Genomic DNA, 114,268 nt, shown 5'->3' on the forward strand with positions numbered 1-114,268 from the left:
CGGGGTGAAGCTGATCGGGGCGACGGCGCATTATGTGACGGCCGATCTCGACGAAGGTCCGATCATCGAGCAGGACACGGCGCGCATCACCCATGCGCAATCGGCCGAGGACTATGTCTCGATCGGCCGCGATGTGGAGAGCCAGGTACTGGCGCGCGCCATCCATGCGCATATCCACTATCGCACCTTCCTCAACGGCAACCGCACCGTCGTCTTCCCAGCAAGCCCGGGCTCCTATGCCTCCGAACGCATGGGGTGAGGCGCAGGCGCACGATTTCGGCTGGCTTCTTTCCCTTTTCGCTCCAACACGCGATTTGATATCACCGGTATCGAATCGCCCGGAGATCGAGGAGAGGACATGTCATTCTACCGCAACGACGCGCTGCTGCTGGCGGCGCTCCTGCTATTTGCGCCGGCATCCCATGCCCAAACGGCAGAACAGGATCCTTCCAAGATCGATCTTGCCAAGCTGATCGAATGCACGACCTATGACGTGCCGAGCTACAACAATTTCGCTCTATGGCTGACCGGGCCGGAACGCACCACGGTCATGAAACAGTTCGGCATCAGCGAGCTGCCGTCGGACAATCCCTTTCTGCGCGAATTCCAGCTTTCGTCGCCTGTGACCGTCTTCGGGCGGCAGACGCACAGAATCGCCTTCGCCTCCACCGGGCCGCTTGCCGTGCTTGACGAGCCAGACCCACACCCGCTCGCCAAGCAGTTTGGCGTCACAGCTTCCGTCGACCAGCCGAACAAGTTTCTCGGCGAGAAGATCATCCTGTCGCGCAAGGACCAGCAGGAAAATTCGGACACCGTACTGGAAACGCGCATCTCGCTGAACGTCTCCACTGTCGATACTCATCCGGGCAAGACGCTAGCCGGTTGCAGCTATTCCATCGAGGTCGAATAGGCTGTTATGCCTAGCCGGCTGCATTCTGCGGCCTATCTTCCTCCTCGCCGCTCGACTACCCTATCTGTTTTGGGTAATTTTCTTTAATATGGAATGGTTTAGTGTCGATGCGAATGAACCATCCGGGGGGATGCCATGGCCGACGCCACGCTCGTGAACCGTATGCAACTGCCGAGACCGGACGTGACACCGGATGAGGCGGCCGAGATCCTGCAGACGCATTACGGTCTGAGCGGAACACTGACCGAACTCGGCAGTCAGCAGGACCGCAACTATCGCATCGATGCCGGCGAGAACGCCTATGTGCTGAAGATCTGCCGGGCCGAATACGAGCCGGTCGAGCTCGAGGCGCAGAATGCCGCGATCCGCCACCTTCACGCCAAGCCGGATGCGCCGCGCGTGCCCGAGGTCATACCCTCACTGAATGGCCGCGACATCCTCGCCATTACTCTCCGCGAGCAGGATTACCTCATCCGGCTGCTCCGCTTTCTCCCCGGCCAGACGCTGACGCGGCGCAACTACCTGCCGCAGGTTTCCGTTGCCGGGCTCGGCGCGCTTTCGGCTAGGCTTGCACGCGATCTTGCCGATTTCGATCATCCCGGCCTACACCGCAGCCTGCAATGGGACCTTCGACGAGCAGGACCGGTTGCCGTGCAGCTGCTGTCGGCCATAACCGATCACGAGGCGCGCGACCGCATCGCCAAGGCGATGGTTGCCGCCGTCAAGCGTATCCAGCCGCTCGCGAGCCAATTGCGTGTTCAGCCGGTGCATCACGATGTCACCGACGACAATGTCGTCAGCCATCCCGATGCGCGCGGACAGCTCGTGCCCGATGGCGTCATCGACTTCGGCGATATCATCCAGGGCTGGCTGGTGGGCGATCTTGCTGTCACCTGTGCGTCGCTGCTACATCATGCAGGCGGCAACCCCTTCCATATCCTTCCGGCGATCAGGGCCTATCACGCGATCTATCCGCTGGAGGAAGTCGAAGCCAAAGCCCTATGGCCGCTGATCGTCGCGCGGGCCGCCATCCTCACCGCCAGCACCGAGCAGCAGCTCGCTATCGACCCCGACAACGACTATGTGCGCGGCAATCTCGATTTCGAGCGCGAAATCTTCGATGTCGCAACCGAGGCGCAGCCGGACGTGATGGAAGCGGCGATCCTGCGAACGATCGGTTTTGATGTCGCCCCGGTCGTGACCGATGGCTGGTCGCCGTTGCTGCCTGACATCGACTCCTCGCAGATTGCCGCCATCGATCTTTCCGCCACCGGGCCTGACTTCACGGACGGCAACTGGCAGAAACCGGATATGGACTGGCGGCTTCTTGCCCAGACAGCAATCGCCTCCGGGGCTGCGGCGACCCGCTACGGCGAATTCCGCCTCTCCCTCGCTGCGCCGCTTAACATGACGCCGCCGCAGAATTTTGCCCTGCATTGCGATATCTGCCTGCCGGCTGGCGCGACGGTTGCGGCTCCCTTCCCGGGCCTTCTGCAACGGCAGGGCCAGCATTTCGTGTTGGTCGGTGAAGAAATCAGCCTGCATCTCGACGGTATCGAAAGTGCTCTTGAGGACGGAGCGGCCATCGAGCAAGGCGCGACAATAGGGACGATCGGCAGCGAGGGCTCGGCAATCGGAGGATTGCGCATTCAGCTTTGCCGTGTGCCCGGTCTTGTGCCGCCGCTTTTTGCGACGGCGGATCAGGCAGAGGGGTGGTCGACCATCTCCCCCTCGCCCGCCGCTCTCTTGAACCCGGCCTGCGAAGCGCCGCGGCCGGACGCTTCCGCGCTGCTGTTACTGCGCAATGCCCACTTCGCCAGGCCGCAGAAGCACTATTACGAGTTCCCTCCACAGATCGAGCGCGGCTGGCGCGAATTCCTGTTCGACACGCAGGGGCGCTGCTACCTCGATATGGTCAACAACGTCACGACGCTTGGCCACGCCCATCCGCGCCTGACGGCAGCGATCGCCCAGCAGTGGTCTCGCCTCAATACCAACTCCCGCTTCCACTATGCCGCCGTTACCGAATTCTCCGAGCGGCTGGCAACGCTGGCACCTGAGGGACTGGACAGCGTCTTCCTCGTCAATAGTGGCTCGGAAGCCAATGATCTGGCAATCCGCCTTGCCTGGGCGCACACGGCCAAGAGAAACATGCTCTGCCTGCTAGAGGCCTATCACGGCTGGACGGTTGCGAGTGACGCCGTCTCCACCTCGATTGCCGACAATCCGCAGGCGCTGACGACACGGTCGGATTGGGTGCACCCCGTCCTCTCGCCGAATACCTATCGTGGGCCGTTCCGCGGCCCGGATTCTGCTCCGCATTATCTCGGCGATGTCATGGCGAAACTGCGAGCGATCGACGAAAAGGGCGACGGCCTTGCCGGCTTCATCGCCGAATCGGTCTATGGAAATGTCGGCGGCATCGCGCTGCCACATGGGTATCTCGCAGGCGTTTATGACGCGGTACGCCAGCGCGGCGGCCTTTGCATCGCCGATGAAGTGCAGGTGGGCTACGGCCGGCTCGGCGAGCATTTCTGGGGTTTCGAAACGCAAGGCGTCACACCCGACATTATCACCATCGCCAAGGGCATGGGCAACGGTCATCCGCTCGGCGCCGTCATCACCCGCCGCGAGATCGCCGAATCGCTGGGAAAGGAAGGCTATTTCTTCTCCTCCGCCGGCGGCAGCCCGGTCAGCTGCATCATCGGTCTCACCGTTCTCGATATTCTCAAGGATGAGGATCTGCAGGAAAATGCCCGAGTCGTCGGTGACCGGCTGAAGGCCGGGCTGATCGCTCTCATGGATCGATTCCCGTTGATCGGCGCCGTGCATGGCACGGGGCTTTATCTCGGCGTGGAATTCGTGCGCGACCGCGAAAGCCTGACGCCCGCGACCGAAGAAACGGCAGCAATCTGCGAGCACCTGCTCGATCTCGGGGTCATCATGCAGCCGACCGGCGATCACTTGAATGTGTTGAAGATCAAGCCGCCGCTATGCCTCGCAGCCGAGAGCGCCGATTTCTTCGTGAAGGCCCTGGAAAAGGTGCTTGAAGATAGATTTTGACGTTCTCGTCACGCCGTTAACCATTGAGGTGTTTTAGCGGCGCGTGAATTTTAATGCTGCCGGGGCATTGTCGAATCTCGCGCCAGTTCCTATCTGTTTGCTCGGTGATCGGCGAGCCGTACCGACACGGGTGGCAATCCGAAGGTTTTAAGACAACCTTCCCCGCAACCCGCCAGGTTCGGAATTTTATTTTCCCGATTGTCGACATTTTGACATCTTTCGGAATATGTTTCTGAGGATGCAATCGCTATTATCTACTAATATAGTGGATAATGGTGCACTCACCGCGGGCTCCGCAACTGGGGCTCTAACAAGTACAACGCCAATTGAGGAAGTGACATGCTGAATAGAAAAGTCATTGCTTCGTTCCTTGGGCGGCCCGTGCTTGGCAATGACCGTTCGGGCGCGCTCTCCCGCCCGTGCTGTCGAATGTGACGTTCGTCCTCCTTCCCGGAATAAGACAGTCAATTCGCCATGTCTGCGCCGTTCGTGCGCAGAGGGAGTCTATTTATGAAGAAGCAAGTCATCGAATACGCCGGCGTCCCCGTCGGCATCGTCGTTCCCGATCAGGATCGGCTCAAGTTCATCGCTGTAAAATATCATGTCCATGATCTGGACGAACAGCATTTCAGAAATGCGGACGAAGTGAAGCTTGCGATCCGCGACCTTCTTTCCCGCCAGCAGGCAAAACCGATCCATGTTTGATGGGTCGGCTCGCCTAAGATCTTACCCAATCCCATCGCCAGCCCTCACCCTTTGATAAAATCAGGGTGGGGGTTTCTTTATTTGAGGCCATCGCATGGCTTTTTCCGAAGGAAGCTTCCGCCGGCTCCTTGTGAAACGCCGAAGCTCCAAAGCCTCCAGTCCCGGACCGCTTGGGTTGAACAAACCCATCTTGTCTTTTCCCCCTCTTTACGATCCTATCGCCATGACGACCTCGCGTTGTAAACGGCGAAGGATTTTTCATTGGCTGACCTCCTCAATCTCCTGACCGATGTCGAAGGCGTCGCTGTCGGTCACTCGACCGATCTGGCGCTTGGCTCGGGCGTCACCGCCATCGTCTTCGATGAGCCGGCTATTGCCTCCTGCACCGTTCTCGGCGGCGCGCCGGGTGGGCGGGATACTGCATTGCTGGACCCGGCTATGACTGTCGGTACGGTGGATGCTCTCGTACTCTCAGGCGGCTCGGCCTTCGGGCTCGATGCCGCCGGCGGCCTGCAGGCAGGCTTGAGGAAAATCGGTCGAGGCCTAAAGGTTGGCGATGCGCTGGTGCCGATCGTGCCGCAGGCGATTTTGTTCGATCTGATCAATGGCGGCAACAAGGATTGGGGATTGCACTCGCCCTATCGCGACATGGGATATGCCGCCTTCAAGGCCGCAAATAAAGGGCCGTTTGCGCTTGGAAGCGTCGGCGCCGGCACCGGCGCCACCACGGCGACGGTGAAGGGTGGCCTCGGCTCGGCAAGTGCCGTCAGCAGCAGAGGATACAGGATGGCCGCCATCGTCGCCGTTAATGCGCTCGGTTCCGCTACTATCGGCGACGGCCCGCATTTCTGGGCAGCGCCTTTCGAGCAAAATAGCGAATTCGGCGGCCTTGGCATGCCGCAGGTAGTCGATTCTCGCCTGCGGCTGAAGGGCACCAACATCACCGCTACGACCATCGGCGCCGTCATCACCGACGCCCAGCTGACCAAGGCGGAGGCGCATCGCCTCTCCATCTCAGCCCATGACGGCTTCGCCCGAGCGCTCCTGCCGACGCATCTGCCGCTCGACGGCGATACCGTGTTTGCCGCCTCTACCGGCAAGCACCTCCGGGAGGATATGCCTGGTTTCATGGAGCTCTGCCACCTCGCCGCCATCGTGATGGCGCGCGCGATCGCCCGCGGCGTCTACGAAGCGACGGCGCTGCCGGTCGAAGGTGGGCAAGCGGCGTGGCGGGACCGCTTCGCCAAGCCCTCCGTCTAACGGGAGATCCCGCGCATGCAGATCCGCGCGCTGATCTATTTCGACGAGCTGGTGAAAACCAATTCGATGCGCCAGGCGGCCGAAAACCTGAACGTGGCGCCGACGGCCATCAGCCGCCAGATCGAAAACCTCGAATATCACTTCGGTACGCAGCTGGTCGAGCGCAGCGCCCGCGGCATCAAATTGACGGCTGCCGGCGAATTGCTGGCGGAGCGCGCCGGCCGGACGCTGCGCGAGCTCGATCATGTTCACCAGCTGATCGAAGACCTGAAGGGCCTGCAGCGCGGGACGGTCAGCATCTATGCCAATGGCGCGTCGGTCGCCAATATCCTTGCTCCAGCGCTGGCTGAATTCAGCCTGCGCTATCCGCGTCTGCGTTTCGAAGTGACCATCACGAGTGCTCGCGGTGCTATCGAAGCCGTCAACAATGCCGAGGCCGATATTGCGGTGACGCTGTTTGCCCCGCCGCTTTCCGGCACAAAGGTGCGCCTACGGTCCGAGCTGGTCTATGACGTGATCGCCGCGTCCTCTCATCCGTTTGCTGACGCGAAAGAAATCACGCTCGCCGAAATCGCGGCGCATGCGCTTGCCGTTCCCGATCGCTCCTTCGGCGCAAGGCAGGCCTTCGACGCGTTGTTCGAGCAGGAGGGATTGACGCTCGACCCTGTCTTCGAGACCGGCTCGCTGGAAATGCAGAAGGAGCTGGTGCTGCGCGGGGCGGCAATCACCATGCTGCCGGCGCTGACCGTTCGAAGAGAGATCGAGGCGGGGCAGCTCGTCGCACGGCCCGTGGCAGGCGGCAAGGGCGTGCGGACGCCGGTTGATCTCTGCGTCGCGCCCGATCGCCAGCTCTCGTTTGCGGCCGGCAAGCTGCTCGATTTCATCGAGCGCTTCATGCGCCAGCAACTTTCCGCCAAGGGGAGGCAGGATTGAACCCAACACTGTAGAAGACAAAACCAGTGTAGCGGTTTCGGCTACACCGAGCACACATTTTCGGAATTGTGTGTGCGCCAATGAGATGACACTATCCTGAAAAAGACCGCATGCCGGAAGGGAAGCCGGACATGCGGACAAGAGCAAGGGAACCGACATGACCAAGTTTTCACGCCCGAGCCTGGGCGACGTCGCGCGCCGGCTTGCCTATGGCGCCGCAGTTTCTGCCGGCCTGCTGATGATGGGCCTGACACAGGCCGAGGCCGCGAAGACGACACTCAATCTCGGCATGAGCGTCGAGCCGACGGGCCTTGATCCGACGATCGCCGCGCCTGTCGCGATCGGCCAGGTCACCTGGCAGAACATTTTCGAAGGTCTGGTTGCCATCGACCAAAACGGCAAGATCGTGCCGCAGCTCGCCAAGAGCTGGGAAATCTCTCCGGATGGTCTCACCTATACCTTCAAGCTCCAGACCGGCGTGAAATTCCACGACGGCGAGGCCTTCGACTCGGCTGCCGCTAAGTTCACGCTCGATCGCGCCCGCGGCACCGATTCCGTCAATCCGCAGAAGCGTTTCTTCTCGACCATCGCCTCAATCGACACGCCGGATGCGGAAACGCTGGTGCTGCATCTTTCCTCACCGACCGGCAGCCTGCTCTATTGGCTTGGCTGGCCGAGCTCGGTCATGGTCGGGCCGAAGTCCTCTGCTAACGACAAGACCACACCCATCGGCACCGGACCGTTCAAATTCTCCTCATGGACGAAGGGCGACCATGTCGACCTCGTCAAGAACCCGGATTACTGGAACAAGTCGGTCAACGTGAAGCTCGAGAAGGTAACCTTCCGCTTCATTTCCGATCCGCAGGCGGAGGCCGCGGCGTTGAAGGCCGGTGATCTCGATGCCTTTCCGGAATTCGCCGCGCCGGAGCTTATGAGTTCCTTCGAAGGCGATCCGAGGCTGACAACAAAGATCGGCAATACCGAGCTGAAGGTCGTGGCCGGCATGAACAACACCCGCAAGCCTTTCGACGACAAGCGCGTGCGCCAGGCGCTGATGATGGCGCTGGACCGCAAGACGATCATCGAAGGCGCGTGGTCCGGCTTCGGCACGGCGATCGGCAGCCACTACACGCCGAACGACCCCGGCTACAAGGATCTGACCGGCGCGCTGCCCTATGACGCCGCCAAGGCCAAGGCATTGCTTGCCGAAGCCGGCTATCCAAATGGTTTCACCTTTACCATCAAGACGCCGCAAATGGCCTATGCGCCTCGCAGTGCCCAGGTGATGCAGGCGATGTTTGCCGATATCGGCGTGACGATGAATATCGAACCGACGGAATTCCCGGCGAAATGGGTGCAGGACGTTTTCACCGGCCGCAATTATGACATGACCATCGTCGCCCATGCCGAGCCGATGGATATCGATATCTATTCGCGCGATCCCTACTACTTCAACTATAAGAACCCGGCCTTTAACGAGTTGATGAAGAAGATCCAGCTTACCGCCGATCCCGCCGAGCAGGACAAGCTCTATGGCGAGGCGCAAAGCATTCTTGCCGAGGATGTGCCGTCGCTCTTCCTGTTCGTCATGCCGAAGCTCGGGGTATGGGACAAGAAGCTGAAGGGTCTTTGGGAGAACGAACCGATCCCGTCCAACGTGCTGACCAACGTTTCCTGGGAAGACTGAGCTCTTTGCCTGCAGGCGCGGATGGGCGGATCGCTTCGCCCGCCGCGAACCCTTTCGAGCCAACCATTTCGATGCCGGGCATGATCGGCCATGGACTTGCTATGATCGTACTGCTCACCCGCCGGATTTTCGGACTTGTGCTGACGCTGATTGCCGTCTCGCTGCTGATCTTTGCCGTTATGGCGCTGCTGCCAGGCGACCCGGCCGCGATCACGCTCGGCACCTCGGCGACGCCGGAAACGCTGGCCGCGCTCCGGCATGATATGGGGCTCGATCAGCCGCTGATCGTGCGCTATGGGCAATGGCTCGCCGGCGCGCTGACGGGTGATCTTGGCACGTCCTATACCTATGGTGTTCCGGTCGCCGGCCTGATTGCCGAGCGGCTTGCCGTCACCCTGCCGCTTGCGCTGCTTGCCATCCTGTTGTCGGTTCTTGTCGCCGTGCCGCTCGGCGTTGCGGCAGCGGCACGGCGCGGCGGCGTCTTCGATATCATCGCGACACTGTTTTCGCAGATGGGCATCGCCGTGCCAGGCTTCTGGGTCGGCCTGTTGCTGGTACTTGTATTTGCCACATCGCTCGGCTGGATGCCGGCGGGCGGTTTTCCCGGTTGGGAGAACGGATTCTGGCCCGCCGCGAAGTCGCTCGTGCTGCCCGCCGCCGCCCTCGCACTGCCGCAGGCGGCCGTGCTGACACGAGTGACGCGCTCGGCCGTGCTCGATACGCTGCATGAGGATTTTGCCCGCACGGCGATCGCCAAGGGTCTGTCGCGCAGCCGCGTGCTCTGGGGACATGTGGTGCCGAATGCGCTGGTGCCGGTGCTGACTATTCTCGGACTGCAGTTTACGTTTCTCGTCGCCGGCGCCGTGCTGATCGAAAATGTCTTCACCCTTCCAGGCCTTGGCCGCCTCGCCTATCAGGCGCTCAGCCAGCGCGACGTCATCGTTCTGCAGGATGTCGTGCTGTTCTTTGCCGGCCTCGTCATCGTCGTGAATTTTCTGGTCGATCTCTCCTATCTCGCCATCGATCCGCGATTGCGAGCGGGAGGTGCGCGATGACATCAATCGAAGTTAGATCTGCCACACAGCCCTCCCGTCGCCGTTTTCGGGCGCTGCGGCGAATGAATCTCATCGTCGGCGGCGTCATCATCCTTGCGCTCTTCTGCGTCGCTCTCCTCTCGCAGTTCTGGACGCCAGTGCCGCCGGCGAAGATGCAGATCCTCCACAAGCTGCAGCCGCCCCTCGGCTTCGGGCTTCTCGGCACCGACCAGATCGGCCGCGACGTCCTGTCCATGCTGATGGCGGGCTGCTGGAATTCGCTGTCGATCTCGGTGTCATCCGTCGCGATCGGCGGAACGCTCGGAACGATCATCGGCGTTTCCGCCGCCGCCCAACGAGGCCTGTTCGAGGCGCTGGTCATGCGGGTCTGTGACGTGATCTTCGCCCTGCCGCCGATCCTTTCGGCGATGATCCTAGGTGCATTTCTTGGGACCGGGCGCTCAACGGCAATTATCGCGATCGCTGTCTTCATGGTGCCGGTCTTTGCCCGCGTCGCGCTCGGCTCGGCGCTGCAGGCCTGGAGCCGGGACTACGTCCTGGCGGCGCGGGCCATCGGCAATACGCAGCTTTCCATCACGCGCCGCCATGTCCTGCCGAACATCATGGGCAGCATCATCGTCCAGGCGACGATCCAGCTCGGCCTTGCGATCCTGACGGAAGCCGGGCTTGCCTTCCTGGGCTTGAGCGTGCCGCCGCCCGCGCCGACCTGGGGGCGGATGCTGGCCGATGCACAGACCTATTTTCACGTTGCGCCGTGGCTCGCCCTGCTTCCGGGGCTTGCCATCGCGCTCTCCGTGCTTGGCTTCAACCTGCTCGGCGACGGGCTGCGCGATCTCCTCGACCCCCGCGAGACGACGCGCTGATTGAGACATAAAGAGTATAGATCATGACCGAACCTACCGATCTTTCCATCCGAGACCTCCGGCGCCAATTTGCCGACAAAAGCCTGTCTCCCAGCGAATACTGGCTGGCGCTCGAGAAGCATATCGAGGCATGGGAGCCGACAATATCGGCTCTCTATGTCTATGATCCCGAGGATGCCCGCAAGCAGGCTGCAGCTTCGACAGAGCGCTGGGCGAAGGGCGCACCGCTTGGGACCCTGGACGGCATTCCGGTAACACTGAAGGAACTGATCGCCACCAAGGGCCAGCCGGTGCCGCTCGGCACGGCGGCCGTCGAGCTCATTCCCGCCGCCGAGGACGCGCCGATCGCCGCCCGCATGCGCGAGGATGGTGCGGTGATTTTCGCGAAAACCACCTGCCCCGATTACGGCATGCTCTCATCAGGCCTTTCGAGCTTTCACAAACTCAGCCGCAATCCCTGGGACCCCAGCCAGAATCCGGGCGGCTCCAGCGCCGGTGCGTCCGCCGCCGCCGCCGCCGGTTATGGACCGCTGCATATCGGCACCGATATCGGCGGCTCGATACGCCTGCCAGCTGCCTGGACCGGCATTTTTGGCTTCAAGCCGACCAATGGCCGCATTCCGATCGACCCCTATTATCTCGGCCGATGCGCCGGACCGATGACCCGCACGGTCGAGGATGCCGCCTTTTCCATGGCGACGCTCTCGCGGCCCGACTGGCGCGACAGCACCAGCCTACCGCCGAACGGGATCGACTGGATGGATCTCGATATCGACCTCCGAGGCGTGAAGATCGGCCTGATGCTGGATGCTGGCTGCGGCCTGCCTGTCGAGGACGAGATACGCGATGCGGTCACCGCTGCCGCCAAGCGCTTCGAGGAAGCCGGAGCCATCATCGTCGACGTCGCGCCGGTGCTGACGAGGCAGATGCTTGATGGCCTCGATGCTTTCTGGCGGGCGCGTTTCTGGGGCGACATGACAGCCTTGAGCGAGGAACGCCGCAACAGCATCCTGCCCTATATCTATAGCTGGGCGCAGGGGGGCGCAGAGATCAGCGGCGTCGATGCCGTTCGCGGCTTCAACCAGACCTACGAGATGCGCAAGAGCTGCGCCAAGCTCTTCGCAGAAGTGGATGCCGTGCTTTCGCCGACCAATCCGATCGTCTCCTATCCCGCCGAATGGGCTTCGCCCACCAACGATCCCGCGCGACCTTTCGAGCACATCGCCTTCACCGTTCCGTGGAACATGTCGGAACAGCCGGCGGCGTCGATCAATTGCGGCTTTTCCCGCTCGGGCATGCCGATCGGCATGCAGATCATTGGTCCGCGCTTCGACGACATGCTGGTGCTTCGCCTCTCGAAGGCCTTCGAGGACTGGAGCGGCGGCGTGACGAACTGGCCGAAGCGGCCGGCGTGAACCGAACTTGGAGACAGCCAGCTAGTCCAGCGACAACGGCAGGGAAAGACCGACCTTGACCCGGTCCATAGTGACGAGCGACTTGAACTTCGTGACATTCGGATTGTCGTAGAACAGACGCCGGGCCACCTCCTCATAGGCGGACATGCTCGGGACGACGATGATGAGCACGAAATCGGCCTCGCCGGTGACACCGTAGCATTGCTGGACTTCCGGAGCTTCGAGGAAGCTGCGCTTGATCGCATTGATGAGGTCATAGCGTTCGTTTGCGATATGGACCTCGACGACGATGGTAATCGGCAAACCCACGGCTGTCGGATTGACGACCGCGATATTGGCCTGGATGACGCCGCTTTCCTGCATGCGCTTGATGCGCCGCTGCACGGCCGGCGCCGACAAGTTGATCCGTTCACCGATCTCTCGTTGCGGAACCGTACTGTCCCTTTGAAGAATCTCGAGAATTGCCAGGTCGAACTCATCGAGATCGGCGGGTTTGCGCATTTCAATAGATCCTTACCGCAATGAGGAAACAAAATTGCATGAAAGCCGTCAAAATGGAGCCAAATCCTCTTCCCCAATGTACTAGCTTTGCGCCACACATCATCTGACTTGCAAAGGCACGAGAATGTCACAACCGGACACCGAATACGATATGCGCAGCACGAGCCTCGGAGAAAGCGAAGATACGAAAGGCTTTCTTCTTGGCGTTGTGGCGATGATCCTCGCGGCGCTGGCGATGAGCATTTCGCCAAGCCTCGTGCGGCTTGCCGATGTAGGGCCTTTCGCCAGCGCCTTCTGGCGTGTCTTTCTGGCGCTGCCGATCCTTTGGATATGGATGCGATATGGCGAAGCGGCGGAGCCCAATGCACCTCGTGCCAGCTTTACGATACCGACCATCCTCGCCGGCATCGCCTTCACGGGTGACCTGTTCTTCTGGCATCTCTCCATCATGCGCACGACGATCGCCAACGCCACCTTCTTTGCGACGATGGCGCCGCTCTGGGTCGTTATCTTCGGCTGGCTTCTGTTGAGACAGCGTGTCAGCCGTGCCACACTTCTCGGGCTTCTCGTCTGCCTTGCGGGCGGAACGGCGCTCGTCGTCCAAAGCCTGGCATTCAATCCGGACCGCGCCGTTGGCGATGCGCTCGCCATCATCACCGGCGCCTTTTTCGGCCTTTATTTCCTGGCGGTCGGCGCGGCGCGCCCCGGAACCAATGCCGCGCGCGTCACCTTCGAATTGAGTATCATAACCTCGGCGATCCTGTTCCTGATCGCCTTCTTCTTCGAACCGCGTATCCTGCCGCAGTCGATCTCGGGATGGTGCGTGCTTCTCGCGCTCGGCCTCATCAGCCACGCCGGCGGACAAGGACTGCTTTCGGTGGCGCTCGGACGGTTACCGACCGTGTTTTCCTCGCTCGTCATTTTCCTGGAGTCGATCGCAGCCGCCCTTTTCGCCTGGTTCCTCTTCGGCGAAAACGTCACGCTGCTGCAGGCGCTTGGCGGCATCGTCATCGTCGCCGGCATCTGGATCGCGCGTCCGCGTACGCCGTAAGACCGCCGCCAGGACAAATGCCGGATGGGTTGTCGCTACAGAGTTTCGGAGCGTAGTCAGTCGACGAAGCGGCGATAGCCGGTCGGCTTTTCATAAAGCCAGCCGATGCGTTCGATGGCGGCGGCAAAATTCTCCCGGGCGACGGTCATGGTATGGCCGTTGGCATGGACGATGGTTTCCGGATCTTCCATGATCGCGACATGCCCCTTCCAGAAGACGAAATCGCCTCGCTTCAGCTCCTCGCGCTCGATCGGCTGGCCGAGGCCGGCGGCCTGCATGTCGGTATCGCGCGGTGCGGCACGGCCCGTCATCGACAGCGCTAACTGCACGAGGCCGGAGCAATCGATACCGAGGCCCGAGCGGCCGCCCCAGAGATAGGGCGTCTCGATGAAGAGTAAGGCGACATCGACAAAATCGCCGCCCCTGTTGTAGCCGATCGGCTGGACATGTTTTGCGAAAATGGCAGTGCCATCCTCCAGGACCACGTAATGATTGCCCCGCGCTTCCGCCGTACCGGTCACATGCACGAGGCTGCCCATGGAGAGGATCGCAGCATGCGGCTTGCGTAACTCCGGCTCCGGATAGAGGAAAGTGCGCTGCGGGACGACGATATGGGTCGGCGCTGCCGCGCCCTCCTTGATCGCCGTTTCCGGAAGATAGCCGACATAACCGTCAGACAGAGCCTTGATCCAGCACCAACCGTCACGGCGCTCGAATATCGTGACCTCTTCGCCCATCAGGAGCTCGGTATCGATGCCCGAGGCGAGATCCGGCTTCGGCCGGAGCGCGATGACCGGGACGGCAACGCGTGCGCCAGTACCATCGACGAAGCGCTCGGCCTCGACCTTGCCCTTGAGTGAAGCCTCGGCGAGATCGGGTCTGAAAGCATTGAGACGGCGGTCGAGCATCATGGTGAATTCCTGAGGTTACAATTTTCGGCCGTGCTCGATGATGAGATCGCCGAGTTTTTCAAGATAGAGCGCGCCGGTGACTGTTCGCTTAATGATGACATTGCGGCGATCGTGGTCGTCACGGACACGATCGACCAATCCCATCCCTCCCATGGTGTCAAGCGCCCGGGTGATGACCGGCTTGGTGACGCCGAGCGTTGCGGCCAGACCGCGCACGGTATGAGGCGGCGGCACGAGATAGATCTGCAGCAGGATCGCCGTCTGCCGCAGCGTCAAATCGTGATCCTCGCGGCGCACCTGAGCGAGCGTCACGCCATGCCAGAGGCCGAGAGCCTGTGAGGCGGTGAGTTCAAGCGGCAAGGGCAACCCCGAGGATTCGTTACGCTACCGTTCCAGTCTCGGCCAAGATCATGGCGGTTTCAAGGGGAGTTTTGGCTGGTTACTCTTCGGAGCCGTGATCTCAGAGTTCGTTGAGAGCGCACCCCCTCGGTCACTCTGTGACATCTCCCCCACAAGGGGCACGGCGACTGCATATGGGTCGGGTCAGTGCCGGAAGCTCCTTCTCCCCTCGGGGAGAAGGTGGCCCGAAGGGTCGGATGAGGGGGCTTGCTCATTTGAATTCGTGGACTTTAGCGCTCTTGGGAGGCACCCCCTCATCCGCCTGACGGCACCTTCTCCCCGAGGGGAGAAGGGGGTGGCAGCGACCTCCTTCATATGCGATTGCCCTGCCCACACACGGGGGAGATGTCGCGACAGGGACAGAGGGGGTATGGCTCGGCATTTTCAGAAGCCCACCTACCCGCCCGCAACAACGACCTACCGCACGCTCTGCCTGATATAGTGATAGAGCGCCCTGATCGCCTGTGCCTCGCCACCGCCGGGCGAATGCGGACGTTCGCTCGGCGCCCAGCCGAAAATATCGAAATGCACCCAGCTCGGCGTCTTCGTCACGAAGCGCTTGAGGAACAGGGCAGCAGTAATGGAGCCGGCCATGCCGCCTGATGGAGCATTGGTGATATCGGCGAATTTGGTGCGGATATCCTTGTCGTAGCCCATATAGAGCGGCATCCGCCAGAGCGGGTCGTCCGTCTCTAGGCTCGCTTCCGTCAGGTCGCTGGCAAGGTCGCTATCGTCGGTGAAGAAGGGTGGCAGGTCGGGGCCGAGCGCGACGCGAGCAGCACCCGTCAGCGTCGCCATGTCGATCATCAGGTCCGGCGCGTCCTCGTCGGCATAGGCGAGCGCGTCGGCGAGGATCAGCCGTCCCTCGGCATCGGTATTGTCGATCTGCACGGTCAGGCCCTTGCGGCTCCTGTAGATATCGCCGGGACGGAAGGCGTTGGATGAAATCGAGTTCTCGACGACGGGAATGATAACGCGAAGATCGACCTTGAGCTTGGCATCCATGATCATCAGCGCCAAGCCCATGACATTGGCTGCGCCACCCATGTCCTTCTTCATCAGTAGCATCGAGGATGCCGGCTTGATGTCGAGGCCGCCGGTGTCGAAGCACACACCCTTGCCGACCAGCGTGATGCGGCGATAGCCCTTCTTGCCCCAGCGCATTTCGAGAAGGCGCGGCGCATCGGCGCTCGCGCGTCCCACCGTATGAACCAGCGGAAAATTCTCCTTCAGGAGATCGTCGCCGATAATGACGGACATATCCGCCTTGTAGTGCTCGGCAAGCGCCCTGAAGGCGGCTTCCAGCTGTTCCGGACCCATGTCGTTGGTCGGCGTGTTGATGAGGTCGCGGGCAAGGAAGACGCCTGCCAGCTGGCGCTTGATATCGGCAGCATCGGCATCGCGCGGGATCATCAGCGTGGGTGCCGCGGCTTTTTCCGACTTGTAGCGGTCGAAGCGATAGCTGCCGAGACCGAAACCAAGCGAGAGCCGGTTCGCCGTCAGCGGCGCCGTCTCGATATGCCAGTCGCCGGCCGGCAGGCTGCGCGCCAGCTTGCCCGTGAGGAAGGGTTGCTCGGATGGGTTAGAGCCTAGGCCGAAGAGAGCGCCGCCCAGATGCCCCTCCGCGGTCGGGATCAGCAGCAACGAACCGCTCTCCGCCTTGTAACCCGCCTTGCGTGCCCAATCGAGCGCGATGGGATCGATGGTACCGGTCTCGATATGCGCGGGGGTAACGGCAAAGATCGGCAGGGACGCGCCACCCTTCGAATTGAAGGGCGTCGCGCGCTCGATGAATTGATAGGGGGCCATGACTATCCTTTGACGATGACTTCAGGGAATCGGGGACTTCAGGGAATCGAGAGTTAACCGTCTGTTAGGGTTAACAGATTATTGCTGGAGCGAACATTGCGTCGAACCTTTCCCTGTTCCGATTCTAGGCCGGACGCAAGACTATAGGAATTCAGGGATAAGCGTCATGCCCGCCGTCTCAGCTGCGTCTTCATTCAGAACCTTTCTTTTCCGGGGAGCTTCGGCTGCACTTCTGGCGATCGCGCTCGCAAGCTGCTCGACAACCGGAAAGGACCGGATGACGACCGGCTCGATTCCGAAGACGTCGCAATCTCTCGACACGATGAACAGCACTGATCTGGCGCAGGCAACTGCGACGTATGGCAAGGCCTATGACGCCAATCCTAAAGATCGCGATGCCGGCGTCAATTATGCCAACGCCTTGCGCATGAGCGGCCGCAACGACCAGGCGCTTGCCGTCATGCAGCAGGTGGCAATCGCCAATCCGAGCGATCGCGGCGTCCTGGCCGCCTACGGCAAGGCGCAAGCGGCGGCAGGGCAGCTCGACGAAGCGCTCTCGACCATTGACCGCGCACAGCTGCCGGATCGGCCGGATTGGCGGCTGGTTTCGGCGCAGGGCGCCATCCTCGATCAGCTCGGGCGCTCCACCGATGCACGCGCCAAATATCGCGATGCGCTGGTGCTCGCCCCCAACGAACCGACCGTTCTTTCCAATCTTGGCATGTCCTATGTGCTGACCGGCGACCTCAAGAATGCGGAGAGCTATCTCCGCACGGCCGTCGCCCAGCCGGGCGCCGACAGCCGCGTGCGGCAGAACCTGGCGCTGGTCGTCGGGCTACAGGGTCGCTTTGCGGAAGCCGAACAAATCGCCCGCCAGGAACTGACGCCGCAACAGGCAAATGCCAACGTCGCCTATCTGCGCGGCATGCTGGCACAGCAGAATTCCTGGCAGAAGCTTGCCGCCAGCGGCGACAGCAGGAAAGTCGCCCAGCAATAGAACGGGAGAGCCATAGCGGCTTTCCCGAGCAGCTCTCGAAAACGAAAGTCTGCCGCCGATCGGTCTAGGCGCACGGCCGGTAACCGCAGGCCCTTTAACGCCAGATGTGGCGCGGCAGCCCCTCGAAGACAAGCCGTGCGCCGAGCGCGCCCATCACGACGCCGGCCACCCGATCTATCCACAACTTCGCGCCGAGATAGATGGCGCGCGGCCGGTTCGAAGAAAAGGCCATCGTCACCACCGTGTACCAGCTCACTTCGACCAGGAAGACTGCGGGCGGAACCGTAAACAGCAGCCAGGGAGCCGGAGCCGCCGGCAGAAGTGCGGCAAAGATACTGCCGTAGAAAATGGCCGTCTTCGGATTGCTGAGCTGCGTGCCGAGCGCAAAGAGGAAATTGCGCATCACACCGCCTGCCGCCGGCGTCGCTGGCGTATCGATGGGAAGATCGTCGGCAGCGCTGCGCCAGATGCGGATGCCGACATAGATCAGATAGAGACCACCGGCGACTTTTAGCGCCAGATACAGCCATTCGACTTTCATCAGCAATGCGCTCAAGCCGAAGAGGGCCAAGGTCGCGAAAATGACGCTGCCCGTTCCCATGCCGAAGGCTGCGGCAAGACCTGCCTTGCGTGAGCGGGAAACGGCGATGCGCGAAACGAGCACGAAGCTCGGACCGGGGCTTACCGCCCCGATGAAGACTGCCGCGATGACGCTGAAAAATATTGCCAAGGATGACATCCGAGACCTCCCAATATGGTCGACACGAACGCCCGGCGCCTTTTCGAGACGATGCGCCTGACGCCCGTCGGCGACATTGCATGGAAGATAACCATGCCCGCATGCCGCGAGCAAGTCGGCGGCTCAGAATTTGTCCATTGCCTGAATGATCGCCGGGCCGAGAATGACCGCCATCAAGACCGGCAGGAAGAAGACGATCATCGGTACGGTAAGCTTCGGCGGCAGCGCGGCCGCTTTCTTTTCCGCCTCGTTCATGCGCTCGTCTCGGCCTTCCTGCGCCATGACACGCAAAGCCTGCGAGAGCGGCGTGCCATAGCGTTCCGCCTGGATGAGCGCCTGCGTCACCGATTTGACGAGCTCGATCTGGGTGCGGGCGGCGAGATTGTCAAAGGCGGTGCGGCGATCCTGCAGGAAGGAAAGCTCGGCCGTGGTCAGCACCATTTCCTCGGCTAGCGCCGGGGATTGCTCGGCCATTTCCTCGGACACCCGATGCATGCCGGCTTCGATTGAAATACCCGACTCCACGCAGATCAGCATCAGGTCGAGAGCATCAGGCCAAGCGCGCTTGATCGATTTCTGGCGCTTGGTCACGAGATTGGAGATATAGATGTTCGGCGCGTAGAAGCCCAGATAGGCGAAACCGATGACGCCAAGCAGCCGGATCGGCAGGGGCTTTGCGGCAAACCAGCCGAGAATGAAGACGATGACGATCGCAACCGCCAGAAACAGGAAGGGCAGCAGGAATCGCGCCACCAGGAACATATTGAGCGCATTTTCAGAGCGCAGGCCGGCGGACCGCAAGCGATTGACGGTATTGGCATCGACAAGCGCATTGCGCAGGTTGAACCGCTCGACGATCTGCCTGACGTTTCGATTGTTGTGGCTGCGCAGCGATGCCTTGCCGCCCTCTGCGCTCAGCCGTGCGCGTTCACGGGCGCGAATCTGTTCGCGCTCCGTCGACACGGCCTTCATGCGCTTGCTGAGATCGCCACGTTCCAGCAGCGGTATGGCGATCGTGTAGAAGGTCGCGAAGACGGCAATGGCAACCACAACGGCAAGAAGGGTGCCGGGATCGGTCAAATTGGCAGCCAGATCGGACATGGGCTACGCGGCTCCTTCCGCTCAGATCTCGAAATTGACCATTTGACGCATGATGTAGACGCCGATCGACATCCATATGCCGGCCCCAATCAAGATCAGATGGCCGCGCGGATCGGTGAACAGGATCATCATGTATTGCGGCGACGTCAGGTAGACGAGCAGCATCACGATGAAGGGCAGAGCGCCGATGATGACGGCGGATGCCTTGGCCTCCATCGACAATGCCTTGACCTTTGCCTTCATTTTCTTGCGTTCGCGCAGCACCTTCGAGAGGTTGCCCAGCGCTTCCGACAGGTTGCCGCCCGCCTGAGCCTGAATGGCAATGACGATCGAGAAGAAATTTACTTCCTGCAACGGCATGTGGTTTGTGATGCGCGCACAGGCGTCCGACATGCTGAGACCGACCTGCTGCGCTTCGACCACCCGCCGAAACTCCGTCTTGACAGGCTCTCGCGCTTCGCCGGCCACCAGCCGCACCGCGTCGTTGAGCGGCAGGCCCGAGCGAAGCGAGCGCGTGATGACATCGAGTGCGTTCGGAAATTCTTCGAGAAACTTGTTTTGCCGGCGCTTGATGAGGAAGCTGAGAATCCAGCGCGGCAGCCCGAAAGCGACGGCAAAGAACAGTCCCAGGATAGCCAAGGGCGGAGCGCCGACAATGAAAAAGATCAGCACCGCGAACAGGCCGAACAGCACGCTAAAAACATAGAAGCGCGATGGCGTCAACGACAGGCCGGCCTGCGCCAGACGTGCCTTCAGCGACTGCTTCTTCTTCGTGTTTTCGCTCTGTCGCCGCTCCAGATCCTTGAGTGTATCCTGCACCGACTTGCGCCGCTTGGACATTTCCTGGACGCGATCACGCGCGGCCTTGACCTTGGCGCGATCGGTCTCGGCCTGCTTGACCCGGTTGACCCGGCTATCGGCCTTTTTCTGTGTCTCGATCCGTGAATAGAGAATGCCGTAGCAGACCGCGGCGGCGGAGACTGCCGTCAGCAGGACAATCAGCAGCACTATCGGATCGATACCAAACATCGCGAGCCCTATTGCGCCTTCTGTTCCATCTCATCGAGGGCGGCTGCCAGGCGCCGCTCCTCGTTATAGTAGCGAGCACGATCCCAGAAATGCGGCTTGCCGATGCCGGTGGAGACGTGCCGACCGATGATCCGGCCATTCGCATCCTCGCCCTCGATTTCGTAGCGCATTAGATCCTGAGTGATGATCACATCGCCTTCCATGCCGATCACCTCGGTGATCTGGGTGATGCGGCGCGAACCGTCACGCAGGCGGGCGGCCTGGATGACGACATCGACGGAGCTGGAAATGATCTCGCGCACGGTCTTGGCCGGCAGGCTGAAACCACCCATGGCGATCATCGATTCCATGCGGCTCAGGCATTCGCGCGGCGTATTGGCGTGGATCGTGCCCATGGAGCCGTCGTGGCCTGTGTTCATCGCCTGCAGCAAATCGAAGACCTCGGGTCCGCGCACTTCGCCGACGATGATGCGTTCGGGGCGCATACGCAGGCAGTTCTTGACGAGATCGCGCATGGTGATCTCACCCTCGCCCTCGATGTTTGGCGGGCGGGTTTCGAGGCGCACCACATGTGGCTGCTGCAATTGCAGTTCGGCGGTGTCTTCGCAGGTGATGACGCGTTCGTCACGGTCGATATAGTTGGTCAGGCAGTTCAGAAGCGTCGTCTTGCCCGAGCCCGTACCGCCTGAAATGACGACGTTGCAGCGCACGCGGCCGATGATCTGCAAAAGCGTCGCGCCTTCCGGCGTGATGGCGCCGAAGCGAACGAGCTGATCAAGCGTGAGCTTGTCCTTCTTGAACTTACGAATGGTGAGCGCCGGCCCGTCGATCGCGAGCGGCGGCGCAATGACGTTGACGCGCGAACCATCGGGCAGGCGCGCATCGCAGATGGGGCTCGATTCATCGACGCGGCGGCCGACCTGGCTGACGATGCGCTGGCAAATGGATAGAAGCTGGGAATTGTCGCGGAAGCGGATTTCGGATTCAACGGTCTTGCCGCCGACTTCGATGAAGGTCTGGCCGGCGCCATTGACCATGATGTCGGCGATGTCGTCGCGGGCGAGCAGCGGCTCCAGCGGACCATAGCCAAGCACGTCGTTGCAGATATCCTCAAGCAGCTCCTCCTGCTCGGAGATCGACATCGCGAAATTCTTGATCGTGATGATATCGTTGACGATATCGCGGATTTCCTCGCGCGCCGCCTCGTTGCCGAGTTTGGAGAGCTGCGAGAGATCGATCGTATCGATCAGCGCGGAGAAGACCTGCGATTTCGTATCGTAATATTCTTCGGTACGCGCCACGCGACGCCGGCTGGGCGTCTGCATCGGCGGAGGAGCGACCTGCTGACGTGGCTGCGCGGCATCACGGGACGGCTCTATCAGCACAGCCGGCGCCGTTGGCGCGCCAACGGGAGCGGGTGCACGCGCCGGTGCCGGCGGAGGCATTGCGCCGCCGCTCTTTGCAGGACCTTCACTTCCGCGCTTGCCAAACATGTCTTCGATCCAATTCTACTGCTGCCGCATGGCTTTCACGAAAGATCTTCTTTCGGAATCCATGCGAAATCAAAGGGTTACTTCCGCTTTAAAAGGCCAAGCAAACCGCCCTTTCTTGCCTTCTTCAAAGCGACACGCCCGGTGACGATGTGCGATATCTGCGAGAAAGTTTCCGCGATCGGCGACTTCGGATCAGTCTCGGAGATCATCTGTCCGCTGTTGGCGGCATTGCCGAAAAGGTTGATGTCAAAAGGTATGATGGCGATCGGGTCCGTCTCCAGCGGCGCGCAGAATTCCGAAGGATTGATCTCCGGGCGCTTGGGCATGCCGACCTGATTGAGAATGAGGTGCGGTGCCTTATCGTTCGGCCGCAGCTTGCGCAGAGCATCGATCAGGTTCTTGGCGTTGCGCAGATTGGCAAGATCGGGTGCAGCACAGATGACGACCTCGTCAACGGCACCGAGCACCGAACGCGTCCATTCCGTCCAGACATGCGGCACATCGAGAACCGCCACCGGCGCGCTGCGCTGGAGAACGTCGAGCACCGGCAGGAATGCCTGCCCTTCGAAATCATAGGCGCGGTCCAGCATTGAGGGCGCCGCGAGCAGCGACAGATGCTGCGAGCATTTGGTCAGCAGCCGGTCGAGAAAGACCTCGTCGAGGCGTTCCGGCGCATAGACGGCCTCGGCTATCCCCTGGGCGGGGTCCTGGTCGAAATCGATATTGGCGGTGCCATAGGGCAGATCGAGATCGGCCAGGATGGTTTCGGTCGAGAAGAGGCTGGAAATTCCGAAGGCGCAATTATGGGCGATGGTGGATGCGCCCACCCCACCCTTGGCACCGATGAAGGCAATGCTGCGGCCGAGCGGTTCGGCATCGGGATCGATGAAGATCGATGCCACCGCCGTCATCAGATCGACCATATCGGTCGGCTGAACGATATATTCCGAGATGCCGTTGCGTATGAGTTCGCGGTAAAGACCGATGTCGTTGTGATAGCCGACGATGATGACCTTGGTGCTCGGATCGCAGACGGCGGCGAGTGGCTCGAGTTCCGCCAGGAGGCCGCGTGGGTTGGCGCGTGTTTCCAGAATGATCAGGTTCGGGGTGGGCGCCGAGGCGAACATGTTCGCCGCAGCCGCCACACCGCCGCTGGTGATCCTGAGGCTGACCTTGGACATGCGCCGATCATTGGCGCACTGGTCCATCACCTGCTGCAGCTGCTCGCTTTCGCAGAAGGCATGTATGGAAATGCGCGGCAGCGGCCGCAGATTGTCAAGATTGCCCAAGCGCGAAGCTTCCTCCGCTCCCGGGGCAGTCGAGCCGATATCGTATTCGATGGCGTTCATGATTTCATCCCGTTGCGCCAGCCTCTTGCGTTCAATTTCCGCTACCGAAGCCGCCGACCGTCGCCGTGCTGGTCGGGGTTGAGCCGGTGCGATAATCGCTGATGACCTTGCTGCGCTGATCGGCATCGATCGGCGTCATCGCGCGCGGCGAAATCAAATCGGTCGGATTGGCGACCTGCGCTGCCAGATTGTGCTGGGTCGCACAGCCGAAATTATAGTAGTTCTGATTGTCGAATGCGTTGTCGGAAAGATCGTCCGGCCACTGGCCGCAGGCATTGGTGGCCGCCGTCGTTGCGGTAAAGCGCAGGCGAATCGGCGCGGCATCGCCCGGGCCGCCGGCCGGGTAATAGCTGTTGACGATTCGCGCCGATGGAATACCGTTCGTGACCAGCTCCCGACGGATTTGCGAGTTGAGCGCCGATGCGGCGAAGGCATTTGGCGATTGCCGCGGCGACAGGATTTCCACGGTGCCGCTTGCATGGGCGCGATAATCCTGCACGAAACCGCGAACCGTATCGCGCATGCCTGTTGTCAGGTGCCGGTCACTGGCCGCGACCGGTATATCGACGCTATGCTCCTTTTCGGTAAGCACGATGGGATGCCGTTGGCGATAGTCATCCCTGATGGCGCTCGTCGTCATGCCATCTGGGGAGCCGGCGCAACTGCTGACGGCCGATATCAGCGCCAATGTCGGGAGGATCAGCATCGATCTTGAAAAACGAGGCCGGGCACCGCGGGGTGTATTGCGTTCGAGGCTGGCCATCTCTTGCTCTCTCGTTGAGCTCGTTGAAAAGGCTGGTGTCATGGTCCCGCTCCTCACTTGTAGATGAAGCCGACTGTGCCGTGGAAATCGGCGTCGGCGACCGGCGGACCATCCTTGCGGCCGTAGATCTTGTTGACACGGTTCATGAAGAAGACACCGGCATCGTTCGTCGGAGAAAAATTGTCGTCGGGGCGGGCAAGCTTGTCGCGCGCTACGGGGCGCACGAGATAGGGAGTCGCGATAATCACCAGCTCGCTCTCATCCCGCTGGAAGCTCTTCTGACGGAACAGGGCACCCAGGATCGGAATCTTCGATGCACCCGGCGTTCCCGAGGTCGTCTGCTGTACGTTATCGCTCAGCAAGCCGGCAAGCGCGATCGATCCCCCGGATGGCAGCTCGACCGAAGTATTGGCGGCACGCTGGTTGTAGGTCGGGGTGGATGACGATGCGACGGGTTCCGAGACCTGGGTCTGCACATGCAGGCTGATGCGGCCACCGGCCAGGACCACAGGCGTGAAGGCCAGCGTAATACCGTAGGTATAGGGCGTGATCGTCGTGTTGCCGTCCTTGTCGGTCGTGGAATAGAGCGTCTGGCCACCGGAATTGAAGGTGGCAGCCTGTCCGGAAATGGCGGTCAATGTCGGCTCGGCCAAGGTGCGCACAGCACCTGCCTGCTCGAGAGCATTCAGATAGGTGCTGATATTGTATTTCCCGAGCGCGTATTTGAAGAGTGTCGAGATACCACCTGCGCCGGTGGCGTTTGTGGGATCGCCGTTTACTCCCAGGAAATTCGTGGTTCCCGTGTTTCCGATATTGCCGAGTTGAGCGACGCCCAGGCCGGAGGAATTGCTGACCAGATTGTCGAAACCAATCTGCTTCAGGACGCTGCGCTTGATTTCGGCGACGGTCACCTTGAGCGTCACCTGATCCTCGCCTTCGATCTGGAGCATGTTGACGATCTGCGAGGTCTGCCGCCCTTCGGCGAAAATGGCGACTGCGTTGTTGTCGCCGCTGCCCGAGGCAGTCTGGTTTCGTGTCGTCGCTTCGCCGCCTTTGAGGAAGGCCTGTGCAAGCTGCTGCGCGCGGATCGAATCCTGCGGCGTACGCACGATGCCGGTGAGGACGATGTTGTCGGAGATGATCTCGACGTTGATATCGGAGTCCGGGATGAAGCGCTTGATATTATCCTGCAGGCCGGCAATATCGCGCTCGATCTGGAGATCGAGGCTGACGATCTCCTTGCCGTCGGCGCCGAAGATGAAGATGTTGGTCTGGCCGACCGTCTTGCCGAAAAGGTAGATGCGGCGCGAGGTCCGCGTCACCGCATCGGCCATCTTGGGATCGGAGACAAGGATGTCATGGGCGTCGGCCGGCAGATCGACGACGAGCGCCTTGTTGAGACCAAGCTTCAAAGTGCGCTTCGTGCCGAGGCCGGCTATTGTGACGATACTGTCCGAGCCGCCTGCAAAAGCGGTAGGCGTGCGCAGAAAGGCCGGAACATCTGCCAAGGGCAGGCCGGCAAAGGCGACCGAGAAGGAGAGGCTTACGGCAAGGGGGAGGCTGGCTTTCTTGCTTGTCTTTAACATCGTCTCGCCCCTTCTCATTGCGGTTTAGGCCCGCTTGGGCCGTCGGTTACGATTGCTCCCGATTTGATGACCTGGATCATGCTGCCGCCACTGTCACCGGCCAGTAGATAATCGGCGGCCGTCGTATCGGGCTGCTGCGCGTCGGCAACGGAGCGCAATGCCAGCGTCAGGCGATCGGCCATCTGGTGGGCGACCGCCAGGACCTTCGTCTGATCCGGTGTCAGCTCCAGCGTTGCGGTTGCCCCAACGACGGCCTTGCTTCCGTCCTGCTTTTCCTCGATCTGCTGATCGACAGCCAGAACGCGGACGTTGCTGAGCACGGTTTCGGTGACAAGCTGCTGCTGCGAGCCCTTGCGCACCATGATGACGTCGACGCGGTCATTCGGAAGGATGAAGCCGCCTGCTCCGGTGGCGACGGAAATTTCGGTGGCGACGGCCCGCTTGCCCGCCGGCAGCAAGGACGAAAGGATACGGCTGTTGGAATCGGCGACCTTTTCTTCGCGGATGGGTTCGCCCTCGAAGATCGGCAGGCGGACTACGGCACCGCTCAGATCCTTCAGCGCATCCGGGCGCTCGCGTTCGGTGATGAGGCCTTTGACGATGCCGCTTTCGGGCCAGGGCATCCAATGGATCGATTGCTCGTTCAGACGCGAACCGACGGGCAGATTGGCACCGGCAACGAGGACATTGATCGTCGCCTCCTTCTCCACCACCGCCGCAATCTGCTGGGGAACGATATCGCGCGAACCAGCCAGGCGCATCGCGAGCAAACCGGCCATACCGGCCGCGACGGCTGCCACTGCGAGTATCATTATGCGAGCGGGCTTCATGGTCATTCCTTGAGGAACAGGATTCTTCGCCCTGCAGAATGACCGGCAATTGGTGTAATTATGGTTAATGGCTGGTTACATTTATTGTTATTTAACCATGATTACTTGGCGTATATTAGGAATTATATATATTCCAGATTAACTTTTACTGGCTAATGTCCGGCTTCAAAGCATGCTTCGCGTCGCCGCAATCAGCAATGGTGAAGATGGGAAGGCAAGGAAGCCGCCGATGGCAATTGCGATGCCGTAGGGGATTTTCTTGGCAACCAGCAACGAATTTGGCAATGAAAGACCAATTGCCATGATACTTGTCGCCTGCGAGCGAAGCATAACTATCAGTACCGTGACCATGCCGCCGATAAATGCGACGTAGACTAGAAATTCCACAAGCGACGAATCAAAGCCGAACCAAAGCGTGGCCGCAGCCAAGAGCTTGGCGTCGCCGCCGCCCATGACATTCAAAGCAAATAGCACGAAGCAAGCAAAGAAGACGGCAATGGCGCCGGCGAAGTGCAGGCCAATATCTGCAAGCGATAAACCGAAGACCGGCGCCAGCACAAGGAACGAGACCGCAAGCGCCAACGACACGCGATTCGGGATCGTCATGGTCAGCAGATCCGAGATCGCCGCGATCGACATACAGAGCGGGAAGATCAGCAATGTTGCCGTTTCAAGCATTGAAGATAAACCGCCTTTGCGACACAGGTAAAAAATCGAAAACCGCTCGCCAGAGAGAACGGTTTTCGCTAGCAACGACCAACCCTTGCAAAAACGGGGTTGGTTTCAGGCGCTATGTTACACCTTAGTAGCCCTTGGACTGAGTATCAGCGGCAGTCATCTTCGTCGCAATATTTCGGAATGTAGTATTCAATGTACCACCGAGGGTCGTCGCGCCGGTGATGATGGCGACCGAGATCAGGGCGGCGATCAGGCCATATTCAATTGCGGTCGCGCCGGATTCATCCTTCAGGAAACGCGAAAAAAGCTTGGACATAAGTTTAACTCCACTTTGTTGACAGCACGTCCGCCAACTGTTGCCGTTGATCGGATGAGTTGCACGGTAGCTTCCCGCCGTTTCCATCGCTTTAAAGAATTAGGTTAATGTGCAGTAAATCCAAAAGCGAAAATAGAATAGTTAATGTGACTTGTATGTTCTTCTCTATGTTTTTAAAGAAAATCTTCAGCCAAATAGAAATTATTAGATGTATGAATATTAGTGCGATATACGATTCGTCTCGAATTAATACACGATCTGCGCAAGAAGGCGACGGAGAGGGTCCGTATGGGACATACGCGCCATAATTACATGGCAGAAGACAACCTTAATCGTTCATTCACCATTCTTTCCCATTCTATCCAGAGATCCTTTTCGCCATAGTTTTCCAAGAGGCCAAGCCATGCCAATCGGCGGCAGAACAGCATTCCTTGCCGGCATTGTCGCCATGGCCGGCATGACGCCACAGCTTTCCCACGCTGCCGGAGAAAGCATGCTGCGCGTCTATATGGATCACGCGCGCGTATTGAAGCTGGATCGCCCCGTCAGCAAGGTCATCGTCGGCAATTCGCAAGTCGCCGATGCGACGGTCGCCGATCCGAAAACCATCGTGCTGACCGGCCGCAGCTTCGGCACGACAAACATCATCCTGCTCGATGCCGACGGCAATGCCATCGTGGACGAGCAGATCCTGGTGTCGATCGACGAAGGCAATACAGTCCGTGTGTTCCGCCAGACGGATCGCGCCGTGCTGTCGTGCACGCCCAATTGCGAACAGCATGCCCAGCAGAACAATACGACAACGACAACCCCAACGGCTGCTGCCGGACAATAACAACATTCGATAACGCAAATATTCTAAAGTACTTTCAAAGAATTGAGCAGAAAACGATAATCCCAGTTTCCTCTAAATATGAAGAGAGAAGAGAAACGGATTATCAAGAAAGCAATTCTAGTGTCGTCCGCGTGTAAATCGCCGCGGACTTCCCATGACGCCAGATAATACCCCTCACGCCAATACAGGCCGCGCACGTCGCAGTGCCCGAAGCAGCTTGCGTGAATTCGTGCGTTCTCGGGACGGGACAGCAGCGATCGAATTTGCCTTGCTTGCGATCCCCTATTTTCTGATCGTCTTTGCCATCATCGAAACCTTCGTCGCCTTTACCGCGGAGCAAGTCGTCTCAAACGCCGTTGATACTCTGTCGCGTCAGATCCGGACCGGGCAGATTACGGCAGCCAATACGACTTCGCAGCAGTTCCGGCAGGCATTCTGCAATCAGATTTCCGTGCTCATTACCTGCTCCTCCACCGAAGTACAGACGCCGGCAAGCCTCTATCTCGATGTGGAGAGCTATTCGAGCTTCGCATCCATGCCGACGACGATCCCCCGCAAGTCGTCGACCGATCCTTATTCCGATCTCAGCACGACTGGATTCACTTTTACACCCGGCGGCGCCAAATCGCTGAACATGGTGCGCGCCTATTATCGCTGGCAGATCATAACGGATCTGCTGCGCCCCTATCTTACCAACGTGCATCCAACCGACGGCTCAGCGTCGGTCTATCTCATCGTCGCAACTGCAGCCTTTCAGAATGAGAATTATCCGTGAGCGGCCTCAAGAGCATGATCGGGAAAGAAAGTACGCGCTTTGGCATCCTGAGACGCTTCGCTCGCGACAAAGATGGCGTCGGCGCGATCGAATTCGCCATTCTTTTTCCCGTATTGCTGATGCTTTATCTCGGTGCATTCGAGCTTACCGTCGGCCTCAATGCCTCGAAACGTGCCAGCCGTTCTGCAGGATCGATCGCAGACATCGTCTCGCAGCAGACGTCGGTCACCAAGTCCGTGCTTGCGGGCATGCCTTCGGTTGCCGGCGCGATCTTCGCGCCCTATAGCACGACGGGCCTGACGCTGAAGATCACCGGCATTGCGATCGACACGGCCGGCAATGCGACCGTCGCCTGGTCTTGGGCGCAGGACGGAACCAGGCCGTATACACCGGGCTCCACGGTCACGGTGCCGGCCAACATGAACCAGGCGAGCACATTCCTCGTCCGTAGCGAGCTTGCCTTGCCCTATCAGCTCCTCAGCTTCGGTGCCAATTTCCTGCCAAGCGGCACAAACCAGATCACCATCAGCCGGCAATATTACTACCGGCAGCGCGTCGGCACTTCGATCAGCTGCAGCGACTGTTGAAGGCCCGACGGCCAAAACCTTGCGCGAAGTGCCGCTTCCAAACGGAAAATTGCCAAGCCGATGCCTCCGTTATATGGGTGACGTCCAATAACCCGGAAAACCTGCCGGGTGACGGCATTCTATCGGGTGATCTATGGCGCGCGCCTTTCTCTTCGTTCTGGATTCTTTCGGTGTCGGCGGCGGCCCGGATGCGGCAAGCTATGGTGACGAGGGCGCCGATACGCTTGGCCATATTGCCGAGTTCTGCGCCGCCGGCGCGGCCGATCGCGAAGGCCTGCGTCAGGGTCCGTTGACATTGCCGATCATGTCCGGCCTCGGCCTGCTGGAGATCGCCAAGGCGGCGACGGGCAATTATCCCGCCGGCATGCCTCTGCCGGAAAAACTCTACGGCCTTTATGGCTGCGCCAGCGAAACCTCCCGCGGCAAGGATACGCCATCGGGTCATTGGGAGATCGCCGGTACGCCCGTCATGTTCGACTGGGGTTACTTTCCGGCAGAGGGCGATGCCTTTCCGCCGGAGCTGGTGAAGGCCATCTGCGAAGCCGCCGATCTGCCAGGGATTCTCGGCAATTGCCATGCATCCGGCACGGATATCATCGCCAGGCTTGGCGAAGAGCACATCCGTAGCGGCAAGCCGATCTGCTATACCTCGTCGGACTCCGTCTTCCAGATTGCAGCACACGAACAGCATTTCGGCCTCGACCGGCTGATCGGCCTCTGCAAGATCGTGCGCACCCTGCTCGATCCCTACAATATCGGCCGCGTCATCGCCCGCCCCTTCGTCGGCGAGACCGCCGCGACTTTCGAGCGTACCGGCAACCGCCGTGACTTCTCCGTTCTGCCGCCGGAACCGACGCTGCTCGACCGTCTGGTCAAGGCCGAACGCACGGTGCATGCCGTCGGCAAGATCGGCGATATCTTTGCCCATCAGGGCATCTCCAGGGTCATCAAGGCCAATGGCAACATGGCACTGATGGATGCGACGCTGAAGGCCATGGATGAAGCCGAGGATGGCGATCTGGTCTTCACCAACTTCGTCGATTTCGACATGGTCTATGGTCACCGCCGCGACGTGCCGGGTTATGCCGCAGCACTCGAGGCGTTCGACGCGCGGCTGCCTGAAGTGCACAAGAAGCTGAAGGCGGGCGATCTCGTCATCCTGACCGCGGATCACGGCTGCGACCCGACCTGGCGCGGGACCGATCACACACGCGAGCGCGTGCCCGTCATGGCTTACGGGCCAGGCATTCGATCCCGTTCCATCGGCGTCCGTCAGACCTATGCCGATATCGGCGAGACGGTTGCGAAACATCTGGGAATTGCGGCAGGGCCGCACGGGAGGAGCTTCCTTTGACATCGCATTTGAAGAAGGTGGAGCTGCACTGCCATCTGGAGGGCGCGGCCCCACCGGCATTGACGCTCGCACAAGCAGAGAAATACGGCGTCGACACCAGTGCCTTCCTCAAGGACGGCGTTTACCTCTGGAAGGATTTTGCCGAATTCCTCGTCTGCTACGACAAGGTTTCCGAGGTCTACCGCACCGAGGAAGACTATGCGCTGCTGACGGAAACCTATCTGGAAGAGCTTGCCGACATCGGCACGATCTATAGCGAGCTCATCGTTTCACCCGACCATGGCGATCGCATCGGCCTCGGCGCCGACGCCTATATGGCAGGCGTTTCCGCCGGCATCCGTGCCGCCAAGACAAAGACCGGTATCGAAGCGCGGCTGATCGTAACCGGCGAACGCCATTTTGGTCCGGACCGGGTGGTGAAGGCCGCCGAATATGCCGCCAAAAGCGACAATCCGCTGATTACTGGTTTCAACATGGCAGGCGAAGAGCGCATGGGCCGCGTCGCCGATTACGCCCGCGCCTTCGATATCGCCCGCGAGGCCGGTCTCGGCATTACCATCCATGCCGGCGAGGTCTGCGGAGCATTCAGCGTCGCCGATGCCGTCGACCTGGTGCGCCCGCAGCGTATTGGCCATGGCGTGCGCGCCATCGAGGATATGGACCTCGTCAAGCGCCTTGCCGATCTCGGCACCGTGCTGGAGGTTTGCCCCGGCTCCAATGTCGCACTCAACGTCTTCCCGGATTTCCAGTCGCATCCGTTGCGCAGGCTGCGTGACGCCGGCGTGAAGGTGACGATAAGTTCCGATGATCCGCCCTTCTTCCACACCTCGCTGAAGCGGGAATACGAGCTGGCGTCGTCAGCCTTCGGTTTTAGCGATGACGAGATCGATGCGATGACCCGCACGGCGATCGAGGCGGCGTTCGTAGACGAGGCGACACGGGCGGCGTTGTTGGCGAAGCTCTAAATGCACAGTTAAGGCCCCATATTGGGGATGAAATCTCCAAAAGCGGCCTATTTTCTTGCACCAGAGGCGATTTCCGTGAAAGAACCATCTCATATCGCGGAATTACTGGAAGGCTGAAACCATGGACGGCGTCACTGTCATCGATCACCCGCTTGTGCAGCACAAGCTCACAATCATGCGCAAGAAGGACACGTCGACGGGAAGCTTCCGCCGGCTGCTGCGCGAGATTTCGACGCTGCTCTGTTACGAAGTGACCCGCGACCTCGAACTGACGATCGAGACCATCGAGACGCCGCTGCAGCCGATGGATGCGCCGATCCTCGAAGGCAAGAAGCTGGTCTTCGCCTCGATCCTGCGCGCCGGCAACGGCCTGCTCGAAGGCATGCTCGATCTCGTGCCCTCGGCCCGCGTCTCGCATATCGGCGTCTACCGCGATCACGAAACGCTGCAGCCGGTCGAATATTACTTCAAGGCGCCGGAGGATATCTCGGAACGCCTGATCATCGTAGTCGATCCGATGCTGGCAACAGGCAATTCCTCGATTGCCGCAATCGAAAAACTGAAGGAGCGCGGCGCGCACAATATCCGTTTCCTGTGCCTGCTGGCGGCCCCCGAAGGCATCGCCAATTTCCGCAAGGCGCATCCGGACGTGCCGGTCTTTACCGCCGCCATCGACAGCCACCTGAACGAGAAGGGCTATATCGTGCCCGGCCTCGGCGATGCCGGCGACCGCATGTACGGAACGAAGTAAATCCGCTATTATACTCTTATAAGGCCCGGCCGTTATTCAACTGCCGGGCTTTTTATTGATTGCTTTAGCGTCCTTTCAGCATACTTGGCTTATAGATGGCCTGGCCCGCAGGAGGGGCCTTGCCGATGCTCGTTCGCGTTCTTGTCATTGCCGGTATCATTGCTGTTGCGGCAACCCAGGTGCCGATGTTGGTGAAAAGCTATAACGAGCCCGCCGCAAGGGCCGCGCCTGTCGAAGCGGTCTCGCTGGCGCCGTCGAAAGCGGAGATTCCTGTTTCCTATGGCAGTGTTCAGCTGCGCGCCAACGCGGGCGGACATTATGAGGGTGATTTCACCATCAATGGCCGCTCCGTGCATGGGATGATCGATACCGGCGCAACCTACGTCGCGATGAACGAAAGTACCGCGCGCAGCCTCGGCTTCAGCGGCGTCGATCTCGACTATCGCTACCCCATCCAAACCGCGAACGGCACTTCCAAAGTCGCCTACATCAAACTCGACCGTCTGGAGATCGGCACGATCCGGGTCCGCGATGTCGATGCCGTGGTGGCGAAGGACAGTGCGCTCGGTACGACGCTGATCGGCATGAGCTTCATGAAGAAACTGAACTCCTATGGAGTCCAGAACGGCAATTTGCTGTTGAAGCAGTAGGTGGCCGAGGTCCATGCAAAGCCGCCGACTGCATTCGTGGCGCTGTCGTCCGTCAGATCCTGCCGATGATAACGGACGACGGAGCCGGTGCTTCGTCGACGAGGCGGTAATTGGCTGAGAGATCGGCGACAGCCTTCTCCGCGCTGGCCTCATCCGCCGCGTGGACAGTCGCGATACGGTCGCCTTTGCTCACCTTCGTGCCGAGTGGCAGGATATCACTGAAGCCGACGCGATGATCGATCTTGTCCTGCGGGCGGCGGCGGCCACCCCCGAGATCGATCACACTCACGCCGATCGCTCGCGTATCGCAGGCGCCGAGCCAGCCATCGGCGGCAGCGAGAATGGGCGTCTGCACCGGCGCGCTTGCCAGATAGCGCTCGGGATGTTCGAGCAGATCGGCCGGACCGCCGAGACCATGCACCATGCGGCCGAATATCTCTGCCGCCTTGCCGGATGCCAAAGCCTCGCGCGCCCTGCCCTCCGCCTCGGCAACGTTCGCGGCAATGCCGGCCTGAACAAGCATTTCGGATGCGAAGGCCAGCACGACCGTTTCGAGCCGCGTGCCCGCCTTGTTGCTCTTCAAGAAATCCAGACAGTTACGAAGCTCGACCACGTTGCCGGCCGCATCCGCCAAAGGCTGGTTCATGTCGGTGATCAGAGCCGAAGTCTTGACCCCGCCGCCATTGGCCACCTCCACCAGCGAGCGCGCCAGCGTCTCCGCTTCCTCAAGCGAGGTCATGAAGGCGCCGCTGCCGATCTTGACGTCGAGCACCAGCGTTTCCAGCCCGGCCGCCAGTTTCTTCGACAGGATGGAGGCGGTAATCAGCGGCGCGGAATCAACCGTGGCAGTGACATCGCGTACCGCATAGAGCTTGCCATCGGCGGGTGCCAGCGCGCCGGTCTGGCCGATGATGGCGCAGCCGACTTCCTCGACCACCTTGCGGAAGCGGGCAGCATCCGGCGTGATCCCGTAACCGGGAATGGATTCCAGCTTGTCGAGCGTGCCGCCGGTGTGGCCGAGGCCGCGGCCGGAAATCATCGGCACGGCGAGGCCGCAGGCGGCAGCGATGGGTGCGAGCATCAGCGAAACATTGTCGCCGACGCCACCCGTCGAATGCTTGTCGGCGATCGGCCTGCCGATGCCTTGCCAGGAGAGGGTATCACCGGAGCGGGCCATGGCGAGCGTCAGCGCTACCGTTTCCTCCCGCGTCATACCGCGAAACCAGACGGCCATGGCAAAGGCGCCGATCTGGCTTTCAGCCAGTTCGCCACGCCCCAATGCACCGATAAACGCATCGATATCGGCGGCCGAAAGGATGGCGCCGTTACGCTTCTGACGGATGATCTCCTGCGGGATCATGGATCAGTAGCCTGACGAGGCCACCTTGGACTCTCCGCCGGCCAGCACGTTCAGAATATCATCGAGGAGGCTCGATGCACCGAAGCGGAAAGTCGAGGGCATGGCCCAATCGGGTGTCATGATGGTTTCGGCAAGGCTCAGATAGAGCGCCGCATCGGAAACGGAGCCGATGCCGCCGGCAGGCTTGAAGCCGACCTTGCGACCGCTGTCGCGGATCGCCCGCAGCATGATGTCAGCGGCTTCCAGCGTCGCGTTGACGGCCACCTTGCCGGTGGACGTCTTGATGAAATCAGAGCCAGCCTCGATCGCAAGTTCCGACGCGCGCCGGATCAGCGCGGTATCCTTGATTTCGCCGGTTTCGAGAATGGTTTTCAAAAGCACCGGGCCTTTGCATTCGGCCTTTACCGCGGCGACCATGTCGGTGACGGCCTGCTCTTTGCCGGCCAGAAAGGCACGATAGGGAATGACCAGATCGATCTCGTCGGCGCCATCAGCAATCGCTTCGCGCGCTTCGGCAGCAACATCGGCCACCTCCATATCACCGGCCGGGAAATTCACCACGGTTGCGATCTTAACGACATGATCGGTTCCGAGAATGCTGCGCGCCTGGGCGACAAAACGCGGCCAGATGCAGATGGCGGCCGTATTGCCATAGGGCGATTGCGCGCGGGCGCACAGCGCCTCGATCTGCGCCGGCGTGCAGTCATCCTTGAGATTGGTGAGATCGAGAAGGGAAAGCGCAACAGCTGCCGTTTCTCTGAGGGAATGGCCCGTCATTGTGGATCTCCTTCGTCAGCGATCATTTCTTTCAAAATGGCAGCAAGGCGTGCGCCGCCGACCGGAGCCATGTCTTTCGTCTCTTCATGCGAGAGTTCTCCGCCGGTCATGCCAGCACCATAGTTAGTGATAACGGAGGCAGCGGCAACCCTTAGACCGAAAAGACGCGCCAGGATGACTTCCGGCACCGTCGACATGCCAACGGCATCGGCACCCAGGATGCGCGCCATGCGGATCTCGGCCGGCGTTTCGAAGCTCGGGCCGGAAAACCACATATAGACACCGTGCGACAGCTTGATCTCGGCCTTTTCCGCCGCCTTGCGCATGCGCATGATGAGGTCGGTATCATAGGCGCTGGTCATGCCGACGAAGCGCCTGTCGCTCTCCTCGCCGATCAGCGGGTTCATGCCGGAATAGTTGATGTGATCGGTGATCTGCATCACCGAGCCCGGCGGCATTTCCTCCCGTAGCGATCCAGCCGAATTGGTCAGGATCAGCGTATCGACGCCGAGAGCCTTCAAGATCTCGATCGGCGCGCGCATGGCATTGGCGTCGCCCTTTTCGTAATAATGCACCCGGCCGGAAAGCATGATGACGGGAACATCGCCCAGCTTGCCTGCGACCAGCGTGCCCGCATGGCCTGATACTGCGCTGACCGGGAAGCCCGGCAGATCGGCATAGGGGATACGCAGCGCGTCTTTGACCTCATCCACGAGAGAGCCGAGGCCGGAACCCAGGATGATGCCATAGCGCGGCTTCAATTCGCCGAGCTTCTCGGTGAGAATGTCAACAGCCGCGCTCATCCGAGTATCTCGGTTTCGAAGCTGAAGGGGAGCATCTCGTCCATGGTCATGGTCTTCCTCACGCCGGTTTCGTCGCAAAGATAGATGCGCGTCTCCTTGCTGGCAAATTCGGCGATCTTTTGCCGGCAGCCGCCGCAAGGCGGGCAGAGCGGCAGCTTCTCGGCGATGACGGCAATCTCGACGATCTTCTTGGCACCGCCCATGATCATCTGGCCGATCGCCGTCGGTTCGGCACACCAGCCCTGCGGGAAGGAGAGATTTTCGATATTGGCGCCGGTATAGATCTTGCCATCCTCGGCGCGGATCGCCGCGCCGACCGGGAATTTCGAATAGGGAGCATGCGCAAAGGCCATCGCGCCACGCGCGGCCTCAAACAAATCATGCGACATGGTTCAGCGCTCCTTGGTATAGGGCACGCCACCGGCCTTCGGGGGCTTGGCGACGCCGATAAAGCCTGCAAGCAGGATGCAGGTGAGGATATAGGGCAGCGCCTGGAAAATCTGTACCGGCACCTCGCCAATGCCCGGAACCGCCTTGCCCTGCATGAAATTGGCGAAGGCATCGAGGAAGCCGAACAGAAGGCAGGTGAACATGACCGGCACCGGCTTCCACTTGGCGAAGATCAGTGCGGCGAGAGCGATATAGCCCTTGCCCGCCGACATGTTGTTGATGAAGGCGGCCGATTGCGCAATGGCGAGATATGTGCCGGAGAAGCCGCAGAGAATGCCGGCAACGATGAGCGAGCGATAGCGCAGCCATTCGACCGAGATGCCGGCGGTATCGACGGCGCCCGGATTTTCACCGACCGCACGCAGCCGCAGACCGAAGCGGGTCCGATAGAGGATCCACCAGGAGATCGGCACCGTGAGGAAGGCGAGATAGGTCAGAATATTGTTGCCCGAGATAACGTTGGCGTAGAGCGGCCCGATGAACGGAACGTCACGAAGGGCATCGGCGCCTGGCAGGGTGATGCCGGAAAAGCGCGCGGTAGCAGGCAAAGTCGGCGTGCGGCCGCCCTGTCCGAACCAGGCTTGGCCGAGAACGATGGTCAAGCCGGCCATCAGGAAGTTGATCGCGACACCCGAAACGATCTGGTTGCCGCGATTGGTGATCGAGGCAAAACCATGCAGCAGACCGACGACAACTGAGACTGTAACGCCAGCAGCAAGGCCAGCCCAGGGCGAGCCGCTGATTGAGGCGACGCAGGCCGCAGCGAAGGCCGAAGCCAGCATCTTGCCTTCAAGGCCGATATCGAAGATGCCGGCTCGCTCGGAAAACAGGCCCGCCAGCGCTGTGAAGATCAGCGGGATCGATAGCCGGATCGTCGAGCCCAATATGCTGATGAGAAGATCATAATAGTCCATCGTCCGATCCTCACGTCCTGGCGAATGTCTGGTAGATGCGCACGAGCGCAGGTCGGAACATATATTCGAGAGCCCCTGCAAACAGGATGACCAGACCCTGGATCACCACGATCATGTCGCGCGTGATATTCGGCATGTCGAAGGACAATGCATCGCCGCCCTGATAGAGAATGCCGAACAGGATCGCCGCCGCGATGATGCCGAGAGGATGATTACGGCCCATCAGCGACACGGCGATACCGACAAAACCCGCACCGAGCACGAATTCCACCTGCAGGCGCGCGGACGCACCCATGACGGGATTGAGCGCCATCATGCCGGCAAGGCCGCCCGAAAGCAGCATGGCGATGACGACCGTGCGGGCATAGGGAATGCCGGCATAAACGGCAGCGGTGGGGCTGAGGCCCAGCGTGCGCATTTCATAGCCGAGCTTGGTGCGCCAGATGAGCACCCAGACGAGAAAGCACATGACGAGCGCGATCAGGAAGGAGACGTTGAGCGGTGCCGCACCGATGGTCGAGCCGAACATATCCATCAACCAGCCGAGCTTCGGCAGCTGACCGCCCTCAAGGAACGTACGCGTTTCCGGCGCCATCTTGCCCGGAACGATCAGTATATGCACCAGCAGGAAGTTCATCATCGCCGAAGCGATGAAGTTGAACATGATCGTGGTGATGACGACGTGGCTGCCGCGCTTGGCCTGCAGCCAGGCAGGAATGAAGGCCCAGAGAGCCCCGAAGATTGCGGCGCCGATGACGGCAAAGGGCATCGTCACATACCAGGGCACATAATGGTCGAGGGTCAGCGCCACAAGCGCACAGCCGAGACCGCCGACATAGGCCTGGCCTTCCGAGCCGATATTGAAAAGGCCAGCATGGATAGCGACGGCGACCGAAAGGCCAGTGAAGATGAAGCTCGTCGCATAATACAGCGTGAAGCCGATGCCTTCGCCGCTGCCGAGAGCGCCCTGCAGCAGCAGGACAAGCGCATCGAGCGGGCTCTCGCCGATGAACCAGACGACAAGACCGGAGATCAGGAAGGCAACAATCAGGTTGAGAAGGGGGATCAGGCCGTAGGTGATCCAGTTCGGGAGCGGAACGGAAGCCGTGCTCATATACGCCTCACGCGGCAATGCCGGCCATCATCAGGCCGAGTGTTTGTTCACCGGCCTCAGCCGACTTTTCACCGACGATATGGCCGGCGAACATGACGAGGATACGGTCCGAAAGCGCGCGGATTTCATCCAGTTCCACCGACACCAGCAGGATCGCCTTGCCGGCGTCGCGCATCTCGATGATGCGGCGATGGATGAATTCGATGGCGCCGATATCGACACCGCGCGTCGGCTGACCGATCAGCAGCGCCTTCGGATCGCGCTCGATCTCGCGGGCGACGACGATCTTCTGCTGGTTGCCGCCGGAGAAATTGGCGGTCTTCAGCCGCGCGTTCGGCGGGCGGATATCGTATTTCTCGATCTTTTCGATGGCATCCTTGCGCATGGCGTCGAGATCGAGCATACCGCCGCGCCCGTATTTGCGGTCACGGTGATAGCCGAGCATGGAATTCTCATATTCCTCGAACTTGAGGACCAAACCCATGTGATGGCGGTCTTCGGGAATATGGGCAAGACCGAGATCGCGAAGTGCTGCAGGATCGGCGTTGCCGATCGGCTTGCCGTGCAGAAGGATCTCGCCCGAAGCCGGCTTGCGGATACCGGCGATCGCCTCCAGCAATTCCGATTGACCATTTCCGGCGACACCAGCAATGCCGACGATTTCGCCGGCGCGGACATCGAAGGAGACATTGTCGACCATGGTGACGCCACGGCCGTCCTTGACGGTGAGATTGCGCACCGACAGCAGGATTTCGCCCGGATTGGGAGCACCCTTCTCGACACGCAGCAGCACGCGGCGTCCGACCATCAATTCTGCCAATTCCTCGACGGTGGTTTCCGCCGTCTTGCGGGTGGCAACCATCTCGCCGCGGCGCATGACCGATACCGTATCGGTGATCGCCATGATCTCACGCAGCTTGTGGGTGATGAGAATGATCGTCTTGCCCTGGTCGCGAAGCACGCGAAGGATGCGGAAGAGATTGTCGGCTTCGGCCGGTGTCAGAACCCCGGTGGGTTCGTCGAGAATGAGGATCTCGGCACCGCGATACATCGCCTTCAGGATTTCCACGCGCTGCTGCTGGCCGACGGGAAGCTCTTCGATCAACGCATCCGGATCGACTTCCAGGCCGTAATCCTTCTCCAGCCGGTTAAGCTCGGCGCGCGCGGCCGCAACGCCCTTGGCGAGAAGCGCGCCGCCTTCGGCGCCCAGCATGACGTTTTCAAGGACGGTAAAATTGTCGACCAGCATGAAATGCTGGTGCACCATGCCGATGCCGGCTGCGATCGCCGTCTGGCTGTCGCGGATGGCGATCGGGTTGCCGTTGATGCGGATCTCACCGCTGTCGGCATGATAAAAGCCATAGATGATCGACATGAGAGTCGATTTCCCGGCACCGTTTTCGCCGATGATCCCGTGGATCGAGCCCTTGGCGACGGTCAGGTTGATATCTTTATTGGCGTGGACAGCACCGAACTTCTTGTCGATGCCCACGAGCTCGATGGCAGAGATTTGGTTCACTATAGGGGCTCCAGAAACCGGTTTCCGGATAAGAAAAGGGCGTATGACGTTTTTGTCCCGTCATACGCCCTTATTTCATATCAGTTCTTCGGGCAGGCGTTGTCGGTCAGATAGTCGTGGACCTTGATGGTGCCGGCGACGATATCGGTCCGCGCCTTGTCGACGGCAGCCTGCATTTCCGGAGTGACGAGCGGCTTATTGTTGTCATCGATGGCAACGGCGACGCCGTCTTCCTTCAAGCCGAGCTCCTGCGTGCCGGGCGTGAACTTGCCGTTCTTGGCATCGCTGAAGGCATTGTAGACGGCGAGGTCGACGCGCTTGACGACGGAGGTCAGAACGGAACCCGGATGCAGGTAGTTCTGGTTCGAGTCGACGCCGATCGACAGCTTCTTGTTGTCGGCGGCCGTCTGCAGCACGCCGAGGCCGGTAGCACCGGCAGCCGCGTAGACAACGTCCGCGCCCTGGTCGATCTGGTTCTTGGTGAGCTCGCCGCCACGAACCGGGTCATTCCAGGCAGCACCGGTCGTGCCGGTCATGTTCTGGAAGACTTCGATCTTCGGATTGGTGGCGCGCGCACCGAGCTCGTAGCCGCATTCGAACTTGCGGATCAGCGGAATGTCCATGCCGCCGACGAAGCCGATCTTGCCGGACTTCGATGCAATGGCAGCCATGACGCCGGCGAGATAAGAGCCCTCGTTTTCCTTGAACTTGACGGAGCGGACGTTCGGCAGATCAAGGCTGTCGTCGATCAGGACGAATTCGGTCTTCGGATATTCGGCAGCAACCTTCTGCAGCGCGGAGGTCCAGGCAAAGGAAACAGCGATAACCGGATTGAAGCCCTTGCTGGCGAAGTTGCGCAGCGCCTGTTCGCCCTGGGTGTCACCCGTCGGCTCGAAGTCGCGGTAAGCGATGCCGGTTTCCTTCTTGAACTTTTCAGCGCCATTATAGGCAGCTTCGTTGAAGGACTTGTCGAACTTGCCGCCGGTTCCGTAGACGATTGCCGGCTTGATATCGGCCGCGAGCGCCGTTGCCGACATGGCAGCCAGGGCGAAAAGGGTCAAAAGGGATTTTTTCATGTGGTGCAGCCCTATTGTTTCTATCTTGTTGGGTCCTCCCGCAAGCCCGTTGATCGGGCAAGTCTGCGGAACTGCCGGCCTCCCCCGAGGCCAAGCTGGCGCGCATCCTTGCATGGCTGCACGAAAAATTCACGAGAAATTTTTCAGTTGGTAAAGATTTGTGGGAATTGGTGAAAACCCATCCAAACGACCCGTTTTTTAAACAATTTCGGGCCAAAACTGCAATTTTATTGGTCAGAACAGCTGCCGGTCGGCTCTCCGCAATCGCCAGTTCTACCGCTCGCCGCATTGCGATGGAGCCACCGCCAATTCCTTCCAACGCCACTCAATTCCCTGAATGGCACAGGCCGAAAGACACACGCAGAAACCCTCACGCGCTGAAGCGGCCGGCTGCAGGCTGGCGCTTGTAGGCGACCATCCACAGCAATAGGGAAATCACCAGGAAGACGGCGAAGGCCGGCTGAAACAGCAGCCATTGCATCGCCATGTCATAGAAACGAGGATGAACGTAATAGGCAATCGCCGAGCGGAGGCTTGCGAGCGACGAGGGGCTGACATCGTTCCATGCATCGCCCATCGGGGTCATGACCACGGCGGAAGCCGCAACGGATTGAATGGAATCTATGGTGCCGGCGATAACAGCCACCACCAGCGCGACAAGGCTGGCAAAACGCAACAGGAAACGCATAAACTCCTCCCGATACTCGCTGTGTTCAGCCTTCGCGGGCCGACCGGTCTTATGCCGCCTCATCTATTTCATTAGATAAGTTGCGTTCAAAATAAGCGCAATGGGGAGGAGATGCAGAGTTTTGCGCCAACAAGTCAAAAATCTGTCAGATTCGGGTTGATTGCCAGGAATTCATCGGTATATATCGCGGCCGTTCCGACGATTTGCTTCCTGACCGGGTGCGAAACGCCAAAGGACAGGTGGCCGAGTGGTTTAAGGCGCACGCCTGGAACGCGTGTGTACGTGAAAGCGTACCGAGGGTTCGAATCCCTCCCTGTCCGCCATTAGCCGCTAATTGCCCTCTATGGCGCGATTTCTCCGCCAATCACCGCATCGCCGCCAAGTGGCATGGTGAACCGCCGATTCTAAGTCGGCCGTCCAGGGCAACGATCGACGATGTGGAAAGCGGGCGTAGCCGAGCGTTGCTAACCTGGACCGACATCTGAGCTTCTCAGCCAATTTCGGGGATTTTAATTTATAACTCCGCCTGGTCATAAGCGCGCCGGCGCGCCTTGATGGAGTCCAGATTGTCGTGGACCCAGAAATTAAATCCCTCAAGGGCGCGCAAAGCTCCGTGGCCGATCTCCGTCAGCTCATACTCGACACGCGGCGGCACTTCGGGGAAATAGTGGCGTACGACAAATCCTTCGCGCTCGAGATTGCGTAGCGTGAGCGTCAGCATCCGCTGGGTGATTTCGCCGACCTCTTTTCTCAAAGCTGAAAATCGGAGCCGATGACCCTCCGCGAGCGAAAGACGCCACAGAACCGGCACAGTCCATTTGTCACTCAGCAGGCTGCAGACCCCGTTTGACGGGATGGGTCTGAAGTGTCTGTCGTTCTCTGATCCGCGGAATGTGCCGGCATCGATCTGTTCGTCCAAGAGTATCATCCTTGTGCCTGATGCTGAAAAATGTGCCGTCTTCCGACGGAACATTATTCGTATATATGGATAGCCCTTGTTTAACGCGAGGGTTTCAAGTGACCAATAGCAAGCACCCCATTCTGGTTTTCGGCGCTACCGGAAGGCAGGGAGGATCAGTCGCCAAAGCCTTGTTGAAGGCGGGATGGCCTGTTCGCGCACTCGTTCTGGATTCTACCAAAGCTGCATCGCTGCAATTGCGGAATGCAGGCGTCGAGCTTGTGCAGGGTTCATTTGAAGAGACCAATGTAATCCGCACAGCGATGAAAGACGCTTACGGTGTCTTTAGCGTACTGCCAGCCAACCTGTCCGCCGAGGACGAAGCCCGTCATGGCATTTCGATTGCGGATATCGCTGCTGAAACCGGCATCAACCATTTTGTCTACTCGTCGGGCGCCAGCGTGGGGAACGAACTGACAGGTGTTCCGCGTTTCGACGCCAAGCCTCGTATCGAAGCACATGTTCGGGAACTGGCCATGACTACGACCATAATCCGGCCGATGATTTTCATGGAAATGCTGGTGCGACCCGGCTTCGGTCTGGATGAGGGCCGGCTGGTGTCCCTGATCCGACCGGAGCATTCCATTCAGCTTATCGCCGTGGAAGACATCGGTAGGTTTGTTGCTGCAGTGTTCGCCGACAGGCCCCGTTTCGGCGGCAGGACGCTTAAGATCGCGAGCGACCGCCTGACCGGGCGCGAGCTTGAGGCAGCCTTCAGCGAAGCAGCCGGCCGCCCGATAACCTATGAACGTTTTCCCGACGACGTTCTTGCTGCAAACGCTGATCTCGCGCATATGGCAAAGAGCCTGGAAGACGGGCCGCTTGCCGAGCAGGTCGATTTGAAACTCATGCGCGAAATCAATCCCGACCTGCTGACTTTCGCGTCCTGGCTTGCTGGCAATGGGCGCAGGTCGCTTGATGAAGCCTTGCGAGCATCATCCTACTGACCCGCCTTCGTCTTCTTTAGAGTAATAGCGTTTCATAGCGGACTGGCAGGAAACCACCCATTCGAGCCATTCGGTTGCAGCTCTATTTATGAGGGCTGTAGAGGGATATAGCGTAGACGTAGTTCTCGGCTTCGTCGGCTTCGGCCCGCCATTAGCCGCTGATTGCCCTCTATGGCGCGATTTCGCCGCCGATTGCGGACGTTGGCGACAGTGCGACTAACACCGAAGAGCCGACTTTGACCGCGTTCATCGCGGCTCTTCCGGTATCTCTCAGGGATTAGGCGATACTGACGACAACTGTTTGACCGGATCAGAGCGACAGCCGGACCTGCAGGTCGTCAAGGAGCCACCGGCCGGCCGGGCCAGGTTCATGGTCTGCCATGCGGGCGGCGTATATGGTCAGGGCGTCTGCCGGGTCACGGGCATCTTCGGCCAGCTCGAGCCGAACCAGATCGCCGGCTGCGAGATGATCGGCAATCAGATGCTCCGGCATGCGGCACCAGCCGAAACCGGCTAGTAGGAAATCCAGTCTGCGGCCGAGATCGACAAAGCGCCACCGGGTGGCGCTGGCCAGGCCGTAATTGTTCGCTTCCCGATCGACCGGATCGGACAGGACGAGCTGGATATGGCGCTCCAGGTCGTCGCGGGTTGCCGGACGGCCAAGCGCTGCCAATGGGTGTTCGGCACTGACCACGGGCGTCAGCGCCACGCGCAGCAGCGGCGAAGCCACGACATCGTCTGGCACCACCGGCAGCAGCAGGCAGAAGGCCAGTGCCACGTCGCCGCTGCGCAAACGACGCAGCGCCCCGCCCAGGCCCTCAGTCGAGAAGCTGACGGGAAGATGCGGATAGACCTGGTGCAAGGCGCGCAGGCTTTCGATGAGCGGGGCGGTGGGCACCAGCGGATCTATAGCCAGAGCAAGCTCGGGTTCGACCCCGCCTCGCGCACCGGTCGCGACGGCCTCGAAGCGGGCCGCACTCGAAAGCACCAGCCGGGCCTGATCGACCAGAACCCGGCCCGTTTCCGTCAGGCGGGGGCGATGGGTGCTGCGGTCAAAGAGCTGGACGCCCTGTGCGGCTTCCAATGTCGCCACCGACTGGCTGATTGCCGATTGCGCGCGGCGCAATTGCCGCCCGGCCGCCGAAAAGCTGCCGGCATCAGCAATGGTCACCAGGATACGCAACTGGTCGAGGGTGAGACCGCCGATCATGATCCATCATATTAGCCGATAGAGACAATCACTTTATTATCGCTCCCGCCGCTGGATGGAAAGCCCTATATATCGTCTGCATCTGTCACGGCTGTTTAGCCCAAAACCTTGAGGACGCCATGCCCAAACTTCTCGTTATCGAAACCAGCGCGCGCGGCGAGGCTTCGATTTCCCGTCAGCTGACCAAACGCCTTGTCGCCAATTGGCTCGAGGTGCATCCGGATGGCGCAGTCGTGCGGCGCGACCTGGCCGTGGATGCGCTGCCGCACGTGACGATGCCGTGGTTATCGGCCTATTTCACGCCACCGCATGCCCATACCGCGGACATGGCCGAGCAACTGCGTCTCTCTGACGCGCTGGTTGCCGAATTGCTGGCAGCCGACGAGCTTGTCATCGCCACGCCGGTCTACAACTACAATATCCCGGCCAGCCTCAAAGCCTGGATCGATCACGTCGTGCGCAAGGGCGTAACGCTTGGCTTCGACGGCAAGGGACTGCTGACCGGCAAGAAAGCCACCGTGGTGCTGGCGTCCGGCGGCATCTATGGCGAGGCCTCGCCCATCGACCACCTCAATTTTGCCCCGCGATACCTCAAGGCCATTCTCAACGTCCTCGGCATCACCGACGTGAGGATTATCCATGGCGAAGGTGCCAAGGCCGTGGATATGGGTGAAGCAACGATGGACACGTTCATAGACGCTGTCATTCCGAAGCTCAATAGCGCTGCGGCAGCCTGATTGATCGGGAGTATGCGGCGCCCCGATTGAGCCCGCTTGCTTCGCTGGTCCGCTCTGCGTCGCCGAACCATCGCGACGCCGCTTCGGCGGCGGCATCAACGTCAGGCTCTGCCTCGCCGACCCAAGCGACGACGCCATCCGGCCGGACGAGCAAGGCACTCAAGCCGAGCCCATCCTTGGCGTTGCTGGCGATATAGGTGATCCGGTCAGTCCAGCGACCGGCCAGCGCTTCAAGCGATGCGCGGTCATCGAAATCCAGAAACAGGCCCTTGCCCGTCCTGAGGAGATCGCCGAGCCTTGTGCCATCAGCGAGCTCGAAATCGGGAGCGCTGCGGCCGACGAGCGGATGGCTCCCGCCAAGATCATAGCGGATGGAAACACCCCAGACGCGCTCGGCGAAATAAGTGGCGCCGTCGCGCGTGTCGATCAGATCGCGGATGATGGCTTCAAGCGCACGCGAGCTGGGGCTTGGCCGCATCAGCGCGACCTGGGCGCGCGACCAGTCAAGCACCTGCGCTCCAATGGGATGTCGTTCGCTGGAATAGGTATCGAGCAGGCCGTCCGGCGCATCGTCACGGATCGTGGCGGCAAGCTTCCATGCAAGGTTCATCGCGTCACCCAGGCCAAGATTGAGGCCTTGGCCGCCCAGGGGCGAATGAATGTGCGCGGCGTCGCCGGCAAGCAGGATGCGTCCCCTGCGATAGCTGGTCGCCTGGTAGGCGCGGTCCGTCCAGGTGGTGGCAAGCTTGAGCGCCGTCAGAGTAACGTCGGTGACGGAGATGCGCCGCAGCACCGCCTGCACATGGTCAAGCGTGATCGCCTGGGTCCGGTGGAAAGCGCCTCCGTCGAAGTCGGCCATCGTGATCGTCCCAGGCGGTGAAAAAGTGTACATGCCTGTCGGGGTGTAATGGCGGCCGGGACGAAGCTTGTCCGGCTCGGCCATCTCGATTTCAGCGGAGTAGCCGGTGAATTCGGGATCGGTGCCGACGAACCCGAAGCCGCCGGCCTTGCGGACGGTACTGCGGCCGCCGTCGCAGCCAACGAGCCAGCGCCCGCGAAAGGTCTCGCCCCCGGCGCGAACGACAACACCTTCATCCGACTGTTCGAAGCTCTCGACACCGAAGCCGCGCCTGATCTCGACGCCCATGGCCTCCGCACGCACCGCAAGGACAGCTTCGAGGCTTTCCATTTCGACCATCATGCTGGTGCCGAGTGTGGTCGGCAGACGATAGGGCCACTGGGAGGTGTCGATATTGTCGTGGAAGAATTGGATACCGGCGAAATGGCCGCCCGGGCGGCGTGACTGGTGCATCCAGTGCGCAGCCGATGAAGCGCGATCGCCCGAGCCGTCCTTCGCAGGTTTGGGCGCAGCGACATCGTCCAGCATGCCGCGACGATAGAAGGCTTCGATGGTTGGCGAGGAAAGGCCGCGCATGCCGAAGGGAAGGCGCTTCAAGGGCGAGCGCGGATCCTCGGCCTGCTCCAGCACCAATACGGAGAGACCGGCGAGACGCAGCTCGCAGGCGAGAAACAAGCCGACGGGTCCGCCGCCGGCAATCAGAACATCATAAATCAAGGCAGAACTCCTCAAGCGAACAGCGCCGCAAGGGCGTCAGACATTCCGGCTGCGGCCACCTCAGCCGGCGCGAGTCGCTGAAAAACACCCAACCGTATTCGGGTGGCAACGGTCCAGTCACGGGAACAGTCATAAAAACTGTGCCAATTTCACCGATTTCGTGATTGCAATACGATTTTTACACTTGGTATAAATTTACTTATGGTATAAATATCTTCATGTCAAATCGAATCAAACTCCGAGACCGGAAGAAGGAGATGACGCGTCAGGCGATCTCCAACGTCGCGACACGCCTGTTCGTCGAACATGGCTTCGACAAGGTTTCCGTCGCCGACATCGCTGACGAAGCGGAGGTCGCCAGGAAGACGGTGTTCAACTACTTCCGCCGCAAGGAGGATCTGGTTTTCGATCGCGAGGATGAGGTACGGGAACTGGTGCGCAAGGCGATCACCGATCGCGGCCGAGTGCCGCCGGTCCGCGCCTTTCAGGCGCTGATGCGTGAGCTGCTGGAGATGCAGCATCCCCTGTTCAGGATCACGGACCGGCCTATCGCGTTCTGGCGCATGGTGGCGGAGAGCCCAACGCTGACCGCGCATGCGCGTGGGCTGCAGGCGACGCTTGCTGATGATCTCTCGGGAATGCTGTCCGATGCGGCGGGCCGGCCGCGCTCAGATGCCGATGCACATCTCGCGGGCGCAATGCTGATGGCGACGCTTGTGGCCGCCTACGGCGAGGCACTGCGCGTCTTTCGAGAAAAAGGAAATCCTCAAGCCGCTCTACTTGGTATCATGGAGCGCGGCTTTGCCGGTGTCGACGCCGCTCTTGCCGGGACACCGTATGTCTGACTTTGGAGCTTTCGGGATCGCAGCCTGAAAGGCGAAACCCGGCCGAAGGGTCGGCCGGGTCTTCGAATACATGGTCCGTCGGACCATCGACCATCCGCGGATCGTGGCCGATGGCGCCGGCATCACGCCGCGGAAACCTGCAGCTCTGCAAGATCCTGAAGCAGCGTCGGGCCGCTGGGTTCCCAACCCAGCTTCTGCCGGGTTTTGGCGCTGGAGGCCGGCATGTCGCGGCCGGCAAACAGGGCGAGCCAGCCGAAATAATCCTGCGCCTCTTCCCTGGCGATGGATTTGACCGGCAGGTTCAGGCGCCGCCCGATCGTCTCGACGATATCGCGCATGGGCACGCCTTCCTCAGCGGCCGCGTGATATTTGGCATTCGGTTCGGCGCGCTCGACGACGAGGCGGTAAAGACGGCCGACATCGGTAAAATGCGCCGCCGGCCAGCGGCTGAGCCCGTCTCCCACATAGGCGCAGACACCCTTTTCCCGGAATATCTGGATCAAGGGCGTAATAAGCCCCTGGCTGACCGGATCATGCACCTGGGGCAGCCGGACGACCGAGACATTGACCCCGATCTCGCTTGCCAGGATTCCCGCTTCTTCGGAAGCTGCCCGCGGATGCAGGTCGGAACCGGCAATCGGGTTATCCTCTCTGGCCGGTTCGTCCAGCACCGTGTTGGCGATCGGCGTGCCCGACGTAATGACCAGCGGACGCGCGGAACCGGCAAGCGCCGAGGCCAGCGTTGCGATGACCCGGCGGTCATCCTCGCAATTCTGGACGAATCTCGTGAAGTCATGGTTGAAGGCAAGATGGATAACGCCATCGGACTGCGAGGCACCGCTTTTCAGGATTTCCGCATCCTCGATCGTGCCGTGAAGGACTTCGGCGCCGGCAGCGGCGAGCGCGACCGCCTTCTCCTTCGAGCGCGAAAGGCCGAGCACCTGATGGCCCGCACCGATCAATTCCCGGACGACATGCGAGCCGACATTTCCGGTCGCACCGGTAACGAATATACGCATATGCACTGTCTCCTTATTTTCGTCGGAGACAAATCTGCGCCCATCGTTTATTCTGGTAAAGTAGTGACCTTATCATAGTAAAGACACTAACAGGATGACCGATCTCATCGAAAGCGAAAACGTGCTCGGGACCTATCTGAGGGACCGCCGCGCGAAACTCGATCCATCCGCCTTGGGATTTGCCGGCGAACGGCGGCGTACGCCCGGGCTTCGACGCGAGGAAGTGGCGCAGCGCGCCAATATCAGCCCGACCTGGTACACATGGCTGGAGCAGGGCCGTGGCGGTGCACCTTCCGCCGACGTGCTGGATCGGATCGCCCGCGCGCTGATGCTGACGGAAGTCGAGCGCGAGCACCTGTTCCTGCTTGGCCTTGGGCGTCCGCCAGAAGCGCGTTACCGCAAAAATGATGGGGTTACGCCGCGGCTGCAGCGCGTGCTCGATGCGCTAGAGCCGAGCCCCGCCATTATCCGGACCGCCACCTGGGACGTCATCGCCTGGAACCGGGCAGCGCCCGTGATGCTAATCGATTACGGATCGCTGCCGCCGGAAGAACGCAACATTCTGCGCTATATCTTTCTCGATCCGCGTGCGCGCGCCGTGCAATATGATTGGGAAAGCGTAGCCCGTTTCGCCCTGGGCGCATTCCGTGTCGATGCGGCGCGCGCAGGTGCATCGAGTGAGATAGAGCCTTTCGTGGCAGAACTTTGCCGCATCAGCCCTGAATTCAGGGCCATGTGGCGGGAAAACGACGTTCCTGGCACCCATACCGAAGCCGTCAAACATATACGCCATCCCGTCCTCGGCCCGCTGGCATTCGAGTATTCGGCCTTTTCGGTCGACGGACGGACGGATCTCAGCATGATCGTCTACAATCCGGCAACGCCTGACGATGCCGAGCGGATCAGATCGCTGCTGCCAAAACTCTAGCGCGAAGATGTTTGGTGCAAGCATGCGCACGCTTGTCGTTCCACGGATGCCCGACGCCATCCAACATGGCTGCCCTTCACGGCGAAGCGACTGCGCCTTCAATCGTAATAGTTCGGAGCCTGCTTCAACCGAGGCCATGCCTCGGGATCATGCCCGGTGACTACCAGCGCATCGGTCTGTTCGGCGAGCGCACGCAGCTTGCCAACGGATCGTACCGTGTCGACGGCGGACGCCATGAAGCCGGGGAGCGCCTTTTCGTTCCAGTGATCGAGCGTGTAGGCGGCATCGATGGCCAATAGTATCGCGCCCAACGTCGGCAACTGCACCAGGAAGGATTGATGGCCGACACTGTGGCCCGGCGTGAAGACCATCCGCAGCACGCCGTCGCCGTAGAGATCGTAACCGTCAGTCGCATCGCCGTCCAGGAAGTGCCACTTCAAGCCAGGGCGATCGAAATCACGGCGGACATAGGCACCGGCGGCGAACCAGTCCGGCGCAAAGGCATAGTCATATTCGCGACGCTGGACGATATGGGTCGCGTTCGGGAAACGACCGATAGCGCCGCTGTGATCGGAATGCAGGTGGGACAGCGCAACGAAACGGACGTCTTCGCTGCATAGACCGAGCTTCGCCAGCTGCGCAACACATCCCTGCTCCTCGGTCATGAAAGGCTGATAGCTGTCGACCGCATCGCCCCAATAGCCGCGCGGATCGGTCAGACCTTCCGCCGCCAGTCCGCCATCGATGACGACATTGCCCTTTGGATGCGTCAGCAGAAACCAGGGAACCGGAATTTCGTAATCGGCGTCGCCACCCTGATTCATCCTGATGTCGTGGGCCTTGCAGCGCTGCGTGCCCGATTGAAACATATAAAGCCTGATGTCGCTCATGAGCCTGACCTTTGATTTGCGATTGGGTGCGGAACTACGCGTCGTTTTCGGTGATCGAAGGCTCTGCCACCAGGCGGCATCATCCGCTTTCATTTATCGGCTGTGCCGATATATTGGCGCACATGGATCTGTTGGTTGCGATGCGTGTCTATGTGAGGGTGGTCGAAAGAGGCAGCATGTCGGCCGCCGCCCGCGATCTTGGCATGGGGCAGCCTGCCGTCAGCGAGCGGATTGATCGGCTGGAGCAATATCTCGGTGCGCGGCTATTGCTCAGAAACACCCGCAAGCTTTCCGTCACCGATGTCGGTGCCGCCTTTTATGAGCGCAGCAAGCAGGTGCTCGAAAGTGCCAACGATGCGCTGACGGTCGCAAACGGCGATCAGTCACTGCGCGGCACGCTCAGGATCGCGGCTCCGCATGGTGTCGGCGAGGTCATCCTGCCGCCGATCCTGCTTGAGATGCGCAAGCGTCATCCGCTGCTAAAGATCGATCTGATCCTCAACGATAGGATCGTCGACCCCGTGACGGAGGGCGTCGATATTTCGCTGCGCCTGGGGGATCTCGGCGAGGGCAGCTTCATTGCCCGCAAGCTCGGCCATGTCGGCCGCGTGCTAGTGGCTTCACCCGCCTATCTCGATGAGCATGGGACGCCGACGATACCCGATGAACTTGCCGACCACCCCTTCCTGCGGGTCTCCGGCCTGTTCAACAACGGCCGGATTCCGTTGATCGATCCAAACGGGCAGACCGAACTTGCCGCCGTCGATATCGCCTTGAGCACCAGCCATTGGCGGCCGCTGCACCGCCTGCTGCTGGATGGAGCCGGCATCGGTGTCCTGCAGGAGCCGGTTTGTGCGGAGGACCTGGCGAGTGGTAGGCTGATCCGCCTACTGCCGGAATTTACCGTGCCCGGCTTCGATCTGCATGCGCTCTATCCGGCAATAAGGCCGGCTCCGCAGCGCATTCGGGCGGTGCTCTCCTTGCTGGAAGAACAGTTGCCGAGGATTCTGATCAAGCAAGCCCGAGCGCTGGAAAGCTAGCCGACGCGCTGGGTCGCCACTTTTGGCGTTGCCCGTAAGGTCAGCGCCCAGAAGAGCAGGGTTGCGAGGCTTATCGCTGCGCCGGAGAGGCAGACGCCCGGCCAGCCGGCATGAGCGTAGATGATCGTCGATGTCGATGATCCCACAGCGCTGCCGATGGAGTAGAAGATCATATAGGCGGCGGTCAGCCTGTTCTGCGCGTCCGGCCTGACGCGATAGATCATGCCCTGATTGGTGACGTGCACCGCCTGCAGGCCGAAATCGATGACGAGGACACCGAGAATGAGCCAGAGGATCGAACGATCCAGCATCGAAATCGGTAGCCAGGCAACGAGCATCAGCGCCATTGCAATGCCTGTCGTGCGTTGACCATGGCCGCGATCGGCCCAGCGCCCTGCCCTCACGGCGCCGAGTGCGCCTGCCGCGCCGGCAAGGCCGAACAGGCCGACTTCGGTATGAGACAGGGAATGGGGTGGCGCCGTGAGCGGCAGGACGAGGGGCGCCAGCAAGGTGGTTATATTGGCAAAAATCAGCATGGCGATCATAGCACGGATGCGCAGGACCGGTTCTTCGACAAGCAGCGTGCCGAGCGATCGGATGAGGCCGAAATAGGAAAGGCCACCCTTCGGCCTTTCCTGCCTCGGCAGCGCTCGCCAGAGGAGAAGCGCGATTACCAACGTCAGCAAGGCGGAGACAAGATAAACAGTCCGCCAGCCGGAGAGATCGGTCAGTGTTCCCGCGACGCTGCGCGCCAGCAGGATGCCGATGACGATGCCGCTCGTGACCATACCGACAATATGGCCGCGCTCGGCGGGGTGCGCCAGGCTCGCCGCATAGGCGACCAGCGCCTGTGTCACGACGGCCAGAAAGCCGACGGCGGCCATGGAAGCGAGCAGCATCGCGGCACTGGACGAGAAGCCGACGCTGATGAGGGCCGCCACGCTCAGCAGCGATTGCATGATGATGAGCTTGCGCCGGTCGATCAAGTCGCCGAGCGGCACCAGCAGGATGAGGCCGAGCCCATAACCGAGCTGCGTCGCACCGACGATCAGGCCGGCCACCGTGCGTGACAGTTTGAGATCATCGGCCATGACATCGAGAAGCGGATGGGCGAAATAGGCATTGGCAACAGCGAGGCCGCTCGCGACGGCAAACAGGAAAATCGTCGCTGGTGTCAGCTGCGAATTGGCCTCTCCCGGGTATTCGGCGCCCCCAAACGAAGCCTCTCGTGAGGAATGAGGGCGCAGAATGTCCTTCGCGTTGCCGGCCGGCGGCGCGTCCTGGTCGATCGTCATTGCAAAACTCCCGATTCTTCGGTTTAATAATGAAACCAACGATCGAGTAACATTATCGGTTTAATCATGCAACCATTTCTGCAGACAAAAGACCGGAAAGGCTAAGGCGATGGTCGCGCGGAAAAGCCTGAAGGGTGACTATTGCCCGAGCGCGCGTTCGCTCGACGTGATCGGCGACTGGTGGTCGCTCCTGATCGTGCGCGACGCCTTCGACGGGCTGACGCGCTTTGGCGAGTTCCAAAAGAGCCTCGGCATTGCCAAGAATATTCTCACCGAGCGCCTGCGCACGCTCGTCGCGAGCGGCATCCTGGAGCTTGTGCCGACAAGCGAAGGAGGCTCGCGCATGGAATATCACCTGACTGCGATGGGAAAGGATCTCTTCCCGGTGATGGTGGCGTTGCGGAAGTTCGGCGAGCGCCATCTCTTTGCGCCGGCCGAGGAACATTCGCTGCTGGTGGATCGCGCCACGGGACAGCCGGTGCAGCTTGAAATCCGGGCACAGGACGGCAGGACGATCGGTCCGGACGAAGCGCTCATCGTGAAGGTGCCGGAGGAGAAATAAGAAGGCACTAATGCCGGAGTTCGGAAGGCAAGAATGCCTTTCGAAACCGGGCTTAGAACACCAGCGAACGATGCAGCTGCGCGCCCGCCCAGGCACCGTCTCCCACGGCCAACGACACTGAATGCGGGATGCGCGCGGCATCGCCACAGGCAAAGGCGCCTGGCACGGTGGTTTCCTTCATGGCGTCTGTCTGGATCTGAGTGCCGAAAGGCGTTTCCTCCAACGCGCAGCCGAGCCGTTCGGCGATCGGACTTGATGGCGATACGCGCGAAGCAGTGAAGAGCCCGGCAAAAGGCAGCAGGCGTCCATCGGTGAGCCGCACATCCGCCTTTCCTTCCAACCTTGTGATGGCCGCCTCCTCGATCGTCACGCCGCGTGCGACGAGATCGGCACGCTGCGCCTCATCCGGGACAAAGCTGCCGTTGAGGAAAAGCGTCACCTCGCCCCATTCCGGCAGCAGCTGCGCCTGATGCACCGATATCGGGCTGGTGGCGATGCAGCCGATACGACCCTGATCGAGCTCGTAGCCATGGCAATAGGGGCAATGGAAGATGCTCTTGCCCCAGCGTTCGCCAAGCCCCTCGATCTCGGGCAAGGCATCGGAGACGCCGGTTGCGAAGAGAAGGCGCCGGCCGTCATGGCGCGCGCCGTCAGCCGTGGTGACGACAAAGGCATCCTTCTCGCCCTCGGCCTTTTCGGCCGTACCCTCGATCCAGGACAGCGTCGGATAGGCTGAAAGCTGCTCGCGCGCCTTGCGGGCGATCTCGCCGGGGTTGACGCCATCCTGGCCAAGAAAGCCGTGGGAGGCATCTGCGAAACGATTGCGGCGCTTGCCCGCGTCGACAACCAGCACCTTGCGGCGGGCACGGAGAAGCTGGAGGGCGGCCGCCATGCCGGCGTAGCTGCCCCCGATGACGATGACGTCATGGGTCATGACAGGATCCTTTCTGAGCGCCATTGCGCATGACGCCGCGCAAATTCGGTGGCAAGATCGGCGAGTGTGACGTTTTCGAAGCGCTGGAGCAGCAAGGCTTCGGCTTCGGCAAAGGCGTCGTCGAGCACGGAATTGACCGATTGCTCGACCAGGCATTCCGGCGTCTCGTTGCGATTGCCGATGGCGAAGACGGCCGGTTCGCCGAGTGCCTGATGCAGCTGGCGCAGCGTGACGCTTTTGAGATCGGCCGCGATCGTCCAACCGCCGGTGTGCCCCTTGGCGGAACGGACGATGCCCACCTCCCGCAACAGGCCCATGGTACGGCGCACGACGACCGGATTGGTGTTCATGCATTGCGCCAGGGTTTCGGAGGTCAACGGCCCATCCTGCTCGGCCATATGGAGCAAAGCATGGAGGACAGAGGAAAGTCGGTTGTCGCGTTTCATGTAACTTCAATTATTACGATTCGACGCGATATTCAAGGCCTCCTCCGACGAGGCGCGAACCACGATCAAGTCCGCTCTTTGAACCGAACCTCGCACGCCGAGGCGTAAATCCTGATTTCGTCTCCGAGCGACCATTCGGCAGCTCGTGAGGCCAAAGCCGCCGGCACGCCCTGCGAGCCAGGCCCGGCGGGAACATCATAGGTGGCGTGCGCGTCATGCGGCAGCAGCACGCCATAGCCGCGCTCAAGCGCTCCCCGCGCCGTCGCAGCAACACACATCTCGGAGAGCACGCCACAGATCACTAAATTCTTTACGCCGAAGGCGATCAGAATGGCGTCAAGATTGGTGCCGTCGAAGCCGTCATCCTCCGTTTTCCGAATGACCACCTCGCCGGACAGAGGTGCAAAATGGAGTTTCCATCCCGGCTGAAGCGGCTCGTCCAGCGCACCGGGCGGGCCATCGTTCTGCAAGAAAATCACCGGCGTCCATGCCGACCGTGCCTTGTCCAGCAGGAGCTCGACCATTGCTCTCAAGGTGACATGGCCCGGAACCGTGCGCGATCCCTCCACGAAGGCATTCTGTACATCGACGACGAGCAGAGCATCGGCCAATGGATTGTTATCGGAAATCTCTCGCTGCTCTTCTTCCATCGATCCGTCAGATCCTGCCATGAAACAAAGTCCATATGGGTACACACCGGGCAGCCAGGCAAGAATGCCTCAGAAAGAGGCTTTCACCACCATCTCGGCGCCAAGCACCAGAAGGCATACCAGAAACCAGCGGCGGAAGGCCGCCGGGCTGACGCGATTGCGGATGACCTGGCCGGCCCACATGCCGGCAAGCGCCGGGACGATCGCTAGGGTAGAGAGCGCGATATTGTCGATGCGGAAGGCGGCGTGCCAGGCGAGCGCGGCGGCCAATGCCACGGTGGAGACAGTGAAGGAGAGGCCGAGCGCTTGGATCAGCTCCTCCTTCTCCAGTCCAAGTGACTGCAGATAGGGCACCGCCGGCACGACGAAGACGCCAGTTGCCCCCGTGAGCAGGCCAGTGACGGCGCCGACGAGCGGCGATAGCAGCGGCTCGAACCTTGCGGGCACATGCAGTTGACGGGCGAGCAAAGCATGGCCGGCATAGAGGATGAGGGCGAGACCCAGCGCCGCCGTGGTTCTGCGGGTATCGCCGGCGGCCAGCAGATATGAGCCGGCGAAGGTTCCGATGATTACGGCAAGAACCAAGAGGAGGAAACGACGGGCAAGCGCGCCAAAACTCGGGCCTGCCAGCAACTGCCAGACATTGGTGACGAAAGACGGCACGATCAGCAGGCTCGCTGCCGTCAGCGGCGAGATAAGCGCGCCTAGCACGCCCATCGCCACGGTCGGCAGCCCCATGCCGGTGACGCCCTTGACCGTACCGGCGATGAAGAAGGTCGCGAAGATCGCCGCGACGAGCCATATCGAATGATCCATCATGCCTTTTCAGTAGCAGAGACAAAGACTGACACAATGCGGATGATGCGAAGCCAGCCTTCGGCTATTCCGAAGGCTGGATATGCAGTAATCTGCATTTCATGCGCTTTGACCTGACCGACCTTCGCTTGTTCCTCGCCGTCGTCGATGCCGGCAGCATCACGCATGGAGCGGCCGATGTCGGGCTCTCGTTGCCGGCCGCCAGCGAGCGGCTGCGCGACATGGAGGCAAATGGCGGCGTACGGCTTCTGGAGCGCGGGCGACGGGGCGTGAGCCCGACGCCCGCCGGCGAGGCGCTGGCGCATCATGCCCGGTTGATCCAGCGGCAGCTCACGCAAATGCGCGGCGAGCTTGGCGAGCACGCAAGCGGCCTGCGCGCAACCGTCCGGCTTCTCGCCAACACCGCGGCGATTGTCGAATACCTGCCGCCGCGCCTTGCCGAATGGATGGCCAGAAAGCCGCGAACGGACATCGATCTCAAGGAGCGCCAGAGCATCGAGATTGCCCGGGCCATTTCGACTGGACTGGCCGAGATCGGCATCCTTTCTGATGCGGTCGACACCGCGGGCCTGATATTGCGGCCCTTCGCGATCGACCGGCTGGTGGTGGTGATATCTAGCGATCATGCGCTTGCAGCATCAAAGCAGACCAGCTTCACGGAAATCCTGCATGAGCATTTCATCGGACTTGCCGGCGGAGCATTGCAGGATCACATCGACGCGCAGGCCGCCCGGCTCGGCACTCGGCTGAAGATGCGGGCGCGGATGCGGACATTCGAAAGCATCTGCGAAATGGCAGGCCGTGGCATCGGCCTCGGCATCGTGCCGGAAACGGCGGCGCGGCGCTGCAGCCGATCCGCAAGAATTGCAGTCCTTCGCCTCACCGACCCATGGGCGACGCGCCGGCTTTCGATCTGCGCACGCTCCCTCGAAGAGCTTCCGTCCCCGGCGCGCGATCTTTTCGAGCATCTGGCAACGATATCACCGTAGCCTGTTGAAAAGATGCGTTGGGATCGACTAGTCTCGCCACGTGGCTGTCGGGGAGAGACGGCGCAATGGGAGATGGGTATGGAATTTCGCGACGACGAGCTTCACCGCTTCGAAGCCGAAGGGGCCGCGCCCTTGCCGCAAACCGAGGTGGAAGGCCATGTCGATCATGATGGCGCGCGTATCTGGTATGCCTCCTATGGCAGCGGCGCACCGGTGATCCTCTTGCATGGCGGGCTCGGAAACAGCGGCAATTGGGGCTACCAGGTGCCGGCGCTGATCGACGCTAGCCATCAGGTTATCGTCATAGACAGCCGCGGCCATGGCCGCAGCACCCGCGATGAGCGACCATACACGTATGAGCTCATGGCCTCCGACGTTCTCGCCGTCATGGACAGGCTGAAGATCGCAAAGGCTGTCATGGCCGGATGGAGCGACGGTGCCTGCATCGGCATGGTGCTTGGAAAAACCCATCCGGAACGGGTTTCCGGCGTCTTCTTCTTTGCCTGCAACATGGACCCGAGCGGCACCAAGGAATTCGTGGCGACGCCGATCATCGAGCGCTGCTTCTCACGCCATAAAAAGGATTACGCAGCCCTTTCCGCCACGCCGGACAAGTTCGATGCTTTCGTCGAGGCTGTCGGCCTAATGCAGCGGACGGAGCCGAACTACACGGTCAAAGATCTCACCGAGATCAATGTGCCTGTCGTCATCGTGCAGAGCGAGCACGACGAGTTCATCAAGCAGGAACATGCCGATTATCTCGTGCGGCACATTCCCGGCGCAGAACTAATTCTTCTGCCCGGCGTCAGCCATTTCGCGCCGCTGCAGCGTCCGGCACAGTTCAACGCCAGTTTGCTCGGCTTTCTTGCAACGATTTCAGCCTGACGGCAGATTCAGTTGCGCACGTCCGATCGTTCGGATAAATGATGATCATCATCTTATTTGAATTCCCGAGACCGAATCGCCGCTGACAGGCCCTTCCGCTCCGGGAGCAATTTGGCTCCAGGCAGGAGAATTTTATGACAACCACTTTGTTTTCGCCGCTTTCCATCGGTCCCTATAAGCTGGCGCATCGCATCGTCATGGCGCCTCTGACCCGCATGCGGGCGAGCCAGCCGGGCAATGTGCCCTCGGCTTTGAATGCCGAATATTATGCCCAGCGCGCCAGCGAGGGCGGGCTCATCATTTCCGAAGGCTCGCAGATTTCCCGCGCGGGACAGGGTATGCCGGCCACGCCCGGCATTCACACGCCCGAACAGATCGCCGGCTGGAAGGCCGTGACGGACGCGGTTCATTGCAAGGGCGGCAAGATCTTCCTGCAGCTCTGGCATGTCGGTCGCATCTCCCATTCCTCGCACCAGCCGGGAGGTGCTCCGCCGATCGCTCCATCCGCCATTGCCGCCAAGGGCGATGCGTTTACCGCTTCCTTCGAGCGCGTTCCCTTCGAGACGCCGCAGGCGATCGATATCGACCTGATGCCGCTTTTGATCGATGTCTACGCTGAGGCCGCCGCCAATGCCAAGCAGGCGGGCTTTGATGGCGTCGAGATCCATGGCGCCAATGGCTATCTGATCGAACAGTTCCTGCAGGCCCGCACCAACCAGCGCACCGACCAATATGGCGGCTCGATCGAGAACCGCACGCGGCTGCTGCTGGAAGTGGTTGAAGCGGTTTCCGATGTCTGGGGGTCGGAGCGCGTCGGCGTGCGCCTTTCGCCTTTCGGCATCGCCAATGATAGCGGCGAGGACGATCCCTTGCGCCTCTACGGCCATGTCATTCGCGAGCTGGACCGGCTGAACCTCGCCTATCTGCATCTGATCGAGCCGCGCGCCAGCGGTGCCGGCCAGGCTGAAGTCGACCACAAGAACGTGCCATCAGCGGCCGAATTGTTCCGGCCGGCCTGGTCCGGCACGCTGATCGCCGCCGGCAATTTCCGGCCGGATACCGCTGAAGCCGCACTTGGTGCCGGCCATGCCGATGCCATCGCCTTCGGTCGGCTGTTCATCGCCAATCCCGACCTGCCGGAGCGCATTCGTCTGGGTGCTCCCCTCAATCCCTATCATCGCCCGACCTTCTACGGCGGCGGTGCCGAGGGTTACACCGACTATCCGACGCTCGATGCCAGGGAGGCCGCCGAATGAGTACGCCAAGCGCCATCATCGTCGGCGTGGGTGCCGAGCAGGGTCTGGGTGCGGCGCTCTGCCGGCTTCTCGCTGACAAGGGCTATCATGTCGTTATTGCCGGCCGGACGGCGGCAAAGATCGATCAGGTAGCGGCTGCGATCCAGGCATCCGGCGGTAGTGCCGAGGCGATCGAAACAGATGCGACGGATGAAGCCGCGGTCGTCCGGCTGTTCGAATATGCCTTTACCGCGCGAGACGATATTGCCGCGCCGGATTTCGTGGTCTTCAACGCCGGCATCAACCGCCCGATCAGCTTTCGCGATCTGACGGCCGCACAATTCGAGGAATTCTGGCGCATCTGCTGCTTCGGCGGCTTCCTGGTCGGACGCGAGGCGGCGCGCCATCTGGCGCCGCTCGGCCGTGGCACCGTGATCTTCACCGGCGCCTCTGCCAGCCTGCGCGGCAAGGCAGGCTTCGCGCAATTCGCCGCTGCCAAGGCGGGCCTTCGAATGATCAGCCAGAGTATGGCGCGCGAGTTCGGGCCTCTCGGCCTGCACGTCGCCCACACCATCATCGATGGCGGCATTGACGGGGAGCGGCTGCGTTCGCGTCGGCCGGATGTGGATGCCGATGGGCTGCTGAACATCGATGCCATTGCCGAGAGCTACTGGCATATTCATCGCCAACATCCGTCGGCCTGGACGCAGGAACTCGATCTGCGCCCCTATAAGGAAAATTTCTGAGGCCGGCCTTGGGCCAACTCATGGCGTTGCGCTAGCAATTCCGCGACAGAGCCTTGGCGATCGCGAGGAATTTGGGGTCCTCGAAGCCGGTGCGATGCCGCATCTCGGCTTCGCCGTCCTCATCTGATGCCTCGCTCGGTATGGTGAAGGACCACGCCGACGGCCGCTTCCGGCGGCGGAAAAACTGCGCCAACCGGCCCATCACGTTCTGTTTGTCAGCCTTACCCCCACGTTCTGACGGCGGATCGACGGCATTCGGATTGCAGGGATCACCCCATCGCTCATCATAGAGATCCTTGAAGAGATAATTGGTCAGCATTGGTTGGTCTTTCTTTTTGAATCGATTCAATTTCGACTTGCACTACTTTATTGAATCGGTTCAATCGTACGCTTCGGAAATCCGGTGTCAAGCAGAATTGAACCGATACAACTTCATTGCTAGTATCCGCCGAAAACAATTGGAGGATTTCATCATTGGCCAAAGGCACCATCAGACTCGCGGACGTCGCCAAGGCGGCAGGCGTATCACAGGGAACCGCCTCCAATGTTTTCAGCCGGCCGGAAGTGGTGCGTGAAGAGGTGCGCGAGCATGTGCTCGAGACGGCCAAGCAGCTTGGCTATGCCGGGCCGAGCCTGACGGGCCGGCTGCTGCGGGCCGGAAAGGTCAATGCCATCGGCGTCGCCGTCGTCGAGCCGCTTTCCTATTTCTTCAACGATCCCTGGGCCAGGGCGCTCCTGGCCGCTGTGTCCCAGGTCTGCGATGCCAGCGGCACAGGTCTCGCCCTGGTCTCGGCCAAGGATCGGCACAAGCTCGACTGGAACATCAAGAGCGCGCTGGTCGACGGCTTCATTCTGCTCTGCGTGGAAGGCGGCGAAAAGCTGGTTCAGTTGACGCGCGAGCGGCAATTGCCTTTCGTCGCTCTCGCCCTGAATGACGAGGATGCGTCGATCCCCTCGATCAGCGTTGATAATCTGGGTGGTGCAGCCGTTGCGGCCCGGCATCTGGCGGAACTCGGTCATAGACGTTTCGGCGTACTCGCGACCGAACTTTCGGACGATCATGTCGGACCGGTCAGCGTTGCCGGGATCGGGCGGGCGATGTATTCCACCTCCCGCAATCGCGCGCTCGGTTACTGGCAGGCGCTCGAAGCCTTCGGCATTCCGCGCGAGGACGTACCGATCTATGAGACGCTCAACGACAAGCCGAGCGTCGAAGCCGGGCTTGACTACCTGTTTTCCGCGCCCGAGCCGCCGACGGCGATCCTTGCCATGTCTGATAACATCGCGCTTCTGGCGATTAACTGGCTGCGGGCGCGAGGCCTTTCAGTGCCGCAAGACGTCTCCGTCATCGGCTTCGACGGCGTGCCGGAAGGCGGCATGGTGGAGCCGGGCCTGACGACGATGGCCCAGCCCTTTGCCGAGATCGCGGAACGTGCGGTGCAGGCCGTTCTTCACGATGCCGTACCGGCTGAGCGCGAGATGATCGGCGTCACGCTGATCGTGCGGGGCAGCACGGCGGCTCCGAAGCGATAGGCACGCTGCCGACAAAGCTCGAGAGATTCATGGCGGCGTGAGATTCGGGGCGTCAACCCGCCTGCTGCGCGCCCTCCACGTTTGCGGCCCGCATCTCGATGAGCTGCCGGGCAGCAGCGGCAGCGGCGTCCTTGTCGCTTGCCACCTGCACGGTGGGGAAGGCGAACTGGATGCCGTTTTCGTCGAAGGACTGCTTGATCAAGGCCAGCGCACTGCGGCGAATGACGGAGAGTTCGTCGGGCTTGGCGGTGATTGCCAGCCTGATCTCGATCGCGAAATCGCCGAACTGCTCGACGCCCTTCATCTTCAGCGTCTGAATGATGCTCGGCTTCAGATCCTCGTCTTCGAGCAGGCGCTGGCCAATATCCTTGATAATACGCTTCAGCTTCACGAGATCCGTATCGTAGGTGACCTTGACGATGATCTTATCGATTGCCCAGTCGCGGTTCATGTTGTTGACTGCGCCGAGCGAGCCGAAGGGGATCGTCGCCAGCGGGCCACGCTGGTGGCGCAGCTTGACCGAACGCAAGCTGAAGGATTCCACCACGCCCTTGTAATGGCCGCTTTCGATATATTCGCCGATACGGAAGGCATCGTCCCAGAGATAGAAGATGCCGCTGATGACATCCTTGACGATGGTCTGTGCGCCGAAGCCGACCGCGACGCCGACAACGCCGGCGCCCGCGATCAGCGGCCCGATCTGAACGCCGAGGCCCGACAGCACCATCATGACCGCAATGATGCCGATGACGACCGCAAGAATGTTGCGGAAGATCGGCAACAGCGTCTGCAGCCGGGCACGGCTCGCCCTGATCTCGTCGGATTCGCCTGCGGCCGGCAAAGATTGCATGACTTTGCCGTCGATATAGGTTTTTGCCAGCTGCCAGACGAGATCGGCAACCAGGAGGATGATGATGCCGCCGAGAATGCCGCGAGCGATGCGGCCGACATTCGATTCGCTGCCGCTCATCATCGCATGCGCCTCGACCCCCAGCATGTGGCCGAGCCATAAAGCCGCAAAGGTAATGATCAGCGCCCGCAAGCCGCGGTCGAGCAATACGGCCGCGATCTTGCCGGTGCCGAAAATGCCGTCGGCTGCATCATGCAGAGCTTCGATCGCCTTCGTCGATACCGAGAGGACGCGCGGCAGCAATATCGCATAGATACCGATCCACAAGAGGCCGTCGAAGCCGGCCACCCAGAGACACCAGAGCGCCGCAAAGAAAATCGCCAGCAGCCAGGAAACCGTTTTCGCCCCCCGCTTTTCCGGCGGAAGCGGCCTGGACCACACGGCAGCCGTGGCGATCAGAAACAGACCAATGCCGAGGGTGTAGCCGATGAGGTCTCGTGCGCCTGCAGAAAAGTCCAGTGACGTGACGGCCTGTATGATCGCCCAGCCGCAGGCAAAATAGATGGCAAACAGCATGCAGCGCCGATACCAGTAGGAGGCCACGCGCCGCCGTTCGGCGATGCGGGCGACACCGCCGTCCTCATCCAGAACGTCGTTGGCGCGACGCATCGCGATCAATTCCATGACAAGCTTGCCGATGGAGATCGCCAGCCTGATCGACACCATCGCAATGACGCAGGCGATGGCAAAATTTTCAATGGCTGGCGGCCAGTCGAAGGCAAGAAGCGGAACGAGCGTCACCAGGCCATGGATGATGGCGGGCACGACGCCCCCCAGAAACTGGAAGCGCGCTGCCTGCAGTTCCGTCTCGGTACCGGCAGCCCTCTCGGTGCGCTGCATATGCCTGGTGTTGATGACGCGGGCAACGGCGAGTTCGGCCACCAACCCGAGGAAGAACAGGAGGACGATCTGAACGATGATGCGCACGAGGCCGACCGACTTGCCTTCGCCTTCCAGCTTTTCCGATGCGGTCATGACCTCGTAGGGCAATGTCATCGCAGCGCCGGAGACCAGCTCAAGGTGGCGCCGCGTATGGCCGAGCATGCCTGATAGAACCGACATCTGGCTGCCGTCGGCCGGCGTCGGATCACTGATGGTTGCGGGTTTATCGCCGGCGGGTGTGGGTTGACTATTGAGCTGCGCGGTAAGCCATTGCCTGACATCCGGCTCGTTCATCAGCTGGATCAGCTCGCGAACCTTGTCGGGCGGCGGGGCGGCCGGCTGTGGGGCAGCGGCATTCTGCGCGAACGCCGCCATAGGTGCAGCCAATGCAAAAAGACAAAAAAACAGACCTCCGATCGTCCACCTGCCGCCCCCGACATTCCTCATTTGCGCTGCCCTTCCCGCAATCTGACCATCCGGCCCGCACCTGCAGACTATACGCGTTTTTTGTACGGGCAAGCAGGCACTTACGGCACCCACCCCCATCATGCCGCCATTGCCCCGCAACGGCTGCCGCGCTAGGTTCTACAGCAATACCGTTCAGTACTCGGGGATGCGCGTGTTCAATTTCCTGAAAAGGCTCTTCGGCAGAGGCCAGCGCGCGGAGATGCGCCCCGGCCAACCCTACCCGATGCAGGAGCCCGAGAGCGAGGCCATTGCCAAAACCCTCGATCTCAACATTCCCGACGAAGCCTTGCAGGATGAAGCAGCCTTTGCCGCCTATCTTCAAGAACGCCTGCCGTTCTTCGGCGACCTGATCCGTGTCGATTACGATCCTGCCGCCGGCAGTCTAACGCTGCACGGCCGCAACGGCGATACGATGACGAAATTCCTGAGCAATGCGCTGCTGGCGCTGCGCGAAAAGCGCGGGCCGGCGCGTGCGCAGGCGCTCCTCAACTATCTCAACATGACGGAAGCCATGGTTGACAGCGGCGAGCTCGCCAAGGTCCTGCCGGTCCTGAAAGCGCGCGATTTCGTGGAGGTTGCGCGCCAGCAGATGATGCAGGCCGTCAAGGACGAGCCCAATCCGCCGCAATTCGTCTACCTCGACGAGGCCGAAAACCTGATCAAGCTCTTCGTCGTCAACGGCGAAACGACGGTCAACTACGTCATGGCCGAAGCACTCGACGACTGGGGCATCGATGCCCGGGAACTCGCCGAAACGGCACAGGCCAACCTGCAGAAGTTCCTTGCCAAGACCGGCGTCCAGATCGCCAAGCGCAGCCGATTCCAATATGTCGAGGTGGACGGTCAGTTCGAATCCAGCATCGCGTTCCTGCCGAATTTCTGGGCGCAGGTGCAGGAGCAATCCGGCGGCGCCGCGCCGATCGCCGCCTTCCTGTCGCGCGACAAGGTGTTCTTTACGCATGAGAACGACATTGAAGGCCTGCAGCTTCTGGAACTGATCAGCGCAGATCTCAGCGATGTGCCCTACGTTATTTCACCGGATCAATATCGCTGGGAAAATGGCCGCTGGACGTTGTTTCGCCGCGTCGCCCGGATGGAAGCGGCCATTCGCCACTAAAAGTTTTACGCATTCCGGACGGAAAACCGCTGGGCATTTTTCCTGGGAAACGCCTTAAACCAGCACTTCCTGATCGACGCGATCTTCTGCACCGAAGAACTTCAGATAGCGCTCGACTTCCGCCGGCTCGCCCGTCGCCTTCTGAGGGTTGTCGGAGAGCTTCACGGCCGGCCGGCCGTTTGCCTCGATGACCTTGCAGACGATCGAAATAGGGTTGAGGCCCTTGAGTTCGGTCGGGGCGCAGCCGGCGAAGTCATTGGTGAGGTTAGTGCCCCAGCCAAAGCTCATGCGGACGCGGCCGTCGAAATGCTTGTAGGTGTCGATGATGGCATCGACATCAAGGCCGTCTGAGAAGATCAGCAGCTTCTGGCGCGGATCGCGGCCCATCTTCTTCCACCATTCGATAATCTTCTCGCCGCCCTCGATGGGCGGGGCGCTGTCGGGGCGGAAGCCGGTCCAGTCGGCCACCCATTCCGGCGCATTGCGCAGGAAGGAAGCCGTGCCGAAGGCATCCGGCAGCACGACGAGCAGATTGCCGCCATAGAGACGGTTCCAGTCGCGCAGCACCTTGTAGGGTGCCTTTCCGAGCTCTTCATCATTTTTCGCAAGTGCTGCAGCGACCATCGGCAGCTCATGGGCATTGGTGCCGACGGCTTCGAGATCGGAATCCATGGCCAACAGCACGTTGCTCGTGCCGGTGAAGGCGTGCGGAACGCCTTCCTTCAATGCCTCGACGCACCAGCGCTGCCAGAGGAAGCTGTGACGGCGGCGTGTCCCGAAATCGGAGATGCGTAAACCCGGCAGCTCGCGCAGCCGCTCCACCTTCTCCCACATCTTGGCCTTGGCGCGGGCATAGAGCACATCGAGCGTGAAGGGACCCAACGCCTTCAGAGCGGAGCGGGAGCGAAGCTCGTTGATGATGGCGAGCGCGGGGATTTCCCACATCGTCGTTTCCTTCCACGAGCCGTGAAAGTCGAGAATATACTGGCCGTCGCGCTTCGATAGCTCATATTCCGGCAGCTGGAAATTCGACAGCCAGGCGAGGAATTCCGGCTCGAAGATCTGGGCGCGGCCGTAGAAACTGTTACCCGCCAGCCAGATCATCTCCTTCTTGGAGAGGCGAAGCGTGCGGGCATGGTCGAGCTGCTCACGCAATTCCTTCTCGTCGATCACTTCCGCGAGGCGAACGCTCTTGGTGCGATTGATAAGCGAGAAGGTTGCATCGACATCCGGATAGAGCTTCCAGATCATCTGCAGCATGAGGAGCTTGTAGAAATCCGTGTCGATCAGGCTGCGGATGATCGGATCGAGCTTCCAGGTATGGTTATAGACGCGGGTGGCGATATCCGTCTTGGTCATGTCGTTCCTGCCCCGTCTCCTGCCCTGCGGACGTCATGCTTTTCGCCGGCGGCATGCCGGCATGCGTATGTAGCGCCTTGTTATCAAAAAATGTTGAGCGAAAGTCCAGTCGCTGAAAGAAAATTGATACCAGGGCAAATCGGTCGCATTTTGCCGGCGCCAGCCGGGGCATAAGGCCCTGACCACGGCCATCGGAAGATAGACTTAGTAACCCCGACCGCGATCTACCAGATGCTGCAGCGGTTCGCCGCGTTCGAAGCGCGCGATCTGCTCCTCGACGTGGCGCATCAATGCCTTTTCGTCAGACACGGCGGAATCATGCGGCGTGATGATGACATTTTCCAGGCTCCAAAGCGGATCGTCCGCTGCCAGCGGCTCGACGGCGAAGACATCGAGGGAGGCGCCGCCGAGAATGCCGGTGCGAACAGCCGAAGCAATATCGGCCGCAACCTGGCTCTTGCCGCGGCCGGCATTGATGAAGACCGGCTTGCCGAGCGGGCCGTTGCGATGCAGCTTGGAAAAGAGCGAGGCATTGTAGATCCCAGTCGTCTCTGCCGTCAGCGGCAGCAGACCGACGAGAATGTCGGTACGCGCCAGAAACGTATCGAGCCCACCAGCATCGAAGGTTTCCATACCGTCGATCTCTTTCCTGCTGCGGGACCAGCCGATGACGTTGAAGCCCATGACTTTCAATTTCGCGGCGGCATCGCAGCCGAGAACGCCGAGGCCCATGACGCCGACGGTGACGTCAGCAGCTTCCGGACCATGCTGCGGCGCCCATATGTGCTGTCGCTGATTCCTGAAATGTCCCTGCACATCGCGCAGGTGCATCAGACATTGCATGACCACCCATTCGCTCATCCGCGTCGTGAGACTGCGATCGACGAAGCGGACCATCGGGATGTCAGGCAGACCGGCAATCGACATCATGGAATCGACGCCGGCGCCGCCCGAGAAAATGACCTTGAGATTGGGGGCGCGCTCGAAAAGATCGGCATCCGGCTTCCACAACAGCGCGTAGTCGACATGGGAGAGGTCAGCGCCTTTATTGGCAGGATCGGCCAGATTGATGCTGCCGCGATCGGCAAAGGCCATCTCAAGCGCCTTGGCAATGGACACGGGATTGAATTTGAGATCGACGAGAACGGGGCTTTTGGCCGGCATGATGGTGGTCTCTATTGCTGGATGGCGGCGGTCGGCACCGCCTCGATATTGAACGCGGCGGCAAGCAGCGCCCTGGTGTAATCCTCTTTCGGCGCCCGGAAAATATCGGCGGATGCGCCCTGCTCGACGACCTTGCCGAAGCGCATGACGATCAGTTCGTTGGCGAGCGCCTTCACCACTTTCAGGTCGTGGCTGATGAACAGATAGGCAAGATCGTGCTTCTGCTGCAGGTCCCGCAGCAGATCGACGACCTGCGCCTGCACGCTCATGTCGAGTGCCGAGGTGGGCTCGTCGAGCATGACGAAGCGCGGCTTCAGCACCATGGCGCGAGCAATTGCGATGCGCTGGCGCTGGCCGCCAGAGAATTCATGCGGGAAGCGCCAGCGCGTGGAAGGGTCGAGGCCCACCTCCTCCAGTGCCCAGCAGACGCGTTTGTCACGCTCATCGGCAGAAAGAGACCGCTCATGTACCTTGAGCCCTTCGGCGATGATCTCGCCGACCGACATGCGCGGGCTGAGCGATCCATAAGGATCCTGGAAGACGACCTGCAGCTGGTTGCGCAGCGGCCGCATTTCGCGAAACGAATAGCCGGCTATATCCTTGCCGACGAAGGCGATACGGCCTTTGGAGGAAATAAGCCGGGCGAGCGCCAGACCGAGCGTGGTCTTGCCTGAGCCGGATTCACCGACGACACCGAGCGTCTGGCCGGCCCTGAGCTTCAGATCGATGCCGTCGACCGCTTTCACATGATCGACGACCTTGCGCATGAAGCCAGCCTTGATCGGGAACCAGACGCGAATGTCGCTGCCTTCCATGACCACGGGCTTGTTCGCATCGCTCGCCGGCGGCTCACCACGCGGCTCGGCAGCCAGCAGATGACGCGTATAGTCATGCTGCGGCCGAGTGAAGACGTCCTCCACCGTGCCGGTCTCAACGATCTTGCCCTTGGTCATCACGCAGACGCGGTCGGCGAATTTACGGACGATGCCGAGATCGTGGGTGATGAACAGCATCGACATGCCATGTGCACCCTTGAGCTCGCGCAGGAGTTCGAGGATCTGTGCCTGCACGGTGACGTCGAGCGCCGTCGTCGGCTCGTCGGCGATCAGGAGTTCGGGGCGGTTAGCGAGCGCCATGGCGATCATCACGCGCTGGCGCTGGCCACCCGACAGCTCATGCGGATAGGCCTTGAGCCGCTTTTCCGGCTCGCGGATGCCGACCTGGTTCAAGAGTTCCAGCGTGCGGCTGCGGGCGGCCTCGCCCACCATGCCCTGATGCAGCGCCAGGATCTCGCTGATCTGCCGCTCGATGGTGTGGAGCGGATTGAGCGAGGTCATCGGCTCCTGAAAGATCATGGTGATGTCGTTGCCGCGCACAGCACGCAACTCGTTGTCGGACGCCTTCAGCAGATCCCTGCCCTTGAACAGGATTTCGCCGGAAGGGTGGCTCGCGGCCGGATAGGGCAAGAGTTTCAGGATCGAATTGGCCGAGACCGATTTGCCTGAGCCGGATTCGCCGACCAGCGCCACGACTTCGCCCTTGCGGATATCGAAGGAGACGCCATCGACGGCGATCGAGGTCTGCCCGCCTTGATGAAAGGCGACGGAGAGATTGCGGACTGACAGCAGCGGAGTGGAATTTTCGCTCATCGGAACGTCTTCCTCGGATCGAAGGCGTCGCGCACGGCCTCGCCGATGAAAATCAGCAGCGACAGCATGATCGACATGGTGAAGAAGGCCGAGAGCCCCAGCCAGGGAGCCTGCAGATTGGATTTGCCCTGGGCGATCATTTCACCCAGCGACGGCGAGCCGGGCGGCATGCCGAAGCCCAGGAAATCCAATGAGGTCAGGGTGGTGATCGAACCCGACAGGATGAAAGGAACGAAGGTTAGCGTCGCCACCATCGCGTTCGGCAGCAGGTGGCGATACATGATGGTGCGGTTGTTGACGCCGAGCGCGCGGGCGGCGCGCACATATTCGAAATTGCGCGCCCGGAGGAATTCGGCGCGCACGACGCCAACGAGACCGACCCAGGAAAACAGCAGCAATATGCCGAGGAGGATGAAGAAGCCCGGCGGCAGTACCGAGGCGATGATCAGCAGGATATAAAGCACCGGCATGGACGACCAGATTTCGATGAAGCGCTGCATCAGAAGATCGGTCCAGCCGCCGAAATAGCCCTGTATCGCACCGGCGCAGACGCCGACGACAGCCGAGCAGATGGTGAGCGCCAGACCGAACAGTACCGAGACGCGGAAGCCGTAGATCAGGCGGGCAAGCACGTCTCGCGCCTGGTCATCGGTGCCGAGCCAGTTGAAATTGCTCCAGTTGCAATTCGGATCGGCAACACCGCCGGGATAGCCCGAGCAGCGCGTCTCCTTGCTCATCGCCCAGAAAGGCGGCGTCGGCGCCGACATTCCCGTGGGAAGGTTGGAATTGGCGGTCTGATAGGAATAATGGATCGGCGGCCAGATCATCCAGCCATTGGCGTTGATCTCATCCTGAATATCCGGGGCGCGGTAATCCGTCTGCGCCAGGAAACCGCCGAACTTCTCTTCCGGATAATCGACGAAGACCGGCGTCAGGATCTCGCCCTTATAGGAAATCAGGATCGGCCGGTCGTTGACGATGAATTCGGCACCTAGACTGAGCACGAACAGCACCAGGAAGATCCAGAGCGACCAGTAGCCGCGGCGGTTCGCCTTGAAGTTCTCCCAGCGGCGCACATTGGTCGGCGAGAACAATCCCTTGCGCGGCGGCTTCACCGTCGTCGGAAGACTCTGCTGATTGGCTGCATCCATCACACGTCCCTCCGCTCGAAATCGATGCGCGGATCGATCCAGGTGTAGATGAGGTCGGAGACGAGGCTGACGACGAGGCCGAGCAGCGAGAAGATGAACAGCGTCGCAAACACAACCGGATAGTCGCGCTGGACAACGGAGAGATAGCTGAGGCGCCCGAGGCCATCGAGCGAGAAGATGTTCTCGATCAAAAGCGAGCCGGTGAAGAAGGCAGAGATGAAGGCGCCGGGGAAGCCGGCAATGACGATGAGCATGGCGTTGCGGAAGACATGGCCATAGAGCACGCGCCGTTCGGAAAGGCCCTTGGCGCGGGCGGTGATGACATATTGCTTCTTGATCTCCTCGATGAAGGAATTCTTGGTGAGCAGCGTCGTGGTGGCAAATGCGGCGAGCGACAGCGAAATCAGCGGCAGCACCAGATGCCAGAGATAATCGAGGATCTTCTGCCACCAGCTGAGGTCGGCGAAATTATCCGAAACGAGGCCGCGCAGCGGGAACCAGTCGAAGAAGGAGCCGCCGGCAAAGAGCACGATCAGCATGATGCCGAACAGGAAGCTCGGGACGGCGTAGCCGACGATGATAATGCCCGAGGTCCAGACATCGAAGGTCGATCCGTCCTGCACCGCCTTGCGGATGCCGAGCGGAATGGAAATGGCGTAGGAGAAGATCAGGATCCAGATGCCGAGCGAGATCGACACCGGCAGCTTCTGGGCGATGAGGTCGATGACGGTGGTATTGCGGAAGAAGCTCTCGCCGAAATCGAAGCGGATATAGTTCCACATCATCTGGCCGAAGCGCTCGAGCGGCGGTTTGTCGAAGCCGAACTGCTTGTCGAGCTTGGCGATCAGCTCGGGATCGAGCCCCTGCGCGCCACGATATTTCGAGCTGCTGTCGTCCAGGGATTGCTGGGGCAGCATGTCGGTGCCGCCGGAAAGGCGACCGTTGGCATTATCGCCCTGCCCGGTCAGCTGCGCGATGACCTGCTCGACCGGGCCGCCCGGCGCAAACTGCACGATGGTGAAGGAAATGGCCATGATGCCGACGATGGTCGGGATCATCAGCAGGAGACGTCGCAGGATATAGGCGCCCATCAGCCCGTCGCTCCCTCAAAGAGGGGTATGTTCCGCCTCGCCTCAATCCGTCTGTCGATCAAATCATAGTCCCTTCCGCCGGATCGAGACCGGCGCAGTCATATCAGCTTGAAACTATCCGAATCAGCCCTCTGCATTTGGAGCCAGCAGGCCCGTCATTGCAAGAGAAGCTCATTTTCCGGCGCTTTTCGACCACCAGACATCGGGAAAGCCGATCGAATAATAGGGCAGCTCGGGCAGATGCTCGAATTTGTCCCAATAGGCGATCTTGTTCGTCGTTCCATAAAACAGCGGGACAACGTAGTGATGGGCGAGCAGTACGCGGTCAAGCGCCTTGGCGGCAGCGGTCTTTTCTTCGAGGGTGGCCGCAGAAACAAGCTTGCCGATCAATGCATCGACACCCGGATCGGATATGCCGGCATAGTTGCGCGAGCCTTGGCGGCTTGCCGAAGCCGAGCCCCAGTAATCGATTTGTTCGCTGCCGGGCGGCAGCGCCGTGCCCCACACGTTCCAGGTCGCATCATAGTCGAAGCTGCGGATGCGGTTGATGTATTGCGACGAATCGACCGTTCGGAGGGTTGCATCGATGCCAATGCGGCGCAGGTTCTGGACGTAGGGCAGGTTTGATCTTTCCAGCGAAGGACTGCCGAGCAGGATTTCCATCGTGAAGGGCTGGCCGGTCTTTTCGTTGACCATGCGATTGCCTTTCAACACATAACCGGCTTCCTTGAAAAGCTCGATCGCCTTGCGCAGATTGTCGCGCGCCTTCTGCGGGTCACCGCTGACCGGATTGGCATAGGGTGTAGTGAAGACTTCGGGCGGTACCTTATCCTTAACGCTGTTGAGAATATTCAATTCCTCGCCCGCCGGCAGCCCCGAAGAGGCAAGCTCGGTGCCGAAAAAGAAGGAGTTGACGCGAGTCAGCTGGCCGAAGGCAAGCGCCCGGTTCATCTCCTCGAAGTCATAGGCGTAGTTCAGCGCCTCCCGCACACGTTGGTCCTTGAACTGATCGCGCCGGAGATTGAGCACCATCGCCTGCATGATGCCGACCGAACGCAGCGAGTTGGGCAGTTCATCGCGCTTGATGCGGCCGTCTTTGGCGGCGGGAAAGTCGTATGCGGTCACCCAATGGCTTGCCGACTGGTCCCGCCAGAAATCCGTGTTTCCGCCGCGAAAGGCTTCGAATTCCACATCCTTGTCGGCGTAGTAGGTGTAGGAAACCGCCCCGAAATTATTCTGGCCGATATTGACCGGCAGGTTCTTGCCCCAATAATCATCACGCAGTTCATATCGGATTGATGATCCCGGCTGCACGGCGACGATCTTATACGGTCCGGATCCCATGACCGGCTCGAGTGTCGTGCGTGAAATATCGCGCGCCTTTCCGTCGGCGCCGGCGCTTTCCCACCAATGTTTCGGCACGATCAGCAGTTGGCCGGCAATAAAGGGAAGTTCGCGATTGTTCTTTTCATTGAAGTAGAAGGTGACGTCCCTGTCACCCGTCTTTTCGGCTCGCGTCACGTGAGAATAGATACTGGTCGCGAGAGGGTTGAGCTCCTTGGTGCGATCGAAACTGAAAACCACGTCATCGGGGGTCACCGGTGTGCCATCGGCCCATTTCGCCTCGGTTCGCAACCGGAACGTCGCGCTCGCTATGTCATCGGGATAGGAGACCCCCTCGGCAAGCAAGCCGTAGGAGGTGGCAACCTCGTCATTGGACGATTTCATCAGAGTATCAAAAACCATTGACAATCCGCTGGCGGGGTTGCCCTTAAACAGCACCGGATTGAGCGTGTCGAACGTACCCTCGTCCGACAGCTTCAGCTCACCGCCCTTCGGCGCATCCGGATTGACATAATCGAAATGCTTGAAGCCGGGTTGATATTTCAAGTCGCCAAGAATGGCCGTGCCGATACGGAATTGCGGCTCTTCGGCTTTCGTGGCTAGAGGCATTGCCAGCAGGCAAAAAAGAGAAACGACCAAGCCTGCTTTCAACCGCGACAACGCCATTCATGATCTCCCGATGATTTCTGGAGAATCAGCATAAGGCAAATGAGGGCAAAAAACAGGACGCAATAACTCACCTCTTCTTAAAGACGCCGAAGACGGTCTCCGGGATTCAACCCTTTACCGCAGCTTCTTCAAGGCGTTTGCGCAGCATCAGCCGCAATTCGCCGGCGACGCGGCGATCCTCGGCAGCATCAGGCTCGGCGGCGACGGCGACGACGATGCGAAGCAGTTCGAGCACGATACCCGACATCAGCGCGATATCGTCCGATATCGGCGGCTGTGCCTGCCGCAGGACGCCGGCGATCAGCTCCTTCAGCTCTGCCCGTGAGCGCGCCTTGCGCTCCTTGGGAATATCGCGGCGACCGGCCAATACCGAAAACTCCGGATATTCCTCCATGAAAGCACCGAGCGCATGGAAGATCGCCTCGCCGCTATCGGCCGCGGAAAGGCCGGTGCTCCGCTCTGCCATGCCCCGAAGCCCGGCCTTCAATCGCTCCAGGCGTTCGATATGCAGTGCTTCGGCAAGCAGGGGCTTGGTCGGAAAGAACTGATAGAGCGAACCGATGGAGGAATTTGCCTCGGCCGCAATCTCCGTCATCGTTGCCGCCTCATAGCCCTTGCGCGCGAAAACCTTTGCGGCCGCCTCCAGCAGTATGACGACGCGATCATGACCGCGCTGCCGCTTCGGCGTGCGCGTCTTCAATTCTTCACTTGATTTTTGTGAGGCCATCCTCATATTTCCATTGTGAGGATATCCTCATGTTTTATGGAGCTACCGCCCGATGTCACTTTACGACCCCAAAACCACCGCTCTCGTTTCCATCGACCTGCAAGGCCTCGTCCTCAGCCGGCCGCTCGCGCCCTACTCCGCCCAGCAGATCGTCACCAATACGGTCGCCATCGCAAACAAATTGAAGGCCGATGGCGGAACGACCGTTTTCGTGACGGTCGGATTTTCCGCAGACTATGCCGATGCTGTCAATCAGCCGACAGACGAAAGCTTTGCGCTTCCCCCAGGAGGTTTGCCGCCGGCCGCGCTCGAAGCTCCGGCCGAGATGGCCGCGCTGACGCCCGATGTCGCCATCGTCAAGCGCCAGTGGAGCGCCTTCTACGGCACGGAACTCGATCTGCAGCTGCGCCGCCGCGGCATCAAAACGCTGATCGTGACCGGCGTCGCCACCAATTTCGGTGTCGAAGCAACCGTGCGCGATGCCTTCGCGGCAAACTATGCCGTCATTGTCGCCGAAGATGCGGTGACGACCTTCTCGCAGGACATGCAGGATTTCGCCTGCACGAAGGTCTTGCCGCGGCTGTCGCGCATTCGCAAAACTGGGGAAATCCTGGCGAACTGATCCCTCCGAAGCAAAGGTCTATGCAGGAAAAGGTGGTCGGCCGGTAGCCACCGGCGATTGCCGCGGATTCACTTCCATCCCGTTTCAGGATAATCTCGCGGCAAATCACTTCGGCATCAGCCGACCGCCTTCAAGGATTTGCATGGCTTCACTTCCGGCTCGCGCCTTTCGAACGATCGGCAAACTTTCCCTAGCCACCTCGATCGGGATGGGCCTTGTCGCCGGCGATGTGCTGGCGCAGCAGGCAACACCTTCGCCCGGCAGCGCAAAAGCGGTCTTCGGCGCCGTGACGCTGCCGACGCAGGGGGCGCCGCAATCAATCGGCTTCTATGCCAAGGGGTGCCTCGCCGGTGCAGTCGCCCTGCCTACTGACGGCCCGACCTGGCAGGCGATGCGCCTGTCGCGCAATCGCCGCTGGGGCCGGCCTGAAACGATCGGCCTGCTTGAGCGCCTGTCGCGCGACGCGGCCAAGAATGACGGCTGGCCGGGTCTGCTCGTCGGCGATATCTCGCAGCCGCGCGGCGGCCCGATGATCAACGGTCACGCCTCGCACCAGATCGGCCTCGATGCCGACGTTTGGCTGACGCCTATGCCGCGGCACAAGATGACGGCGGAGGAGCGCGAAGCTTTGCCGTTCACCACCATGCTCGCCAAGGACAAGTTCCTGACGATCAATGACAAGGTCTGGACGCCGGCGCATGCGCGCCTGCTCATGCGGGCGGCGAGCTATCCGGAGGTCGAGCGCATCTTCGTCAATCCGGCGATCAAGAAGAAGATGTGCGAGACCTGGACGGGTGACCGCACCAATCTCGGCAAGCTGCGGCCGGAATACGGGCATGACTCGCATTTCCATATCCGCCTCCGCTGCCCATCCGGCTCTGTCGGCTGCACGGGGCAGGCGCCGGTCGCCGCGGGCGACGGCTGCGACAAGACACTTGCCTGGTGGTTCGGACCCGAGCCCTGGGCCAAGCCGAAGCCCAGCACAAAGCCGCCGGTCAAGCCGCGCGAGGTCATGGTCGCCGATCTGCCCAAGGCCTGCCAGGCCGTATTGGCAGCGCCTTCGATTGCTTCCGCACGGCCCGCCGCCGCCGGCGCCAAAACAGCCGGCGTTTCGGCGGAGACGGACGCTATGCCGGTTTCTGGCGATACGCCGCCGGGTCAGATCCCGCCGCAATAAGACCCAGACTATCCTTGCTGAGGCAGTCTTTCAAAACTCGCCCCCTTGGTATAGAAGGCGGGGTAAATCGATTGAAAACATCGAGCGGAGCAAGGATTTCATGGCCGGCAGCAAATGCATCGCATTGATCGCGCATGATCAGAAAAAAGATGCGATGGCGGAGTTCGCACGGCGCAATCAGGCCGCCCTTGCCGATTGGAATATCGTTGCGACCGGCACGACGGGCGGCCGCGTACTGGATGCCTGCCCGGAGCTCAAGGTCACTCCATTGAAAAGCGGGCCGCTCGGCGGCGACCAGCAGATCGGCGCGCTTATCGCCACCGGCGAGATCGATATGCTCGTCTTTTTCATCGATCCCCTCACCCCCATGCCGCACGACGTCGACGTGAAGGCATTGACGCGGCTTGCCGTTCTCTACGACATTCCGATGGCGCTCAACGAATCCACTGCCGAGCGGCTGATCAAAACACTGAACCATTAATCCGCCTTGCCGGCGGCAGACCACGGACCTGGCCATGCCCGAGCTCAATCATAGCGATGCCCCCCTGCCTTTCCCAATCCTGATCGGCGACATCGGCGGCACCAATGCGCGTTTTTCCATCCTCGTCGATGCGGACTCCGAACAGGAACATTTTCCGGTCGTGCAGACGGCGAATTTCGCCACGATCGACGATGCGATCAAACTCGCCCTTGAAAACAGCAAGGTCCGACCCCGCTCGGCAATTCTCGCCATGGCAGGTCCCGTGCAGGGTGACGAGATTCCGCTGACCAATTGCGATTGGGTGATCCGTCCGAAGACGATGATCGCCAATCTTGGCATCGAGGACGTGCTCGTCATCAATGATTTCGAGGCGCAGGCGCTCGCGATCGCCGAGATTACCGACGAGCATCGCCAAACCATCGGCAAGGCATCCGGGACCATGATTGCATCGCGCGCCGTACTCGGGCCGGGCACCGGTCTTGGCGTCGGCGGTCTCGTCCATACCCAGCATCAATGGGTGCCGGTGCCAGGCGAAGGCGGCCATATCGATCTGGGGCCGCGCACGGAACGCGACCTGCAGATCTGGCCGCATCTGGAGCCGATCGAAGGCCGCATCTCGGCCGAACAGGTGATCTGCGGCCGCGGCCTCCAGAATATTTATCATGCCATCTGCGCAGCCGACGGCATCGAGCCTGGCCTGAAGGAGCCGGCCGACATCACCAACCATGCGCTTGCCGGCACCAACAAGCAGGCCGAGGAGACGCTGACGCTGTTCGTCACCTATCTCGGCCGCGTTGCCGGCGATATCGCCATGATCTTCATGGCGCGCGGCGGCGTCTATCTCTCGGGTGGCATTCCGCAGAAGATCCTGCCGGCGCTGCAGAAGCCGGAATTCCGCGCCGCCTTCGAGGACAAGGCGCCGCATACGGAGCTGATGAAGACGATCCCGACCCATGTGGTCGTCAATCCGCTGGCAGCGCTTTCCGGCCTGGCAACCTATGCCCGCAAGCCGACAAACTTCGGCCTTGCGACAGAAGGACGTCGCTGGCGGCGTTAACCGCTTGCCAAACAGCTCATGGCGCGCCGGAACATCCGATGCGTCATGCCTTTTTGCAGGGGCCGCCTTCCTCTATAATGGGCTCGGCTCCTTGATCGGCCTTAACCAGCGCGGCAAGGCATGTCTAGCCAAAGCCGTGCTAACTCTTTAATAGAGCCGCGAAAGCACGTGCCAGATGCGGCTCGCTTGGTTCAAGACAGGAAGCCGATTATTGAAATTGCCTGACCCGAAAAGCAAAAACGTCGACAGCGAAGCCATCACCGGCATGCTGAAGCGCATTATCGCCGAGAACGGCCGCGATCACATTCGCGGCTACGCCATCGCGATTACCTGCCTGATCCTCGTTGCGCTTTCGACTGCTTACATCGGCTACATCGTCAAATCGGTCATCGACAGCGCCTTCATCGCCCGCGATATCGTCGATGCCTGGAAAATCTGCTTCAGCATTTTCCTCGTTTTCGTGGTGCGCGGCTTTGCCGGATATTTCCAGTCGGTCATTCTGTCGAAGATCGGCAACAACATCATCGCCCGCTATCAGCGCCGCCTCTATTCGCATCTGATGACGCTGTCGGTCGGCTTTTTCAACGAAGCGCGCTCCGCGCAGCTCGCTGCCCGCATCAGCCAGAACGTCTCGGGCATCCGCGACGTCATGAACCTGACGATCACCTCGACGGCGCGCGACCTTCTGACCTTCGTCGCCCTGCTCTGCGTCATGGTCTTTCAGGATCCGGTGCTCAGCATTGCATTCGTCGTCATCGCGCCGCCGCTCTTCTTTGCGCTACGCTATATTTCCAAGCGCCTGCGCGCCGCCACGCGCGATGCGGTGGTCCTGAACAGCCATGTGCTCGGCGCGATGCAGGAGACCATTCAAGGCGTTTCCATCGTCAAGGCCTTCACGATGGAGGAGGAGCTCGAGCGCAAGATCAACAAGCTGATCACCGCTGCGGAGCACCGGCAGAACCGCATCGCCCGCCTTTCGGAGCGTAACGGACCGCTGATCGAGACCGTCGCCGGCTTCGCGATCGCCAGCCTTTTCGCCTATGCCGCCTACCGGTCGATCTACGACAATGTCTCGCCGGGCGTGTTCTTCTCCTTCGCCACTTCGCTGCTCCTCGCCTATGATCCGGCGCGCCGCCTCGCCAAGCTGCAGGTGCAGCTGGAGCGCGCGGTCGTCAATGCGCGGATGATCTACGAGCTGCTCGACATGGAGCCGCGCCAGCGCGACCTGCCGGATGCAAAGCCGCTTAAAGTCACCGACGCCCGCATCGAGTTCCGCGACGTGCATTTCGCCTATGGCGACGAAGCGGTCCTATCAGGCGTCAATTTCACAGCCGAGGGCGGGCAGACGACCGCGCTCGTCGGCCCTTCCGGCGCCGGCAAGTCTACCGTCATCAATCTCATTCCGCGCTTCTACGATCCGAAGGCCGGCAGCATCTTCATTGACGAGCAGGACATCGCGCATGTGACGAAACAATCGCTGCGGGAACAGCTCGCCTATGTCTCGCAGCAGCCCTATCTCTTCGAAGGCACGATCCGCGACAATATCCGCTACGGGCGCCCGAACGCGACGGACGCCGAGATCGAGGAAGCGGCGCGCCTTGCCTATGCCCATGATTTCATCGAGGCGCAGCCGATGGGCTATGATACGCCCGTCGGTGAAAACGGTGTGACGCTCTCAGGCGGCCAGCGCCAGCGCCTGTCGATCGCCCGCGCGCTGGTGCGCAATGCGCCGATCCTGCTTCTGGACGAGGCGACCTCGGCGCTCGATACGGAATCCGAAGCCGCCGTGCAGAAGGCTCTGGAAGAAGCGATGAGCGGCCGCACGGTCGTCGTCATCGCACACCGCCTGTCGACGGTTGTCCGCGCCGAGAAGATCGTCGTCATGCAGAACGGCCGTGTTGTCGAAGAAGGCAATCATGAGACGCTTGCGACATCAGACAATGGCCTCTACGCTCGGCTCAACAACCTGCAGCTACCGGCGATTTCAAGCAATTCCCGCAAATAGACGATAGAGACGACATGAGCGACGATGCGATGAAGCTGGTGGTGGTTGGCGCGGCAGGCCGCATGGGACAAGCTCTCATCCGCATCATCCACGCGACCGAGGGTGTAGTCCTGCACGCTGCCGTCGCCCGCCCCGACTCCGCCTTCATCGGCAAGGATGCCGGCGAGATCGCCGGGCTTGGACCGATCGGCGTTCCCGTCACCGACGATCCGCTTTCCGCTTTCCTTCATGCCGAAGGCGTTATCGATTTCACGACGCCGGCAACCAGCGTCACTTTTGCAGGGCTTGCCGCGCAGGCGCGCATCGTCCACATCATCGGCACGACCGGATGTTCGGATGAGGATGAGGCGAAGTTCAAGGCCGCCGCGCGCCATGCCCGCATCGTCAAATCGGGCAATATGGGCCTCGGCATCAACCTTCTGAGCGTGCTCGTCGAACAGGCGGCGCGGGCACTCCCCTCGAATGACTGGGATATCGAGGTGCTGGAGATGCATCATCGCCACAAGGTCGATGCCCCCTCGGGCACGGCACTCCTGCTCGGCCAGGCAGCGGCGAAGGGCCGCGGCATCGATCTCAACGACAATTCCGTTCGCGTTCGCGACGGCCATACCGGTGCGCGTCCCGCCGGCACGATCGGCTTTGCAACCCTGCGCGGCGGCGGCGTGGTCGGCGATCATTCGGTGATCTTCGCCAGCGAAAGCGAACGGCTGACGCTGTCGCACAATGCCGGCGACCGGTCGCTGTTTGCCCGCGGCGCGCTGCAGGCCGCGCTTTGGGCGCGCGACAAGAAACCCGGTCTCTATTCCATGCTCGATGTCCTCGGGCTCTCCACACGTTGATCCGAACCTGGAGCGGTTCGGCAGGAAACTGCCGAACCGCTCCATCCTTTTATTGTCTCGCAATTCCGGACGGAAAACCGCTACACACTTTTCTTGGAATTGCTTCATCAGGGAGAAATATTATGAGCGGTACTCTCGTCCTCGTTCGCCATGGCCAGAGCGACTGGAATTTGAAGAATCTCTTCACCGGCTGGAAGGATCCCGATCTGACGGCGCTTGGCGTCGAAGAAGCCAAGACCGGCGGCAAGGCTCTGGCCGATTATGGCATCAAGTACGACATCGCCTTCACCTCGGCCCTGACGCGTGCCCAGCACACGTTGAAGATCATCCTGGATGAAATCGGCCAGCCCGGCCTCGAAACGATTAGGGATCAGGCGCTGAACGAGCGCGACTATGGCGATCTCTCCGGCCTCAACAAGGATGACGCCCGCGCCAAGTGGGGCGAAGAGCAGGTTCACATCTGGCGCCGCTCCTACGACGTCCCGCCGCCCGGTGGCGAAAGCCTGCGCGATACGGGTGCCCGCGTCTGGCCCTATTACCTCACCGAAATCCTGCCGCGCGTGCTTGCCGGCCAGAACGTGCTGGTCGCGGCGCACGGCAATTCGCTGCGCTCGCTCGTCATGGTTCTCGATCGCCTGAGCAAGGCGCAGATCCTGGAGCTCAACCTCGCGACCGGCGTGCCGATGGTCTACAAGCTCAAGGCCGATTCCACCGTCGCCTCGAAAGAAGTCCTCGGCGACATGTCCGGCGCGCATTGAGCGCAAGTCACTAGGGCTGAAAAGCCCCTCACCCTAGCCCTCTCCCCGCCTGCGGGGAGAGGGGACTAGCTCTTCCAAAACTCCCGATTCCTACGGGATTGCGATGCGACGGAGAGCGCGTCTTTCCCCTTCTCCCCGCCAGCGGGGAGAAGGTGGCCGACAGGCCAGATGAGGGGCTGGCCCCCCAGCCTCAATTCTCAACGGTGAAACGCACCCTGTCCGCGGCGAAGCGCGAGATCGAATATTGCACCGGGACATTATCGAGATCCGCGTTCAGCGCCTGGGCAACGAGAACAATGGCGCCCGGGGATAGCTGCAGATCGGCGAGATCGCCTTCATCGGCATGCGTGGCGGTAATCTCGGTGACGATACGGACGTAATCCAAAACGCCAAGCTCCTTGAATGCCTTGGTGATCGAACCGGTCGTCCGATAGACCTCGGCGATATCACCGAACCGATCCGCCGGAAACCAGCTTGTTGCGCGCGATACCGGACGGTGATCCGCCTGGCCGAGCGTTTCGAGCCTTATTAGCGGCGTGCCCGTCTTGACCTTGAACTGTTTGGCCAATTCGGCGCTGGCGACCTCTTCGCCCGATGCAAGCAATACGCTGCGGGTCTCGCGCACCTGATCGCCGATCCCTTGTGAAAAGCGCGTGCGCCTTGAAATCGGAAAACTCAGCCGCTCCTTGCGCTCGATGAGCGTTCCCCGCCCCTGCACGGCCCGGACGATCCCCTCCTGCGCCAACGCCGCGAGCGCGCTCCGGATCGTATGCCGGTTCACGCCGAACTGCAGCGCCAGCACCGTTTCCGGCGGCACCATGCCCGTCTCGTCGAAGTCGCCGTGATTGATCGAGGTGCGAATGCGATCGGCAATCTGCCGCCAGAGCGCCACGCCCGTCTGCCTCTGTATCTTCTGCCCTGCCATTTCGCCCACTTGCCCTGTCACACGCTTGTCACGACTCACTAATAAATATAAAACTATCTTGTATGGTTGTCTATATCAATAGACATTTAGAGGAAGGCGCGATGAATTCAGCACAAAGGCAGGAAGCGGCGGCACAAGAGCGTCGGGAACGCAAGCGAGTCGCCGATCTTTTGGCGCAGGCAGAACGCGACGAGCTAGAGGCGGCCTGGGAAGCATTGCCGAGCAAGCCGACGGTACAGCCGGTGCGCGGCCCCGAGACCGGGCTCGTCATGGTACGCGGCCGCATCGGCGGCGGCGGCTCCCCCTTCAATCTCGGCGAAGTCACGGTGACACGCGCTACCGTCCGGCTGGCATCGAACACGATCGGCCATGCGCACGCACTTGGCACGGATCGTGAAAAGGCCCGGCTTTCGGCCATCTTCGATGCACTCTGGCAGCAATCGGCCACGAAGGATTTCGTCGAAAAGGCTCTTCTGCAGCCGGTTACGGAGCGTATCGCCGAATATGACCGCAAGCGCGCCGAAGAGACGGCAGCAACCCGCGTCGATTTCTTTACCATGGTTCGCGGAGAAGATTGATGAGCCTTTCCAGCACTCCGACCTTCGGCAACGAAGCCTTGACCGGCGGTTTCACCGATCCGGTCTTTGACGCCCAAAGCGTCTTCAAGATGACGATGGATGCCATGGCACGTCCGGGCACCCTGCAGACCGTTGCGGCCGACGTCGCGCCGCCCGCTCCGCTCGGTGTTGCCGCCGGCGCCATCGGCCTCACCCTTTGCGATCACGACACGCCGGTCTGGCTCTCCAACAGCCTGGCAAGATCGAGCCTGCCGGAATGGCTGGCCTTCCATACCGGAGCACCCGTCATTTCGGAACGGCTGGAGGCGCAGTTCGCCTTCATCGAAGCCGGTATGGCGCTTTCCTCCTTCAGCCAGTTCGGCATCGGCACCCAGGAATATCCGGACCGTTCCACGACCATTGTGCTTGAGATCGAAAGCCTGGAAGGCGGTAAGGACCTGGCGCTTTCCGGCCCTGGGATCAAGGACATCACCATGATTGCGCCAATCGGCTTACCGGATGCGCTGCTGCGCATCTGGAACGACAATCGCGCCCTTTTCCCGCGCGGCGTCGATCTCATCCTGACGGCGGGCCGGCAATTCCTTTGCCTGCCGCGCACCACCAAAATCACTGCGACGGAGATGTAACATATGTATGTTGCCGTAAAGGGCGGCGAAGCCGCCATCGCCAATGCTCACCGGCTGCTGGCCGACCGTCGCCGTGGGGACCGCTCGCTGCCGGCCGTCGGTATCGACCAGATCGTCGCGCAGCTCGCACTCGCCGTCGATCGCGTGATGGCCGAGGCCTCGCTCTATGACCGGACGCTGGCCGCACTTGCCGTTCGCCAGGCGCGTGGCGACATGATCGAAGCGATCTTCCTGCTCAGAGCCTACCGCACGACGCTGCCGCGCTTTGGCTATTCCCAGCCGCTCGACACTTCAGCAATGAAGATCGAGCGCCGCATCTCCGCGACCTATAAGGACTTGCCCGGCGGCCAGCTTCTCGGCCCGACCTTCGACTACACTCACCGCCTGCTCGACCCGAGCCTCCTGACTGACGAGCCGGTGGACGAGCCGATGCAGCGCCCGGCCGAAGACGGCCGCGTGATGCGCGTTTCCGAAATCCTCGATCAGGAAGGGCTGATCGAAGGCGATGGCACCATGCCGGTCGATCACGAGATCGGCGACCTCACGCGCGAACCATTGGAATTCCCGATGACCCGCGACCTTCGCCTGCAGGCGCTCGCCCGCGGCGACGAAGGCTTTCTGCTGGCTCTCGGCTATTCGACGCAGCGCGGTTACGGCCGCACCCACCCCTTCACCGGCGAAATCCGCATCGGCGAAGTTGAAGTCGAATTCGACATACCGGAACTCGGCTTTGCCGTCTCGCTCGGCCGCATCCAGGTGACCGAATGCCAGATGGTCAACCAGTTCAAGGGTTCGGCCAAGGCACCGCCGCAGTTCACCCGGGGCTACGGCCTAGTCTTCGGCCAGAGCGAGCGCAAGGCGATGGCGATGTCGCTGGTCGACCGCGCGCTGCGCGCCGAGGAGCTCGGCGAAGACATCGTTGCGCCGGCCCAGGACGAGGAATTCGTCATCTCCCACTCCGACAATGTGCAGGCGACCGGCTTCGTCGAACATCTGAAGCTGCCGCATTATGTCGACTTCCAGGCTGAGCTCGACCTGGTGCGGCGCATGCGCTGCGATTTCGAAGCCGCTCGCGATCGCGGCATGGAACCCATGACGGAGGCAGCCGAATGACCGAACTCGCCACCTACAACTTCGCCTATCTCGACGAGCAGACAAAGCGGATGATCCGTCGTGCCATCCTGAAGGCCATCGCCATTCCCGGCTATCAGGTTCCCTTCGCCTCGCGCGAAATGCCGATGCCGTACGGCTGGGGCACTGGCGGCGTGCAGCTGACGGCGGCGATCATTGGTCCGCAGGACGTTCTGAAGGTCATCGACCAGGGTGCCGACGACACGACCAATGCCGTCTCCATCCGCGCCTTCTTTCAGAAGGTCGCCAACGTCGCCGTGACCACCCGCACGGAAGAGGCAACCATCATCCAGACGCGCCACCGCATCCCGGAAGCCAAGCTCGGCCCGAACCAGGTGTTGGTCTATCAGGTGCCAATCCCGGAACCGTTGCGTTTCCTGGAGCCGCGCGAAACCGAGACGCGCAAGATGCATGCGCTCGAAGAATACGGCCTCATGCATGTGAAGCTCTATGAGGACATCGCCCGCAACGGCCGCATCGCCACGACCTATGCCTATCCGGTCAAGGTCGCCGGCCGCTATGTGATGGACCCCTCGCCGACGCCGAAGTTCGACAATCCGAAAATGCATCTGTCGGACGCGCTGCAGCTGTTTGGCGCCGGCCGTGAGAAGCGTATCTATGCCGTGCCGCCTTACACCGAAGTCGTTAGCCTGGATTTCGAGGATCATCCCTTCGAGGTGCAGCGCTTCGACAAGCCCTGCGCGCTTTGCGGGGCCGAACACGTCTATCTCGACGAGGTGATCCTCGACGACAAGGGCGGCCGCATGTTCGTCTGCTCCGACACCGATTTCTGCGAGGATCGTCGCGCCCACGGCCATGCCGGGCCTATGCTGGCGCCCGATGGATTGCCCGCTAGCAAGGAGGCTGCCGAATGAGTGACTCACCCCTTCTCAAGGTCAAGGACGTCTCGAAATTCTACGGCAGCCGCATCGGTTGCCGCGATGTGTCCTTCGAACTCTGGCCCGGCGAAGTGCTGGCTATCGTCGGCGAATCCGGCTCCGGTAAGACGACGCTGCTCAACTGCATCTCGACCCGGCTTCTGCCGACGACGGGCAGCGTCGAATACCACATGCGCGACGAGACCTATCGCGACCTCTTCCGCATGAACGAGGCCGAGCGCCGCTTCCTGATGCGCACAGACTGGGGCTTCGTGCACCAGAACCCGGCCGATGGCCTGCGCATGACGGTCTCGGCCGGCGCCAATGTCGGCGAGCGGCTGATGGCGATCGGCAACCGCCACTATGGCAACATCCGCAACACGGCCATCGACTGGCTGGAGCGGGTCGAGATCGATGCCGACCGCATCGACGACCAGCCGCGCGCCTTCTCCGGGGGCATGCGCCAGCGCCTGCAGATCGCCCGCAATCTGGTGACCGGTCCCCGTCTCGTGTTCATGGACGAGCCGACCGGCGGCCTCGACGTATCCGTGCAAGCCCGCCTGCTCGACCTGGTCCGCGGTCTCGTCAACGATCTCGGCCTGTCGGCGATCATCGTAACCCACGACCTCGCGGTCGCCCGTCTTCTATCGCATCGCATGATGGTGATGAAGGACGGCCAGGTGATCGAGCATGGTCTCACCGACCGCGTGCTCGATGACCCGCGCGAACCCTATACGCAACTGCTGGTCTCTTCGATCCTGCAGGTCTGAGGAAGAAACATGGCAACCCCACTCGTCGTTTCCGAAGTCTTCAAAAGCTTCACCATGCATCTGCGCGACGGCATTCGCCTGCCGGTCGTTGCCGATGTCTCCTTCTCCGTCGCCGCGAGCGAATGCGTCGTGCTCGGCGGACCGTCCGGCATCGGCAAGAGCTCGCTGCTGAAGATGATCTATGGCAACTATGCCGTCGACAGCGGCCAGATCCTTGTCACGCATAAGGGCAGGATCGTGGATCTCGCAACCGCCGACCCGCGCACCGTGCTCGATGTCCGCCGCCAGACCATGGGCTATGTCAGCCAGTTCCTGCGCACCGTGCCGCGCGTTGCTGCCATCGACGTCGTCGCCGAGCCATTGCTGGCACGCGGCGTCTCGGTGACCGATGCGCGTGGCAGGGCTGCGGAACTGCTGGCACAGCTGAATCTGCCCCAGGAGCTCTGGCAATTGCCGCCCGCCACCTTCTCCGGCGGCGAGCAGCAGCGGGTCAACATCGCCCGCGGCTTCATCACCGACCACGCCATCCTGCTGCTCGACGAGCCCACGGCGTCGCTCGACGCCCGTAACCGGGCCGTCGTCGTCGACATGATCGAGCAGAAGAAGGAAGCCGGCGTCGCACTGCTGGGTATCTTCCACGATGAGGAAGTGCGCGAGGCCGTCGGCAGCCGCATTCTCGACGTCTCGCAGTTCTCGCCGCGGAAGGTCGCCGCATGAGCCGCAAATTGGGCGAAACGCCCTTCATCAGCCCATCGGCCAGCGTCAGCAATTCGACGCTCGGCCGTTATACCGAGGTCTCCGACCGCTGCCGCATCGACGAAGTCGAGATCGGCGACTATTCCTACATCATGCAGGATGGTGCGGTCTGGTGCGCGACGATCGGCAAGTTCGTGAACATTGCCGCCGCCGTGCGCATCAATGCAACCAACCATCCGACATGGCGCGCGACGCTGCACCACTTCACCTATCGCGCCGCCGATTATTGGCCTGACGCCGATATGGAGACGGATTTCTTCACTTGGCGGCGCGACAACCGGGTCGTCATCGGTCACGACGTCTGGATCGGCCACGGCGCCACCATCCTGCCGGGTGTGACTGTTGGCAACGGTGCCGTCATCGGTGCTGGCGCAGTCGTCTCCAAAGATGTCGCGCCCTACACGATCGTCGGCGGCGTGCCGGCCAAGCTGATCCGCGAACGCTTCACCGCAGAAGTCGGTGCGCGCATGGATAGGCTTGCCTGGTGGGATTGGGATCACGACCGCCTGCGCACGGCGCTTGCCGACTTCCGCGCTCTGTCTGCGGAGGAATTTCTTGATCGCTACGACACCTGAGGACGCTTTCTACCCTCATCGGGCTTGCGAGGCGGTGACAAGCGATCCAGCTTTCAGATGATCCTTGCAAGGACGGGATCGAGAGGAGTTCTTCATGGCAAAGCAATTTTCCAACATCGACGACCGGCTGCGCGATTTCATCGCGCGGCAGCACATCTTCTTCACGGCTTCGGCGACGGCAGATTCCCGCGTCAATGTTTCGCCGCGCGAAACGCTGTGCCTGCGCATCATCTCTCCAAACACGGCCATCTATCTCGACCGCACCGGCAGCGGCAACGAGACATCGGCGCATATGAAGGCCGACGGGCGGCTGACGATCATGTTCTGCGCCGTCGAGGGGCCGCCGATGATCCTGCGCCTCTATGGTCGCGGGCGGATCATCCATCGCTCGTCCGCCGAATATCGGGAACTGCTGCACGATCATTATGCGGATCAGGAGCCGCTCGGCGCACGTCAGATCGTGCGGCTGGACTTCGATCTCGTACAAACCTCCTGCGGTTTCGGCGTACCGCTCTTTTCCTATGAAGGCGAGCGGCCGAGCCTGGACCAATGGGCGAAAGCCAAGGGTCCTGATGGCATTGAGGAATACCGGCGCGAGAAGAACAGCTTCAGCATAGATGGCCTGCCGACCGGCATGTTTGACGGCTAAACTAACAGGAAAGCTCTCAGCCGGCTAATCTTGCAAAAACGACGGGAATTGTAACAGCAGTTACATAAAACTGACATCGGAGCTTCATGAAGCGGGACTAATCGGTTGCCTTGTGGTTGGCGCCAGCCCCGTCGAAACTCCCTTCGAGGCAGGGGCATGCGCCCATTCTTAGCACCGGTACCGCTGAAATTTCTGCAGCCCGGCAGCCGCGAAAGGGAAGCACTATGTTCGAACTCAGGAATGTCTCGCGCCGGTTTGGAAACAAGCTCGCTGTCGATTCCGTGACTTTGGACATACCGCAAGGACAGATGGTCGGCGTCATCGGCCGTTCCGGCGCCGGCAAGTCGACGCTGCTGCGCATGATCAACCGTCTGGCCGATCCGAGTTCCGGCTCCATTCATTTCTCCGGGACCGAAGTCTCCAAGCTGACCGGTCGTGCACTGCGCAGTTGGCAGCGCGATTGCGCCATGATCTTCCAGCAGTTCAATCTTGTGCCGCGCCTCGACGTGCTCACCAACGTCATGCTCGGCCGCCTCAACCATCGTTCGACGGTTCTGAGCCTGCTGTCCGTCTTTTCCCGCGAGGAACGCATTGAAGCCATCGCGGCACTCGAGCGCCTCGGCATTGAGCAGACGGCCCTGCAGATGGCCGGCACGCTCTCCGGTGGCCAGCAGCAGCGCGTCGCCATCGCCCGCGCCCTGATGCAGCAGCCGAAGATGATGCTGGCCGACGAGCCGATCGCCTCGCTCGATCCCTTGAATGCCAAGATCGTCATGGATGCGCTGCGCGATATCAACGAGCGCGAAGGCATTACCGTCATCACCAACCTGCATACGCTGGATACTGCGCGCAACTATTGTGAACGCATCGTCGGCATGGCAGGCGGCAAGGTCGTCTTCGACGGCAAGCCGACCGATCTGACCGCAGCCGCCGTCAAGGAAATCTACGGCACCGACAAGGACGGCGCCGGCATCGACGAGACCATGACGTCGACATCCATCAACATTGCCGATCCCGCCGTGCAAGCCGCGGCGACTGAATCTGCCGGCCCGCAACCGCTGGCGCTGGCCGGTCTCTGAGAGGGACGGCCGAGATCGAAGGCCCGCGTCAAGGGCGCATTTCTTCTATCAGACCGAAGGCATCCGGGGACACCGGTTAATCAGGAGACGAACCCATGTTGAAGAAAGCACTCTTTGCCGCTACGGCGCTCGTTGCGCTCGCAGCCGGCGCTGCTGCCAACGCAGCAGACCTCAAGGAATTGCGCATCGGCATTCTCGGCGGCGAAAACGAAGCCGACCGCCTGCGCAATTACGCCTGCCTTTCCGACCACCTGAAGAAGGAATTCGGTTTCGAGAAGGTTTCGCTCTTCCCGGCCGCAGACTATAACGGCGTTATCCAGGGCTTGCTCGGCGGCACGCTCGACTTCGCCGAGCTCGGCGCTTCCGGCTACGCAGCCGTCGCCATCAAGGACCCGAAGGCCGTCACCCCGATCCTGACCACGCAGCAGACTGACGGTTCGACCGGCTACTACTCGATCGGCCTCGCCCTCAAGTCTTCCGGCATCAAGACAATCATGGACGCCAAGGGCAAGAAGCTCGGCTACGCCGATCCGGACTCCACCTCGGGCTATCTCGTTCCGCTGACGCAGATTCCGAAGACCACCGGCGTGCCGAACGACAAGTTCTTCGGCTCGACCCAGTTCAACGGTGGCCATGAAAACAACCTGCTCGCCGCTTACGACGGCAAGGTCGACGTTGCTGTCGACGATTCCTCTGGCGTTGGCGATTTCAAGGACGGCTACACCTCCGGCACCTTCCGCAAGGAAGTCGACAAGGGCGCCGTCGACCCGAACAAGCTCGTCGAAGTCTGGCGTTCGCCGCTGATCCCGAACGGCCCGCTCGTCGTTCGCAATGCTCTCGGCACCGAATGGCAGACCAAGCTGACGGACTTCTTCATGAAGCTGCCGACCACCGACACCAAGTGCTTCAACGCCATCGAAGGCGGCGACTTCAAGGGCTACGTCAAGGTTACTCCGGACTTCTACAACGCCGTTATCGACGTGCGTAAAGCTGCCATCGGCGGCTGATCCGCATCCCCATAATGGGGCGGCCGGCAACGGCCGCCCTTTTGCTATTCACACCCCTTTGCGATTCATAAGGGCAGGATTTCATGACGATCGCCGACACACAGCCGAACATGCAAAGCGCGCCGCAGAGCGCCAAGGAGATCGGCGACGCCTGGAGCAAGATGGTTGCCAAGCGCCGTCTCTACACCGGCATCGGTCTCGTGATCCTACTCATCGCCTTCGTCAGCTCGGTGCGCTTTGCCGACGAAAACAACGCCGGGCATTTCTTTGACCGCCTGCCGCATCTCTTCGATTTCCTGAGCTGGCTCATTCCGAAGGACTGGGCCGACGTCTACCGCGCGCTTTTCGACCTGCCGAGCCCGAACGGGGCCAATGGTGCCGGCGGCGAGGAGTTCAATTTCCCGCTCGGTCGGGTCTATGTCTGGGACGATTTCTATATCCCCGAATATTTCGAGCTGATGATCATCACGATCAACGTGGCACTGGTATCGACCATCATCGGCTTCGTCTTCGCCGTGCCTTTGAGTTTCTTCGCCGCCCGCAACATGTCGCCATCCAACCCGATTCGTCTGGTGACGAAGCGCATCATGGAACTTCTGCGCGCCTTTCCGGAAATCGTCATCGCCGGCTTGTTTTCGGCGATCCTGTCGATCGGTCCCATCGCCGCCATCATCGCCGTCGGCCTGCATACGATCGGCGCGCTTGGCAAGCTCTTCTACGAAGTGGTCGAGAATATCGACATGAAGCCTGACGAGGGCATGCGTGCCGTCGGCGCGAGCTGGAGCGAGCGCGTGCGCTTTGCCGCCCTGCCGCAAGTGCTGCCGAACTTCATGTCCTATGCGCTACTGCGTCTGGAGATCAACGTTCGCGCCTCCACCATCATAGGTGCCGTCGGCGGCGGCGGCATCGGCGAGGAGCTCAAACTTGCGATCTCGCGCGGTTTCGGCGCCAAGACATTGGCGCTCGTGCTGCTTCTCTTCCTGACGATCATTGCCGTCGACCAGTTTTCCGCATGGCTCCGCCGCCGCCTCGTCGGCGAGCATGCCTTCCTTTTGCAGCATTGAGGTTATCCATGTCCGTCATCGACGCCGGCCGCATGCAGGAAATCGAAGCGCGTTACCCGGAAGTTCTTCACCGGTCCTTCCGCCAGCGCTTTGGCGCACTGATGATCTTCATCGGCGTCATCCTCTACGGCATCTATGCCGTGTGGTTCTTCGACCTGCCGAAGGTCATTTCGGAAGCGCATTGGGAGCGCGTCGGCATCTATCTCAGCGAATGGGTGAGCTATGACGTGCAGCCGGAATTCCGCATCTCCGGCGACAAGATCAGCATCAAATATCCGCGCTTTTCGCCCTTGGGCGACAATCCGAACCCGGACTGGGTGAAGACCAACCCCGATGGCAGCATGACCGTTTCCGTCAGCGGCACGAGCCGCACGGTAACCGTCACCAAAACGCAGGCCATCGTGACCGCGCATGGCATCACGATTCCAATCGATATTGCTGGCGATGTGCCGAAAATCGTCGGCTCCGAGCCCGTTCCCAGCTGGATGACTGTCTATGACGACAATATTGTGGTCAATCTCGGCTTTGCAGGCGATGCCAGCATTTCCACCGACCGCGTGAAGATCCGCAAGCGGTTCATCGGCTGGGCCAACTTCGTCTTCGATACGCATTCGCCCTTCTTCGACAAGCCGGCGAGCGAAGTCATCAGCCTGATCGTTTCAGGGCCGCGGCTCGATCCTGCTCAGTCCAATCTCTCGCTGGCCTTCGACAATATCTGGAACAATGGCGCATGGCAGCATGGCGACGTCTGGACCAAGCTGTTCCAGACCATCGTCATGGCCTTCCTTGGCACGCTGCTGGGCTCGCTCGCGGCCTTCCCGCTCGCTTTCCTTGCGGCTCGCAACATCACGCCGAGCCGCCTCGTCAACCAGATCCTTAAGCGCTTCTTCGATTTCCTGCGCTCGGTGGACATGCTGATCTGGGCGCTGTTCCTGACCCGCGCCTTCGGCCCCGGCCCGCTCGCGGGCAGCGGCGCGATCTTCCTCACCGAGACGGGCACGCTTGGCAAGCTCTATTCCGAGGGCCTCGAGAACATCGACAACAAGCCGCGCGAGGGCGTGAAATCCACCGGTTCGCCGACCATTCTCGTGCATCGCTACGGCATCATGCCACAGATCGTGCCCGTCATCGTCAGCCAGACACTCTACCAGTGGGAATCCAACGTGCGCGGCGCGACCATCATCGGCGCCGTCGGCGCGGGCGGCATCGGCCTCAAACTTTGGGAAGCGATGCGCACCAATTCCAACTGGGAAAACGTCGCCTATATGGTGCTGTTGATCCTCATCGTTGTCTTCCTGTTCGACGCAGCATCCAACGCCCTGCGCTCGCGGCTGATGGGCGCGAGAGCGAAATAAAAAAGAACGGGAAAAAAATCGTTCCGCATCATCATTCTGTCACGGGAATCCGGTAGCGCAGGCCGGCAAGACCGTAGCGGTCAGGCCGGCTTTAGCCGGATTCGAACCGTTGCTGCCTTGCTGCTCTTGCGGTTTGAAGCAAATCACCCAACAGTGTCCCGCGCAGCCGATTTTTCCAAGGAATGCAGCCTTGCGCTATGCTCTCTATTTCACGCCGCCCAAAGACGATCCGTTGACATCGCTTGCCGCCCGCTGGCTTGGCCGCGATGCGTTTTCCGGTGAGATTTTTTCCGACAAGGCCATGGGTCCGCTGCCGGAAGGCCATACCGAGCTGACGGCCGATCCGCGACGCTATGGCTTCCATGCCACGTTGAAGGCGCCGTTCGAGCTGGCCGCTTCGGTGACCGAGCGCGATCTCCTCGAAGTTGCCGCCGAATTCGCCTCGCAGACCAAGGCTTTCATCATTCCGGAGCTGGTGCTTGGCCAGCTTGGCCATTTCTTCGCGCTGGTGCCGGGCTCGCTCTACCAGCCGCTGCAGGATTTTGCCTCCCGTGTGGTGAAAACCTTCGAGCCGTTCCGCGCACCGCTTTCGGAGCATGACATTGCCCGGCGTAAGCCGGAGGGTCTCACCGAGCCGCAGCGCGCCAATTTGTTGCGCTGGGGCTATCCTTACGTCAATGACGAGTTCCGTTTCCACATGACGCTGACTGGGCGCGTTCCGGCCGAGCGCCAGGCCGAGATGCACGACGTTCTGCGCGAGCGCTTCGCCGACCATAACGGCAAACCGCTCGACGTTTCCGGCCTCGCCGTCTTTATCGAAGAACAGCGTGGCGCTCCCTTTACCGTCCGTTCCTGGCTGCCGCTTGCCGGCGCCTAATATGAAAGAGCCGATATGACCAAAGAAACCGTCCTTTCCAACGCCCGCATCGTCCTCGAAGACAAGATCGTCGAGGGCTCCGTGCTGATCCGCGACGGTCGCATTGCCGCCATCTCCGAAGGCAAGTCCGATATCGGCGAAGATTTCGAGGGCGATTATCTGATCCCCGGTCTGGTCGAGCTGCATACCGACCATCTGGAAGCACATTATTCCCCGCGTCCGGGCGTCCGCTGGAACAAGACGGCAGCAATCCAGGCGCATGATGCCCAGATTGTCACCTCGGGCATCACCACCGTATTCGACTGCCTGCGCATGGGCTCGGACGAAGACGGCGGTTTCGAAAAGGGCGAGATGCGCGACATGGCAGACGCCATCCAAGCCGCCCAAAGCGAAGATCGCCTGCGCGCCGATCACCTGATCCATCTGCGCTGCGAAGTTTCTTCTGACAACGTGCTCGACCACTTCCAGGATTTCGAGAAGGACCCTTACGTCCGCCTGGTCTCGCTGATGGACCACGCGCCGGGCCAGCGCCAGTTCCAGACCATGGATCAATATATCTTCTACTATCAGAAGAAGCGCGGGCTCAGCGATGAAGCCTTTGCCAAGTTCGTCGCCAAGCGCCAGGAGGAATCGGCCAAATATGCCACGCCGCATCGCGACGCGATCTCCAAGGTCTGCGCCGAACGTGGCATCACCGTTGCCAGCCATGACGATGCGACGCTCGCCCATGTCGACGAAGCCATCAACTACGGTGTTCGCCTGGCGGAATTCCCGACCAGCATCGATGCCGCGAAGGCTTCCCATGGCGCCGGCATGAGCGTGCTGATGGGCGCGCCGAACATCGTGCGCGGCAAGTCGCATTCGGGCAATATCGCCGCTCGCGATCTCGCTGAGCTTGGCGTCCTCGACGTGCTGTCCTCCGATTACGTACCGCTCAGCCTGCTGCATGCGCCCTTCATCCTCGCGGATGAAGTCGAGGGTATTTCGCTGCCTCAGGCGATCGCCATGGTGACTGCGACGCCGGCAAGGACCGTCAGCCTCAACGACCGCGGCCGCATCGCAGAGGGCTTGCGGGCCGATCTGGTGCGCGTTCGTCGCGACCATGGCGTGCCGATCACGCGCTCCGTCTGGCGAGAAGGACGGCGGGTCGCATGAGCGCGGACGCCAATATCAAGCCGGCTAATGTCGGCCTGGCGGTTCCGATGGCGGGCACGCTCGCCGTCGTCGTAGGGCCGAGCGGCGCCGGCAAGGATACACTGATGAACCTGGCCGCCCAGCATTTTGCCGGCCGGCCCGATGTGCACTTCGTCCGCCGCGTCATCACCCGCGACGGCGATGCCGGCAACGAGGACCACAGAAGTGTTTCCGAGGCCGACTTCGATGCAATGGAGCTGGCTGGCGCCTTCGCCGTCTCCTGGGAAGCGCATGGCCTGAAATACGGCATTCCAGCCGACGTCTTCGATGAGCTTGCACAAGGCAATCTGGTCATCGCCAATGGCTCGCGCTCGGCGCTGCATCACTTCCAGAGCGCATTTCCGCGGCTGAAGATCATCAATGTCACGGCGACGCGCGAAGTGCTTGCCGAGCGGCTGATGGCGCGTGGACGCGAGAGCCGCGAAGACGTGCTGAAGCGGCTGGAAAGAAGCTCGCTGACTGTCGAGGGCAGCTACGACGTCGCCGATATCGACAATAGCGGCACGCTCGGAGAAGCGGAACGCGCCATTATTTCGGTGCTGGAAGCGTTGGTTCGGAAGTAAGCATCGCCGTTCAGCCCGGATCATCTTCACGAACTCGTAGTTAAGTCGGATCGCGGATTTCTCTCCACCTCATGCTGAGGTGCCTTGGCGCGCAAGCGTCAAGGCCTTGAAGTAGGAGGTGGCCCGGTAGAGTACCTCCACCCGCCCTCGTGGTTCGAGGCTTCGGCCCTTCAACAAGCTCAGGAGCCTCCGCACCTCACCATAAGGGCTGATCTCCTCACTGCACCCGATGCAGCTTCAGTGCGCCTCATCCCAATTATGCGCAGCGCGCGCATCGACTTTCAGCGGCACGGCCATATCGACCGCCGGCATGGCGGCGTTTTCCATGACCGAGACGATGATCGGCGTGGTGCGCTCGACATCGGCATCCTCGACTTCGAAGATCAGTTCGTCGTGCACCTGCAGCAGCATGCGGACGCGATCGCTGAGGCCAGCCGAAGCCAGTGCCGGCTCCATTTTGATCATGGCGCGGCGGATGACGTCGGCGGCCGATCCCTGGATCGGGGCGTTGATCGAAGCGCGTTCGTTGAAGGCACGGACGGAGGGATTGGACGAGCGGATTTCGGGGAAATGGATGCGCCGACCGAAGATCGTCTCGACATAGCCCTTGTCGCGCGCGGCCTGCTTGGCGCCCTCCATATAGTCGCGAATACCCGGGAAGCGCTCGAAATACTTCTTGATGTAGTCGCCGGCTTCCGAGCGCTCGATCGACAGCTGGTTGGCGAGACCGAAGGCCGAGATGCCGTAGATGATGCCGAAGTTGATCGCCTTGGCACGGCGGCGCACTTCGCTCGGCATGCCATCCACAGGTACGCCGAACATTTCGGAGGCCGTCATGGCGTGAATGTCGATGCCCTCTTCGAAGGCCTGCTTGAGCTGCGGAATATTGGCGACATGCGCCAGCACGCGCAGTTCGATCTGGCTGTAGTCTGCCGAGACGAGCTTGTGGCCCGGCGTTGAAATGAAAGCCGTGCGGATTTTGCGGCCTTCCGCCGTGCGCACCGGAATATTCTGCAGGTTCGGCTCGGAGGAGGACAGGCGCCCCGTCGTGGTCGATGCCAGCGAATAGGAGGTGTGAACGCGCTTCGTCTCGGGATGGACGTAGCTCGGCAGCGCATCCGTATAGGTCGATTTCAGCTTGGTGAGCTGGCGCCAGTCGACAATCTTGCGCGGCAGTTCGAAGCCGGCCGCCGCCAGATCTTCCAGCACCTGCGCCGAGGTGGACCATTGCCCGGTCTTGGTCTTGCTGCCGCCGGCCAATCCCATCTTGCCGAAAAGGATATCGCCGAGCTGCTTCGGAGAGCCGATATTGAAGCGCTCGCCAGCCAGATTGTAGATCTCGTCTTCCAAGGCGGCGGCGCCCTGCGCCAGCTCGCCGGAAAGGCGAGAGAGGATCTGCCGGTCGATGGTGATGCCGCGCTCTTCCATATGGGCAAGCACCGGCACCAGAGGCCGCTCCAACCGCTCGTAGACGGCCGAGAGTTTTTCTGCCGCAAGTCGTGGTTTCAGCACCAGCCAGAGACGCAGCGTTACATCGGCATCTTCAGCAGCATAGGCCGTGGCGCGATCGATATCCACGAGATCGAAGGTGACGTTGGACTTGCCGCTGCCGGCCACATCCTTGTAGGCGATCGGCTTGTGGCCGAGCCAGCGCTCAGAAAGGCTGTCCATGCCATGCGTGGCATTGGCGCCGCCATCGAGCACGTAGGAGAGCAGCATCGTGTCGTCGAACGACTTCATCTCGATGCCGTAACGCTTCATCAGAAGATAGTCGTATTTCAGGTTCTGCGCGATCTTCAGGATGGAGGCATCCTCCAGCAGATCCTTCAGGCGAGGCAGTGCATCGCGAAGGGGAATCTGGTTGTCCGCCAGGCCGCCGCCGAGCAGATCGCCGACACCGGTCTTGTGACCGAGCGGAACATAGGCGGCGCGGATGGACGCGCCAGTCGGATCATCACGGTTATCGACGATCGCCAGCGAGAAACCGACGATTTCGGCCTGCATGGCATCGAGCGAGGTCGTTTCAGTATCAAAGGCAACGATACCTGTTTCGCGCGCATCCGCGATCCATTGGTCGAGCGTTGCGAGATCGCGGATGGTCACATATTTGGAATGGTCGATCGGCGCGCTCGCGAAACTTGCGGCGCGCGCCTTGGCGAGATCTTCGGGCGCAGTGGTGCCATCCAAAGCCAGGCGCGCCTTGGCCGACGGCGCCGGAACCGATGCCCCTTCGGCCTCGACAACGCTGCCGGCGACGAGATCGACATTCTCGCCGACATCGAGATCGGGGCCATGAGCGCCCTCGCCCCATTCGATCTTGACGACGGAGGGTTCGATTGCCGCCGCGTCGCAATCGCAGGCCTCCGCCACGCGCCGCGTCAGGGTCGTGAACTCCATGGCCTTCAGGAAGCCGATCAGCTTCGGGCCGTCCTGCGGATCGAGCACCAGCGCATCGAGCGCAAGTTCCAGCGGCACATCGGTCCTTAGCGTCACCAGCTGCCGCGAAATGCGGGCAAGCTCGGCATTGGCAATAATGTTTTCGCGGCGTTTCTGCTGCTTGATCTCGCCGGCGCGGGCGAGAAGGGAATCGAGATCGCCGAACTCTTCTAGAAGCTGCGCCGCCGTCTTCGGGCCGATGCCGGGAATGCCGGGGACGTTGTCGATCGAGTCGCCGGTCATGGCCTGCAGGTCGATCATCTTGTCCGGCGGCACGCCCCATTTCTCGATGACATCGGGAATGCCGATCTGCTTGTCCTTCATGCTGTCATACATGTGGACCATGGGCGTGACGAGCTGCATCAGATCCTTGTCAGACGAGATGATCGTCACATCGGCGCCCGCTGCCTCGGCCTGACGGGCGTAAGTGGCGATGATGTCGTCGGCCTCGAAGCCGTCGGTCTCGATGCAGGGCAGATTGAAAGCGCGGGTCGCCTCGCGGATGAGGCCGAATTGCGGGATCAGCTCTTCCGGCGGCGCCGAGCGATTGGCCTTGTATTCCGGGAAGATGTCCTTACGGAAGGTCTTCGAAGAATAGTCGAAAATGACGGCGAAATGGGTCGGCGTCACTCCGACGGAGGTATCGCGCGCCGAAGTCAAAAGCTTCCACAGCATGTTGCAGAAACCGGAGACGGCGCCGACAGGCAATCCGTCCGACTTGCGTGTCAGCGGCGGCAGGGCATGAAAGGCCCGGAATATGAAACCGGAGCCGTCGACGAGGAAGAGATGATCACCTTTTTTCATGGAAGCATGGATAGCGTGACGCACCTCCAACGTCCATATAAACTTCAGCTTTGCGGGCTTGAGCGCTTCCGCTTTTCTTCAAATCGCGCAAACGCTTTATCTTTTGTTTTTACCCAATTCCGGACGGAAAACGGCGATACACTTTTCCTGGAATTGCTTTGGTGGGAAGGCCAAATCTCTCACCGAAACGTTACTAACTTTTAATCAATCTAATCTGCGCATTCCCTTGAAAAACCACATTCGAAACCTCAAATCATACTCACCGGCGATTGATACGCCGCGGGTCTGGCAACCGGCCTGTCCCCCGCCATGTCAGACTTGGACAAAGGCCTATCCCCTCTCCGGGCCTTTGTCCCCCTTTCGAGAGCCGCCATGGCGTCCCCTCCAGGCCATGGCGGCTTTTTCATGCGAAAAATACAACCATTGAACGTGAAAAACTCGACTGAAGTTGCTGATTTCAGAGGCCTCCACCTAAATAATTGCCGATTGTCTTGACCTTGAATTATCGGCATATTTGCAATCATGGGATTTAATCGGATGGACTCCGCCGCCTACCTCGCCAGTCAGATGGCAAAGGGATTCGCTCGCTCGCTACAACAACGCGCGGCGAAGCTCGGCTTTTCCCCCGGTCAGTTTCCAATCCTGCTGGAATTGTGGTCCGAGGATGGGCTCACGCAAAAGCAGCTGCTCCAAAGGGTCGATATCGAACAGGCGACAATGGCCAATACGCTGTCGCGCATGGAACGGGACGGGCTGGTGGAGCGCCGCCCGCACCCTTCGGACAAGCGGGCGCAACTGGTCTTCCTGACGAACAAGGCCGCAGCCATGCAGGCGGAAGCGATCGAAGCCGCCATGGCCGCGGACACGGATCTCCTCAAAGACTTTCGTCAATTCGAGCGCGAACTGCTGCTGGAATATATCCGGCGTGTGCTGGAGAATGCCAGGCAGCTCTAGGGTAACTCGACGGAAGAACGCAGCGGTTTTCTATCATGAATAGTATTCAGAGAATGCACATGTAAAAGGTGCAATGGCCCTAGCCTCGTCCGACCACCTTTTCCAGCACAGCTTGATGTTGGCTAGGCCCAACATCCGGCTTGCCGAAGAATATTCCCTGAAGCTGAGCGCAGCCTTCCTCGATGACGATGCGACGCTGGGTTTCCGTTTCCACGCCTTCCGTGACGACAGGCATGTTCAGGCTGTGGCCGAGGCCGATGATGGCGCGGACGATTGAGCGTGCTGCCGGATCGTGTTCGAGGGCGCCGGTGAAGCTGCGGTCGACCTTGATCTTGTCGAAGGGGAAGGCGCGCAGATTGCTGAGCGAGGAAAAGCCGGTGCCGAAATCATCCATGACCACGCGCACACCGAGGCGATGCAGCCGCTGCAGGGTCGCGATGACAGCCGTGCGCTCACGCATCAGGGCAGCCTCTGTGATCTCCAGTTCGAGGCGCTGCGGATCGAGGCCGGTTTTGCGCAGGATCCGTTCGATCTGGTCGTACAGGGTCGGGATCATGAATTGCAGTGGCGAGAGATTGACCGCGACATTCGCGGGCTCGCTCCAGCGCGTCGCCTCCTGGCACGCCTGCTGCAGCACCCACTCGCCGATCGCGACAATCGATCCGCTTTCCTCGGCAATGGGAATAAACGTCTCCGGTTCGATCACGCCGCGATCCGGATGCGCCCAGCGCAACAGCGCCTCATAGCCGCTGACGCTGTCGCTGCCGACGTCGTAGATCGGCTGATATTCCAGAAAGAGCTGCCGGCGGAGAATGGCCTGGCGCAGATCGTTCTCTAGCTGACGGCGCGTGCGCACGGCCTTGTCCATTTCCGCATCGAAGAAACAGGCGTGGCCACGGCCTGCATGCTTGGCGCGATAAAGCGCCATATCCGCATTGGCGTAAAGCTGCTCGGCGCTCGTGCCGTCACGCGGATAGATGGCTATGCCGATGCTGACGCCGACGGCCGTCGGATCGCGCGCCGTATCCATTTCCATGCCGAATTCGGCCAGGATGCGCTCGGCGAGGCGGGTTGCTCCTTCGGGCTGCCGGCGCTTCGGCTGGATGATGGCGAATTCGTCGCCGCCAAGCCTTGCTACCGTATCGCCATCCTCGATCGCGCGCTGCAGGATGCCGGCGACCTTGCAGAGGATACGGTCTCCTTCAGCGTGACCGAAGACGTCATTGATCGCCTTGAAGCGGTCGAGATCCAGGCAGAAGATCGCGACCTCGCCACCCCTGCGGTTCACCATCTGCAGTGCCTGGCGCATGCGCTGATCGAACAGCGAGCGATTGGGCAGATCCGTCAATATATCGTGGTGAGCCAGGTGCTCGATCATCTGCTGCGCCTGGCGACGCTCGGTCAGGTCGCGCACGACAAGCACGCTGCATTCGTGGCCGCGATAGGTGATGGAACGCCGCACGGTCTCGACGGGGATCGCCTTGCCATCGCACCCCGACAGCGTCGTTTCCAGGGGAATGGCAGCTTCGGCCTGGATATCCATGTCGATGCTCAGAAAGACATCGGGTGCGATACCAATCACCTGCTGCGCCGACCAGCCGGAAATGGCGAAGAACCGCTCGTTCGCATCAATCACCCGACCGTCACGGACGATGAGCAGCCCTTCCAACGAAGCATTGGCGAAACCCCGGAGGTCGGTCAAATGACGATCGACGAAGATGGCGCCGAGAGCGATGAGGATCAGCCCCATCGCGGCGGCCATGACGATACCGGCAAGGATGCTTCGATCCATGGCGAGGGCAGCACCCGGCATGGTCACTTCGGGCGTCAACGTGACGCCGCTCATCGCGGTGAAATGCAGGGAGCAAATCGCAAGCAGCAGAAGAAAAGCGCCAGCCATGATGCGCCCGAAGCCATGAAGGCTGCGAAACACCAGAAAAGCCAGGGAGGAGAAGACGCCACCGATGACGACTGAAGCGACGACGCGCGATATATCGAAGGAGAGCTCTGCCGAGGCCTCAATGGCCTGCATTCCCGTGAAATGCATGGCGGCTATTCCAAACGCCATCAGCATGCCGCCGACCGCAAAGGAAACGCGATTATCCCATTCGAAGGCAACGGCAATGGCAAGCCATGAGCCGACGATGGCAAGAACCACCGAAAGCACCGTCAGCGAAACGCCATAGGAGATCGGAAGACTGTTCTGATAGGCGAGCATGGCGATGAAATGCGTTGCCCAGATGCCGACACCGCTGGCAAAAGCCGCGGCAACAATCCAATAGCGACGCTGATGCGACTGGCATTCCTGCGCACGCGAAAAAAGGAGCATGGTGGCAAGGCTGCCGATAAGGCAGATGATCGCCGCTACAATAATAAGCCTGAAGTCATGATCGTCACGAATACATGCAATCACTGAAAACATTACGCGTCTCCAGAATACGCTTCTGGATTGACGTTATTTCTAATAATCTAAAAAACTTGTAAACTACATGCGCAACTAATCACATAAGAGCGTGCCTCGATCGAAAGACGCAAGCTACGGTAAATTTTCAGTTTTAACGCCTCGAAACCCGCCGGGCTTTGGTCTATCGTCCATCCAAATCTCATGTAAGGAGTCGGATATGACCGATCTATCGCCCGTTCTCGACCGCGCCGATCAGAACCTCCCTTCCAGCCTCGACAATCTCTTCGAACTGCTGCGCATCAAGTCCATCTCGACCGACCCGGACTACAAGGCAGAATGCCGCAAGGCGGCGGAATGGCTCGTCACCTACTTGAACTCGATCGGCTTCAAGGCTTCCCTGCGCGATACGCCCGGCCATCCGATGGTGGTCGCTCATCACGATGCCGGCAGCGCGGATGCGCCGCATGTGCTGTTCTACGGCCACTACGACGTGCAGCCCGTCGATCCCCTCGAGCTTTGGGAAAGCGACCCATTCGCTCCGGAAATCAAGGACCTGGGCAATGGCCGCAAGGTCCTGACGGGCCGCGGCACGTCCGACGACAAGGGACAGCTGATGACCTTCGTCGAGGCGGTGCGCGCCTATAAGGAAACCAGGGGCGCACTGCCGGTGCGCATCACCATCCTCTTCGAAGGCGAAGAGGAATCCGGCTCGCCCTCGCTCAAGCCCTTCCTCGAAGCCAATGCCGCCGAGCTGAAGGCGGATTTCGCCCTCGTCTGTGATACCGGCATGTGGGATGGTGAAACGCCGTCCATCTCAGCCAGCCTACGCGGCCTCGTCGGCGAGGAGATCATCATCAACGCCGCTGACCGCGACCTGCATTCGGGCATGTTCGGCGGTGCCGCCGCCAATCCGATCCACATCCTCTCCGATATTCTCGCCGGCCTGCATGACGAGACCGGGCGCGTAACGCTCGACGGCTTCTATGACGGCGTCGAGGAAACGCCGGCTAATATCAAGGCCTCCTGGGAAACGCTCGGAATGACGACGGAAAAATTCCTCGGCGAAGTCGGCCTGTCCATTCCCTCGGGGGAAAAGGGCCGTTCAGTGATGGAGCTGATCTGGGCGCGGCCAACCGCGGAAGTCAACGGCATCACCGGCGGCTATACCGGCGCCGGTTTCAAGACCGTGATCGCCGCCAAAGCATCGGCGAAGGTCTCCTTCCGTCTCGTCGGCCGGCAGAACCCGGCGGCAATTCGCGAGAGCTTCCGCGCTTATGTGCGATCGAAGATCCCGGGAGATTGCTCGGTGGAATTCCATGAACACGGCGGCTCGCCGGCTATCCAGCTTTCCTACGATTCTCCGGTACTGAGCAAGGCGAAGACGGCACTTTCCAACGAGTGGCCAAATCCCGCCATCGTTGTCGGCGAAGGCGGCTCGATCCCGATCGTCGGCGATTTCCAGAGGATGCTTAGCATGGAATCGCTGCTCGTCGGATTCGGCCTTTCCGACGATCGCATCCATTCGCCGAACGAGAAATACGAGCTGCGCTCCTATCACAAGGGCATCCGTTCCTGGATCCGCATCCTCGACGCACTCGCCAGCTAAGCCATCTGCGGGTGCGCGCGTCCTTGCGCGACCCGCGACCATCCCCGCCGGATGGCAAGGGATGCCGTCATCCGAAGCGACGGGCCGAGACGGCCGTCGCGCCAATTCATACCGCCGATGAGATAAGACATGGGAATCTGGATCGATACCGATATGGGATTCGATGACATTGCCGCCATCCTGGTGGTCGCGCACTCGGATCTTGTCATCGACGGCGTTTCGCTTGTCAGCGGCAATGCGCCGCTGTCTCATGTCCAGGCCAATGCCGCGAGCGCGGCTGCGGTCTTCAACTGGACGTTTCCGATCCATACCGGACGTGAGCTGCCCGTGCTTTGCAAGCTGGAAACGGCGCAAGGCATTCTAGGCCAGAGCGGCATTCCGACCACAGGCAGAAGCCTGCCGCCGGCGAACCCGCTTCCGGCGAGCGATGCCTTCGACGCACTCAGCAATTGGCTTTCCGACCGCAACGGCCCGAAGCGCATCCTGGCGCTTGGACCGCTTACGAACATCGCAGCGCTGGCGCTGGCACGGCCGGATCTCGCCACCCGCATCGACGAGCTCACCTGGATGGGCGGCGGCGTCACCTCGGGCAACCACACGGCGTCGGCGGAGTTCAACGCCTTTGCCGATCCGGAGGCGCTTGCGATCGTCCTTGCGCATGGTCTGCCATTGCGCATGGTCGATCTCGATATCTGCCGCAAGGTGCTGGCCTGGCCGGAAGATGTTGCCCATATCCGGAAGATAGCCGGAGAAAAGGCACAACTGCTTGCGGACCTGCTGGAAGGCTACATCAACATCGCCATCAGCCGCGGCAGACCGGCCATGGCGATCTACGATCCGACGGCTGCCGCCATTTTCGTCGAACCTGGCATCGCCACCCTTCGGCATGCCCGGATCGATGCGGAACTGCAGGGGCAGCATACGCGCGGGCGCACCGTCGTCGAAACGCGGGCCTCGCATGGGCAATTCAATGCCCATTTCGCGGCGGAAATCGATGCCGAAAGGGCACGCCGGATCATATTCGACGCCTTGCTGCAAGAGGCCAGCCGCTGAAAAGCGACGTAGAAATATCGTATCTCAAATTCTCAAGCTGCGGTGATAGAGGATGTATCCGCAGTGAGGCACGTTGAGACCTGTCTCAGTTCTCTCTCAATTCCTGTACGACCAGTGTCGTCCAGAAGGCCACACCCGAGGCGATCGCCTCGTCGTTGAAATCGTAGGCGGTATTGTGATGCATGGCGCCGTCGACGGCGGGACCGTTGCCGAGCCAGACGTAACAGCCGGGAGCATTCTGACCGAAGAAGGCGAAGTCATCGCCGGCGGTCGATGGCGGAAAGCGGGTCAGCACGTTCTCGCCAAAGGCCGTCGTAGCAGCTTTCAGCGCCCGCGCCGTGGCATCGGCATCGTTGACGACGGGCGGTATGCGGCGCTCGAACTGATAATCGGCGGCAATGTTGAACATGGCTGCAGTCCCATGCGCCAGGCGTCCGATCTCCTCTTCCAGCTGATCGCGGACCTCAGGCGTATAGGCGCGCGCCGTGCCGCCGATCTCGACCGTATCGGGAATGACGTTCAGCGCATTCGGATTGCCCGCCTGCAGCGAGCAGGCACTGACGACGGCCGGCTGCAGCGGATCGACGACGCGCCCGACGATGGTCTGCAGCGAGGATAGGAAGGTTGCTGCCGCCGTGATCGGGTCCTTGCCGAGATGCGGCTTGGCGCCGTGGGTGCCGGTACCGCGGAAGGTGATGCGCCAGCTGTCCGACGAGGCAAGCTGCGGTCCTTCGACGACCGCCATCTCATCGACCGCGAGACCGGGCATATTGTGCAGCCCGTAGACGGCATCGCAGGGGAAGAGATCGAAAAGGCCATCTTCCACCATGCGCCTGGCGCCACCACGACCCTCCTCAGCCGGCTGGAAGATGAAATGCACCGTGCCGGAGAAGCCGCGCTTGGCGGCCAGATGACGGGCGGCACCGAGCAGCATGGTCGTGTGGCCATCATGCCCGCAGGCATGCATCTTGCCGGGAATGGTGGATTTATAGGGGCGATTGCCCTTTTCCGGCATGGCGAGCGCATCCATGTCGGCGCGAAGGCCGATACGGCGCGTGCCATTACCAACCTGCAGCGTACCGACGACGCCGGTCTTGCCGAGACCGCGATGCACGGTCAGCCCTGCTTCCTCCAGCAAGGTGGCGACAATGCCGCTGGTGCGTTCCTCCTCGAAGCCGAGTTCGGGATGGGCATGGAGGTTGCGGCGAAGCGAGGTGAGGAAGGGAAGATCCGGCTCGATCTCATCGGGAAAAGACATGGGAGGTTCCTTCGGCGCGGGACACGATGACGGCGTGTGCCTAAAGCGCACCGCGATCTTTCAGATTCGCTTCTTGCGCTTTAGGACCTTGAATTGACGCATGTCGTTGTCGCAAAACCGCTGCACACTTTTGCGCGACATGCCTTATCTTCCCCAAAGTATCGTCCGCTTCAACCCGAATTAACGCTTAGCTATCGAGCCTGTCGAACACATGTGCTCTTCCGATGACGCTCACCGAAACCATGCTGCCGACTTCGGGCAGGCCGACGCCGGAGCTCTTGATATTCAGCGTCTCCGAGCCGTTGGAGAGCACGACCGTAACAGCGCAGACGGCACCGCCGAACTCGATTTCGGTCACCTTGCCGGTGCAGGCAGCACCTGTACCGGCCTCATCGATCGCCCGGAGGCGTAATTGCTCGGGCCGCAACATGATCTCGGTGCGTCCCTGCCGGTTATCGGCATCGACCGGAATCTGCCCGAGAACACATCTGGCAGCCCCTCTGTCGAGATCGGCGGACAGCACGATGGCATCGCCGAGGAAGAGCGCGGTCTCGCGATCCCTGGGGCTGAGATAGAGCGCCTGCGGCGTGCCGGCCTGTATGAGCCTGCCCTCGCGCAGGACGGCGACCTGATCGGCAAAGGACAAGGCTTCCGCCTGGTCATGCGTCACCAGAACGGCGGTGATGCCGGCAATCTGCAGCACGCGGGCGACGGCCTTGCGCATGTTTTCGCGCAGTCCTGTATCGAGGGCGGAGAAGGGTTCGTCGAGCAGCATCAATCTCGGCTTGCGGCCGAGCGCGCGGGCAAGCGCCACGCGCTGCTGCTGGCCGCCGGAGAGCTGATGCGGCCGGCGATCGAGCATGCCGCGATCGAGCTCGACCATGTCGATGAGGGCATTGATGCGCTGATCGCGGTCGCGCGCACCGCGCTCCATACCGAAACCGATATTCTCCGATACGCTCAGATGCGGGAACAGGGCACCATCCTGCGAGACGATGCCGATGCCACGGCGGTGCGCTGGCACGATGGCTTCGCCATCGGCCAGGGTCTCGCCCTGCAGCACCACTTGGCCCGCATCGGGAACCTCGAAGCCGGCGATGATGCGCAGCAGCGTTGTCTTGCCCGAACCGGACGGGCCGACAATGGCCGTGCGGCTGCCGGCGGCGACCGTGAGGTCGATATTATCGAGCGCATGCACGGGGCCGTAGCGTTTGCTGATATTCTTGATTGCCAGAAAGGTCATTGTCCGGCCGTTCGCTTGGATTGCACGTAAAGGAGAAGGGTGAGCGGCAGCGACAGGACGACCATCATAAAGGCGTAGGGTGCTGCGGAAACATAGTCGATCTCGCTGGTCAGCGACCAGAATTTCGTCGCAAGCGTTTCTGTGCCGTTGGGGGAGAGCATCAGCGTCGCCGTCAGCTCGTTGGTGATGCCAAGTGCGACCAACGCGACGCTGGCGGCAAAACCGGGAGCGGCGAGCCGCATGGTGATCTGCCGAACGGCTTGCGCCGGCGTACGGCCAAGCGCCATGGCGGCGCGTTCGAGCTCGACGGGTGCCTGGGCGATGCTGGCGCGCAGGCCGACCATGGCACGTGGCAGGAACAGCAGCACATAGGCGAGCAGCAAGGTGGCAAAGGTCTGATAGAGCGGCAGGATCAGCCGGACGGTGATCGACACCAGGGCAAGGGCGACGACGACGCCCGGCAGCGAGCCGACATAATAGTGACAGGCTTCGAGAATGCGCTGCAGCCGGCCGGGGGCACGCACCGACAGCCATGCCATGGGGGTCGCCGCGATGGTAGCGAGGAGGCCGCCGGCAATCGCGAGAAGAATGGTCTGCAGCAAGGCGGAACCGACCGTATCGACCCGCCAGACACCCGCACCGCCGAGATAAAGCCAGCGCGCCAGGGTGACGAAGGGAATGCCGAGGGTCAGCGCAGCCGTGACGACGGGCAGCGTGACCGCGGGAACGACGAACCAGCCGAGACGGCGCCGATCGGCCGGCCGCGCTGCACCCGAGCCGATGCGAGCATAGCGTTCGTTGCCGCGCGCCAGCACCTCGATGCCGAGCAGCAGCAGGCAGCAGAAGACGAGGACGCCGCCGAGCATATTGGCGGCCGGGCTGTTATAGGCGGATTGAAACTGGTCGACGATCGCCGTCGAGAAGGTGTCGAAGCGGATCATCACGTAGAGACCGTATTCCGCCAGGAGATGCAGGCCGATCAGCAGCGAGCCGCCGCAGATGGCGAGACGAAGCTGCGGCAGGATTGCCCGGAAGAAGACACGCCAGGGACCGAGGCCGAGCGAGGCGGCGGCATCCTCGATCGCCGGATCGAGCCGGCGCAGGGCGGCCGCGACCGGCAGGTAGAGGAAGGGAAAATAGGCGAGCACCGAGACCAGTACACCACTCCAGAGCCCGCGCATGCTCGGCACGAGGCTGACCCAGGCATAGCTGTGCACGAAAGCGGGCACGGCAAGAGGTGCCGCCGCAAGCCAGGACCAGAGGCGCGCTCCCGGAATATCGGTACGTTCCGTCAACCAGGCGAGCGTGACCGCCAGCAGGATGGAAAGCGGGATAGTGCAGACTTCCAGCAAGACGGTATTGACGAGCAGCTCGCCGACTCGGTTGCGGAAGATGAGCGCTGCGACTTCGGCCCAGCCGGTGTCGATCGTGATCCAGACGATGAAGCCGAGCGGCACCAGGCTTAAAAGCGCGACGACGGAAGCAAGGGCGACGACGGAGGCATGCCGGACGCGGCAGCGGGGGGCAGCCGTCAACGGGGGCATTCGCATGGCGGCAGGCTCGCCGGCATATGTGTTTTTCTGCAGCAAATCCGAGCTGCCTTTCACGCCCTGAAATAGGAAGGCAACCGCCGTTGACGGCGATTGCCCGATCGGTCGGCCTTAAAAGGCCATCCCATGCCCCTAGCAGGGCATGCGACTGCGATGCAAGAGCAAAGCCCGGCCGAACGCGCGCGAAAGGCGCTGCGGGGCGGGCTTTCGCCTTAGATGAGACCAGCTTCCGTCATCAGATCGGTGACCTTCTTGCTGTTCAGCTTCGAAGGCTCGATCTTTGGAGCCTGCAGGTCGGGAATCGGCACCAGCTTGGGATTGGAAGCTTCGCCATTGCCGACGGCATATTCATAGGAATCGCCATCGCGCAGAACGGCCTGACCGCCTTTGCCGGTGATCCACTTCAGGAAAGCCTGCGCTTCCTTCTGATGCTGGCTGGATGCCAGGATACCGCCACCGGAGATGCTGACGAATGCGCCCGGATCCTGGTTCTTGAAATAGTGCAGCGAGACATTCTTGCTGTTTTCGCCTGTCTTGGCCTGATCGCCGAACCAGTAATAGTGATAGATGACAGCGCCTTCGATCTCGCCGGCATTGACGGCCTTCATTGCGACGCTGTTGCCCTTGTAGAAGCTGGCATTTTCCTTCATCGCCTTCAGCCAGGCGCGGGTCGCGTCTTCACCCTTCAGCTCCAGAAGCGCGCTGACGATCGCCTGGAAGTCGGCGCCGGCGGGCGAAGCGCCCCAACGGCCCTTCCACTTGGGATCGGCGAGATCGAGGAGCGATTTCGGCAGATCGGCTTCCTTCAGCTTGGTCTTGTCATAGGCGAAAACGGTGGAACGGGCGGCGACGCCGACCCAGTTGCCATCGGCAGCCTTGAAGGTTTCCGGCACCTGGGCGAGCGTGGCGGCATCGATGGGAGCGAAGAGCTTGTTGGCATCGACCAGCGTCATGCCCGGGGAATTTTCCGTCAGATAGACGTCGGCGGGAGAGGCAGCACCTTCCTGGACGATCTGGTTGGCGAACTGCATGTCGCTACCGTTGCGGATCGTAACCTTGATGCCGGTTTCCTTGGTGAAGCCATCCGCCCAGGCCTGCGTCAGCGCTTCATGTTGAGCGTTGTAGACGACAATGCCTTCGGAATCGGCGGCATTCGCCATCATCGGAGCAACCGCAAGGCCGGCGGCAAGCGCCAGCGCACTGGTGAGATGAGAAAAGGAAAAAGTCATTAAGTCCTCTCGCTTGGAAAGCGCTGCTCCCAGGCAGCAATGCGGTAGCCTATATTTTTCCTGAGAGTCTTTTTCAAGTTTGCACTCGGGTCGCTTTATCACAAAAGTTTGAAATCAGAGTCAAGATTTCGCCGCTATCTCGGCTGCGAGGTCGAGCCAGGCACGACCGGCATGGGACAGATATCCGCCGCGCCGCCAGATCCAGGCCATGTTCCACTCCATGCCAGGTTCGACGACGAGCGCATGGGCGATGCTAGAACGCTGGCGCTGTTCGGCGATCAGCCGTGGCAGGAAGCCCACACCGAGGCCCGCGGCAACCAGTTCGACAATGAAATTGATCTGGCTTGAGCGCGCCGCAATATCAGGCGCAAAGCCAGCCGCGCGGCAGGCGTCGAGAATGATGCCATTCAGCGCGAAGCCGGTTTCGAAGAGGAGAAAGGGGTAGTCCTTGAGCGCTGCCAGGGGCACCGTTTGCTGCCCGGCGAGAGGATGCGCCGATGGTAGGAGGACATGCATCGGCTCGCAGCGCACGGTCTGCCACTCGAAGACATCGGGCATCGGCAGCAGCGAGGCGCCGAGATCGACCTCGTCGGCCAGCACCATTTCCTCGAGCCGCTTGGCGCCTTGCTCCACCAATCTGATCTCGATACCAGGATAGCGGTTGCGGAAGACGGCGAACACCGGAGCGAAGAGGGCATCGTTGCCGATCGGTGGCAAACCAAGCCGCAGGGCGCCGCGCGCGAGCCCACGAAGCTCCGACAATTCCGCCAGAAGATCGTCACGCCCGGCAAGGATCGCAATTGCCCGACGATAGACCACCTCACCAGCATCGGTCAGGGTCGCGCGATGGCCGATGCGGTTGAGCAGCGGCAGGCCAAGCTCGTCCTCCAGCTGGCGCACGGCCTTGCTGACGGCCGATTGCGTGGTGAACACCACCTTGGCGGCTTCCGAAAAGCCGCCCTGGCGCACCACTTCGACGAAGGCTTTCAGTGCCCGAAGCTCCATAAGTATTCCTTACAGGACTTGATTTCATGAAATCAATTCATTTTCCTCATGAAATGGAAGCGCCTATTGTCAGATCGAGAGATTTTCCCGAGCCTTCCATGCGTATCGACCCAAAGAACCATCCAAAATTGAGCTGCCTCGCTCAGATCCTGCTGCTGCTTGCCTTCTGGCAGGCGGGCGAAGCCATTGCCCACCTGGCACATCTGCCGATACCCGGCGCCATCGTCGGCATGCTGCTGGTACTGGTACTCTTTTCGAGCGGCAAGGTGAAGCTGGCGAGCATGAAGCGTGGCGCGGAGTGGTTTCTCGCCGAAATGCTCTTGTTCTTCGTGCCGGCAGTGCTGGCTTTGCTCGATCATGGCGAATTCATCGGTCTCATCGGGCTGAAAGTGCTTGCGGTGATCTTCACCGGCACCATTATCGTCATGGGTGTCACCGCGATAGCGATCGATTTCGGCTACCGCCTGATGATGCGCCAGAGAGCACCCCGCCATGTCCAGCATTGAAAGTCTCGCAGCCGGCCTATTCTGGCCGCTGGCGACGATCGGACTTTATTATCTTTCCAAGATGCTCTATCGGCGTCGGCCTTCGCTCTTGTTGTCGCCGCTGGTGGCGGCACCTGCTATCTTGATTGTGCTCGCACTGGCACTGCACGCGAATTACCAGGATTATATGCATGACAGCCGCTGGCTGCTTGCGCTGCTCGGACCGGCGACAGTGGCTTTTGCAGTGCCGATCTACGAACAGCGAGGCCTCATCAAGCGCTATTGGCCTGTCCTGCTGTTCGGCGTGACGATCGGCAGCACGACCGCCATGATCTCGGCCTGGGGATTTGCGAGCCTTCTCGGTCTCGACGAAAGCCTGCGGCTCAGCCTGATGCCGCGCTCGATCAGCACGCCCTTCGCCATGGTGGTTTCCAATGATATCGGCGGCGTGCCCAACCTGACCGCCGTCTTCGTCGTTATTACCGGCCTATTCGGCGCCGTTATCGGCCAGATGCTGCTGCAGCTGCTGCCGCTCAGATCAGGTATGGCCCGCGGTGCGCTTTACGGCATGGGGGCACATGGCATCGGAGTGGCCAAGGCGCATGAGATCGGCCGCGAGGAAGGATCGATCGCCGGTCTCGTCATGGTGCTGGTGGGATTGACCAACGTGCTGGCGGCACCGTTGATCGCCTGGCTGATGCACTCGTCCTGAACGGAAAAAGCCGCGGCACATGCATGCCGCGGCCCTTTCGCATTCGAAAATCCGCCTCAGTTGTCCCGCGTCTCCAGCGTCTTGCTGAAGAAGATCGCGACCAGCGTGCAGACGACGCCGGAGAGCAGATAGAGGCTCGTATAGACCAGGCCGAACTGGCTGGAGAGGGCAAGCGCCACGAAGGGCGCGAAACCGGCACCGATCAGCCAGGACAGATCCGACACCAGGGCCGAGCCGCTGTAGCGATAGTTTTGGCTGAAGCGGGAGGCGCTGGCGCCTGCCGCCTGACCGAAGGAGAGGCCGAGCAGCGTGAAGCCGAGAACCACGTAGATGTGGCGGCCAGTCGCGCCGCCATCAAGCAGCCAGGGTGCCACGAAGGCGAAGCAGGCGATCAGCACGGCGCCGATGGCTAGCTGATTGCGGCGGCCGATCCGGTCGGCGAGCATACCGGAACAGATGATGGCGAGAATGCCGCAGATCGCGCCGAGGAACTCCACCAGCAGGAACGAACCGGGAGTCTGCTCGCTGTAAAGCGTCACCCAGCCGAGGGGGAAGACGGTCACAAGGTGGAAGGTCGCAAAGCTTGCCAGGGGCACGAAGGCGCCGATCAGGACATCGCGGCCATGCACGCGCAGCAGCTCCGTCATCTTCACGGGCTCCAGCTCATGACGCTCCAAGAGCGTGCCGAACTCCTCGGTGGCGACCAGGCGCAGGCGGGCAAAGAGCGCCACGACGTTGACGGCGAAGGCGCAGAAGAAGGGATAGCGCCAGCCCCAATCCAGGAAGTCCGCGGTCGTGAGGCTCGTGACGAAATAGGCAAACAGAGCGCTTGCAAGCATGAAGCCGATCGGGGCGCCGAGCTGCGGGATCATCGCATACCAGCCACGATGGTTCGTCGGTGCGTTAAGCGCCAGGAGCGAAGCCAAGCCGTCCCATGCACCACCAAGTGCAAGACCCTGACCGATCCGGAAAATGGCAAGCAGGATGATTGCATAGACACCGACTTCCGAATAGCCGGGCAGGAAGCTCATCGCGGCCGTCGAGCCGCCAAGCAGGAACAGCGCGATCGTAAGTTTCACCCCGCGCCCGTAGCGCCGGTCGATCGCCATGAAGATGAACGAACCGATCGGACGGGCGATGAAGGCCAGCGCGAAGACCAGGAAGGAAAGCATCGTGCCATGGAGCGGGTCGGCGAAGGGGAAGATGAGCTTCGGGAAGACCAGCACAGATGCAATGGCATAGACGAAGAAATCGAAGAATTCCGATGTGCGACCAATAATCACGCCGATGGCGATGTTGCCGGGGGCGACCGAGCCCCCCGCATGCATGCTGCGGGCATCGCTCTCCAGAGTTGAAGATGTGGGGTTCAGTGATTCATGCGTTACGCTGACCATGCGCGGGAGCCTCCCTCTCCGAGCACGAATTCCTCCACGAATTCGCGCGTAATGAAAATGTCGATCAAACGTGCGAACATATCAAGTATCCAGCATGAAATAATTCGCAAATTAGCAATCAGTCGAGCCATTATCTGCCTTTGGCGCCGCGTTCCGGTCGAAGAAAAACCGCCGGTGATGGCCATTTGTTCCGATCCAGGTATATTAGCGCCGGCAAAAGCGAATTGCTTGATAGAAAACCTTCTGGATTTCTGAGGGTTTTCCCGATACGTGGGACAGCATTCCATACCGCAATGCACTCAAGCTTGCTGCGGTGCGACGAAACACCTCATATCG

The 114,268-nt window shown here is 61.0% G+C and carries 109 protein-coding genes and 1 tRNA gene; 59 read left to right on the forward strand and 51 right to left on the reverse strand.

Annotated features, from left to right (window positions below; genetic code table 11):
* The 10 genes from PH558_RS28750 to PH558_RS28795 all read left to right on the forward strand — a co-directional run.
* Nucleotides 1-259, forward strand: a 259-nt coding sequence (locus tag PH558_RS28750) for a formyltransferase family protein (protein ID WP_285207918.1), incomplete at its 5' end; no start/stop codon positions are given.
* Nucleotides 260-358: 99 nt separating this feature from the next.
* Complete coding sequence (locus tag PH558_RS28755) at nt 359-910, forward strand: hypothetical protein (protein ID WP_095433646.1); 552 nt, start codon at nt 359-361, stop codon at nt 908-910.
* 135 nt (nt 911-1,045) lie between these two features.
* Nucleotides 1,046-3,973: an aminotransferase gene (locus PH558_RS28760; RefSeq protein ID WP_285207919.1), complete on the forward strand. Its 2,928-nt coding sequence runs from the start codon at nt 1,046-1,048 to the stop codon at nt 3,971-3,973.
* A 510-nt stretch (nt 3,974-4,483) separates the two neighbouring features.
* Nucleotides 4,484-4,678: a hypothetical protein gene (locus tag PH558_RS28765; RefSeq protein WP_015338438.1), complete on the forward strand. Its 195-nt coding sequence runs from the start codon at nt 4,484-4,486 to the stop codon at nt 4,676-4,678.
* A 261-nt stretch (nt 4,679-4,939) separates the two neighbouring features.
* Nucleotides 4,940-5,938 (forward strand): P1 family peptidase, encoded by a 999-nt coding sequence (locus tag PH558_RS28770; protein ID WP_285207920.1) that lies wholly within the window; start codon nt 4,940-4,942, stop codon nt 5,936-5,938.
* Nucleotides 5,939-5,953: 15 nt separating this feature from the next.
* Nucleotides 5,954-6,871, forward strand: coding sequence for a LysR family transcriptional regulator (locus PH558_RS28775; protein WP_285207921.1), 918 nt, complete (start codon nt 5,954-5,956; stop codon nt 6,869-6,871).
* Nucleotides 6,872-7,028: 157 nt separating this feature from the next.
* Nucleotides 7,029-8,558 (forward strand): ABC transporter substrate-binding protein, encoded by a 1,530-nt coding sequence (locus PH558_RS28780; RefSeq protein WP_285207922.1) that lies wholly within the window; start codon nt 7,029-7,031, stop codon nt 8,556-8,558.
* Between the two features lie 101 nt (nt 8,559-8,659).
* Nucleotides 8,660-9,613 (forward strand): ABC transporter permease, encoded by a 954-nt coding sequence (locus PH558_RS28785; RefSeq protein WP_095436135.1) that lies wholly within the window; start codon nt 8,660-8,662, stop codon nt 9,611-9,613.
* Complete coding sequence (locus PH558_RS28790) at nt 9,610-10,476, forward strand: ABC transporter permease (protein WP_285207923.1); 867 nt, start codon at nt 9,610-9,612, stop codon at nt 10,474-10,476. Before PH558_RS28785 ends, PH558_RS28790 begins: the two co-directional genes overlap by 4 nt.
* Before the next feature lie 23 nt (nt 10,477-10,499).
* A complete protein-coding gene (locus PH558_RS28795; RefSeq protein WP_285207924.1) occupies nt 10,500-11,891 on the forward strand; it encodes an amidase in 1,392 nt (463 codons plus the stop codon).
* A gap of 21 nt (nt 11,892-11,912) precedes the next feature.
* Here the strand turns inward: PH558_RS28795 and PH558_RS28800 are convergent, their stop codons facing one another.
* Entirely contained in the window at nt 11,913-12,392 is a 480-nt protein-coding gene (locus PH558_RS28800; protein WP_285207925.1) for an Lrp/AsnC family transcriptional regulator, read from the reverse strand.
* 124 nt (nt 12,393-12,516) lie between these two features.
* Here PH558_RS28800 and PH558_RS28805 point away from each other — a divergent pair, with 124 nt between their 5' ends.
* The gene (locus PH558_RS28805) at nt 12,517-13,443 is read left to right on the forward strand and encodes a DMT family transporter (protein ID WP_285207926.1); all 927 of its coding nucleotides are present in this window, start codon (nt 12,517-12,519) and stop codon (nt 13,441-13,443) included.
* A gap of 56 nt (nt 13,444-13,499) precedes the next feature.
* Here the strand turns inward: PH558_RS28805 and PH558_RS28810 are convergent, their stop codons facing one another.
* From PH558_RS28810 to PH558_RS28820, 3 genes are all read right to left on the reverse strand, one after another.
* Nucleotides 13,500-14,354 carry a C40 family peptidase gene (locus PH558_RS28810; RefSeq protein WP_285207927.1) on the reverse strand — a complete coding sequence of 285 codons (855 nt, stop codon included), beginning with the start codon at nt 14,352-14,354 and terminating at the stop codon, nt 13,500-13,502.
* 15 nt (nt 14,355-14,369) lie between these two features.
* Nucleotides 14,370-14,714, reverse strand: coding sequence for a MarR family transcriptional regulator (locus PH558_RS28815; RefSeq protein ID WP_095433636.1), 345 nt, complete (start codon nt 14,712-14,714; stop codon nt 14,370-14,372).
* Nucleotides 14,715-15,170: 456 nt separating this feature from the next.
* Entirely contained in the window at nt 15,171-16,562 is a 1,392-nt protein-coding gene (locus tag PH558_RS28820; RefSeq protein ID WP_285207928.1) for a leucyl aminopeptidase family protein, read from the reverse strand.
* Between the two features lie 166 nt (nt 16,563-16,728).
* Here PH558_RS28820 and PH558_RS28825 point away from each other — a divergent pair, with 166 nt between their 5' ends.
* Nucleotides 16,729-17,559: a tetratricopeptide repeat protein gene (locus tag PH558_RS28825; RefSeq protein WP_095433634.1), complete on the forward strand. Its 831-nt coding sequence runs from the start codon at nt 16,729-16,731 to the stop codon at nt 17,557-17,559.
* Between the two features lie 94 nt (nt 17,560-17,653).
* Here the strand turns inward: PH558_RS28825 and PH558_RS28830 are convergent, their stop codons facing one another.
* From PH558_RS28830 to PH558_RS28875, 10 genes are all read right to left on the reverse strand, one after another.
* Nucleotides 17,654-18,298 (reverse strand): LysE family translocator, encoded by a 645-nt coding sequence (locus tag PH558_RS28830; protein ID WP_285207929.1) that lies wholly within the window; start codon nt 18,296-18,298, stop codon nt 17,654-17,656.
* A gap of 123 nt (nt 18,299-18,421) precedes the next feature.
* Complete coding sequence (locus PH558_RS28835) at nt 18,422-19,399, reverse strand: type II secretion system F family protein (protein ID WP_095433632.1); 978 nt, start codon at nt 19,397-19,399, stop codon at nt 18,422-18,424.
* Nucleotides 19,400-19,420: 21 nt separating this feature from the next.
* Entirely contained in the window at nt 19,421-20,428 is a 1,008-nt protein-coding gene (locus PH558_RS28840) for a type II secretion system F family protein (RefSeq protein ID WP_285207930.1), read from the reverse strand.
* An 8-nt stretch (nt 20,429-20,436) separates the two neighbouring features.
* Complete coding sequence (locus PH558_RS28845) at nt 20,437-21,921, reverse strand: TadA family conjugal transfer-associated ATPase (protein ID WP_095433630.1); 1,485 nt, start codon at nt 21,919-21,921, stop codon at nt 20,437-20,439.
* Nucleotides 21,922-21,998: 77 nt separating this feature from the next.
* Nucleotides 21,999-23,270 carry a CpaE/TadZ family protein gene (locus tag PH558_RS28850; RefSeq protein WP_285207931.1) on the reverse strand — a complete coding sequence of 424 codons (1,272 nt, stop codon included), beginning with the start codon at nt 23,268-23,270 and terminating at the stop codon, nt 21,999-22,001.
* A 31-nt stretch (nt 23,271-23,301) separates the two neighbouring features.
* Complete coding sequence (locus tag PH558_RS28855; protein ID WP_095433628.1) at nt 23,302-24,033, reverse strand: CpaD family pilus assembly protein; 732 nt, start codon at nt 24,031-24,033, stop codon at nt 23,302-23,304.
* Between the two features lie 53 nt (nt 24,034-24,086).
* A complete protein-coding gene (locus tag PH558_RS28860) occupies nt 24,087-25,619 on the reverse strand; it encodes a type II and III secretion system protein family protein (protein WP_095436134.1) in 1,533 nt (510 codons plus the stop codon).
* 14 nt (nt 25,620-25,633) lie between these two features.
* Nucleotides 25,634-26,449 carry a Flp pilus assembly protein CpaB gene (gene cpaB, locus PH558_RS28865; RefSeq protein ID WP_113410056.1) on the reverse strand — a complete coding sequence of 272 codons (816 nt, stop codon included), beginning with the start codon at nt 26,447-26,449 and terminating at the stop codon, nt 25,634-25,636.
* 165 nt (nt 26,450-26,614) lie between these two features.
* A complete protein-coding gene (locus PH558_RS28870) occupies nt 26,615-27,127 on the reverse strand; it encodes an A24 family peptidase (protein ID WP_285207993.1) in 513 nt (170 codons plus the stop codon).
* Nucleotides 27,128-27,251: 124 nt separating this feature from the next.
* Nucleotides 27,252-27,443: a Flp family type IVb pilin gene (locus PH558_RS28875; RefSeq protein WP_285207932.1), complete on the reverse strand. Its 192-nt coding sequence runs from the start codon at nt 27,441-27,443 to the stop codon at nt 27,252-27,254.
* Between the two features lie 403 nt (nt 27,444-27,846).
* Here PH558_RS28875 and PH558_RS28880 point away from each other — a divergent pair, with 403 nt between their 5' ends.
* From PH558_RS28880 to PH558_RS28910, 7 genes are all read left to right on the forward strand, one after another.
* Nucleotides 27,847-28,278, forward strand: coding sequence for a pilus assembly protein N-terminal domain-containing protein (locus PH558_RS28880; RefSeq protein ID WP_095433624.1), 432 nt, complete (start codon nt 27,847-27,849; stop codon nt 28,276-28,278).
* Nucleotides 28,279-28,432: 154 nt separating this feature from the next.
* Nucleotides 28,433-29,053 (forward strand): TadE/TadG family type IV pilus assembly protein, encoded by a 621-nt coding sequence (locus tag PH558_RS28885; RefSeq protein WP_113395870.1) that lies wholly within the window; start codon nt 28,433-28,435, stop codon nt 29,051-29,053.
* Between the two features lie 14 nt (nt 29,054-29,067).
* Nucleotides 29,068-29,640, forward strand: coding sequence for a TadE/TadG family type IV pilus assembly protein (locus PH558_RS28890; RefSeq protein ID WP_113410083.1), 573 nt, complete (start codon nt 29,068-29,070; stop codon nt 29,638-29,640).
* Nucleotides 29,641-29,773: 133 nt separating this feature from the next.
* Nucleotides 29,774-30,994: a phosphopentomutase gene (locus PH558_RS28895; protein WP_285207933.1), complete on the forward strand. Its 1,221-nt coding sequence runs from the start codon at nt 29,774-29,776 to the stop codon at nt 30,992-30,994.
* On the forward strand, nt 30,991-31,959 hold the full coding sequence (locus tag PH558_RS28900) for an adenosine deaminase (protein ID WP_285207934.1): 969 nt from the start codon (nt 30,991-30,993) through the stop codon (nt 31,957-31,959). Before PH558_RS28895 ends, PH558_RS28900 begins: the two co-directional genes overlap by 4 nt.
* Nucleotides 31,960-32,080: 121 nt before the next feature.
* On the forward strand, nt 32,081-32,710 hold the full coding sequence (gene upp / locus PH558_RS28905) for a uracil phosphoribosyltransferase (protein WP_015338410.1): 630 nt from the start codon (nt 32,081-32,083) through the stop codon (nt 32,708-32,710).
* A gap of 125 nt (nt 32,711-32,835) precedes the next feature.
* Complete coding sequence (locus PH558_RS28910; protein ID WP_285207935.1) at nt 32,836-33,360, forward strand: TIGR02281 family clan AA aspartic protease; 525 nt, start codon at nt 32,836-32,838, stop codon at nt 33,358-33,360.
* Nucleotides 33,361-33,412: 52 nt separating this feature from the next.
* Here PH558_RS28910 and deoA read toward each other — a convergent pair whose 3' ends face one another.
* The 9 genes from deoA to PH558_RS28955 all read right to left on the reverse strand — a co-directional run bounded on the left by deoA (nt 33,413) and on the right by PH558_RS28955 (nt 42,061).
* Nucleotides 33,413-34,720, reverse strand: a complete 1,308-nt coding sequence (gene deoA / locus PH558_RS28915; protein WP_285207936.1) for a thymidine phosphorylase — start codon at nt 34,718-34,720, stop codon at nt 33,413-33,415.
* Between the two features lie 3 nt (nt 34,721-34,723).
* On the reverse strand, nt 34,724-35,497 hold the full coding sequence (deoC, locus tag PH558_RS28920) for a deoxyribose-phosphate aldolase (protein WP_095433618.1): 774 nt from the start codon (nt 35,495-35,497) through the stop codon (nt 34,724-34,726).
* Nucleotides 35,494-36,300 (reverse strand): purine-nucleoside phosphorylase, encoded by an 807-nt coding sequence (locus tag PH558_RS28925; RefSeq protein ID WP_285207937.1) that lies wholly within the window; start codon nt 36,298-36,300, stop codon nt 35,494-35,496. The genes deoC and PH558_RS28925 overlap by 4 nt, the downstream gene beginning before the upstream one ends.
* Nucleotides 36,297-36,689 (reverse strand): cytidine deaminase, encoded by a 393-nt coding sequence (locus PH558_RS28930; protein WP_095433616.1) that lies wholly within the window; start codon nt 36,687-36,689, stop codon nt 36,297-36,299. Before PH558_RS28930 ends, PH558_RS28925 begins: the two co-directional genes overlap by 4 nt.
* A 3-nt stretch (nt 36,690-36,692) precedes the next feature.
* Nucleotides 36,693-37,664, reverse strand: a complete 972-nt coding sequence (locus PH558_RS28935) for an ABC transporter permease (RefSeq protein ID WP_095433615.1) — start codon at nt 37,662-37,664, stop codon at nt 36,693-36,695.
* A gap of 10 nt (nt 37,665-37,674) precedes the next feature.
* Entirely contained in the window at nt 37,675-38,778 is a 1,104-nt protein-coding gene (locus tag PH558_RS28940) for an ABC transporter permease (protein WP_095433614.1), read from the reverse strand.
* 7 nt (nt 38,779-38,785) lie between these two features.
* Nucleotides 38,786-40,297, reverse strand: a complete 1,512-nt coding sequence (locus tag PH558_RS28945; protein ID WP_113391014.1) for an ABC transporter ATP-binding protein — start codon at nt 40,295-40,297, stop codon at nt 38,786-38,788.
* Nucleotides 40,298-40,377: 80 nt separating this feature from the next.
* Nucleotides 40,378-41,373, reverse strand: a complete 996-nt coding sequence (locus PH558_RS28950) for a BMP family lipoprotein (protein WP_095433612.1) — start codon at nt 41,371-41,373, stop codon at nt 40,378-40,380.
* Nucleotides 41,374-41,743: 370 nt separating this feature from the next.
* Nucleotides 41,744-42,061 carry a hypothetical protein gene (locus PH558_RS28955; protein ID WP_075856392.1) on the reverse strand — a complete coding sequence of 106 codons (318 nt, stop codon included), beginning with the start codon at nt 42,059-42,061 and terminating at the stop codon, nt 41,744-41,746.
* Nucleotides 42,062-42,294: 233 nt separating this feature from the next.
* Between PH558_RS28955 and PH558_RS28960 the strand changes: the two genes are divergently transcribed.
* Nucleotides 42,295-42,384: transfer RNA gene (locus PH558_RS28960), tRNA-Ser, on the forward strand.
* Between the two features lie 191 nt (nt 42,385-42,575).
* On the opposite strand, the gene PH558_RS28965 is transcribed toward PH558_RS28960, so the two are convergent.
* Nucleotides 42,576-42,989 carry a winged helix-turn-helix transcriptional regulator gene (locus tag PH558_RS28965; protein WP_285207938.1) on the reverse strand — a complete coding sequence of 138 codons (414 nt, stop codon included), beginning with the start codon at nt 42,987-42,989 and terminating at the stop codon, nt 42,576-42,578.
* Nucleotides 42,990-43,000: 11 nt separating this feature from the next.
* On the opposite strand from PH558_RS28965, the gene PH558_RS28970 reads away from it, so the two are divergent.
* Nucleotides 43,001-43,966: an NmrA/HSCARG family protein gene (locus PH558_RS28970; RefSeq protein ID WP_285207994.1), complete on the forward strand. Its 966-nt coding sequence runs from the start codon at nt 43,001-43,003 to the stop codon at nt 43,964-43,966.
* Between the two features lie 310 nt (nt 43,967-44,276).
* Here the strand turns inward: PH558_RS28970 and PH558_RS28975 are convergent, their stop codons facing one another.
* Nucleotides 44,277-45,176, reverse strand: coding sequence for a LysR family transcriptional regulator (locus PH558_RS28975; RefSeq protein ID WP_285207939.1), 900 nt, complete (start codon nt 45,174-45,176; stop codon nt 44,277-44,279).
* 119 nt (nt 45,177-45,295) lie between these two features.
* Here PH558_RS28975 and PH558_RS28980 point away from each other — a divergent pair, with 119 nt between their 5' ends.
* Nucleotides 45,296-45,913: an FMN-dependent NADH-azoreductase gene (locus PH558_RS28980; protein ID WP_285207940.1), complete on the forward strand. Its 618-nt coding sequence runs from the start codon at nt 45,296-45,298 to the stop codon at nt 45,911-45,913.
* Here the strand turns inward: PH558_RS28980 and PH558_RS28985 are convergent.
* Nucleotides 45,891-47,489, reverse strand: a complete 1,599-nt coding sequence (locus PH558_RS28985; RefSeq protein ID WP_285207941.1) for an FAD-dependent monooxygenase — start codon at nt 47,487-47,489, stop codon at nt 45,891-45,893. The two genes, PH558_RS28980 and PH558_RS28985, sit on opposite strands and share 23 nt — an antisense overlap.
* Before the next feature lie 257 nt (nt 47,490-47,746).
* On the opposite strand from PH558_RS28985, the gene PH558_RS28990 reads away from it, so the two are divergent.
* On the forward strand, nt 47,747-48,334 hold the full coding sequence (locus PH558_RS28990) for a TetR/AcrR family transcriptional regulator (RefSeq protein ID WP_285207942.1): 588 nt from the start codon (nt 47,747-47,749) through the stop codon (nt 48,332-48,334).
* 122 nt (nt 48,335-48,456) lie between these two features.
* Here the strand turns inward: PH558_RS28990 and PH558_RS28995 are convergent, their stop codons facing one another.
* Nucleotides 48,457-49,353 (reverse strand): SDR family oxidoreductase, encoded by an 897-nt coding sequence (locus tag PH558_RS28995; RefSeq protein ID WP_285207943.1) that lies wholly within the window; start codon nt 49,351-49,353, stop codon nt 48,457-48,459.
* A 94-nt stretch (nt 49,354-49,447) separates the two neighbouring features.
* Between PH558_RS28995 and PH558_RS29000 the strand changes: the two genes are divergently transcribed.
* Entirely contained in the window at nt 49,448-50,281 is an 834-nt protein-coding gene (locus PH558_RS29000; protein ID WP_174718584.1) for a helix-turn-helix transcriptional regulator, read from the forward strand.
* A gap of 98 nt (nt 50,282-50,379) precedes the next feature.
* Here the strand turns inward: PH558_RS29000 and attM are convergent, their stop codons facing one another.
* Entirely contained in the window at nt 50,380-51,171 is a 792-nt protein-coding gene (gene attM / locus PH558_RS29005) for an AttM family quorum-quenching N-acyl homoserine lactonase (protein WP_113410037.1), read from the reverse strand.
* Nucleotides 51,172-51,293: 122 nt separating this feature from the next.
* Here attM and PH558_RS29010 point away from each other — a divergent pair, with 122 nt between their 5' ends.
* Nucleotides 51,294-52,211: a LysR family transcriptional regulator gene (locus tag PH558_RS29010; protein WP_285207944.1), complete on the forward strand. Its 918-nt coding sequence runs from the start codon at nt 51,294-51,296 to the stop codon at nt 52,209-52,211.
* Here the strand turns inward: PH558_RS29010 and PH558_RS29015 are convergent.
* Nucleotides 52,208-53,506, reverse strand: a complete 1,299-nt coding sequence (locus PH558_RS29015) for an MFS transporter (RefSeq protein WP_285207945.1) — start codon at nt 53,504-53,506, stop codon at nt 52,208-52,210. The two genes, PH558_RS29010 and PH558_RS29015, sit on opposite strands and share 4 nt — an antisense overlap.
* Before the next feature lie 109 nt (nt 53,507-53,615).
* Here PH558_RS29015 and PH558_RS29020 point away from each other — a divergent pair, with 109 nt between their 5' ends.
* Nucleotides 53,616-54,068 (forward strand): winged helix-turn-helix transcriptional regulator, encoded by a 453-nt coding sequence (locus PH558_RS29020; RefSeq protein WP_095433603.1) that lies wholly within the window; start codon nt 53,616-53,618, stop codon nt 54,066-54,068.
* A gap of 52 nt (nt 54,069-54,120) precedes the next feature.
* Here PH558_RS29020 and PH558_RS29025 read toward each other — a convergent pair whose 3' ends face one another.
* The 4 genes from PH558_RS29025 to PH558_RS29040 form a co-directional block, all read right to left on the reverse strand.
* Nucleotides 54,121-55,002 carry an NAD(P)/FAD-dependent oxidoreductase gene (locus tag PH558_RS29025; RefSeq protein ID WP_285207946.1) on the reverse strand — a complete coding sequence of 294 codons (882 nt, stop codon included), beginning with the start codon at nt 55,000-55,002 and terminating at the stop codon, nt 54,121-54,123.
* Nucleotides 54,999-55,448 carry an Rrf2 family transcriptional regulator gene (locus tag PH558_RS29030; protein ID WP_285207947.1) on the reverse strand — a complete coding sequence of 150 codons (450 nt, stop codon included), beginning with the start codon at nt 55,446-55,448 and terminating at the stop codon, nt 54,999-55,001. Before PH558_RS29030 ends, PH558_RS29025 begins: the two co-directional genes overlap by 4 nt.
* 65 nt (nt 55,449-55,513) lie before the next feature.
* A complete protein-coding gene (locus PH558_RS29035; RefSeq protein WP_285207948.1) occupies nt 55,514-56,119 on the reverse strand; it encodes an isochorismatase family protein in 606 nt (201 codons plus the stop codon).
* 48 nt (nt 56,120-56,167) lie between these two features.
* The gene (locus PH558_RS29040) at nt 56,168-56,917 is read right to left on the reverse strand and encodes a sulfite exporter TauE/SafE family protein (RefSeq protein WP_285207949.1); all 750 of its coding nucleotides are present in this window, start codon (nt 56,915-56,917) and stop codon (nt 56,168-56,170) included.
* Nucleotides 56,918-57,015: 98 nt separating this feature from the next.
* Between PH558_RS29040 and PH558_RS29045 the strand changes: the two genes are divergently transcribed.
* The 4 genes from PH558_RS29045 to PH558_RS29060 all read left to right on the forward strand — a co-directional run bounded on the left by PH558_RS29045 (nt 57,016) and on the right by PH558_RS29060 (nt 60,769).
* Nucleotides 57,016-57,903, forward strand: a complete 888-nt coding sequence (locus PH558_RS29045) for a LysR family transcriptional regulator (RefSeq protein ID WP_285207950.1) — start codon at nt 57,016-57,018, stop codon at nt 57,901-57,903.
* A 78-nt stretch (nt 57,904-57,981) separates the two neighbouring features.
* On the forward strand, nt 57,982-58,788 hold the full coding sequence (locus PH558_RS29050; protein ID WP_285207951.1) for an alpha/beta fold hydrolase: 807 nt from the start codon (nt 57,982-57,984) through the stop codon (nt 58,786-58,788).
* A 134-nt stretch (nt 58,789-58,922) separates the two neighbouring features.
* A complete protein-coding gene (locus PH558_RS29055) occupies nt 58,923-60,044 on the forward strand; it encodes an alkene reductase (RefSeq protein ID WP_285207952.1) in 1,122 nt (373 codons plus the stop codon).
* A complete protein-coding gene (locus tag PH558_RS29060; RefSeq protein ID WP_113410028.1) occupies nt 60,041-60,769 on the forward strand; it encodes an SDR family NAD(P)-dependent oxidoreductase in 729 nt (242 codons plus the stop codon). Before PH558_RS29055 ends, PH558_RS29060 begins: the two co-directional genes overlap by 4 nt.
* A gap of 31 nt (nt 60,770-60,800) precedes the next feature.
* Here the strand turns inward: PH558_RS29060 and PH558_RS29065 are convergent, their stop codons facing one another.
* Entirely contained in the window at nt 60,801-61,088 is a 288-nt protein-coding gene (locus PH558_RS29065; protein ID WP_095433595.1) for a hypothetical protein, read from the reverse strand.
* Between the two features lie 155 nt (nt 61,089-61,243).
* Between PH558_RS29065 and PH558_RS29070 the strand changes: the two genes are divergently transcribed.
* Nucleotides 61,244-62,302 (forward strand): LacI family DNA-binding transcriptional regulator, encoded by a 1,059-nt coding sequence (locus PH558_RS29070; protein WP_285207953.1) that lies wholly within the window; start codon nt 61,244-61,246, stop codon nt 62,300-62,302.
* Nucleotides 62,303-62,354: 52 nt separating this feature from the next.
* Here the strand turns inward: PH558_RS29070 and PH558_RS29075 are convergent, their stop codons facing one another.
* The gene (locus tag PH558_RS29075; RefSeq protein WP_285207954.1) at nt 62,355-64,541 is read right to left on the reverse strand and encodes a mechanosensitive ion channel family protein; all 2,187 of its coding nucleotides are present in this window, start codon (nt 64,539-64,541) and stop codon (nt 62,355-62,357) included.
* Between the two features lie 166 nt (nt 64,542-64,707).
* Between PH558_RS29075 and PH558_RS29080 the strand changes: the two genes are divergently transcribed.
* Complete coding sequence (locus PH558_RS29080) at nt 64,708-65,679, forward strand: DUF1444 domain-containing protein (protein ID WP_285207955.1); 972 nt, start codon at nt 64,708-64,710, stop codon at nt 65,677-65,679.
* A 54-nt stretch (nt 65,680-65,733) separates the two neighbouring features.
* Here PH558_RS29080 and pncB read toward each other — a convergent pair whose 3' ends face one another.
* The 7 genes from pncB to PH558_RS29115 form a co-directional block, all read right to left on the reverse strand.
* Nucleotides 65,734-67,038 carry a nicotinate phosphoribosyltransferase gene (pncB, locus tag PH558_RS29085; RefSeq protein WP_113351483.1) on the reverse strand — a complete coding sequence of 435 codons (1,305 nt, stop codon included), beginning with the start codon at nt 67,036-67,038 and terminating at the stop codon, nt 65,734-65,736.
* A 204-nt stretch (nt 67,039-67,242) separates the two neighbouring features.
* Complete coding sequence (locus tag PH558_RS29090) at nt 67,243-68,202, reverse strand: 2-hydroxyacid dehydrogenase (RefSeq protein WP_285207956.1); 960 nt, start codon at nt 68,200-68,202, stop codon at nt 67,243-67,245.
* 11 nt (nt 68,203-68,213) lie between these two features.
* On the reverse strand, nt 68,214-69,851 hold the full coding sequence (locus PH558_RS29095) for an ABC transporter ATP-binding protein (protein ID WP_285207957.1): 1,638 nt from the start codon (nt 69,849-69,851) through the stop codon (nt 68,214-68,216).
* Nucleotides 69,848-71,002 carry an ABC transporter permease gene (locus tag PH558_RS29100; protein WP_285207958.1) on the reverse strand — a complete coding sequence of 385 codons (1,155 nt, stop codon included), beginning with the start codon at nt 71,000-71,002 and terminating at the stop codon, nt 69,848-69,850. Before PH558_RS29100 ends, PH558_RS29095 begins: the two co-directional genes overlap by 4 nt.
* Complete coding sequence (locus tag PH558_RS29105) at nt 71,002-72,093, reverse strand: microcin C ABC transporter permease YejB (RefSeq protein ID WP_285207959.1); 1,092 nt, start codon at nt 72,091-72,093, stop codon at nt 71,002-71,004. Before PH558_RS29105 ends, PH558_RS29100 begins: the two co-directional genes overlap by 1 nt.
* A gap of 171 nt (nt 72,094-72,264) precedes the next feature.
* The gene (locus PH558_RS29110; RefSeq protein WP_095433587.1) at nt 72,265-74,103 is read right to left on the reverse strand and encodes an extracellular solute-binding protein; all 1,839 of its coding nucleotides are present in this window, start codon (nt 74,101-74,103) and stop codon (nt 72,265-72,267) included.
* Between the two features lie 109 nt (nt 74,104-74,212).
* Nucleotides 74,213-74,833 carry a TetR/AcrR family transcriptional regulator gene (locus PH558_RS29115; RefSeq protein ID WP_285207960.1) on the reverse strand — a complete coding sequence of 207 codons (621 nt, stop codon included), beginning with the start codon at nt 74,831-74,833 and terminating at the stop codon, nt 74,213-74,215.
* Between the two features lie 52 nt (nt 74,834-74,885).
* On the opposite strand from PH558_RS29115, the gene PH558_RS29120 reads away from it, so the two are divergent.
* The 7 genes from PH558_RS29120 (at nt 74,886) to PH558_RS29150 (ending at nt 81,772) form a co-directional block, all read left to right on the forward strand.
* On the forward strand, nt 74,886-75,455 hold the full coding sequence (locus tag PH558_RS29120; protein WP_285207961.1) for an isochorismatase family protein: 570 nt from the start codon (nt 74,886-74,888) through the stop codon (nt 75,453-75,455).
* A gap of 142 nt (nt 75,456-75,597) precedes the next feature.
* The gene (mepA, locus tag PH558_RS29125) at nt 75,598-76,632 is read left to right on the forward strand and encodes a penicillin-insensitive murein endopeptidase (protein WP_285207962.1); all 1,035 of its coding nucleotides are present in this window, start codon (nt 75,598-75,600) and stop codon (nt 76,630-76,632) included.
* Nucleotides 76,633-76,732: 100 nt separating this feature from the next.
* Nucleotides 76,733-77,113 carry a methylglyoxal synthase gene (locus tag PH558_RS29130; RefSeq protein ID WP_095433583.1) on the forward strand — a complete coding sequence of 127 codons (381 nt, stop codon included), beginning with the start codon at nt 76,733-76,735 and terminating at the stop codon, nt 77,111-77,113.
* Nucleotides 77,114-77,147: 34 nt separating this feature from the next.
* Nucleotides 77,148-78,170: a glucokinase gene (locus PH558_RS29135; RefSeq protein WP_285207963.1), complete on the forward strand. Its 1,023-nt coding sequence runs from the start codon at nt 77,148-77,150 to the stop codon at nt 78,168-78,170.
* 265 nt (nt 78,171-78,435) lie between these two features.
* The gene (locus PH558_RS29140) at nt 78,436-80,175 is read left to right on the forward strand and encodes an ABC transporter ATP-binding protein (protein WP_483314208.1); all 1,740 of its coding nucleotides are present in this window, start codon (nt 78,436-78,438) and stop codon (nt 80,173-80,175) included.
* 14 nt (nt 80,176-80,189) lie between these two features.
* Nucleotides 80,190-81,014 carry a 4-hydroxy-tetrahydrodipicolinate reductase gene (gene dapB, locus PH558_RS29145; RefSeq protein ID WP_285207965.1) on the forward strand — a complete coding sequence of 275 codons (825 nt, stop codon included), beginning with the start codon at nt 80,190-80,192 and terminating at the stop codon, nt 81,012-81,014.
* 122 nt (nt 81,015-81,136) lie between these two features.
* Nucleotides 81,137-81,772: a 2,3-bisphosphoglycerate-dependent phosphoglycerate mutase gene (locus PH558_RS29150; protein WP_106996243.1), complete on the forward strand. Its 636-nt coding sequence runs from the start codon at nt 81,137-81,139 to the stop codon at nt 81,770-81,772.
* Nucleotides 81,773-81,962: 190 nt separating this feature from the next.
* Here the strand turns inward: PH558_RS29150 and phnF are convergent, their stop codons facing one another.
* The gene (gene phnF, locus PH558_RS29155) at nt 81,963-82,697 is read right to left on the reverse strand and encodes a phosphonate metabolism transcriptional regulator PhnF (protein ID WP_285207966.1); all 735 of its coding nucleotides are present in this window, start codon (nt 82,695-82,697) and stop codon (nt 81,963-81,965) included.
* 101 nt (nt 82,698-82,798) lie between these two features.
* Here phnF and phnG point away from each other — a divergent pair, with 101 nt between their 5' ends.
* The 15 genes from phnG (at nt 82,799) to phnN (ending at nt 95,799) form a co-directional block, all read left to right on the forward strand.
* Nucleotides 82,799-83,275 carry a phosphonate C-P lyase system protein PhnG gene (phnG, locus tag PH558_RS29160; protein ID WP_113333855.1) on the forward strand — a complete coding sequence of 159 codons (477 nt, stop codon included), beginning with the start codon at nt 82,799-82,801 and terminating at the stop codon, nt 83,273-83,275.
* Nucleotides 83,275-83,901, forward strand: a complete 627-nt coding sequence (phnH, locus tag PH558_RS29165) for a phosphonate C-P lyase system protein PhnH (protein ID WP_285207967.1) — start codon at nt 83,275-83,277, stop codon at nt 83,899-83,901. Before phnG ends, phnH begins: the two co-directional genes overlap by 1 nt.
* A gap of 3 nt (nt 83,902-83,904) precedes the next feature.
* Nucleotides 83,905-85,014: a carbon-phosphorus lyase complex subunit gene (locus PH558_RS29170; RefSeq protein ID WP_285207968.1), complete on the forward strand. Its 1,110-nt coding sequence runs from the start codon at nt 83,905-83,907 to the stop codon at nt 85,012-85,014.
* On the forward strand, nt 85,011-85,907 hold the full coding sequence (locus PH558_RS29175; RefSeq protein WP_113410015.1) for an alpha-D-ribose 1-methylphosphonate 5-phosphate C-P-lyase PhnJ: 897 nt from the start codon (nt 85,011-85,013) through the stop codon (nt 85,905-85,907). Before PH558_RS29170 ends, PH558_RS29175 begins: the two co-directional genes overlap by 4 nt.
* On the forward strand, nt 85,904-86,680 hold the full coding sequence (phnK, locus tag PH558_RS29180) for a phosphonate C-P lyase system protein PhnK (RefSeq protein WP_015338361.1): 777 nt from the start codon (nt 85,904-85,906) through the stop codon (nt 86,678-86,680). Before PH558_RS29175 ends, phnK begins: the two co-directional genes overlap by 4 nt.
* Before the next feature lie 9 nt (nt 86,681-86,689).
* The gene (gene phnL / locus PH558_RS29185) at nt 86,690-87,397 is read left to right on the forward strand and encodes a phosphonate C-P lyase system protein PhnL (protein ID WP_285207969.1); all 708 of its coding nucleotides are present in this window, start codon (nt 86,690-86,692) and stop codon (nt 87,395-87,397) included.
* Nucleotides 87,394-88,011 carry a DapH/DapD/GlmU-related protein gene (locus tag PH558_RS29190; RefSeq protein WP_095433572.1) on the forward strand — a complete coding sequence of 206 codons (618 nt, stop codon included), beginning with the start codon at nt 87,394-87,396 and terminating at the stop codon, nt 88,009-88,011. Before phnL ends, PH558_RS29190 begins: the two co-directional genes overlap by 4 nt.
* 94 nt (nt 88,012-88,105) lie before the next feature.
* On the forward strand, nt 88,106-88,660 hold the full coding sequence (locus tag PH558_RS29195; RefSeq protein ID WP_095433571.1) for a pyridoxamine 5'-phosphate oxidase family protein: 555 nt from the start codon (nt 88,106-88,108) through the stop codon (nt 88,658-88,660).
* 224 nt (nt 88,661-88,884) lie between these two features.
* Nucleotides 88,885-89,739, forward strand: a complete 855-nt coding sequence (phnC, locus tag PH558_RS29200) for a phosphonate ABC transporter ATP-binding protein (protein ID WP_113410012.1) — start codon at nt 88,885-88,887, stop codon at nt 89,737-89,739.
* A 95-nt stretch (nt 89,740-89,834) separates the two neighbouring features.
* Nucleotides 89,835-90,746, forward strand: coding sequence for a phosphonate ABC transporter substrate-binding protein (gene phnD, locus PH558_RS29205; RefSeq protein ID WP_285207970.1), 912 nt, complete (start codon nt 89,835-89,837; stop codon nt 90,744-90,746).
* A gap of 83 nt (nt 90,747-90,829) precedes the next feature.
* A complete protein-coding gene (gene phnE, locus PH558_RS29210) occupies nt 90,830-91,810 on the forward strand; it encodes a phosphonate ABC transporter, permease protein PhnE (protein WP_285207971.1) in 981 nt (326 codons plus the stop codon).
* 8 nt (nt 91,811-91,818) lie between these two features.
* Nucleotides 91,819-93,165 carry a phosphonate ABC transporter, permease protein PhnE gene (phnE, locus tag PH558_RS29215; RefSeq protein WP_285207972.1) on the forward strand — a complete coding sequence of 449 codons (1,347 nt, stop codon included), beginning with the start codon at nt 91,819-91,821 and terminating at the stop codon, nt 93,163-93,165.
* Nucleotides 93,166-93,355: 190 nt separating this feature from the next.
* Complete coding sequence (locus PH558_RS29220) at nt 93,356-94,042, forward strand: DUF1045 domain-containing protein (RefSeq protein WP_285207973.1); 687 nt, start codon at nt 93,356-93,358, stop codon at nt 94,040-94,042.
* Between the two features lie 15 nt (nt 94,043-94,057).
* A complete protein-coding gene (locus tag PH558_RS29225; RefSeq protein ID WP_285207974.1) occupies nt 94,058-95,197 on the forward strand; it encodes an alpha-D-ribose 1-methylphosphonate 5-triphosphate diphosphatase in 1,140 nt (379 codons plus the stop codon).
* Nucleotides 95,194-95,799 (forward strand): phosphonate metabolism protein/1,5-bisphosphokinase (PRPP-forming) PhnN, encoded by a 606-nt coding sequence (gene phnN, locus PH558_RS29230; protein WP_095433564.1) that lies wholly within the window; start codon nt 95,194-95,196, stop codon nt 95,797-95,799. Before PH558_RS29225 ends, phnN begins: the two co-directional genes overlap by 4 nt.
* A gap of 237 nt (nt 95,800-96,036) precedes the next feature.
* On the opposite strand, the gene polA is transcribed toward phnN, so the two are convergent.
* Nucleotides 96,037-99,039, reverse strand: coding sequence for a DNA polymerase I (gene polA / locus PH558_RS29235; protein WP_285207975.1), 3,003 nt, complete (start codon nt 99,037-99,039; stop codon nt 96,037-96,039).
* A gap of 537 nt (nt 99,040-99,576) precedes the next feature.
* Between polA and PH558_RS29240 the strand changes: the two genes are divergently transcribed.
* Nucleotides 99,577-99,993, forward strand: coding sequence for a MarR family winged helix-turn-helix transcriptional regulator (locus PH558_RS29240; protein ID WP_285207976.1), 417 nt, complete (start codon nt 99,577-99,579; stop codon nt 99,991-99,993).
* A gap of 79 nt (nt 99,994-100,072) precedes the next feature.
* Here PH558_RS29240 and PH558_RS29245 read toward each other — a convergent pair whose 3' ends face one another.
* Nucleotides 100,073-102,415: a bifunctional diguanylate cyclase/phosphodiesterase gene (locus tag PH558_RS29245; protein WP_285207977.1), complete on the reverse strand. Its 2,343-nt coding sequence runs from the start codon at nt 102,413-102,415 to the stop codon at nt 100,073-100,075.
* Between the two features lie 199 nt (nt 102,416-102,614).
* On the opposite strand from PH558_RS29245, the gene PH558_RS29250 reads away from it, so the two are divergent.
* Together PH558_RS29250 and PH558_RS29255 are read left to right on the forward strand one after the other, a co-directional pair.
* Nucleotides 102,615-104,003 (forward strand): M20/M25/M40 family metallo-hydrolase, encoded by a 1,389-nt coding sequence (locus PH558_RS29250; RefSeq protein WP_285207978.1) that lies wholly within the window; start codon nt 102,615-102,617, stop codon nt 104,001-104,003.
* A 129-nt stretch (nt 104,004-104,132) separates the two neighbouring features.
* Nucleotides 104,133-105,056: a nucleoside hydrolase gene (locus tag PH558_RS29255; RefSeq protein WP_285207979.1), complete on the forward strand. Its 924-nt coding sequence runs from the start codon at nt 104,133-104,135 to the stop codon at nt 105,054-105,056.
* 85 nt (nt 105,057-105,141) lie between these two features.
* Here PH558_RS29255 and PH558_RS29260 read toward each other — a convergent pair whose 3' ends face one another.
* The 5 genes from PH558_RS29260 to PH558_RS29280 all read right to left on the reverse strand — a co-directional run bounded on the left by PH558_RS29260 (nt 105,142) and on the right by PH558_RS29280 (nt 111,341).
* Nucleotides 105,142-106,314 (reverse strand): M20 aminoacylase family protein, encoded by a 1,173-nt coding sequence (locus PH558_RS29260; RefSeq protein WP_285207980.1) that lies wholly within the window; start codon nt 106,312-106,314, stop codon nt 105,142-105,144.
* Nucleotides 106,315-106,501: 187 nt separating this feature from the next.
* Nucleotides 106,502-107,557, reverse strand: a complete 1,056-nt coding sequence (locus PH558_RS29265) for an ABC transporter ATP-binding protein (RefSeq protein WP_095433556.1) — start codon at nt 107,555-107,557, stop codon at nt 106,502-106,504.
* The gene (locus PH558_RS29270; RefSeq protein ID WP_285207995.1) at nt 107,554-109,101 is read right to left on the reverse strand and encodes an ABC transporter permease; all 1,548 of its coding nucleotides are present in this window, start codon (nt 109,099-109,101) and stop codon (nt 107,554-107,556) included. Before PH558_RS29270 ends, PH558_RS29265 begins: the two co-directional genes overlap by 4 nt.
* A 218-nt stretch (nt 109,102-109,319) precedes the next feature.
* On the reverse strand, nt 109,320-110,336 hold the full coding sequence (locus tag PH558_RS29275; protein WP_285207981.1) for an iron ABC transporter substrate-binding protein: 1,017 nt from the start codon (nt 110,334-110,336) through the stop codon (nt 109,320-109,322).
* Nucleotides 110,337-110,456: 120 nt separating this feature from the next.
* Entirely contained in the window at nt 110,457-111,341 is an 885-nt protein-coding gene (locus PH558_RS29280) for a LysR family transcriptional regulator (protein ID WP_095433553.1), read from the reverse strand.
* A 98-nt stretch (nt 111,342-111,439) separates the two neighbouring features.
* Between PH558_RS29280 and PH558_RS29285 the strand changes: the two genes are divergently transcribed.
* Nucleotides 111,440-111,847 carry a CidA/LrgA family protein gene (locus tag PH558_RS29285; protein ID WP_285207982.1) on the forward strand — a complete coding sequence of 136 codons (408 nt, stop codon included), beginning with the start codon at nt 111,440-111,442 and terminating at the stop codon, nt 111,845-111,847.
* A complete protein-coding gene (locus tag PH558_RS29290) occupies nt 111,834-112,538 on the forward strand; it encodes an LrgB family protein (RefSeq protein WP_285207983.1) in 705 nt (234 codons plus the stop codon). The genes PH558_RS29285 and PH558_RS29290 overlap by 14 nt, the downstream gene beginning before the upstream one ends.
* Before the next feature lie 56 nt (nt 112,539-112,594).
* Here PH558_RS29290 and PH558_RS29295 read toward each other — a convergent pair whose 3' ends face one another.
* Nucleotides 112,595-113,932 (reverse strand): MFS transporter, encoded by a 1,338-nt coding sequence (locus PH558_RS29295; RefSeq protein ID WP_095433551.1) that lies wholly within the window; start codon nt 113,930-113,932, stop codon nt 112,595-112,597.
* Nucleotides 113,933-114,268: the final 336 nt, after the last annotated feature.

Source organism: Rhizobium pantanalense, from assembly GCF_030182525.1.
Classification (GTDB): Bacteria; Pseudomonadota; Alphaproteobacteria; order Rhizobiales; family Rhizobiaceae; genus Rhizobium.

Bases quoted from the DNA above. Each gene is read 5' to 3' on its own strand.
- PH558_RS28810 (WP_285207927.1), bottom strand. From the start codon at position 14,354: ATGATGCTCGACCGCCGTCTCAATGCTTTCAGACCCGATCTCGCCGAG.
- attM (WP_113410037.1), bottom strand. From the start codon at position 51,171: ATGAGCGACATCAGGCTTTATATGTTTCAATCGGGCACGCAGCGCTGC.
- PH558_RS28850 (WP_285207931.1), bottom strand. From the start codon at position 23,270: ATGAACGCCATCGAATACGATATCGGCTCGACTGCCCCGGGAGCGGAG.
- PH558_RS29190 (WP_095433572.1), top strand. From the start codon at position 87,394: ATGAGCCGCAAATTGGGCGAAACGCCCTTCATCAGCCCATCGGCCAGC.
- PH558_RS29055 (WP_285207952.1), top strand. From the start codon at position 58,923: ATGACAACCACTTTGTTTTCGCCGCTTTCCATCGGTCCCTATAAGCTG.
- PH558_RS29080 (WP_285207955.1), top strand. From the start codon at position 64,708: ATGCGCGTGTTCAATTTCCTGAAAAGGCTCTTCGGCAGAGGCCAGCGC.
- PH558_RS29095 (WP_285207957.1), bottom strand. From the start codon at position 69,851: ATGAGCGAAAATTCCACTCCGCTGCTGTCAGTCCGCAATCTCTCCGTC.
- PH558_RS28825 (WP_095433634.1), top strand. From the start codon at position 16,729: ATGCCCGCCGTCTCAGCTGCGTCTTCATTCAGAACCTTTCTTTTCCGG.
- PH558_RS28895 (WP_285207933.1), top strand. From the start codon at position 29,774: ATGGCGCGCGCCTTTCTCTTCGTTCTGGATTCTTTCGGTGTCGGCGGC.
- PH558_RS29270 (WP_285207995.1), bottom strand. From the start codon at position 109,101: ATGCCCCCGTTGACGGCTGCCCCCCGCTGCCGCGTCCGGCATGCCTCC.
- deoA (WP_285207936.1), bottom strand. From the start codon at position 34,720: ATGATCCCGCAGGAGATCATCCGTCAGAAGCGTAACGGCGCCATCCTT.
- polA (WP_285207975.1), bottom strand. From the start codon at position 99,039: ATGAAAAAAGGTGATCATCTCTTCCTCGTCGACGGCTCCGGTTTCATA.
- PH558_RS28965 (WP_285207938.1), bottom strand. From the start codon at position 42,989: ATGATACTCTTGGACGAACAGATCGATGCCGGCACATTCCGCGGATCA.
- PH558_RS29255 (WP_285207979.1), top strand. From the start codon at position 104,133: ATGGGAATCTGGATCGATACCGATATGGGATTCGATGACATTGCCGCC.
- PH558_RS29135 (WP_285207963.1), top strand. From the start codon at position 77,148: ATGCCCGAGCTCAATCATAGCGATGCCCCCCTGCCTTTCCCAATCCTG.
- phnK (WP_015338361.1), top strand. From the start codon at position 85,904: ATGAGTGACTCACCCCTTCTCAAGGTCAAGGACGTCTCGAAATTCTAC.
- phnG (WP_113333855.1), top strand. From the start codon at position 82,799: ATGAATTCAGCACAAAGGCAGGAAGCGGCGGCACAAGAGCGTCGGGAA.
- PH558_RS28820 (WP_285207928.1), bottom strand. From the start codon at position 16,562: ATGGCCCCCTATCAATTCATCGAGCGCGCGACGCCCTTCAATTCGAAG.
- PH558_RS28955 (WP_075856392.1), bottom strand. From the start codon at position 42,061: ATGCGTTTCCTGTTGCGTTTTGCCAGCCTTGTCGCGCTGGTGGTGGCT.
- PH558_RS29285 (WP_285207982.1), top strand. From the start codon at position 111,440: ATGCGTATCGACCCAAAGAACCATCCAAAATTGAGCTGCCTCGCTCAG.
- PH558_RS28910 (WP_285207935.1), top strand. From the start codon at position 32,836: ATGCTCGTTCGCGTTCTTGTCATTGCCGGTATCATTGCTGTTGCGGCA.
- phnC (WP_113410012.1), top strand. From the start codon at position 88,885: ATGTTCGAACTCAGGAATGTCTCGCGCCGGTTTGGAAACAAGCTCGCT.
- phnL (WP_285207969.1), top strand. From the start codon at position 86,690: ATGGCAACCCCACTCGTCGTTTCCGAAGTCTTCAAAAGCTTCACCATG.
- PH558_RS28765 (WP_015338438.1), top strand. From the start codon at position 4,484: ATGAAGAAGCAAGTCATCGAATACGCCGGCGTCCCCGTCGGCATCGTC.
- PH558_RS28930 (WP_095433616.1), bottom strand. From the start codon at position 36,689: ATGTCGCATGATTTGTTTGAGGCCGCGCGTGGCGCGATGGCCTTTGCG.
- phnF (WP_285207966.1), bottom strand. From the start codon at position 82,697: ATGGCAGGGCAGAAGATACAGAGGCAGACGGGCGTGGCGCTCTGGCGG.
- cpaB (WP_113410056.1), bottom strand. From the start codon at position 26,449: ATGAAGCCCGCTCGCATAATGATACTCGCAGTGGCAGCCGTCGCGGCC.
- PH558_RS29065 (WP_095433595.1), bottom strand. From the start codon at position 61,088: ATGCTGACCAATTATCTCTTCAAGGATCTCTATGATGAGCGATGGGGT.
- phnN (WP_095433564.1), top strand. From the start codon at position 95,194: ATGAGCGCGGACGCCAATATCAAGCCGGCTAATGTCGGCCTGGCGGTT.
- PH558_RS28760 (WP_285207919.1), top strand. From the start codon at position 1,046: ATGGCCGACGCCACGCTCGTGAACCGTATGCAACTGCCGAGACCGGAC.
- PH558_RS29045 (WP_285207950.1), top strand. From the start codon at position 57,016: ATGCGCTTTGACCTGACCGACCTTCGCTTGTTCCTCGCCGTCGTCGAT.
- PH558_RS28855 (WP_095433628.1), bottom strand. From the start codon at position 24,033: ATGGCCAGCCTCGAACGCAATACACCCCGCGGTGCCCGGCCTCGTTTT.
- PH558_RS29250 (WP_285207978.1), top strand. From the start codon at position 102,615: ATGACCGATCTATCGCCCGTTCTCGACCGCGCCGATCAGAACCTCCCT.
- upp (WP_015338410.1), top strand. From the start codon at position 32,081: ATGGACGGCGTCACTGTCATCGATCACCCGCTTGTGCAGCACAAGCTC.
- PH558_RS29175 (WP_113410015.1), top strand. From the start codon at position 85,011: ATGACCGAACTCGCCACCTACAACTTCGCCTATCTCGACGAGCAGACA.
- PH558_RS29000 (WP_174718584.1), top strand. From the start codon at position 49,448: ATGACCGATCTCATCGAAAGCGAAAACGTGCTCGGGACCTATCTGAGG.
- PH558_RS29260 (WP_285207980.1), bottom strand. From the start codon at position 106,314: ATGTCTTTTCCCGATGAGATCGAGCCGGATCTTCCCTTCCTCACCTCG.
- PH558_RS28780 (WP_285207922.1), top strand. From the start codon at position 7,029: ATGACCAAGTTTTCACGCCCGAGCCTGGGCGACGTCGCGCGCCGGCTT.
- PH558_RS28790 (WP_285207923.1), top strand. From the start codon at position 9,610: ATGACATCAATCGAAGTTAGATCTGCCACACAGCCCTCCCGTCGCCGT.
- PH558_RS29115 (WP_285207960.1), bottom strand. From the start codon at position 74,833: ATGGCCTCACAAAAATCAAGTGAAGAATTGAAGACGCGCACGCCGAAG.
- pncB (WP_113351483.1), bottom strand. From the start codon at position 67,038: ATGACCAAGACGGATATCGCCACCCGCGTCTATAACCATACCTGGAAG.
- phnE (WP_285207972.1), top strand. From the start codon at position 91,819: ATGTCCGTCATCGACGCCGGCCGCATGCAGGAAATCGAAGCGCGTTAC.
- PH558_RS28980 (WP_285207940.1), top strand. From the start codon at position 45,296: ATGCCCAAACTTCTCGTTATCGAAACCAGCGCGCGCGGCGAGGCTTCG.
- PH558_RS28870 (WP_285207993.1), bottom strand. From the start codon at position 27,127: ATGCTTGAAACGGCAACATTGCTGATCTTCCCGCTCTGTATGTCGATC.
- PH558_RS29195 (WP_095433571.1), top strand. From the start codon at position 88,106: ATGGCAAAGCAATTTTCCAACATCGACGACCGGCTGCGCGATTTCATC.
- PH558_RS29105 (WP_285207959.1), bottom strand. From the start codon at position 72,093: ATGGGCGCCTATATCCTGCGACGTCTCCTGCTGATGATCCCGACCATC.
- PH558_RS28800 (WP_285207925.1), bottom strand. From the start codon at position 12,392: ATGCGCAAACCCGCCGATCTCGATGAGTTCGACCTGGCAATTCTCGAG.
- PH558_RS28875 (WP_285207932.1), bottom strand. From the start codon at position 27,443: ATGTCCAAGCTTTTTTCGCGTTTCCTGAAGGATGAATCCGGCGCGACC.
- PH558_RS29030 (WP_285207947.1), bottom strand. From the start codon at position 55,448: ATGAAACGCGACAACCGACTTTCCTCTGTCCTCCATGCTTTGCTCCAT.
- PH558_RS29025 (WP_285207946.1), bottom strand. From the start codon at position 55,002: ATGACCCATGACGTCATCGTCATCGGGGGCAGCTACGCCGGCATGGCG.
- PH558_RS28995 (WP_285207943.1), bottom strand. From the start codon at position 49,353: ATGCGTATATTCGTTACCGGTGCGACCGGAAATGTCGGCTCGCATGTC.
- deoC (WP_095433618.1), bottom strand. From the start codon at position 35,497: ATGACGGGCCATTCCCTCAGAGAAACGGCAGCTGTTGCGCTTTCCCTT.
- PH558_RS28885 (WP_113395870.1), top strand. From the start codon at position 28,433: ATGACGCCAGATAATACCCCTCACGCCAATACAGGCCGCGCACGTCGC.
- PH558_RS29265 (WP_095433556.1), bottom strand. From the start codon at position 107,557: ATGACCTTTCTGGCAATCAAGAATATCAGCAAACGCTACGGCCCCGTG.
- PH558_RS29020 (WP_095433603.1), top strand. From the start codon at position 53,616: ATGGTCGCGCGGAAAAGCCTGAAGGGTGACTATTGCCCGAGCGCGCGT.
- dapB (WP_285207965.1), top strand. From the start codon at position 80,190: ATGAGCGACGATGCGATGAAGCTGGTGGTGGTTGGCGCGGCAGGCCGC.
- PH558_RS28890 (WP_113410083.1), top strand. From the start codon at position 29,068: ATGATCGGGAAAGAAAGTACGCGCTTTGGCATCCTGAGACGCTTCGCT.
- PH558_RS29100 (WP_285207958.1), bottom strand. From the start codon at position 71,002: ATGGATGCAGCCAATCAGCAGAGTCTTCCGACGACGGTGAAGCCGCCG.
- phnE (WP_285207971.1), top strand. From the start codon at position 90,830: ATGACGATCGCCGACACACAGCCGAACATGCAAAGCGCGCCGCAGAGC.
- PH558_RS29110 (WP_095433587.1), bottom strand. From the start codon at position 74,103: ATGGCGTTGTCGCGGTTGAAAGCAGGCTTGGTCGTTTCTCTTTTTTGC.
- PH558_RS29130 (WP_095433583.1), top strand. From the start codon at position 76,733: ATGGCCGGCAGCAAATGCATCGCATTGATCGCGCATGATCAGAAAAAA.
- PH558_RS29225 (WP_285207974.1), top strand. From the start codon at position 94,058: ATGACCAAAGAAACCGTCCTTTCCAACGCCCGCATCGTCCTCGAAGAC.
- PH558_RS29060 (WP_113410028.1), top strand. From the start codon at position 60,041: ATGAGTACGCCAAGCGCCATCATCGTCGGCGTGGGTGCCGAGCAGGGT.
- PH558_RS28785 (WP_095436135.1), top strand. From the start codon at position 8,660: ATGATCGTACTGCTCACCCGCCGGATTTTCGGACTTGTGCTGACGCTG.
- PH558_RS28925 (WP_285207937.1), bottom strand. From the start codon at position 36,300: ATGAGCGCGGCTGTTGACATTCTCACCGAGAAGCTCGGCGAATTGAAG.
- PH558_RS28975 (WP_285207939.1), bottom strand. From the start codon at position 45,176: ATGATCGGCGGTCTCACCCTCGACCAGTTGCGTATCCTGGTGACCATT.
- PH558_RS29280 (WP_095433553.1), bottom strand. From the start codon at position 111,341: ATGGAGCTTCGGGCACTGAAAGCCTTCGTCGAAGTGGTGCGCCAGGGC.
- PH558_RS28795 (WP_285207924.1), top strand. From the start codon at position 10,500: ATGACCGAACCTACCGATCTTTCCATCCGAGACCTCCGGCGCCAATTT.
- PH558_RS28990 (WP_285207942.1), top strand. From the start codon at position 47,747: ATGACGCGTCAGGCGATCTCCAACGTCGCGACACGCCTGTTCGTCGAA.
- PH558_RS28940 (WP_095433614.1), bottom strand. From the start codon at position 38,778: ATGAGCACGGCTTCCGTTCCGCTCCCGAACTGGATCACCTACGGCCTG.
- PH558_RS28775 (WP_285207921.1), top strand. From the start codon at position 5,954: ATGCAGATCCGCGCGCTGATCTATTTCGACGAGCTGGTGAAAACCAAT.
- PH558_RS29170 (WP_285207968.1), top strand. From the start codon at position 83,905: ATGTATGTTGCCGTAAAGGGCGGCGAAGCCGCCATCGCCAATGCTCAC.
- PH558_RS28830 (WP_285207929.1), bottom strand. From the start codon at position 18,298: ATGTCATCCTTGGCAATATTTTTCAGCGTCATCGCGGCAGTCTTCATC.
- PH558_RS29240 (WP_285207976.1), top strand. From the start codon at position 99,577: ATGGACTCCGCCGCCTACCTCGCCAGTCAGATGGCAAAGGGATTCGCT.
- PH558_RS28805 (WP_285207926.1), top strand. From the start codon at position 12,517: ATGTCACAACCGGACACCGAATACGATATGCGCAGCACGAGCCTCGGA.
- PH558_RS29050 (WP_285207951.1), top strand. From the start codon at position 57,982: ATGGAATTTCGCGACGACGAGCTTCACCGCTTCGAAGCCGAAGGGGCC.
- PH558_RS29040 (WP_285207949.1), bottom strand. From the start codon at position 56,917: ATGATGGATCATTCGATATGGCTCGTCGCGGCGATCTTCGCGACCTTC.
- mepA (WP_285207962.1), top strand. From the start codon at position 75,598: ATGGCTTCACTTCCGGCTCGCGCCTTTCGAACGATCGGCAAACTTTCC.
- PH558_RS28880 (WP_095433624.1), top strand. From the start codon at position 27,847: ATGCCAATCGGCGGCAGAACAGCATTCCTTGCCGGCATTGTCGCCATG.
- PH558_RS29120 (WP_285207961.1), top strand. From the start codon at position 74,886: ATGTCACTTTACGACCCCAAAACCACCGCTCTCGTTTCCATCGACCTG.
- PH558_RS29275 (WP_285207981.1), bottom strand. From the start codon at position 110,336: ATGACTTTTTCCTTTTCTCATCTCACCAGTGCGCTGGCGCTTGCCGCC.
- PH558_RS29010 (WP_285207944.1), top strand. From the start codon at position 51,294: ATGGATCTGTTGGTTGCGATGCGTGTCTATGTGAGGGTGGTCGAAAGA.
- PH558_RS29245 (WP_285207977.1), bottom strand. From the start codon at position 102,415: ATGTTTTCAGTGATTGCATGTATTCGTGACGATCATGACTTCAGGCTT.
- phnD (WP_285207970.1), top strand. From the start codon at position 89,835: ATGTTGAAGAAAGCACTCTTTGCCGCTACGGCGCTCGTTGCGCTCGCA.
- PH558_RS28845 (WP_095433630.1), bottom strand. From the start codon at position 21,921: ATGTTTGGCAAGCGCGGAAGTGAAGGTCCTGCAAAGAGCGGCGGCGCA.
- PH558_RS28835 (WP_095433632.1), bottom strand. From the start codon at position 19,399: ATGTCCGATCTGGCTGCCAATTTGACCGATCCCGGCACCCTTCTTGCC.
- PH558_RS29035 (WP_285207948.1), bottom strand. From the start codon at position 56,119: ATGGCAGGATCTGACGGATCGATGGAAGAAGAGCAGCGAGAGATTTCC.
- PH558_RS28860 (WP_095436134.1), bottom strand. From the start codon at position 25,619: ATGTTAAAGACAAGCAAGAAAGCCAGCCTCCCCCTTGCCGTAAGCCTC.
- PH558_RS29295 (WP_095433551.1), bottom strand. From the start codon at position 113,932: ATGGTCAGCGTAACGCATGAATCACTGAACCCCACATCTTCAACTCTG.
- PH558_RS29090 (WP_285207956.1), bottom strand. From the start codon at position 68,202: ATGCCGGCCAAAAGCCCCGTTCTCGTCGATCTCAAATTCAATCCCGTG.
- PH558_RS28970 (WP_285207994.1), top strand. From the start codon at position 43,001: ATGCTGAAAAATGTGCCGTCTTCCGACGGAACATTATTCGTATATATG.
- phnH (WP_285207967.1), top strand. From the start codon at position 83,275: ATGAGCCTTTCCAGCACTCCGACCTTCGGCAACGAAGCCTTGACCGGC.
- PH558_RS28950 (WP_095433612.1), bottom strand. From the start codon at position 41,373: ATGAAAAAATCCCTTTTGACCCTTTTCGCCCTGGCTGCCATGTCGGCA.
- PH558_RS28935 (WP_095433615.1), bottom strand. From the start codon at position 37,664: ATGGACTATTATGATCTTCTCATCAGCATATTGGGCTCGACGATCCGG.
- PH558_RS29290 (WP_285207983.1), top strand. From the start codon at position 111,834: ATGTCCAGCATTGAAAGTCTCGCAGCCGGCCTATTCTGGCCGCTGGCG.
- PH558_RS29140 (WP_483314208.1), top strand. From the start codon at position 78,436: ATGCTGAAGCGCATTATCGCCGAGAACGGCCGCGATCACATTCGCGGC.
- PH558_RS29015 (WP_285207945.1), bottom strand. From the start codon at position 53,506: ATGACGATCGACCAGGACGCGCCGCCGGCCGGCAACGCGAAGGACATT.
- PH558_RS28755 (WP_095433646.1), top strand. From the start codon at position 359: ATGTCATTCTACCGCAACGACGCGCTGCTGCTGGCGGCGCTCCTGCTA.
- PH558_RS28840 (WP_285207930.1), bottom strand. From the start codon at position 20,428: ATGTTTGGTATCGATCCGATAGTGCTGCTGATTGTCCTGCTGACGGCA.
- PH558_RS29075 (WP_285207954.1), bottom strand. From the start codon at position 64,541: ATGAGGAATGTCGGGGGCGGCAGGTGGACGATCGGAGGTCTGTTTTTT.
- PH558_RS29150 (WP_106996243.1), top strand. From the start codon at position 81,137: ATGAGCGGTACTCTCGTCCTCGTTCGCCATGGCCAGAGCGACTGGAAT.